Annotated in this window: 81 protein-coding genes and 4 tRNA genes (1 of these 85 running past the window's edge); 56 read left to right on the top strand and 29 right to left on the bottom strand. The window is 62.2% G+C overall.

Translation table 11 applies throughout. The features are described 5' to 3' along the window. A protein-coding gene (locus tag EGJ27_RS11205) for a non-ribosomal peptide synthetase (protein WP_125830812.1) crosses the window boundary here: on the top strand, positions 1-3,122 show its final stretch. The gene continues 3,436 nt to the left of window position 1, outside the view; only the last 3,122 of its 6,558 coding nucleotides appear in the window; its start codon lies beyond the left edge, outside the window; it ends in the stop codon at positions 3,120-3,122. Position 3,123: 1 nt separating this feature from the next. Then, positions 3,124-11,856 (top strand): non-ribosomal peptide synthetase, encoded by an 8,733-nt coding sequence (locus tag EGJ27_RS11200; RefSeq protein WP_125830811.1) that lies wholly within the window; start codon positions 3,124-3,126, stop codon positions 11,854-11,856. A gap of 138 nt (positions 11,857-11,994) precedes the next feature. Here the strand turns inward: EGJ27_RS11200 and EGJ27_RS11195 are convergent, their stop codons facing one another. From EGJ27_RS11195 to pvdM, 6 genes are all read right to left on the bottom strand, one after another. Beyond that, a complete protein-coding gene (locus EGJ27_RS11195; RefSeq protein ID WP_177523011.1) occupies positions 11,995-14,415 on the bottom strand; it encodes a TonB-dependent receptor in 2,421 nt (806 codons plus the stop codon). A 207-nt stretch (positions 14,416-14,622) separates the two neighbouring features. Then, a complete protein-coding gene (locus EGJ27_RS11190) occupies positions 14,623-16,887 on the bottom strand; it encodes a TonB-dependent siderophore receptor (RefSeq protein ID WP_125830809.1) in 2,265 nt (754 codons plus the stop codon). Positions 16,888-17,228: 341 nt separating this feature from the next. Beyond that, a complete protein-coding gene (locus EGJ27_RS11185; RefSeq protein WP_125830808.1) occupies positions 17,229-18,893 on the bottom strand; it encodes a cyclic peptide export ABC transporter in 1,665 nt (554 codons plus the stop codon). Positions 18,894-18,948: 55 nt separating this feature from the next. Then, a complete protein-coding gene (locus tag EGJ27_RS11180) occupies positions 18,949-19,815 on the bottom strand; it encodes a formylglycine-generating enzyme family protein (protein WP_125830807.1) in 867 nt (288 codons plus the stop codon). 48 nt (positions 19,816-19,863) lie between these two features. Further along, positions 19,864-21,135 carry an aminotransferase class V-fold PLP-dependent enzyme gene (locus EGJ27_RS11175; protein ID WP_125830806.1) on the bottom strand — a complete coding sequence of 424 codons (1,272 nt, stop codon included), beginning with the start codon at positions 21,133-21,135 and terminating at the stop codon, positions 19,864-19,866. Then, positions 21,132-22,475: a pyoverdine-tailoring dipeptidase-like protein PvdM gene (gene pvdM / locus EGJ27_RS11170; protein ID WP_125830805.1), complete on the bottom strand. Its 1,344-nt coding sequence runs from the start codon at positions 22,473-22,475 to the stop codon at positions 21,132-21,134. The genes EGJ27_RS11175 and pvdM overlap by 4 nt, the downstream gene beginning before the upstream one ends. 184 nt (positions 22,476-22,659) lie before the next feature. On the opposite strand from pvdM, the gene EGJ27_RS11165 reads away from it, so the two are divergent. Further along, on the top strand, positions 22,660-24,294 hold the full coding sequence (locus EGJ27_RS11165) for a PvdJ/PvdD/PvdP-like protein (RefSeq protein WP_125830804.1): 1,635 nt from the start codon (positions 22,660-22,662) through the stop codon (positions 24,292-24,294). Positions 24,295-24,619: 325 nt separating this feature from the next. On the opposite strand, the gene EGJ27_RS11160 is transcribed toward EGJ27_RS11165, so the two are convergent. From EGJ27_RS11160 to EGJ27_RS11150, 3 genes are read right to left on the bottom strand one after another with little or no spacing between them, the layout of a single operon-like run. Next, the gene (locus tag EGJ27_RS11160; protein ID WP_125830803.1) at positions 24,620-26,011 is read right to left on the bottom strand and encodes an efflux transporter outer membrane subunit; all 1,392 of its coding nucleotides are present in this window, start codon (positions 26,009-26,011) and stop codon (positions 24,620-24,622) included. 7 nt (positions 26,012-26,018) lie between these two features. Next, the gene (locus EGJ27_RS11155; RefSeq protein WP_125830802.1) at positions 26,019-27,977 is read right to left on the bottom strand and encodes a MacB family efflux pump subunit; all 1,959 of its coding nucleotides are present in this window, start codon (positions 27,975-27,977) and stop codon (positions 26,019-26,021) included. Continuing rightward, a complete protein-coding gene (locus tag EGJ27_RS11150) occupies positions 27,978-29,150 on the bottom strand; it encodes an efflux RND transporter periplasmic adaptor subunit (protein WP_125830801.1) in 1,173 nt (390 codons plus the stop codon). 392 nt (positions 29,151-29,542) lie between these two features. Here EGJ27_RS11150 and EGJ27_RS11145 point away from each other — a divergent pair, with 392 nt between their 5' ends. Beyond that, positions 29,543-31,867 carry an acylase gene (locus tag EGJ27_RS11145; protein ID WP_371920850.1) on the top strand — a complete coding sequence of 775 codons (2,325 nt, stop codon included), beginning with the start codon at positions 29,543-29,545 and terminating at the stop codon, positions 31,865-31,867. A gap of 65 nt (positions 31,868-31,932) precedes the next feature. Here the strand turns inward: EGJ27_RS11145 and EGJ27_RS11140 are convergent, their stop codons facing one another. Beyond that, on the bottom strand, positions 31,933-32,229 hold the full coding sequence (locus EGJ27_RS11140) for a hypothetical protein (RefSeq protein WP_125830799.1): 297 nt from the start codon (positions 32,227-32,229) through the stop codon (positions 31,933-31,935). 135 nt (positions 32,230-32,364) lie between these two features. After that, positions 32,365-33,561: an amino acid aminotransferase gene (locus EGJ27_RS11135; protein WP_125830798.1), complete on the bottom strand. Its 1,197-nt coding sequence runs from the start codon at positions 33,559-33,561 to the stop codon at positions 32,365-32,367. 352 nt (positions 33,562-33,913) lie between these two features. Between EGJ27_RS11135 and uvrB the strand changes: the two genes are divergently transcribed. The 9 genes from uvrB (at position 33,914) to EGJ27_RS11090 (ending at position 40,448) form a co-directional block, all read left to right on the top strand. Continuing rightward, the gene (gene uvrB, locus EGJ27_RS11130) at positions 33,914-35,929 is read left to right on the top strand and encodes an excinuclease ABC subunit UvrB (protein ID WP_125830797.1); all 2,016 of its coding nucleotides are present in this window, start codon (positions 33,914-33,916) and stop codon (positions 35,927-35,929) included. A 186-nt stretch (positions 35,930-36,115) separates the two neighbouring features. Beyond that, positions 36,116-37,597 carry a glutamate--tRNA ligase gene (gene gltX, locus EGJ27_RS11125; RefSeq protein ID WP_125830796.1) on the top strand — a complete coding sequence of 494 codons (1,482 nt, stop codon included), beginning with the start codon at positions 36,116-36,118 and terminating at the stop codon, positions 37,595-37,597. Between the two features lie 187 nt (positions 37,598-37,784). Then, positions 37,785-37,860, top strand: a tRNA-Ala gene (locus EGJ27_RS11120). A 76-nt stretch (positions 37,861-37,936) separates the two neighbouring features. Continuing rightward, positions 37,937-38,012: transfer RNA gene (locus tag EGJ27_RS11115), tRNA-Glu, on the top strand. Positions 38,013-38,064: 52 nt separating this feature from the next. Then, a tRNA-Ala gene (locus tag EGJ27_RS11110) sits at positions 38,065-38,140 on the top strand. Positions 38,141-38,185: 45 nt separating this feature from the next. Continuing rightward, positions 38,186-38,261, top strand: a tRNA-Glu gene (locus EGJ27_RS11105). Between the two features lie 175 nt (positions 38,262-38,436). Continuing rightward, a complete protein-coding gene (locus EGJ27_RS11100; protein ID WP_125830795.1) occupies positions 38,437-38,898 on the top strand; it encodes a thioesterase family protein in 462 nt (153 codons plus the stop codon). A gap of 29 nt (positions 38,899-38,927) precedes the next feature. Then, positions 38,928-39,896, top strand: a complete 969-nt coding sequence (locus EGJ27_RS11095; RefSeq protein WP_125830794.1) for a tRNA-dihydrouridine synthase — start codon at positions 38,928-38,930, stop codon at positions 39,894-39,896. 99 nt (positions 39,897-39,995) lie between these two features. Further along, positions 39,996-40,448 (top strand): Hsp20 family protein, encoded by a 453-nt coding sequence (locus tag EGJ27_RS11090; protein ID WP_125830793.1) that lies wholly within the window; start codon positions 39,996-39,998, stop codon positions 40,446-40,448. A gap of 210 nt (positions 40,449-40,658) precedes the next feature. Here EGJ27_RS11090 and EGJ27_RS11085 read toward each other — a convergent pair whose 3' ends face one another. Together EGJ27_RS11085 and EGJ27_RS11080 are read right to left on the bottom strand one after the other, a co-directional pair. After that, positions 40,659-42,854, bottom strand: coding sequence for a bifunctional diguanylate cyclase/phosphodiesterase (locus tag EGJ27_RS11085; RefSeq protein WP_125830792.1), 2,196 nt, complete (start codon positions 42,852-42,854; stop codon positions 40,659-40,661). A 63-nt stretch (positions 42,855-42,917) separates the two neighbouring features. After that, positions 42,918-43,796 (bottom strand): LysR family transcriptional regulator, encoded by an 879-nt coding sequence (locus tag EGJ27_RS11080; protein WP_125830791.1) that lies wholly within the window; start codon positions 43,794-43,796, stop codon positions 42,918-42,920. Between the two features lie 142 nt (positions 43,797-43,938). Between EGJ27_RS11080 and leuC the strand changes: the two genes are divergently transcribed. The 10 genes from leuC (at position 43,939) to EGJ27_RS11030 (ending at position 54,598) form a co-directional block, all read left to right on the top strand. Then, complete coding sequence (leuC, locus tag EGJ27_RS11075) at positions 43,939-45,378, top strand: 3-isopropylmalate dehydratase large subunit (RefSeq protein WP_125830790.1); 1,440 nt, start codon at positions 43,939-43,941, stop codon at positions 45,376-45,378. Further along, positions 45,375-46,016, top strand: a complete 642-nt coding sequence (leuD, locus tag EGJ27_RS11070; protein ID WP_125830789.1) for a 3-isopropylmalate dehydratase small subunit — start codon at positions 45,375-45,377, stop codon at positions 46,014-46,016. The genes leuC and leuD overlap by 4 nt, the downstream gene beginning before the upstream one ends. Before the next feature lie 85 nt (positions 46,017-46,101). Next, positions 46,102-46,866 (top strand): class I SAM-dependent methyltransferase, encoded by a 765-nt coding sequence (locus EGJ27_RS11065; RefSeq protein ID WP_125830788.1) that lies wholly within the window; start codon positions 46,102-46,104, stop codon positions 46,864-46,866. Between the two features lie 54 nt (positions 46,867-46,920). After that, complete coding sequence (leuB, locus tag EGJ27_RS11060) at positions 46,921-48,003, top strand: 3-isopropylmalate dehydrogenase (RefSeq protein ID WP_125830787.1); 1,083 nt, start codon at positions 46,921-46,923, stop codon at positions 48,001-48,003. Between the two features lie 70 nt (positions 48,004-48,073). Then, positions 48,074-49,186 carry an aspartate-semialdehyde dehydrogenase gene (asd, locus tag EGJ27_RS11055; RefSeq protein ID WP_125830786.1) on the top strand — a complete coding sequence of 371 codons (1,113 nt, stop codon included), beginning with the start codon at positions 48,074-48,076 and terminating at the stop codon, positions 49,184-49,186. 291 nt (positions 49,187-49,477) lie between these two features. Further along, positions 49,478-50,482, top strand: coding sequence for a 2-dehydro-3-deoxygalactonokinase (locus EGJ27_RS11050; protein WP_125830785.1), 1,005 nt, complete (start codon positions 49,478-49,480; stop codon positions 50,480-50,482). A gap of 1 nt (position 50,483) precedes the next feature. Beyond that, positions 50,484-51,116, top strand: coding sequence for a 2-dehydro-3-deoxy-6-phosphogalactonate aldolase (locus tag EGJ27_RS11045; RefSeq protein ID WP_125830784.1), 633 nt, complete (start codon positions 50,484-50,486; stop codon positions 51,114-51,116). Positions 51,117-51,164: 48 nt separating this feature from the next. Beyond that, entirely contained in the window at positions 51,165-52,313 is a 1,149-nt protein-coding gene (dgoD, locus tag EGJ27_RS11040) for a galactonate dehydratase (protein WP_125830783.1), read from the top strand. Between the two features lie 86 nt (positions 52,314-52,399). Beyond that, entirely contained in the window at positions 52,400-53,713 is a 1,314-nt protein-coding gene (locus EGJ27_RS11035; RefSeq protein ID WP_125830782.1) for an MFS transporter, read from the top strand. Between the two features lie 72 nt (positions 53,714-53,785). Continuing rightward, a complete protein-coding gene (locus tag EGJ27_RS11030) occupies positions 53,786-54,598 on the top strand; it encodes an IclR family transcriptional regulator (protein WP_125830781.1) in 813 nt (270 codons plus the stop codon). A 6-nt stretch (positions 54,599-54,604) separates the two neighbouring features. On the opposite strand, the gene EGJ27_RS11025 is transcribed toward EGJ27_RS11030, so the two are convergent. Then, entirely contained in the window at positions 54,605-55,657 is a 1,053-nt protein-coding gene (locus EGJ27_RS11025) for an NAD(P)-dependent alcohol dehydrogenase (RefSeq protein WP_125830780.1), read from the bottom strand. A gap of 192 nt (positions 55,658-55,849) precedes the next feature. On the opposite strand from EGJ27_RS11025, the gene EGJ27_RS11020 reads away from it, so the two are divergent. Then, positions 55,850-56,752: an AraC family transcriptional regulator gene (locus tag EGJ27_RS11020; protein ID WP_125830779.1), complete on the top strand. Its 903-nt coding sequence runs from the start codon at positions 55,850-55,852 to the stop codon at positions 56,750-56,752. A 181-nt stretch (positions 56,753-56,933) separates the two neighbouring features. Here EGJ27_RS11020 and EGJ27_RS11015 read toward each other — a convergent pair whose 3' ends face one another. Continuing rightward, positions 56,934-58,589 carry an electron transfer flavoprotein-ubiquinone oxidoreductase gene (locus EGJ27_RS11015; protein ID WP_125830778.1) on the bottom strand — a complete coding sequence of 552 codons (1,656 nt, stop codon included), beginning with the start codon at positions 58,587-58,589 and terminating at the stop codon, positions 56,934-56,936. Positions 58,590-59,107: 518 nt separating this feature from the next. On the opposite strand from EGJ27_RS11015, the gene EGJ27_RS11010 reads away from it, so the two are divergent. From EGJ27_RS11010 to EGJ27_RS10970, 9 genes are all read left to right on the top strand, one after another. Next, positions 59,108-59,857 carry an electron transfer flavoprotein subunit beta/FixA family protein gene (locus EGJ27_RS11010; RefSeq protein ID WP_125830777.1) on the top strand — a complete coding sequence of 250 codons (750 nt, stop codon included), beginning with the start codon at positions 59,108-59,110 and terminating at the stop codon, positions 59,855-59,857. Continuing rightward, positions 59,857-60,786, top strand: a complete 930-nt coding sequence (locus tag EGJ27_RS11005) for an electron transfer flavoprotein subunit alpha/FixB family protein (RefSeq protein ID WP_125830776.1) — start codon at positions 59,857-59,859, stop codon at positions 60,784-60,786. The genes EGJ27_RS11010 and EGJ27_RS11005 overlap by 1 nt, the downstream gene beginning before the upstream one ends. Before the next feature lie 149 nt (positions 60,787-60,935). Beyond that, entirely contained in the window at positions 60,936-61,736 is an 801-nt protein-coding gene (locus EGJ27_RS11000) for an ABC transporter substrate-binding protein (RefSeq protein ID WP_125831121.1), read from the top strand. Between the two features lie 9 nt (positions 61,737-61,745). Continuing rightward, positions 61,746-62,099: a DUF4398 domain-containing protein gene (locus EGJ27_RS10995; RefSeq protein WP_125830775.1), complete on the top strand. Its 354-nt coding sequence runs from the start codon at positions 61,746-61,748 to the stop codon at positions 62,097-62,099. Beyond that, positions 62,096-62,911: an OmpA family protein gene (locus EGJ27_RS10990; RefSeq protein WP_125830774.1), complete on the top strand. Its 816-nt coding sequence runs from the start codon at positions 62,096-62,098 to the stop codon at positions 62,909-62,911. Before EGJ27_RS10995 ends, EGJ27_RS10990 begins: the two co-directional genes overlap by 4 nt. Positions 62,912-63,111: 200 nt before the next feature. Then, on the top strand, positions 63,112-64,551 hold the full coding sequence (locus tag EGJ27_RS10985) for a PLP-dependent aminotransferase family protein (protein ID WP_125830773.1): 1,440 nt from the start codon (positions 63,112-63,114) through the stop codon (positions 64,549-64,551). 99 nt (positions 64,552-64,650) lie between these two features. Continuing rightward, the gene (locus EGJ27_RS10980) at positions 64,651-65,331 is read left to right on the top strand and encodes a translation initiation factor 2 (protein WP_125830772.1); all 681 of its coding nucleotides are present in this window, start codon (positions 64,651-64,653) and stop codon (positions 65,329-65,331) included. Between the two features lie 93 nt (positions 65,332-65,424). Continuing rightward, complete coding sequence (locus tag EGJ27_RS10975) at positions 65,425-65,682, top strand: YkgJ family cysteine cluster protein (RefSeq protein ID WP_125830771.1); 258 nt, start codon at positions 65,425-65,427, stop codon at positions 65,680-65,682. Between the two features lie 27 nt (positions 65,683-65,709). Beyond that, positions 65,710-66,315 (top strand): START domain-containing protein, encoded by a 606-nt coding sequence (locus EGJ27_RS10970; RefSeq protein ID WP_125830770.1) that lies wholly within the window; start codon positions 65,710-65,712, stop codon positions 66,313-66,315. Between the two features lie 70 nt (positions 66,316-66,385). Here the strand turns inward: EGJ27_RS10970 and gltA are convergent, their stop codons facing one another. Further along, a complete protein-coding gene (gene gltA / locus EGJ27_RS10965; protein ID WP_125830769.1) occupies positions 66,386-67,675 on the bottom strand; it encodes a citrate synthase in 1,290 nt (429 codons plus the stop codon). A 365-nt stretch (positions 67,676-68,040) separates the two neighbouring features. Here gltA and sdhC point away from each other — a divergent pair, with 365 nt between their 5' ends. The 10 genes from sdhC (at position 68,041) to brnQ (ending at position 81,209) form a co-directional block, all read left to right on the top strand. Beyond that, positions 68,041-68,415 (top strand): succinate dehydrogenase, cytochrome b556 subunit, encoded by a 375-nt coding sequence (sdhC, locus tag EGJ27_RS10960; protein WP_125830768.1) that lies wholly within the window; start codon positions 68,041-68,043, stop codon positions 68,413-68,415. Beyond that, a complete protein-coding gene (gene sdhD / locus EGJ27_RS10955) occupies positions 68,409-68,777 on the top strand; it encodes a succinate dehydrogenase, hydrophobic membrane anchor protein (protein ID WP_125830767.1) in 369 nt (122 codons plus the stop codon). The genes sdhC and sdhD overlap by 7 nt, the downstream gene beginning before the upstream one ends. A 3-nt stretch (positions 68,778-68,780) precedes the next feature. After that, positions 68,781-70,553: a succinate dehydrogenase flavoprotein subunit gene (gene sdhA, locus EGJ27_RS10950; RefSeq protein WP_125830766.1), complete on the top strand. Its 1,773-nt coding sequence runs from the start codon at positions 68,781-68,783 to the stop codon at positions 70,551-70,553. An 11-nt stretch (positions 70,554-70,564) separates the two neighbouring features. After that, positions 70,565-71,269, top strand: coding sequence for a succinate dehydrogenase iron-sulfur subunit (locus EGJ27_RS10945; RefSeq protein ID WP_125830765.1), 705 nt, complete (start codon positions 70,565-70,567; stop codon positions 71,267-71,269). 258 nt (positions 71,270-71,527) lie between these two features. After that, the gene (locus EGJ27_RS10940) at positions 71,528-74,359 is read left to right on the top strand and encodes a 2-oxoglutarate dehydrogenase E1 component (RefSeq protein WP_125830764.1); all 2,832 of its coding nucleotides are present in this window, start codon (positions 71,528-71,530) and stop codon (positions 74,357-74,359) included. A gap of 41 nt (positions 74,360-74,400) precedes the next feature. Beyond that, positions 74,401-75,630 (top strand): 2-oxoglutarate dehydrogenase complex dihydrolipoyllysine-residue succinyltransferase, encoded by a 1,230-nt coding sequence (gene odhB, locus EGJ27_RS10935; protein ID WP_125830763.1) that lies wholly within the window; start codon positions 74,401-74,403, stop codon positions 75,628-75,630. 171 nt (positions 75,631-75,801) lie between these two features. Then, on the top strand, positions 75,802-77,238 hold the full coding sequence (lpdA, locus tag EGJ27_RS10930; protein ID WP_125830762.1) for a dihydrolipoyl dehydrogenase: 1,437 nt from the start codon (positions 75,802-75,804) through the stop codon (positions 77,236-77,238). Between the two features lie 210 nt (positions 77,239-77,448). Beyond that, the gene (gene sucC, locus EGJ27_RS10925; RefSeq protein ID WP_125830761.1) at positions 77,449-78,615 is read left to right on the top strand and encodes an ADP-forming succinate--CoA ligase subunit beta; all 1,167 of its coding nucleotides are present in this window, start codon (positions 77,449-77,451) and stop codon (positions 78,613-78,615) included. Beyond that, on the top strand, positions 78,615-79,496 hold the full coding sequence (gene sucD, locus EGJ27_RS10920) for a succinate--CoA ligase subunit alpha (RefSeq protein ID WP_125830760.1): 882 nt from the start codon (positions 78,615-78,617) through the stop codon (positions 79,494-79,496). The genes sucC and sucD overlap by 1 nt, the downstream gene beginning before the upstream one ends. 399 nt (positions 79,497-79,895) lie before the next feature. Next, positions 79,896-81,209, top strand: a complete 1,314-nt coding sequence (brnQ, locus tag EGJ27_RS10915; RefSeq protein WP_125830759.1) for a branched-chain amino acid transport system II carrier protein — start codon at positions 79,896-79,898, stop codon at positions 81,207-81,209. 116 nt (positions 81,210-81,325) lie between these two features. Here brnQ and EGJ27_RS10910 read toward each other — a convergent pair whose 3' ends face one another. Next, positions 81,326-81,595 (bottom strand): hypothetical protein, encoded by a 270-nt coding sequence (locus EGJ27_RS10910; RefSeq protein WP_125830758.1) that lies wholly within the window; start codon positions 81,593-81,595, stop codon positions 81,326-81,328. 340 nt (positions 81,596-81,935) lie between these two features. On the opposite strand from EGJ27_RS10910, the gene htpG reads away from it, so the two are divergent. Beyond that, entirely contained in the window at positions 81,936-83,840 is a 1,905-nt protein-coding gene (gene htpG, locus EGJ27_RS10905) for a molecular chaperone HtpG (protein WP_125830757.1), read from the top strand. 84 nt (positions 83,841-83,924) lie between these two features. Continuing rightward, a complete protein-coding gene (locus EGJ27_RS10900; protein ID WP_125830756.1) occupies positions 83,925-84,650 on the top strand; it encodes a dienelactone hydrolase family protein in 726 nt (241 codons plus the stop codon). Between the two features lie 123 nt (positions 84,651-84,773). Here the strand turns inward: EGJ27_RS10900 and EGJ27_RS10895 are convergent, their stop codons facing one another. The 4 genes from EGJ27_RS10895 to EGJ27_RS10880 form a co-directional block, all read right to left on the bottom strand. Continuing rightward, on the bottom strand, positions 84,774-85,625 hold the full coding sequence (locus EGJ27_RS10895) for a pirin family protein (RefSeq protein WP_125830755.1): 852 nt from the start codon (positions 85,623-85,625) through the stop codon (positions 84,774-84,776). A gap of 95 nt (positions 85,626-85,720) precedes the next feature. After that, positions 85,721-86,941: a beta-ketoacyl-ACP synthase I gene (gene fabB, locus EGJ27_RS10890; protein WP_125830754.1), complete on the bottom strand. Its 1,221-nt coding sequence runs from the start codon at positions 86,939-86,941 to the stop codon at positions 85,721-85,723. A 10-nt stretch (positions 86,942-86,951) separates the two neighbouring features. Continuing rightward, a complete protein-coding gene (gene fabA / locus EGJ27_RS10885; protein WP_125830753.1) occupies positions 86,952-87,467 on the bottom strand; it encodes a 3-hydroxyacyl-[acyl-carrier-protein] dehydratase FabA in 516 nt (171 codons plus the stop codon). Between the two features lie 220 nt (positions 87,468-87,687). After that, positions 87,688-89,616, bottom strand: coding sequence for an ATP-binding protein (locus EGJ27_RS10880; RefSeq protein WP_125830752.1), 1,929 nt, complete (start codon positions 89,614-89,616; stop codon positions 87,688-87,690). Between the two features lie 318 nt (positions 89,617-89,934). Here EGJ27_RS10880 and EGJ27_RS10875 point away from each other — a divergent pair, with 318 nt between their 5' ends. From EGJ27_RS10875 to EGJ27_RS10840, 8 genes are all read left to right on the top strand, one after another. After that, entirely contained in the window at positions 89,935-90,960 is a 1,026-nt protein-coding gene (locus EGJ27_RS10875; RefSeq protein WP_125830751.1) for an NAD(P)H-dependent glycerol-3-phosphate dehydrogenase, read from the top strand. 25 nt (positions 90,961-90,985) lie between these two features. Continuing rightward, a complete protein-coding gene (locus EGJ27_RS10870; protein ID WP_125830750.1) occupies positions 90,986-91,330 on the top strand; it encodes a DUF4389 domain-containing protein in 345 nt (114 codons plus the stop codon). Further along, positions 91,327-91,782, top strand: a complete 456-nt coding sequence (gene sixA, locus EGJ27_RS10865; protein ID WP_125830749.1) for a phosphohistidine phosphatase SixA — start codon at positions 91,327-91,329, stop codon at positions 91,780-91,782. Before EGJ27_RS10870 ends, sixA begins: the two co-directional genes overlap by 4 nt. A 76-nt stretch (positions 91,783-91,858) precedes the next feature. Continuing rightward, the gene (locus EGJ27_RS10860) at positions 91,859-92,302 is read left to right on the top strand and encodes a hotdog fold thioesterase (RefSeq protein ID WP_125830748.1); all 444 of its coding nucleotides are present in this window, start codon (positions 91,859-91,861) and stop codon (positions 92,300-92,302) included. Between the two features lie 250 nt (positions 92,303-92,552). Next, the gene (locus tag EGJ27_RS10855) at positions 92,553-93,362 is read left to right on the top strand and encodes an alpha/beta fold hydrolase (protein WP_125830747.1); all 810 of its coding nucleotides are present in this window, start codon (positions 92,553-92,555) and stop codon (positions 93,360-93,362) included. Beyond that, the gene (locus EGJ27_RS10850; RefSeq protein ID WP_125830746.1) at positions 93,359-94,213 is read left to right on the top strand and encodes an alpha/beta hydrolase; all 855 of its coding nucleotides are present in this window, start codon (positions 93,359-93,361) and stop codon (positions 94,211-94,213) included. Before EGJ27_RS10855 ends, EGJ27_RS10850 begins: the two co-directional genes overlap by 4 nt. A gap of 139 nt (positions 94,214-94,352) precedes the next feature. Beyond that, complete coding sequence (locus tag EGJ27_RS10845; protein ID WP_125830745.1) at positions 94,353-95,171, top strand: DUF4892 domain-containing protein; 819 nt, start codon at positions 94,353-94,355, stop codon at positions 95,169-95,171. Between the two features lie 89 nt (positions 95,172-95,260). After that, positions 95,261-96,310, top strand: coding sequence for an AI-2E family transporter (locus tag EGJ27_RS10840; RefSeq protein ID WP_125830744.1), 1,050 nt, complete (start codon positions 95,261-95,263; stop codon positions 96,308-96,310). 44 nt (positions 96,311-96,354) lie between these two features. On the opposite strand, the gene xopAW is transcribed toward EGJ27_RS10840, so the two are convergent. The 3 genes from xopAW to EGJ27_RS10825 all read right to left on the bottom strand — a co-directional run bounded on the left by xopAW (position 96,355) and on the right by EGJ27_RS10825 (position 98,866). Next, the gene (gene xopAW / locus EGJ27_RS10835; protein WP_125830743.1) at positions 96,355-96,969 is read right to left on the bottom strand and encodes a XopAW family type III secretion system calcium-binding effector; all 615 of its coding nucleotides are present in this window, start codon (positions 96,967-96,969) and stop codon (positions 96,355-96,357) included. A gap of 110 nt (positions 96,970-97,079) precedes the next feature. Then, positions 97,080-98,120: a cell wall metabolism sensor histidine kinase WalK gene (locus tag EGJ27_RS10830; RefSeq protein WP_125830742.1), complete on the bottom strand. Its 1,041-nt coding sequence runs from the start codon at positions 98,118-98,120 to the stop codon at positions 97,080-97,082. Then, positions 98,117-98,866 carry a response regulator gene (locus EGJ27_RS10825; RefSeq protein WP_125830741.1) on the bottom strand — a complete coding sequence of 250 codons (750 nt, stop codon included), beginning with the start codon at positions 98,864-98,866 and terminating at the stop codon, positions 98,117-98,119. Before EGJ27_RS10825 ends, EGJ27_RS10830 begins: the two co-directional genes overlap by 4 nt. A 312-nt stretch (positions 98,867-99,178) precedes the next feature. On the opposite strand from EGJ27_RS10825, the gene EGJ27_RS10820 reads away from it, so the two are divergent. The 3 genes from EGJ27_RS10820 (at position 99,179) to EGJ27_RS10810 (ending at position 105,544) form a co-directional block, all read left to right on the top strand. Continuing rightward, a complete protein-coding gene (locus EGJ27_RS10820) occupies positions 99,179-101,158 on the top strand; it encodes a hypothetical protein (RefSeq protein ID WP_125830740.1) in 1,980 nt (659 codons plus the stop codon). Between the two features lie 335 nt (positions 101,159-101,493). After that, positions 101,494-103,812: an autotransporter outer membrane beta-barrel domain-containing protein gene (locus EGJ27_RS10815; RefSeq protein WP_125830739.1), complete on the top strand. Its 2,319-nt coding sequence runs from the start codon at positions 101,494-101,496 to the stop codon at positions 103,810-103,812. Between the two features lie 295 nt (positions 103,813-104,107). Beyond that, positions 104,108-105,544, top strand: coding sequence for a hypothetical protein (locus EGJ27_RS10810; RefSeq protein WP_125830738.1), 1,437 nt, complete (start codon positions 104,108-104,110; stop codon positions 105,542-105,544). Between the two features lie 118 nt (positions 105,545-105,662). Here EGJ27_RS10810 and EGJ27_RS10805 read toward each other — a convergent pair whose 3' ends face one another. The 5 genes from EGJ27_RS10805 to EGJ27_RS10785 all read right to left on the bottom strand — a co-directional run bounded on the left by EGJ27_RS10805 (position 105,663) and on the right by EGJ27_RS10785 (position 115,316). After that, positions 105,663-106,814 carry a fimbrial protein gene (locus tag EGJ27_RS10805; protein ID WP_158619346.1) on the bottom strand — a complete coding sequence of 384 codons (1,152 nt, stop codon included), beginning with the start codon at positions 106,812-106,814 and terminating at the stop codon, positions 105,663-105,665. Then, positions 106,805-109,342: a fimbria/pilus outer membrane usher protein gene (locus EGJ27_RS10800; protein WP_125830736.1), complete on the bottom strand. Its 2,538-nt coding sequence runs from the start codon at positions 109,340-109,342 to the stop codon at positions 106,805-106,807. Before EGJ27_RS10800 ends, EGJ27_RS10805 begins: the two co-directional genes overlap by 10 nt. Before the next feature lie 37 nt (positions 109,343-109,379). After that, a complete protein-coding gene (locus EGJ27_RS10795; RefSeq protein ID WP_125830735.1) occupies positions 109,380-110,135 on the bottom strand; it encodes a molecular chaperone in 756 nt (251 codons plus the stop codon). A 99-nt stretch (positions 110,136-110,234) separates the two neighbouring features. Further along, a complete protein-coding gene (locus EGJ27_RS10790) occupies positions 110,235-110,783 on the bottom strand; it encodes a fimbrial protein (RefSeq protein WP_125830734.1) in 549 nt (182 codons plus the stop codon). A 360-nt stretch (positions 110,784-111,143) separates the two neighbouring features. Then, positions 111,144-115,316 (bottom strand): RHS repeat domain-containing protein, encoded by a 4,173-nt coding sequence (locus tag EGJ27_RS10785; protein WP_125830733.1) that lies wholly within the window; start codon positions 115,314-115,316, stop codon positions 111,144-111,146. Positions 115,317-115,343 lie beyond the last annotated feature (27 nt).

The following is a 115,343-nucleotide window of genomic DNA, read 5'->3' as shown; positions in this document are numbered from 1 at the left end:
CCGGCGCGCTGGACATCGAAGCCCTGGAACAGAGCTTCACCGCGCTGATTGCCCGTCATGAAACCCTGCGCACCACCTTCCGCCAAAACGGTGAGCAGGCCGTGCAGATCGTGCATCCAGCGGTGACCTTCACCCTGGCGGTGGAGTCTCTGCCAGCTGGGGAAACGTTGCGCACCTTTGTGCAGCGCGAGGTGCAACGCGCCTTCGACCTGCAGCAAGGGCCGCTGCTACGGGTCCGGCTGCTGCATCTGGCCGCTGACCAACATGTACTGATCCTCACCCAGCACCACATCGTCTCCGACGGCTGGTCGATGCCGATCATGGTCGACGAACTGGTGCGCCTGTACCAAGGCTTCAGTGAAGGTCGCGAGATCGACCTCGGCGAGTTGCCGTTCCAGTACGCCGACTATGCGCTTTGGCAGCGCCGCTGGATGGAGGCCGGTGAACAGGCCCGGCAATTGGCGTACTGGCAACAGCAGTTGGGCGACGAGCAGCCGATTCTGGAATTGCCCGCCGACCGGCCACGTCCCGCCGTGCAGAGCGCAGCGGGTGAGCGGCTGGCCATCGAGCTGGACAGCGCGCTGGTCGCCGAACTCAAGAACGTGGCGCGGCAGCAGGACGTGACGCTGTTCATGCTGTTGCTGGCCTCGTTTCAGAGCCTGCTGCACCGCCATTCCGGACAGCCCGATATCCGCGTCGGCGTGCCTGTCGCCAACCGCACCCGGGCCGAGACCGAGCGGTTGATCGGCTTCTTCGTGAATACCCAGGTGTTGCGCGCCGAGTTCGACCTGCACACCACGTTCAGCGAGCTGTTGCAGCAGGTTCGGAACACCGCGTTGCAAGCCCAGGCGCATCAGGAACTGCCCTTCGAGCAACTGGTGGAAGCCCTGCAACCGCAACGCAGTCTCAGCCACACCCCGCTGTTCCAGGCGATGTTCAATCACCAGACCCAGTCCGCCGCCGAGATCCGCGAAGTCGGCGGGTTGAGCGTCGAGCTGCTGCAGCCCGACAGCCATGTCGCACAGTTCGACCTGACCCTGAACACCACCGAACATGACGCCGGCCTGAGCGCGGCGTTGACGTATGCCACCGCATTGTTCGATGCCACGACCATCCAGCGCATGGCCGATCATTGGCGGGCGCTGCTGCAAGCGCTGTGTGTCAATGCCGGCGCGCGTATCGCCGAGCTGCCGCTGCACGACGCAAGTGAGCGCCAATTGATCCTGCATGGCTGGAATGCCACCGACATGGCCTATCCGCGCCGACAGACACTGGCGCAATTGATCGAAGCTCAGGTCGCGGCCACGCCTGAAGCCGTCGCCCTCAGGCTCGACGCGCGCCAGGTCAGCTATCGCGAGTTGAACGCCCGGGCCAACCAGTTGGCTCACAAACTGCTGGAACTGGGCGTCGGCCCCGACGTGCTGGTGGGCATCGCCGTGCCGCGCGGCGTGGACATGCTGGTCGGCCTGCTGGCGATCCTCAAGGCCGGTGGCGCCTACGTACCGCTGGACCCGGATTTCCCTCAGGACCGCCTGGCCTACATGATTCAGGACAGCGGCCTGCCACTGTTGCTGACCCATAGCGAATTGCTCGGGCAGCTGCCGATTCCCGGGTCTGTACAAAGCGTGTGCGTGGACCGCGCCGAGGACTGGCTGACGGATTACAGCGTCGAGAACCCACCTTGCGGCGCTCAGCCGCAGCATCTGGCTTACGTGATCTACACCTCCGGCTCCACGGGCCAGCCCAAGGGCGTGACCGTGGCCCACGCTGCGCTGGTCAATTTCCTGGCCAGCATGGCCGATCAGCCGGGGCTCGATGCCCACGACCGGGTGCTGTCACTGACGTCGCTGTCGTTCGACATCGCCGGGCTTGAGCTCTACCTGCCCTTGCTGCGCGGCGCTTCGGTGGTGTTGCTGGAACCGGACGCCAACAAGGACCCGCGCGCGCTGCTCAAGGTGATCGAGCAACAGGCGGTCACGCTGATTCAGGCCACGCCGTCCACCTGGCGCATGCTGCTGGACGGTGCGCCGGACGGTGCCTTGCGCGGCAAGACCGTGCTGTGCGGCGGCGAAGCCTTGAGCGTGGAACTGGCCCAGCGGCTGATCGAACAGGCCGGGCATGTGTGGAACGTCTACGGGCCGACCGAAACCACCATCTGGTCGGCACGGCATTACCTGACCGACAGCGACGACGTGCGGCTCGGCCGTCCGTTGGGCAACACGCGGCTGCACATCGTCAGTGACGATCTGGGGCTGGTGCCGATCGGTACGCGCGGCGAACTGCTGATCGGCGGCGACGGCCTGGCGCGCGGTTATCACCAGCGCGCTGCACTGACCGCCGAACGCTTCGTGCCCGACCCGTTCGCCGCCGACGGCAGCCGCCTGTACCGCACCGGCGACCTGACCTGCTACCACGCTGATGGCGTAATCGAGTACGTCGGCCGCCTGGATCATCAGGTGAAGATCCGCGGGTTCCGCATTGAATTGGGGGAGATCGAGGCGGCTTTGCAGACCCATTCCGAGATCGGTGAAGCGGCGGTGTTGGCAGAAGAAGGCCAATTGATCGCCTACGTCCGGGGCAGGAGCGGACCGGGCGGCGCTCCGCTTGTCCGCGAAGACATATTTCCAGGCGATACGGATTCTGCGCATGTACCGGCCTCTTCGCGACCAAGGTCGCTCCTACAGGCGCATTTGAAACGTTCGCTCCCGGACTACATGATCCCCAGCCATTTCATCTGGCTGGACCGCATGCCGCTGACCCCCAACGGCAAGCTGGACCGCAAGGCGCTGCCGGCGCCGGACGCCGGTCAACTGCAACGCCATTATGTTGCGCCGGTTACCGAACAGGAGCAGCAGGTCGCGGCGATCTGGGCCGAGGTGCTCAAGGTCGGGCGCGTCGGGCTTACTGACGACTTCTTCGAGCTGGGCGGGCACTCGCTGCTGGCGGCGCAGCTCATTTCCAGAATCCATTCCGGGCTGGGCATCGACGTACCGCTGCGCCTGATTTTCGAGAAGCCGCAATTGAACGAATTTATCCAGACGCTGGCGGGCGATGGCCTGTCGCTGACTGAAGACGGCTTGTCCGATATCGAAAAAATGATGAATGAAATGGCGGGGATCTGACATGGACAAGTCTGCAGCTGAACGTATCGCCAAACGCTTCGTCGGCCTGCCCGTCGAGCAACGTCGGCAGATCCTCGACAAGATGCACGAGACCGGCCAGAGCTTTCGCCTGCTGCCCATCGCCGAGGTCCGCCACGAACTGGCGCGTCTCCCGCTGTCCTACGCCCAGCAACGCATGCTGTTCCTCTGGCAACTGGAACCAGGCAACGTCGCCTACAACGTGCCGTTGGCGGTGCGGCTCGATGGCCCGCTGGATCGGCGTGCCCTGGCTCAGGCGCTGGATGATCTGGTGCAGCGTCACGAAACCCTGCGCACCCGTTTCGTCTCGGTGGACGGCGAATTTCATCAGGAGATTCTCAGCGAGGCTGCGGTGACTCTCGACGTCATCCGCGTTGAAGCGGCCGAGCTGGAGGCACAGGTTCGCGGCGAGCTGCAAACCCCGTTCGACCTACTCAGCGGTGAGTTGCTGCGGGTTCGGCTGTTCCAGCTCGGCGAGACGGAACACGTATTGACGGTGTGCATGCACCACGTGGTGTCGGACGGCTGGTCCGGGGAATTGCTGATCCGCGAGTTCGTTCAGCTGTATCAGGCGCACGTCACTGGCAACCCTGCGCAGCTGGCACCGCTGGCGATTCAGTACGCCGACTATGCGGTTTGGCAGCGCGCCTGGCTGGAAGCCGGGGAGGGCGAGCGGCAGCTGGAGTACTGGAAGCAACAACTGGGCGGCGAACAGCCGGTGCTGCAATTACCGCTGGACCACCCGCGCCCGTTGCAGCCCAGCCATCGCGGCGCGACGGTGCGTTGCGACCTGCCCCAGGCCCTGTCCGCACAGCTGAAAACCCTGGCGCGCAACAACGGCCAGACCCTGTTCATGCTGACCCTTGCGGCGCTGGCGGTGGTGCTGTCGCGCTACAGCGGCCAGAGCGACATTCGCATCGGCGCACCCAATGCCGGGCGCACTCGCAGCGAGCTGGAAGGGCTGATCGGCTTCTTCATCAACACCCAGGTGTTGCGTGTGCAGGTGGACGAACGCCAGACTTTCGCCCAGTTGCTGGAGCAGGTAAAACAGGTGGTGACCGGCGCCCAGTCCCATCAGGAATTGCCGTTCGAACACTTGGTCGATGCCCTGGCGCCGGAGCGCAACCTGGGCCACAACCCGCTGTTCCAGTTCAAGATCAACCAGCATGTGTATTCCGCCGAACAGACCGATGCGTCCCGCGAAGGACTGGCCGGGCTGAGCGTGGCGGAATTCGCCGGCGGCACGAGCGATGCGCGCTTTGACCTGGCGTTCGACTTCAGCGACACGCCGGGCGGGCTGCGTGGCTACTTCACCTATGCCACCGATCTGTTCGAGGCTGCCACCATCGAGCGTATGGCCTCTTCTCTGCGTGAGGTGCTGCACGCGCTGGCGGAGCACGTCGGTGAGCCAGTGGTGGATCATCCGCACAGGAACGAATCGGGGTCTGTCGAGCAGGCCGCAACTTTCCCCGACCACGATTTTCCGAGCCTCTGGCGCCGGGGTCTGGCCGTCGGGCGCAGCAAGGTGGCGGTGCGTGCCGGGCAACAGACCGTGAGTTTCGATGAGCTGGAGTGTCGTTCCAACCGGCTCGCTGGTTACCTGCAAGCCCAGGGCATCGGCGCCGGAATGACCGTCGCGCTGTGCCAGGAACGTTCGGTGGAGTGGGTCATCAGCCTGTTGGCGGTGTTGAAACTGGGCGCGGTGTACCTGCCGCTGGATGCCCGACAACCCGCCGAACGCCTGCAACAACTGGCCAAAGACAGCGGCGCGGCGGTGCTGATTCACGCAGCCGCCGATCAGCAGGCCGCCAACCTCGGCGTGTGCCCGGTGTTGGCCTATGACGAGAGCCTGTGGGCCGACCTCGACGACAGCGCGCCGGGTATCGAAGTGGCCGCCGAACAGCCGGCGTACATCATCTACACCTCCGGTTCCACCGGCCAGCCCAAGGGTGTGGTGGTCAGCCACGGTGCGCTGGCCAACTATCTGCACGGCGTGCTTGATCGTCTGGCGCTGGACGGCGACGCGAGCATGGCCATGGTATCAACCGTGGCCGCCGATCTGGGTCATACGCTGCTGTTCGGCGCGCTGGTCTCCGGGCGCACGTTGCACCTGCTAAGCCATGAACAGGCGTTCGACCCCGATGCGTTCGCGGCCTATATGGCCGAACATCGGGTGCAGGTGTTGAAGATCGTGCCGAGTCATCTGCAAGGCCTGTTGCAGGCTGCGCAGCCGGCGAACGTGCTGCCGGAACAATTGCTGATCCTGGGCGGCGAAGCCAGCTCCTGGGCACTGGTGGATCAGGTGCGGGTGCTCAAGCCCGGTTGCCGGATGCTCAACCACTATGGCCCGACTGAAACCACGGTGGGGATTCTCACTCACGAAGTGGGCGAACGTATGAGTGCCTGCCGCAGCGTGCCGGTCGGCAAACCGCTGCTCAACGCCAGGGCACAGGTGCTGGACGCCTGGCTCAACCCGGTGCCGACAGGCGTGGCGGGCGAGTTGTATCTGGGCGGGCGCGGCCTGGCCCAGGGCTATCTGGGGCGTGCGGCAATGACCGCCGAGCGCTTCGTGCCGGACCCGGACGCGGATGGCGGACGGCTGTACCGCGCCGGCGACTGCGCTCGCTCTGTGCAAGGCGTGCTGGAATACTTGGGCCGTGCCGACGATCAAGTGAAGATTCGTGGTTACCGGGTCGAACCGGGCGAAGTCGGCCAGCTGCTGCAAGCGCTGGATGGCGTGGCCGAAGCCGTGGTCCTGCCGCAGCCCTTGGACAGCGACGAATCGCGTCTGCAATTGATCGCTTACTGCGTGGCCGAAACCGGTGCGACATTGCATAGCGAAGCCCTGCGCGAGCAACTCTCCGTTCGCCTGCCCGAATACCTGGTGCCGGCGCAAATCCTGCTGCTGGAGCGCCTGCCGCTGACCGCCAACGGCAAGCTCGATAAACGTGCCTTGCCCAGGCCGGGCGTGGTCACTCAGCGCTACATCGCGCCTGCGGGCGAAGTGGAGGAAATTCTCGCTAAGGTCTGGGCCGACGTGCTCAAGCTGGAACGGGTCGGCACCACCGACAACTTTTTCGAGCTGGGCGGCGACTCGATCCTCAGTCTGCAGATCATCGCCCGGGCCAAGCGCCAGGGTCTGAAACTCAGCCCCAAGCAGTTGTTCGAGAAACAGACCATCGCGCAACTGGCGCCGGTGGCCAAACTGATCCAGAAGAAACCCGCAGCCGCAGTCGAACAGGTCACCGGCGCCTTGCCGCTGCTGCCGATTCAGGCACGCTTCTTCGAGCTGGAGATTGCCGAGCGTCAGCACTGGAACCAGTCAGTGATGCTCAAGCCGAGCACCGCCTTGCAGGCCGCGCCACTGCACGCGGCGTTGAATGTGATCATCGAACAGCACGACGCCTTGCGCTTGGGCTTCAGCCAGCAGGACGGTCAATGGCAGGCGACGTTCGGTCCGGTTAACAACCATGACGTGCTGTGGACGCATGAGCTGGAAGATGCCGGCCGCCTCAGCGAACTGGCCGACGAAGCGCAACGCAGCCTGGACCTGAAAAACGGCCCGTTGCTGCGCGCGGTGCTGATCGATCTGCCCCAGGGCGAGCAACGCCTGCTGTTGGTGATTCATCACCTGGCGGTGGACGGCGTGTCGTGGCGCGTATTGCTGGAAGACCTGCAACATGCCTATCGCGCCGCCGTATCCGGCAGTGCCCTGAATTTGCCGGCCAAGACCAGTTCCCTCAAACGCTGGGCCGAGCGCTTGCATGCCTACGCCGCCAGCCCGGCCCTGGAACAGGAATTGGCTTACTGGCAGACGCAATTGCAGGGCGCCTCGGACGCCTTGCCGTTCGACCACCCCGACGGCGGTCAGCAACAGAAACACGCGCTGTCGGTAAGTACCCGGCTGGACGGCGACTTGACTCGTCAGCTGTTGCAGGACGCACCGGCGGCCTATCGCACCCAGATCAACGATCTGCTGCTGACCGCCCTGGCGCGAGTCATCAGCCGCTGGACCGGGCAGCCGGACACGCTGATCCGCCTGGAAGGCCACGGTCGCGAGGACCTGTTCGACGAGCTGGACATCACCCGCACCGTGGGCTGGTTCAGCAGCCTGTATCCGGTTCGCCTGACTGCGCAGGCGTCGCTGGCCGAGTCGATCATGACCATCAAGGAACAACTGCGCGGGATTCCCGACAAAGGCATGGGCTACGGCGTGCTGCGTTATCTGGGCCACGAAACCGCGCGGCAGGCGTTGCGCGCGTTGCCTCAGGGCAGCATCGTGTTCAACTACCTGGGCCAGTTCGACGCAAGCTTCACCAGCGGCGATGCGCTGTTCGCGCCTTCCGGGGAAAGCAGCGGTTCGTCCCAGAGTGCCGACGCCCCGCTGGCGGCGCCGATCAGTATCAATGGTCAGGTGTACGGCGGTGAACTGAGCCTGAACTGGAGCTTCAGCGGCGCGGTGTTCGAACGCGATACCGTGCAGCGTCTGGCCGACGAATACGGCCGGGAACTGCGCGAGTTGATCGCCCATTGCACCCGTGAAGACGTGCGCGGCGTTACCCCGTCGGACTTCCCGCTGGCACGCCTGACCCAGGCGCAGTTGAACCGCTTGCCGGTCGCCGCCGCCGACATTCAGGACCTGTACCCGCTGTCGCCGATGCAGCAGGGCATGCTGTTCCACACCCTGTTCGAGCAGCAGGCCGGGCATTACATCAATCAGTTGCGGGTCGAAGTGACCGGCCTTGACGTGCCGCGTTTCCGCGCCGCGTGGCAGGCGACCCTGGAAGCTCACGAAGTGTTGCGCAGCGCGTTCGTCAGCGACCTGCAACCGCCGCTGCAAGTGGTGCAGCGCGAAGTCACCTTGCCATTCGTGGAAGTCGATGCCCGTGGACAGTCGGCGGCGTGGCTCAACGACTGGGCCGGCGCCGACCGCGAACAAGGCTTCGACCTGGCGACTGCGCCGCTGCTGCGTCTGGCGGTGTTGCGCATCGCCGAGCACCGCCATCAACTGGTCTACACCAGCCACCACATCCTCATGGACGGCTGGAGCAGTTCACGCCTGTTCGGTGAAGTGCTGCAACGCTACAGCGGGCAACAGCTGCCGCACCGCAGCGGTCGTTATCGCGATTACATCCAGTGGCTGCAACGTCAGGACGCGGGCGTCAGCGAAACCTTCTGGACCCGGCAACTGGCGGCGCTGGACGAACCGACGCGGCTGGCCCAGGCGTTCAGGCCCCAGCTCAAGCAAGCCGGGCACGGCGATTATTCGCAGCTAATCGATGCCGCCACGACCCAACGCCTCGGCGATTTCGCCCGTGAACAACGGGTTACCCTCAACACGCTGGTGCAGTCGGCCTGGCTGCTGGTGCTGCAACACTACACAGGTCAGTCCAGCGTGACCTTTGGCGCGACGGTGGCGGGCAGGCCGGCGGATTTGCCGGGGGTCGAGGAACAGCTGGGACTGTTCATCAACACCTTGCCGGTCATCGCCAGTCCCCGCCCGGAACAAGCAGTGACCGAGTGGGTGCAGCAGGTGCAGGCGTTGAACATCGCCCTGCGCGAACATGAGCACACCCCGCTGTACGATATTCAGCGCTGGGCGGGCAGCAGCGGCGAAGCGCTGTTCGACAACATCCTGGTGTTCGAGAACTACCCGGTGTCCGATGCACTGCAACAGTCGGCGCCGGACGGGCTGGTGTTCGGTGGCCTGGAAAACCAGGAGCAGACCCATTATCCGCTGACCCTGGTGGTGAACCTGGGCGCGGCGCTGACCTTGCGTTTCAGCTACCAGCGGCAGAGCTACAGCCAGCAGAACGTCACGCAACTGGCCGGGCACTTCCAGCAGCTGTTGCAGGCGCTGGTACGCGACCCTTCAGCGTGCATCGGCGAACTGGCGTTACTGGATGAGGCCCAGCAGCAACGGGTCGTGCATGACTGGAACGCCACGGCGGCCGAATTCCCCGCTGAGCAGTGCGTTCATGGCCTGATCGAAGCGCAGGTCAGGGCGACGCCGAATGCACCGGCGCTGGTGTTTGCGGACCGTTCGTTGAGCTACGCACAGCTCAACGCGCGGGCCAACCAGCTGGCGCACCGGCTGCGCGAGTCCGGCGTCGGCCCCGATACGTTGGTCGGCATCTGCGCACAACGCAGCCTGGAACTGGTGATCGGCCTGCTGGCCATCGTCAAGGCGGGCGGTGCGTATGTGCCGCTGGACCCGGATTACCCCGAAGATCGCCTGGCCTACATGATGCAGGACAGCGGCATCGGCCTGCTGCTGACTCAGAGCGATTTGCTGCCACGTCTGCCGGTGCCGGCACATGTACAGAGCCTGTGCCTGGATCAGGACGGCGACTGGCTGGCCGGCTACAGCACTGCCAACCCGGTCAACGTAAGCCATCCACAGAACCTGGCTTACGTGATCTACACCTCCGGCTCCACCGGCAAGCCCAAGGGCGCGGGCAACAGCCATCGTGCGCTGGTCAACCGCTTGCACTGGATGCAGGACGCTTACCGGCTGGATGCCAGCGACACGGTGCTGCAGAAAACCCCGTTCAGTTTCGATGTGTCAGTGTGGGAGTTCTTCTGGCCGTTGTTGACCGGTGCGCGGCTGGCCATTGCCTTGCCGGGGGATCATCGTGATCCGCAGCGGTTGGTGCAGACCATCCAGCAACAGCAGGTCACGACCCTGCATTTCGTGCCGTCGATGCTCCAGGCGTTCATGAGTTATGGCGATGCGGACAGCTGCGACAGCCTGCGCCGGGTGATCTGTAGTGGTGAAGCATTGCCTGCCGATCTGGCCGGGCAAGTGCTCAAGCGTCTGCCTCATGCCGGGCTGTATAACCTGTACGGACCGACCGAAGCGGCCATTGACGTGACCCACTGGACCTGCACCGCTGACGACACGCTCAGCGTGCCCATCGGCAGGCCTATCGCCAACCTCAAGACCCACATTCTCGACCACGGCCTGTTGCCGGCGCCCCAAGGCGCTGCGGCGGAACTGTATCTGGGCGGCGTCGGCCTGGCGCGGGGTTACCACAACCGCGCCGCGCTGACTGCCGAACGCTTCGTGCCTGACCCGTTCGACCCGCACGGCGGTCGGCTGTACCGCACCGGCGACCTGGCCCGTTATCGCGACGATGGGGTGATCGACTACGCCGGACGCATCGACCATCAGGTCAAGATTCGTGGCCTGCGCATTGAACTGGGCGAGATCGAAGCGCGCCTCAACACCCACCCGGACGTGCGCGAAGCCATAGTGCTGGCGCTCGACGGCCAGTTGGTTGCCTACACCGTCCCCTGTAGGAGCGAGCGGGCGGCGATCCGTCTTGCTCGCGAAGACGTCATATCTGCCGGATCAGATGCTGCGGATGTACTGGCCGCTTCGCGACCAAGGTCGCTCCCACAGGGAACTGTGGTCGATCCGACAATTTTGCGCGATCAATTAAGAGCACACCTCAAAGCCACGCTCCCCGACTACATGATCCCCACCCATTTCATCGCGCTGGACACCCTGCCGCTGACTCCCAACGGCAAGCTGGATCGTCGTGCTTTACCAAAACCGGATGTCAGCGGCCGGCAACCCGGCCATGTTGCGCCGCGTACCGGACTGGAACAGCGGCTGGCTGCGTTGTGGGCCGAGGTGCTGGGCGTCGAGCAGGTCGGGCTCAGCGACAATTTCTTCGCCCTCGGCGGGCATTCGCTGCTGGCGGTGGCGCTGGCGGGAAGAATCCGCGAAGCATTCGGCGTCTCCATCAAACTGCACGATTTCCTGCTGATGCAGACCTTGGGCGAACTGGCCGATTTCATGCGGGCCGGGGAGGCGAAGGTCAAATCGGCAGTGATCCGTATGAACGCCTGTCAGTCCGACAAATCACCTCTGTTCTGTCTGCCGCCGGGCGGTGGCGGGACCTATTCCTACTATCCGCTGGCGGGCAAGTTGAATACCGACCGGCCAGTCTACGGGCTGGTCAACAAGGCCTACGTGGTGCCGGGCTGGTTCGATACGTCGTGGCAGTACATGGTCGAGTACTACGTCGAACAGATCAGGCACACCCAGCCGACCGGACCTTATAACCTGCTGGGCTGGTCGCTGGGCGGCGCGCTGGCGGTGGAAGTGGCGCACATTCTGGAGCGGCAAGGCGAGCAGGTCGGTTTCCTGGGGCTGGTGGACACGATGCTACCGGCCTCGGCGGGCGTCAAATGGGTCGAGGAAGACCTGGAGCAGCGCGCACACAATCAGGCAGAGAACTTCCACCGCAGCCTGATCAAGAGTCTTCAGGCTTTCGTGCCGGGCTTGCAGGAAGACGCCGTGCTGGGGCTGATTGCCGAGGCCCGACAGAACCTGAGCGACGAACACAAGGTGGCCGACCACGTCATCGACCGTGTGGCTCGGGAGGCAGGCATGAACCCCGACAGCCTGCGCAGTGTGTTCCAGGACATCGCCGTGCAGGACGAAATCGAGACCGGCTACAAGTTGCTGCATGCCAATGCCGAACTGAGCAAGGCCTTCACCCTCAAGGCGTTGGATGTGAAAGTCGATTGCTGGTGGGCAGGCGAGAGCCGCGAACCGTCCGAAATCGCCCGAGCGGAAGCGGTGCTGCGCGAACAGTGCTCGGTGAATGGGCTTGGGTGCTCGGTGACCGTTGATGTACGCCACGACAATATCGTGTTGGCGGACGGGTTTCTGGAGAGTGTGCAGGCGCGGTTCAGAACCTGATTACATGGGGCGGCACACATCACAGTTGCTGGCGAAGAGGTCCGTGTACCCGCAGCAGGTTTTGTCGTCTGAGCTGACGTCTTCGCGACCAAGGTCGCTCCTGCAGATCGGTGACCGTAGCAATTTCTGTGGGACCGCCTAGAAATCCCCGCGCAGGGTCAAGGCGAAGTTGCGCGGGTCGCCGTAGTAGTTGCCGCGGTCGGTATCCCCGGTGGCCTTGTAATACTTGCGATCCAGCAGGTTGTTGCCATTGAGCGCCACGGTCCAGTGCTCGTCCAGTTTCCATGCGGCGCGCGCGTCCCAGATCGCGCGGCCGGGGTTTTCCAGGTCTTCCCTGGATTCCTTTTCGGTGTAACCGCTCTGGGCGGAAACGCCGCCGCCGAGGGTCAGGCGCTGCCAGGCGCCGGGCAGGGTGTAACTGCTGGTCATGCGCAACAGGTGGCGCGGCGTCTCGGCGGAGATCGACTGCCCGTTGCTGCCGCGGGTCACGTTGAAGGTGTAGCCGGCCATGGTTTGCAGCCCCGGCAACAGCTCGCCGCTGGCCTCCAGCTCGAAACCCTTGCTGCGCCGGATATTGCCGTTGACGTAGCAGGTGCCGTAACTGTCGTTACCCAGGCATCGGCCGTCGTTGGCGTCGTCTTCCACCGCCACGTCCCGTTGCTTGACGTAGAACAGCGCGAAAGACACGTTCAGGCGCTTGTCGAACAGCTCGCCCTTGATCCCGGTTTCGTGCGCCGCGCCGATGGCCGGTTCGAGCAGGCGGCCGGACACGTCGCGATAACCGCTCTGCGGCAGGAAGATATCGGTGTAGCTGGCGTACAGCGACCAGTCGCGGTTCAGGTCGTAGATCGCGCCGAGGAAGGGCGTCAGCGCCTGCTCTTGCTGAGACCTGCTGGCCGCCTGGGGCGATTGCGTCTGGTAGTCGTAGCCGCTGAAGCGTCCGCCCACCACCAGTTTCAGTGACTCGCCCAGGCTCAAACGCAGATTGCTGTAGACGCCGTAGCGCTTGTCGCTGAAGTCGGTGACGCTGCCCCAGGCCGGGCGCGCCGGTTCGTCGATCAGGTGATGGTCCGGCGCAAATATATCCAGCGGCCGGTTGGCATTGACGGTCGCCAGCCGCGAACGACGCTGCTGCTCGGACCAGTTGCCGCCCACGGTCAACTGGTGCTCCAGGCCGAACGCCTCGAAACGCCCGTCCAGATGAGCGTCGAAGCCCTGGCTTTGCAGGTCGTCGGAGCGAAACAGCGTGCGCGCCAGGCGCGTGCCGCTCATCGTTCGCGGGCTCACCGGGCCCTGGGCGTAGGCCACCTTCTGATCGAACGAGCCCTTGGAGTGGGTCAACGACACCTTGCCGCTCCAGTTAGCGTCGAATCGATGCTCGACCTCGCCGAACACTTCGTCGGTCTGGGTCCGATGACGGTTCCAGTCCTGGGCCAACGAGGTGGAGCGGGGCAGATCGATGGCGCGACCGTTGCTGTAGCGGGGCAGGCCGAAGATCGAAAAGCCCTTCACATCGGCGCTCTGGTGCCGCAGACCCACAGCCAGGGTGGTGTCGTCGTCCAGGTCGCTTTCGAGGATGCCGTACAGCAGCGGCGCGGTTTTGTGCAACTGATCGATGAATGAGCCGCGGTCTTCATAGGACGCCACGAAGCGCCCGCGCACAGTGCCTGATTCGTTGAGCCGGCTGCTGCCGTCCAGATCGACACGGTAGGTGTCCCAGCTGCCGGCGCGGGTGGTCACCGAGAACTGCGGGATGGCGGTCGGACGCTTGCGCACCAGATTCACCGCGCCGCCGGGATTGCCGGCACCCACCAGCAACCCGGCCGCGCCGCGCAGCACTTCGACGCGGTCGTAGATTTCCATGTCTGGTGTCATCCAGCCGGTAATGCTGTAGCCCTGACCGGATACACCGTCGATGGTGTAGCTCTCGTCTTCCATGGCAAAGCCGCGGGAGCTGAACACATGAGAGCCGAAGTTGCGCTGGGAAAAGGTGATGCCGGTGGTCTGGGCCATGACGTCGTCCAGACCGGTCAGGTTCCTGTCGTTCATCAGCTGACGATTGACGACGGTCACCGACTGCGGCGTTTCGCGCAGCGACTGGGCGGTCTTGTTGATGCTGATCGCCGTGGCGCCGTAGGAGCCGCTGCCTTCGGTCGTGGTGGTGAATGGCTGGCCGTGGATGTCCATGGCGCTCAAGGTCATGGCGTCCGGGCTTTTCACCAGGGGTTCAATTGCCGTACCCAGCGTCAGGGTGTCGGCTTGCAGTGCATGGGGCACATCGGCCTTTTTCAGCAGCGCGGTCACTGCCTGTTCGACGCTCAGGCGGCCGCGTACCGGGCTGCTGGTCTTGCCGCGCACGTCGTCGGCGTTGTAGAGCACCTGCAGATCGCCCTGGCGACCCAGCTCTTGCAAGGCGCTGTTCAGGGGCTGCGCCGGAATATCGAAGTCCAGTGGCTGAGCCTGCACATCACCTTGAAAAACCAGCGCCAACGCCAACCCCAGGCCCCTGAGCGCCGGTCCGGACACCAGACGTGATCTAAACGTTTTCGCACCTTCCATGGGCGGGAGAACGAGGGGGCTGGGCATGGAAAAGATGGCTCTTTGTAATCGGTAGCGCAGGATAATGTATTCGCGGGTTCGTTACCCGTTGATGTTCACCGTGTAGGAGCGGACCGGTTCTGCTGCTGTCTTGAGAAAGCAAAAAAAGCCAAGAGTCACCCCTTGGCTTTATGGTTTGCAGCAATTCTCAGAGCATCCCAAGCGCGATCAGAAATCCCCACGCAGGGTCAGCACATAACTGCGTGGCTCGCCGTACAGGTTCGAGCGGGTGTTCGTGATCGAGGTGGTGTAGTACTTGCGGTCGAACAGGTTTTCCGCGTTGAGCGACACGCGCCAGTTTTCGTCCAGTTTCCAGGAAGCGCGAGCGTCCCAGATGGCCTTGCCGGCAACACCCACTTGATCATTGGCCGGCACGTCGTAGCCTGAATCCGCCGACACACCGGCACCCAGGGTCAAGCGGTTCCAGTCACCCGGCAGGTTGTAGCTGGAGCTCAGGCGCAGCATGTGTTTTGGTGTCTCGTAGGCTACCTGCTGGTCGCCGCCGTTACGCAGCAAGTTGAAGGTGTAGCCGCCGAACACTTGCAAGCCCGGCAACACTTCGCCGCTGGCTTCCACTTCGAAGCCTTTGCTGCGTTTCACGCCGTTTTGCACGTAGCAGGAGAGATCGATACTGGTTGGGCATTCGACCCCTTCAGTGACGTCGACCACGGCCACATCTTTCTGCTTGATGTAAAACATGGCCAGCGACAGATTCAGGCGTTTGTCGAACAGCTCACCTTTGAAGCCGGTTTCGTAGTTGGTGCCGGTGGCAGGATCGATCGGGGATCCGCTTTGAGTCACGTACTCGGCTTGCGGCGTGAAGATGTCCGCGTAACTGGCGTACCACGACCAGCTGTCGTTGATGTCGTAGATCAGGCCGGCGAAGGGCGTGAATTCCTGGGTCTCGTTAGACTCGTATGAAACCGCCGCTCCCCGCTTGACGTCGTACTGATAGTCATACCAGCTCAGCCGTGCGCCCAGTACCAGGCTCAATGGTTCGCTCAGGCGCAGCCGCGTATTGGCATAGAGGCCGGCCCGCTCTTCGGTCATGTCGATATCGTTCTGCCAGGCTGGACGGGCCGGTTTTGCGAACGGGCTATGGTTGACATTGAAGATGTTGATCGGAGAAGCAGTATCGACCTGCACCTGTTTGGTATTGGATTCCTGCCTGGACCAATCGGCGCCCAGCGTTACCTGATGCGAGAGGCCGAATGCATCGAAGTTGCCTTCCAGCTGGCTATTGAAGCCAGTGCTCTGCACTTCATCCCGGCGAAAAAGCGTCCGCTGAAAGGCTGAGCCGGCCAGGGTGACTGGATTGACAGCGCCTTGCGCATAGGCAATCTGCTGATCAAACCCGCCTTGCGAATAGGTCAGGGAAGTCCGGCTGGTCCAGTCGTCATTGAAACGATGCGCGACTTCGGTGAACACCTCGGTCATATCGCTCGTCAGCTGGTTCCATTTCGGCGCCAGGTTGGTGGAGCGCGACAGATCCAGATCCTTCCCATTGCTGTAGCGCGGCAGGCCGTAGATCGAGTAGCCGTTGATCTCCTGCTCCTGGCGACGCAGGCTCATGGTCAGGGTAGTGGCGTCGTTCAGGTCGGCCTCGACGATGCCATACAGCAGCGGCGTGCGGCTGTCACGGTTATCCAGGTACGAACCGCTGTCATCATAGGCCGCCACCATGCGTCCACGCACGCTGCCCGATTCATTGAGCTTGCCGCTGCCGTCCAGGTCGACCCGGTATTGATCCCATGAACCGGCGCGGGTGGTGATGGAAAACCTGTTCTCGGCGGTCGGGCGCTTGCGCACCAGATTCACTGCGCCGCCGGGTTGACCGGCACCCACCAGCAGCCCGGAAGCGCCACGCAGTACTTCGACGCGGTCGTAGATCGCCATGTCCGGCTGCATCCAGCCGGTGATCTGGTAACCCTGGCCGCCGATGCCGTCTACCAGAAAGCTTTCCGCCAGCAGCGAGAACCCGCGGGAGGTGTACACGTGACCACCAAAGTTGCGGTACTGGAAGCTCATGCCCGGCGTGTCTTCCAGCACTTCGCTCAGGGACGTGAGGTTGCGGTCGTCCATCACCTGCCGGGTCACGACGGTCACCGATTGCGGCGTTTCCCGCAACGACTGCGGCGCACCCTTGCCAATGCTCACCGCGCCGGTGGTGTACGAGCCGGTGCCGTCGGTGGTGACGCCCAGACGCTGCGAGTCGATGGAGGTGGGCGCCAGATTGATCGCCGTCGATGCCTGTTCCTGGCCCAGCACACTCCCCAGAGGCTGAGCCGGAACATCGGACGGCGTTTCCTGCGCCTGTGCCGCCAGCGGCAGACACAGGGCAATGCCCAGCGCTGTGATTGTCGAGCGCGGGTGGAGCAGGGGGTTGAGCAACAATGCCTTGCTCAGGGGCGTGAGTCTTGACGGTGTGTGCATGGAGTGGCTCTTTCTAGTTGGTATTGGCAAGGTGGCAGCCTTGGCCGCGCGGCGGCACGATGAAAACGCCGGACGACGATGTCCTGTTGGTCAGAAAAGCCGTGCGAGAAATAAACGCGCGCAGGGTTTCGTAAGGAAGAACGAAACCGGCGGGGCGAAATTTAATGAAATTTTCACAATCAGTTGAATGAATGCCGCCACCACAAATCCGCATGAGCCACCAAACGCGGTTCTGGGGGAAGGGAGCTGGCTCGCGACTGCATCAGCCGCGCTGCAAATGGGACTGAACCGCCGCCGTCGCCAGCAAGCTGTCCCTCACCGGCTCCGCGTTGACCTCAGTATCAAGCCGTAACCCGCTCCCCTTGCACCTGCTCCACCTCGATCCGCCCGGCATTCATCCGCACCAGTTGATCGGCAATGTCGAAATACCGGTCATCGTGGCTGATAACAATGATGGTCTTGCCCTGCGCCTTGAGCTCCGGGAGCAGCTCGGTGTAGAACACACGGCGGAAGGCCGGGTCCTGATCCGCCGCCCATTCATCGAAGACCAGCACCGGACGCTCGTCGATCCAGGCATTGATCAGCGCCAGCCGCTTGCGCTGGCCGGTGGACAGGTCGGTGGTGGTGAACTGGCCGTCGCGAATGCTGACCTTGTGGGCGATGTCCAGCCGCTCCAGGTACTTCCCTGCGTCGGCCGGTAATGTTTGCTGGCCCGGCAGCGGTTCGTCGAACAGGTAATAGTCGGCAAAAATCGTGGTGAACAGCTGGCGATAGTCATCCAGCGCCTGAGGCGCCACGGCCTCTCCATTGAGGCGAATCTCGCCCTGTTGCGGCGCGTACAGGCCCAGCAGCAGCTTGATCAGCGTGGTCTTGCCGCAACCGTTCTCACCGATGATGAACACGATATCGCCCTGCTGGATGCTCAGGTTGACCGGTCCCAGATGGAACGACTCACTGCCGGCCACCGGCGGATAGTCGTAGCGCAGCTGATGCAGCTCGATGCTCTGCAACGGCGGCAGCGAGCTGGCGCGGTCAGTGACCAGCAGATGCGGCTCGGGGCTGGAGAAACGCCACGACAGCTCGGCTATCCGGCGCATGGCGACCTGCGCGCGGCTCATCGCCGGCAGCATGTTGATCAGGCGCTCCAGCGGGCCTTTCATGTACAGCATCACCAGTACGAAACCGCCCAGCACGGTCTTTTCGGTGGTCGGCCACATGGCCTGGAAGGCGATGGCGATACCGATGACCGCGAAGAACAGCGTCGAGCCGAACGTCTCCGCCGTGACGAAGATGGTCGCGGCGCGGATGTTGGAGTTGCAGATGGTTTCGGTGGCGTCGTGGATCTGCCGGTCATTCATGTGCTGGCGGCGCTTGCGCTGAATGCGCAGCTCCTTGGCGCCGGCGCAGATCGCCTGGTAATGCTTCTGCAGCTCATCGTCGGCATCCCGGGCACGCTGAATGTTGCGCAGGCCGTAGGCGTGGGCCATGAACTGCGCGCCGGTGCCCAGCACCACGGTCAGGATCGTCAGCGACAGGATCTGCCACGACAGCAGCGCCAGGTACGTCAGGCAACCCAGGGTCACGGTGAAGGCGATGATCATCGGCGCCACCGACAGCGCAAAGGTGCTGATGGTGTTCACGTCGTTGAGCAGCACCGGAATCAGCCGGTGGGAGCGGAAGCGTTCCAGTTGTTCGATGGGCGCGACCAGCACCTTGGCGGTCAGCTCGCGGCGCAGGTTGGCGACCACCCGCTGGCCGACGTAGTTGGTCGCCAGGCTGGACAGAGTGGAGCAGGCCAGGGTCAGCACGCACAGCGCGGCGAACAGCCAGGCCATGCGCGCGGTCGGGCCGCCTTCGATGTTCATGGCCTGGTTGATGGTGGCCAGCAATGCCGTGACGCTCAGCCCGCTGACGATCCCCAGCACGGTGGAAAGGGCCACCAGCCAGCGGAAGGGCTTGAGGATTCTCAGGGTTTCCCGAGCCAGGCTCTGTGATGTGAAAGTCATGCTGTGCTCTCTTGAGGGTCACTGCCGTGACGATTGGCTGCCGTGGTGGGGAGAATCAGAGCTCGCGGGCCACGCGAAAGCCCAGCCAGTCGCCACGCACGTCGGGCTTGCGGCTGTTGCGGTTGCCCGAGCGCGAGAAGATCGGCGCTTCAGTCCAGTCATTGCCGCGGATCATCTTCCAGGTGCAATCGCCGGCCAGCCACGCGCTGCCATCGCTGGGCGCGCCGTTGTAATTGCTGGTTTCGCAATCGGCGGTCCATTCATAGACGTTGCCGTGGGCGTCATAGATGCCGAACGCGTTAGGGCTGTAGCTGCCGGCCGGTGCGGTGTAGCTGAAGCCGTCTTCCGGGCCGTAGGTGTTGGCGTGTCTGGCGATGCCGTAGGTCTTGCCTTCATCCATGGGGAAAGGGAACGGCCCGCTGCTGCCGCCTCGGGCCGCGTACTCGCGGGTGGCTTCGCTGACCATGCTGTATTTCTCGCCGGTCTTTTTCGACAGCCAGGCCACATACGCATTGGCTTCGTTCCAGTCCATACACACCGCCGGCTGGCGTGGGCCGATCGGGTAACGCGGCTGGCCGGCGGTGCATTCGCGGCCCGGCCGGGTGTCGCCATCGGGCATTTGGTAGCCGGTGCTCTTGAGGTAGGCATTCCATTCGCCGCTCAACACCTGGAACCGGCTGACCGCGAAGGGCTTCTTGAAGGTCACTTCATGCAGCGGGCCTTCGTCGGGCTGGCGGCCCATTTCGCTTTCCGGGGCGCCCATGGTGAAGCTGCCCGCCGGCAGGATGACCATTTCCGGACAGTCCTTGCAGTCCTTGAACACCTTGCCAGGCTCGGGATAGATCCCTTTGGCGGAGGCGGGAAGACTGCTTCCCAGGCTCGACAGGGCAACCAGCGACAGGGTGTACAGCACGTGTTTCATAAAAGCCTCGAAGGTCAAAAAGTAGTGCTCGGGTGTCGATGCTCGGCATCAGGCGTCGCGGTCCAGCAACGCCAGGAAACGTTCGATCTCGGCCTCGGTGTTCAACAGGCCGGGCGCGGTGCGCACCACCGGGCCGATATCGCGGCTCACCGCATCGACCACCGCGCGTTGCTTCATCAGGCGCGCCGCGACCTGATCGCAGTCCCGGCCCTTGACCCGAAAGAAGCTGAAACCTGCCGACAGCGAAGGATCCATCGGTGTCACCAGTTCGATGTTGTTGCGCTCATGCAGGCGCTGCTTGAGGTAGGTGTTGAGCTGATGAATGCGCTGTTGAACATCGGCCTTGCCCAGTTGCAGGTGCAGTTCGAATGCTTTGTCCAGCGCCCAGCGGTGCTCGAACGAGTGATAGCCGCCGGGGCTCATGACGGAGCCGAATGAGCTGCCGCCGGAAAACGTCGGGATCAGCGGGCTGATGTCCGTAAGCTGCTCGGAGCGCGCACAGACGATGCCGGTGCCGCGCGGGCCGAACATCCATTTATGGGTGCCGGCCACGAAGAAATCGCAGTTCATTTGCGGGAAGCTCAGATTCTCGACACCGAAACCGTGCACGCCGTCGATGACATAGAGAATGCGGTCCTGGTCGTCCCGCTCGCGATTGCGCTCCTGAACCAGCGCGCCGATTTCGGCGATGGGTAGCTTGACGCCGCTGCCGGACTGCACCCAGGTCATGCCCAGGACGCGGGTGTGTGGGCGAATGTTGCGGGCGATGTTGTCGAGGATTTCATCGCTGGACACGGTTGCCGAATCCTTGAACAGACGAATCCTGCGCACTGCGGTGCCGTCCCGCTGGCGGCGAAAATCCAGGATGGCGCGGGCACACGAATGTTCATGTTCGGTGGTGAGGATTTCCTGACCGGCGCGCACATGCAGGCCGCCGTAAATGATCGCCAGCCCTTCGGTGGTGCTGCCGGTCAGTGCGATCTGCCCGGGGCGTGCGTCGAGGTATCGGCCAGCCCAGGTGCGCACCTGATGCTCGCGCCGCTCGGTTTCCTGAAAATCCCAGTCCATGGCCAGGCCCGGATTGCGGTCGATGAACGCGCGGTGGGCTTCGATCGCTTCACGTACCGGCCTGGGATGCGAGGTCACCAGAAAATTGGAGAAGTGCAGGTACTCCGGGTCCTGGTCGAACAGTCGGCGCAGGCGCGTCCATTTGTCTCCGGCGGTGTGTCCTTCGGCTGCGGCCAGGGTGATAGCGGAGCCCAAGGGCAGGGCGGCCGCCAGCGTGGCAGCCTGCTTGAGAAAGGTTCGGCGGTCGCTCATCGGCCGGCCACCGGTTGGCCGGCGGCCTGGACCTGGGCCCAGACCCGCAGGAAATTGCCGCCCCACAGCTTGGCGATGTCGGCTTCGGCGTAGCCGCGCTCGATCAGTTCGGCGGTCACGTTGCGGGTATCGCCGACGTCGTTGAAGCCGATCACGCCACCGCCGTCGTTGAAGTCGGAACTGATGCCCACGTGGTCGATGCCGATCTTCTTCACCGCGTAATCGATGGCGTTGACGAAGTCCTTTACCGTGGCCTTGGGCTCTTCTTCGAGAATCGCGTAGAGCTTGCCGGCGTAGGCGCCGAAGCGCTGTTCCGGCCAGACGGTGATGATCGGGTCGCCCGGCATCAGCGCCATTTCCAGGTCATGCAGCGGCGGCAGGTCGAAGTCCTTGCGCAGGTCGTTGAGCTTGTCCAGTGTGCGCTGGCTCAGCGGGCGCAGGTAGGCCGGGAACGCGACAATCTGCACCACCCCATCGGTCTGCTTGATCAGCTGCATCTCGGCATCGCTGAGGTTGCGCGGGATGTCCACCAGCGCGCGGGGTGCCGAGTGCGAGGCCACCAGCGGCGTGCGGCTCAGTTGTGCAACCTGTTCCAGCGCCTTGCTGGACATCTGCGACACATCGATGATCACCCCCAGGTCGTTGAGGCGCTGCACCGCCTGCTTGCCCAGGTCCGACAGCCCGCCCAGCGCGTCCGGCGTATCGTTGAGAAACGGCAGCGGGCGCGAGGAGTCGGCCCAACGGTTGTTGCCCACGTAACTGAAGCCGAACATGCGCATACCCCGCGCCGTCCAGCGGTTCAACTGGTCAAGATCGTCGCCCAGCGGGTAGGCATTGAGCATGCTGATGAAGATCGCGAACTTGCCTTCGCCGTGCAGGCGGCGCATGTCGTCAGGGGTGTAGGCGATGCCGACCTGATGGGGGAAGTCGCGCACCAGCCTGGTGATGATTTTGTAGCGCACCTCCTGCTGCATACGCGCTTCTTCGACAAAGCCCGCGGTCGGCCGGTGCGGCGCGTTGGGGCCGTTCCAGATTTCCGGCCAGCCGAACACCGTCAACGCCGCGCCGGACAACCGGCCCCGGGCCGTTTTCACCAGGTCGAATTGGCCGCTGCCGTCCTTGTCTGCCTCGTTGCCTTCGCTGCCGAATTTCATCGGCACGGTGATATGGCTGTCGAACGAGACGATCCGCTCCTGGATGGACTCGGCCTGCTGCATGATCTTGACCGGGTAGCCCGCCGGCGACCAGTAATTCCAGGCCAGAAAGCCCGCCCCGGCGCTGACGGCCAGGGCCAGGGGCAGTCCGATGAGCAGAGCCTTTTTCCAACGCGGTTTCGTCATTGCCGTCTCGTTCAGGTTGACCATTTCAGAAGCAGGCACCAGGGCCTTTGCTATTTGGGGAGAACGAGCGGATGGCGGAAAAATTTAGCGTCGCGGCGGCAAGTGGCACCAGGGCCTAAATTTCCCGCCCCAGGCTACGTTCTAGCTGGATGACGGCTGTCTCGGGGCTGGAACAGGTAGGGTAATGACGATTTCACGACGAGGTTTCATAGCGGGCCTGGCGCTGACCGGCGCTGCGGTTCCGGCGGCTTATTACGCACATCGTGAACTCACGCGGGTCGATCATCCTGTTACTCCCGGCGAAGCCACGCCCGGTCCTGCGGATAAAGCCACCCAGCGCCTGGCCGACAAGCTGCGCGGCGTCTGGGATATCCAGTTCGAAGGGCGCGACGCGGGCCTGGCCGGTGCGCCGCTGCACGGCCTGCAGATGTTTCTCGACATTGCGCCCCGTGGTCGCGGCCTGCGCGGATTCATCGACACGCCCGAGCGCCTGCGCAGTGATGACACGCCGCGCTTCCGGGTAATCGGTGACCTGCATGCCGATCAAGGCCAAACGTTGTATTTCCGGGTCATGGACGGCACGGCGGGTGATGGCCCGCAAAGCGACACAGCGGATTACGAATTCAGCCTGCTGCTCGATGAAGTCTGGGGCGCGTTCGGCAATGCCGGCAGCGGCAGCCTGAGCGGGCGAGTGCAGCGCCTGGACCGGGCCTTGATGTTGCCGGAACTCGACAACCGTTTCCTGGCGGTCAAACAGGTCTTTCCCGAGGCCCGTGAGCGGATCGAACTGACGCCACCGTTTCTCGCCTGGCTGATATCCCATGAACACCGGCTGTTCCACCAGCTCTGGCATGCGTCGCGGGACAAATGGCATCGGCTGCCCGAAGCCAAGCGCGAAGGCTTGCGCGGACTGGGCTGGCAGCCCGGCCCGCGAGACAGGGAGCGCGATGCCCGCGGGCCGACCAAGGATCGCAACGGTTCGGGGGTGGACTTCCTGTACATGCACCGGCACATGCTGATCCAGGCGCGCAAGATTCAGGCGCTGCCGTCGTGGCCGCGTTTTCCCATGCCGCAGCCGGAACTGGAGCGTGACCGCCTGGGGTTTGCCCGTTACTTCGACAACCACGACGGCTGCTCGCTGCCGCCCAACTGGCTGGCGCCGGGCGATGAGCAATACACCCAGCTGGTCAGCGACATCAAGAGTGCCGAAACCTGGCACACCCATTTTGAAGTCTGGGAATCGCGCTATCGCGACTCGCGGTATCTCTCGACCCTGACCTTGGGACAGTTCGGTTCGCAGGTTGAACTGGAATTGCACGACTGGCTGCACATGCGCTGGGCGTCGGTGGCGCGAGACCCGGCCAACGGCCAGCCGGTGCCGATGGCGCGGCGTTCGGACGACTTCGCCGAGCGCTGGTTTGGTCCGGAAAACGACTTTCTCGCCGACCCGTTTTCTTCCCATGTCAATCCGGTGTTCTGGCTGTTTCATGGCTGGATCGACGACCGCATCGAGGACTGGTATCGCGCCCATGAGCGTTTTCATCCGGGAGAGGTCAGCCGCCTGGAAGTCAACGGCGTGCCCTGGTTCAGTTCAGCCCGCTGGGTCGATATCAACGACCCGTGGCTGGGGCCGGATACCCATGGCTGTAGCACCACGCCGGGTCTGACTGTCGGCAGCAGCCTGGAAATGGACCCGGAAGTCATGAAGCTCGCGCTGCGCATCACCTTCGCCGCCGATGAAAAGCTGGGCGATCTGCTACGCCGCGTGCCGCGTCGGCCGTGGTATGCACAAAATATCCTGTCCGCTCTGGGCCTTTAGGAGCGGACCGGGCGGCGCTCCGCTTGTGCGCGAAGCCATACACATAGTGCGAACGCACCGCCGCCTTCGCCAGCAAGACGGATCGCCGCCCGCTGGCTCCTACACATTTGATGTGTATCTCATTTCTGTAGGAGCGACCTTGGTCGCGAAAGGGCAGTTACCGACGCAGCAGACTCGTTGCCAGGAATGACGTCATCGCCATCAAGCTGGCCTCTACACGTTGGATGCGCGCCTCGTTTCTGTGGGAGCGAGCTTGCTCGCGAAAGGGCCATTACGGACGCTGCAGCCTCGTCGCCAGGAATGACGTCATCGCGGGCAAGCGCGTCTACGGAACTGTTTGCCAACCGCCGCCCAGCGCCTTGTACAGCGCAATGCTCGCCTGCACCCGTGCCAGACGCAGCTGCACGCTGACGTCCTGAGCCAGGTACAGGGTGCGTTGGCTTTCCAGTACGGTGAGCAAATCCTCGGCGCCGGCTTCATAGCGGCTCTGGGCGATGCGGAACGCGGTTTGCGCCTGGCGCAGTTCTTCTTCATGCCAGTAGCGTTGCCGGTCCAGCCCGCTGATGCTGTTCAGGGCTTTTTCCACGTCGGCAAAAGCGTTGACAATGGCGCCGCGATAGGTTTCCAGCAGTTCTTCCTGGCGCGCCGTGGCGCGGTCTTGTTCGGCGCTCAACCGCCCGTTATTGAAGATCGGCCCGGCCAGCCCGGCGGCGAGGCTGGAGAACGGCGCGCGCAGCCAGTCTTCGGCGCGGACCGATTCAGTGCCCAGGCTGGCGCTCAGGGTCAGTTTGGGAAACAACGCGGCCCGCGCCACGCGGACATCGGCCTGTGCGGCGGCCAGTTCGGCTTCGGCCTTGGCCAGGTCCGGACGGCGGGTCAGCAGTTCGCCGGGCACGCCGCTGCCGATCCGCGGAAAGCTCAGGCTGTCGAACGGCTGCTCGCCCAGTTGCAGGTTTTGCACCGGCTGGCCGAGCAGGGCGGCGAGGGTGATGCGTTGTTCGTTGGCCAGTTGCTGGATGCGTGGCAATTCCCGCTGCTGGGCGGCGACCAGATTCTTCTGCTGCGCCAGCTCCAGGGCGGTGGCCGAACCCGAGTCGTAACGGGTCTGCACCAGCTTGAGCACGTCCTGCGCGTTGGCCAGATTCAGTTCGGCGATGCGCCGCTGTTCCCTGGCGGCCAGGGCTTGTGCGTAGCGGTCCGCCACATTGCCGAGCAGTGTCAGCTCCACGGTGGCCTGATCGAATTCGCTGGCCTTGAGCAGTTGCCCGGCGCTGTCCCGAGCCGCCGCGACGCCACCCCAGAAATCCACTTCATAACTGGCGGTCAGGTTGCTGGTGAAGCTGTCCTGGTTGTTGTCGTCGAAACGGTTGGCCTTGCGATCCTGGCGGCGGGTGAACTTGTTGCGTTCGCCGCGCAGGTCGTAGCTGACTTCCGGCAGCAGCGGAGCGCCGCCGATCACCGCCGCAGCCTGGGCCTGACGCAGGCGCGCCATGGCCGCGCCGATCTCATGGCTGTCGCGCCGGGCCTGCTCGATCAGGCGGTTCAGTTGTGGACTGCCGAATCCCCGCCACCATTGCGCGTCGCTGCGCTGGGCGGCCGCGTCGTCGGCGAAGGCCCAGCGGGCCGGCGGCGCAATGCCCGTCTCGGAACGCGGCGGCGTGGAATGACAGGCCGCCAGCAGCAGGCAGGTTGTCAATAAGCTGAGCGTCGGTTTCATCGAAAGATCATTCACTGGTGAGGGCCGCGACCGGGTCGAGGCGGGCGGCCTTGCGGGCCGGCATGAAACCGAAAATCACCCCGGTGACCAGCGCACAGCCCAAGGCACCCAGCACGGCGGACAATGAGAACGCCACCGCGACCTTGCCCAGCAGCAGTGCGCCGCCCATGCCCAGCGCGAGGACGATTCCGGCCAGGCCGCCCACCACCGAAAGCATCACCGCTTCGGTGAGGAACTGGCGCAGGATGTCCCGCTGCCGCGCACCGGTGGCCATGCGGATGCCGATTTCCCGGGTCCGCTCGCGCACGGTCATGAGCATGATGTTCATCACCCCGATGCCGCCCACCAGCAGGGAAATCGCCGCGATGGCGCCGAGCATCAGCGACAGAGTGTTCTGGGTCCGGGCTTCGGCCTGGATCATCGCGGCGTTGTTGGTCAGTTCGTAGTCCGGCTTGCCGTTGTGCAAACGTTGCATCAACTGATGGATAGCGGCTTCCGCCTGCTTGACGTTGTCCGCGTTGCGGGTAGCGACGGTGACGTATTCCGGGTCCTGGGTGCCGAACAGGCGAATGCTCGCCGCCGAGTAAGGGATGGCGATGCGGTTGTCGCTGTCCATATCGCCGGAGCTGGCGCCTTTTTCCTGGAGCACGCCCACCACCTGGAACGGCACGTTCTCGATCAGGATGTATTGACCGATGGGGTCGAGGCCGTCCTTGAACAGTTTCTGCCGGACCTTGTAGCCGATCACTGCGACCGCTGCCGCGTTGCGTTCATCCGCATCGGTGAAATAACTGCCCTCGGCCACCGGCCAGTTGAAGATCGCCGGAAAATGGGTGTCGTTGCCGCCGACATAGGCGGAGTGGTCGACATTGCCGAACCTGACCCCGGCCTGACCGCCGTTGACCGGCATGATCATCTGCACTTCAGGCAACGCGCCGATGGCCGCGACTTCTTCCAGCGTGATGATGCCCTTGGGCGCGCGCGGAGTGGCGGGCTTGCCGTTGAGGTAAATGATGTTGGAACCGAACGACGACATCTGCGCCATCACCTGCCGCTTGCTGCCTTCGCCCACCGCCAGCATCACCACCACCGAGGCCACGCCGATGACGATGCCCAGCAAGGTCAGTGCAGTACGGAAACGGTTGATCCACATCACCCGCCATGCGGCCTGCACGGCGTCGCGCAATTCGCCTTTCCACGCGCCGCTGTGGAGGCTGCCCTGGTTCAGGCGTTGGCGCAGGTCCGGCGCGTGCAGGGCGTTCGCGGTTTCGGGCTGATGGCTGGCGGTGTCGCTGACGATCAGGCCATCGCTGATTTCGATGATGCGCTGGGCCCGCGCCGCCACGGCACGGTCGTGAGTGATGAGGATGATCACATGACCCTGGCCGGCGAGTTCGTCGAGCAGTGCCATGACTTCAGTGCCGCTGTGGCTGTCCAGCGCGCCGGTGGGTTCGTCGGCGAGAATGATATGCCCGCCGTTCATCAAGGCCCGGGCGATGGACACCCGCTGTTGCTGGCCGCCGGACAATTGATGCGGGCGGTTGCCGGTGCGCGCTTCCAGACCCAGCCGGGCCAGCAGCGCGGCGGCGCGGGCGTGACGTTCGGCGGCGGGCGTTCCGGCATAGATCGCCGGCATCTCGACGTTTTCCTGGGCCGAGCCGGAGGGGATCAGGTGATAGCCCTGGAACACGAAGCCGAACGCCTCGCGGCGCAGCCACGCCAGTTCGTCGCTGCCCAGCCCGGCGACGTCTTCGCCGGCGAACAGATACTGGCCGCTGCTGGGACGATCCAGGCAGCCGAGGATGTTCATCAGCGTCGATTTGCCCGAGCCGGAAGCGCCGACGATGGCGACGAACTCACCGGGATGGATCGCCAGGTCGATGCCGCGCAGCACATCGACACGCGGGCTGTCACCGCCGCCATAGGATTTGCGGATGTTCCGCAGGTCGATCAGAGGCGTGGGCATTCAGCCTCCGCTGCCGAGGGTCGGCTTGACCAGCAACCGGTCGCCTTCGTCCAGCCCTTCGAGGACCTGCACCCGCAGCCGGTCGCTGATGCCGGTGCGCACCGTGCGTTGCTCGATAGCGCCGTCGCCGGTCAGCACCTGGGCCAGTTGCAGGTTGGGTTGCGGTCCGTGCTGCAAGGCAGAGATCGGAGCGGTCAGGGCATTGCGCGCGCTGTCGGCGACGAAGAAAATCTGTGCGGTCATTTCCGCCATCAACGCCTGATCGGCATTTTCCACGTCCAGCAGCACGGTGTAGAGCACCACCCGGCCGCCGCCGTTCTTGCCGGCACTGCTGGGGCTGCCGCCGCCCTGGTTGGCTTGATCCAGCGGTTTGGGCGGTACCGGCAGAATCTGCCGCACCGTGCTGCTCCAGCGTCGGGTGCCGCCGCTCAAGGTCGTGAAGTAGGCGTTCATGCCCGGTTTGACATGGCCGATATCGGCTTCCGACACTTCGGCCCAGACCGTCATCGGCGACAGCCGGGCGATACGCAGAATCAGCGGGGTCTGTTGCTGGGCATTCAGGGTCTGGCCTTCGCGGGCGTCCAGCGCGACCACGGTGCCGGTCATCGGGGCGTAGATGCGGGTGTAGCCCAGCGCCGCTTCATCACTGCGCAACGCGGCCTGGGCTTCAAGGATCTGCGCCTTGAACATGTCGACCCGTGCCTGGGTCGCACGGTATTCCGATTCTGCCGCCTGGACATCTTCGGCGCGGGTGGCGCCGCCGGCGGCCAGGCTTTTCTGGCGTTGCTGCTTTTGCCCGGCCAGCTGATGCAGGGCCCGTTGTTCGGCGAGTTGCGCCTTGAGATTCTCGATGGCGTAGCGCGCCGCGTCGAGCTTGGCTTTCTGGGTCGACGGGTCGATCTCCACCAGCAGTTGACCTTCCTTGACCTGATCGCCGACCTGGGCATGGATCTTCATGATCTGCCCGGTAGCCTGGGAACCGACATCCACGTAGCTGCGCGGTTGCAGCGTGCCCAGGGCAGTGACACTGCTTTCGATGTCGCCGCGGGTCACCGTCACGGTCGGCGCCTCGCCCTGGCTATCGGGCAGGATTCGCCACGCGCAAAGGGCAATGATCGGGAACAGGCACAGCGTAACAAGAACGATGCGTCGAGGTTGTCGGGAGCGTTTCATGCAGGGTTCCTGCCGGGGAAAGACACCCGGACGGCAAGCAGCCGCCGGGGAAACTGTCCATTAGACGAGGGCCGTGCGCGGGAATTTAGCGAGGTGGATTGGCAGGCGTGAGTAAATTTCCTGCGCAGGTTTCGTTCAGTGATGGCCCGTCCTGCAAAAACAATGTTCTGTAGGAGCGACCTTGGTCACGAAGAGGCCGGTGCAGCTGCAATGGGTGTTCCTGCGGATCTGGCGCCTTCGTTACTGAGGGCCGTCCTGCAAAAACGGTGTTCTGTAGGAGCGACCTTGGTCGCGAAGAGGCCGGTGCAGCTGCAATGGATATTCCTGCAGATCTAACGCCTTCGCGACCAGGCTCGGTCCTACAGGTAAACCCTCGCCACAGTGGAGTCAGTGTGATCATTTCCAGAATTTTTCTAGCCGGTCTCTGCGGCGTACTGGCGGTTCCGCTGTGTGCCGTGGCCGATCAGGACCCGTCCGCGCAGATCCGCCGCACCGGATTCGGCGTGCCGCACATCCTGGCCAAGGACGAACGCGGCCTGGGCTACGGTATCGGCTATGCCTACGCCCAGGACAACCTGTGCCTGCTGGCCAACGAGATCGTCACGGTCCACGGTCAACGCTCGCGGTTCTTCGGGCCGGATCAGGCAACCCTGGAAAAGCGCAACAACCTGGCCAGCGACCTGTTCTTCCAGTGGCTGAACACCCCGGAAGCGGTCGCCGGTTTCTGGGAGGCCCAGCCGAGCGAGATCCGCCAGTTGATGCAAGGCTATGCCGACGGCTATAACCGGTCCTTGAAAGAACAGGCGGCCAGCGGCCTGCCCGAAGCCTGTCAGGGTGAATGGGTCAGGTCCATCGACAGCAACGATCTGGTGCGCTTGAGTCGACGTCTACTGGTCGAAGGCGGGCTCGGACAGTTCACCGAAGCGATTGCCGGCGCCCGACCGCCGCAGCGCGAGAAGCAGAACGCGCAGTTGTCGAGCGAACGCAACCGCCAACTCCAGGCCTTGCAGGCCGCCGCCGAACGCAACCAACGCTTCGCTCTGGAACGCGGCAGCAATGCGGTGGCGATCGGGCGTGACCTGTCGTTCAATGGCCGCGGCCTGCTGCTGGCCAATCCGCATTTCCCGTGGAGCGGCGGCATGCGCTTCTATGAAATGCACCTGACCATCCCCGGCAAGCTCGATGTCATGGGTGCGTCGCTGCCTGGCCTGCCGTTGATCAATATCGGTTTCAACCAGCATCTGGCCTGGACCCACACGGTCGATACCTCCAAACACTTCACCTTGCACCGCCTGCAACTGGACCCCAAGGACCCGACCCGCTACCTGCTGGACGGGCAGTCCAAAGCCATGACCGGCCGCCGCATTCAGGTCGAGGCCAAGCAGCCCGACGGCAGTCTGAAAGCGATAACCCGCACGGTCTGGTCTTCCGAGTTCGGGCCGGTGGTGCAGTGGCCGGGCAAGCTGGACTGGAACCATCAGGTGGCTTTCAGTCTGCGCGACGCCAATCTGGACAACGACCGCGTCTTGCAGCAGTGGTACGCCATGGATCAGGCCGACAGCCTGCAAGCGTTGCAGGATTCGGTGCACAAGCATCAGGGCATTCCGTGGGTCAATACCGTGGCGGTGGATGCCCAGGGCCAGGCGCTGTACATGAACCTGTCGGTGGTGCCCAACGTCGATGCCGGCAAACTGGCGCAGTGCAGCGACCCACGGCTGGGCACGGCGATGATCGTGCTCGACGGCTCGCACAGTGCCTGCAACTGGGAGGTCAGCGCCGACTCGGCCCAGCCGGGCATCTATCCTTCGTCGCAACAGCCGCAGTTGCAGCGTACCGACTACGTGCAGCATTCCAACGACTCGGCGTGGATGGTCAACCCGGCGGCACCGCTCACCGGTTTCTCGCCGTTGATCAGCCAGGATGGTCAGGCGCTTGGCCAGCGCACCCGCTTCGCGCTGGATCGCCTTGCCAGCCTGCAACGTTCGGGCAAGGTCAGCGTGGCGGCTTTGCAGGCCATGGTCATGGATAACGAGGTGTATCAGACCGGCCAGGTGCTGCCCGACCTGTTGCAGTTCTGCGCTTCAAGCCTGGGTGCTGATGCGGCGCGTCTGAATGCGCTGTGTACGGCGCTGAAAAGCTGGGACCGGCGCGCCGAGCTGAGCAGTGGGGCGGGCCTGGTGTACTTCCAGAAAATCATGGCCGGCCTGCAAAGCGTGCCGTCGCGCTGGCGGGTGCCGTTCGATGCCCGCGACCCGGCGCACACGCCGCGCGGTCTGGCCCTCGACAAGCCGGAAGTCGCCGCCGCACTGCGCAGCGCCCTGTTGGCGGTGGCCGATGAAGCGCAGAAAACCGGGTTGCCGGCGGACCTGCGCTGGGGCGATGTGCAGGTTTCCAGCGCGACCGGTACGCCAATTCCGATCCACGGCGGGCCGGCAGAGCTGGGCGTCTATAACGCCATGCAAACCGTGGCAGGCCAGGACGGCAAGCGTGAAGTGGTCAGCGGCAGCAGTTATCTGCAGGTGGTGAGCTTTGACGACCAGGGGCCGAAAGCACAGGGGCTGTTGACGTTCTCGGTTTCCAGCAATCCGCAATCCGCTCATTCCGGTGACCAGACCCAAGCGTTCTCCAGAAAACAGTGGAGCACGCTGCCGTTCACCGAAGAGCAGATCAAGGCGGATCCGGAGTATTCGCTGCAAGTGATCAAGGCAGAAAAGTAGCCAATAGACGGTGGTGTGGGAGCGGACCGGGCGGCGCTCCCACAGGGGATGGTCGTGCAGACTCTTCAACCGCCCGGGGTATCGATATCCGCATCATGGCCTTGGGTGGGTTGCAGGTTGCGCTGGGTCTTGGGCTTTTGCTGAGGCTCGTAGTCCGGCACGTAGGCGCTGTTTTCTCCGTCCTGCGGGCCGGACGACCGGGATTGCTGCTGTGACTGGGATTGGGACTGGGATTGCCCAGGCGTCGAAGGCTGGCCCTGATCATCCGGGGTCCGGGGATCGATAGCCGGGTCGTTGCGATCCTGGGTCGGGTTATGTTGGCCGGGAGCCTGTTCTTTTTGCTGTTGCGGTTCCTTGGACATATGCACCTCGCTGGCATTTCAAATGGAATGCTTACCAGGTTTTGAGGGCAGGGGCGCGCAGTCGTTCGACGAAACTGCTCCGCCAATGAAAAAGGGAAGCCCTGAGGCTTCCCTTTTTGTCATTTGCACTACCGATCAGAGCACTTGCTTGATCGCGTCGCAGACCACGTCGATGTTCTTCTCGTTCAGCGCCGCGACACAGATACGACCGGTGTCCAGGGCATAGATGCCGAACTCGCTGCGCAGACGCTGGGCCTGTGCGGCGGTCAGGCCGGAGTAGGAGAACATCCCGCACTGGCGTGCCACGAAGCTGAAGTCCTGACCGGCCGGGTTGTCCGCCAGACGCTCGACCATCGCCTTGCGCATGGCGTGGATGCGAGTGCGCATCTGGCCCAGTTCTTCTTCCCATACGGCACGCAGCGCCGGGTCGTTGAGCACGGCCGCGGAGATGATCGCGCCGTGGGTCGGCGGGTTGGAATAGTTGGTGCGGATCACCCGCTTGACCTGGGACAGCACGCGAGCTGTCTCTTCAGCCGACTCGGTGATGATCGACAGCGCGCCGACCCGCTCGCCGTACAGCGACAGCGACTTGGAGAACGACGTGGAGGCGAAGAAAGTCAACCCGGAAGCGGCGAACAGGCGCACCGCCACCGCGTCTTCCTGGATACCCTGGCCGAAACCCTGATACGCCATGTCCAGGAACGGCACGTGACCCTTGGCCTTGACCACGTCCAGCACGTTTTTCCAGTCATCGACGCTCAGGTCGACGCCGGTCGGGTTGTGGCAGCAGGCGTGCAGCACGACGATGGAGTTGTCCGGCAGGTTGCGCAGGTCTTCGAGCATGCCGGCCCGGTCCACGTCATGGGTGGCGGCGTCGTAGTAGCGATAGTCCTGAACCGGGAAACCGGCGGCCTCGAACAGCGCGCGGTGGTTTTCCCAGCTCGGGTCGCTGATGGCAACCACGGCGCCGGGCAGCAGGCGCTTGAGGAAGTCCGCGCCGATCTTCAGCGCCCCGGTGCCGCCCACCGATTGGGTGGTCAAGACACGGCCGGAAGCGATCAGCGGTGAATCGGCGCCCAGCAGCAGTTTCTGCACCGCCAGGTCGTAGGCGCCGATACCGTCGATCGGCAGGTAGCCGCGGGGCGCATGCTGCGCAACGCGAATCTTCTCGGCTTCAGCCACTGCGCGCAGCAATGGAATGCGCCCGTCTTCGTCACAGTAGACACCCACGCCAAGATTGACCTTGGTGGTGCGGGTGTCGGCGTTGAATGCTTCGTTGATACCCAGGATCGGATCGCGGGGCGCCATTTCGACAGCGGAGAAGAGGCTCATTGTTTGCGGCAGCTCTGAATGAAGAGGGAAGGGGAAACCGCTCCGGCTGAATGCGCCAGAACAGTGCACAAGCGGGGACACAGTATAGAGAGCATCCCGGAGAGGGGCGACAGGCTCCAGGGCTTTTTTGCGAGGTTTTTTGCACGATTTGCAGAACGTTCGTCAGCCTGTGGCCTCAATCTTTTAACCGTTGATGCAATGCGTGGCTTGAAAGGCGAGGATATGGCTCCATCTAGAGGGTTATCTCACTCTACCGGCTACGTCTTTCCCCGACGGGAGAAGGCGTCGGCGTCTGTTTTACGAGCGAGTCTGTTGGGCGCCGGATCTGCGCACCCGAACTGAGAGGTTATTTATGTCCGAGTTCCAGCTCGTCACCCGTTTCAAGCCGGCCGGCGATCAGCCCGAAGCCATCCGCCTGATGGTCGAAGGCATCGAGGCGGGCCTCGCGCACCAGACGCTGCTCGGCGTGACCGGCTCGGGCAAGACCTTCAGCATCGCCAACGTCATTTCCCAGGTGAAGCGTCCGACCCTGGTGCTGGCCCCGAACAAGACCCTGGCGGCCCAGCTGTACGGCGAGTTCAAGGCATTCTTCCCGAACAATGCGGTCGAGTATTTCGTCTCGTACTACGACTACTACCAGCCCGAAGCCTATGTGCCGTCATCGGACACCTTCATCGAGAAGGACGCATCGATCAACGACCATATCGAACAGATGCGACTGTCGGCGACCAAAGCGCTGCTGGAACGCAAGGACGCAATCATCGTCACTACCGTGTCGTGCATCTATGGCCTGGGCAGCCCGGAAACCTATCTGCGCATGGTCCTGCACATCGACCGTGGCGACAAACTCGACCAGCGCGCCTTGCTGCGCCGCCTGGCGGACCTGCAATACACCCGTAACGATATGGACTTTGCCCGCGCCACGTTCCGGGTGCGCGGTGATGTGATCGATATCTATCCCGCCGAATCGGACCTGGAAGCGATCCGCGTGGAGTTGTTCGACGACGAGGTCGAGAGCCTGTCGGCGTTCGATCCGCTGACCGGCGAAGTGATTCGCAAGCTGCCGCGCTTTACCTTCTACCCCAAGAGCCACTACGTGACGCCCCGCGAAACGCTGCTCGAAGCGATGGAAGGCATCAAGGTCGAGCTGCAAGAGCGCCTGGAATATCTGCGCAGCCAGAACAAGCTGGTGGAAGCCCAGCGCCTGGAGCAGCGCACCCGTTTCGACCTGGAAATGATGCTGGAGCTGGGCTACTGCAACGGCATCGAAAACTACTCGCGCTACCTGTCGGGCCGTCCATCCGGCGCGCCACCGCCGACGCTGTACGACTATCTGCCGCCCGACGCGCTGCTGGTGATCGACGAGTCGCACGTCAGTGTTTCCCAGGTCGGTGCCATGTACAAAGGCGACAGGTCCCGTAAGGAAACCCTGGTGGAATACGGTTTCCGTCTGCCCTCGGCGCTGGACAACCGGCCGATGCGTTTCGACGAATGGGAAGCCGTCAGCCCGCAGACCATCTTCGTTTCGGCCACGCCTGGCAACTATGAAGCCGAACACGCCGGGCGCATCATCGAACAGGTCGTCAGGCCTACCGGTCTGGTGGACCCGCTGGTGGAAGTCCGTCCCGCGCTGACCCAGGTGGACGACCTGCTGTCGGAGATCAATAAATGCGTGGCCAAGGATGAGCGGGTGCTGGTCACCGTGCTGACCAAGCGCATGGCCGAAGACTTGACCGATTACCTGGCCGATCATGGAGCGAAGGTCCGCTATCTGCACTCGGACATCGATACGGTCGAACGGGTCGAGATCATTCGTGACCTGCGTCTGGGGACGTTCGACGTGGTGGTGGGGATCAACCTGCTGCGCGAAGGCCTGGACATGCCGGAAGTGGCGCTGGTGGCGATTCTGGATGCCGACAAGGAAGGCTTCCTGCGTTCCGACCGCTCGCTGATCCAGACCATCGGCCGAGCGGCGCGCAATCTCAAGGGCCGGGCGATTTTGTATGCCGATCGCATGACCGGCTCCATGGAACGCGCCATCAACGAAACCGAGCGTCGCCGCGAGAAGCAGATCGCTTTTAACGAGGCCAACGGCATCACGCCTATCGGCGTATCCAGGGACGTGGCCGATATCCTCGAAGGCGCCACCGTGCCGGGTTCGCGCAGCAAGAAGCGCAAGGGCATGGCCAAGGCGGCGGAAGAGAACGCCAAGTACGAAAACGAACTGCGTTCGCCCAGCGAGATCACCAAGCGCATCCGCCAGCTGGAAGAGAAAATGTACCAACTGGCCCGCGACCTGGAATTCGAAGCCGCCGCGCAGATGCGCGACGAGATCGGCAAATTGCGTGAGCGTTTGCTGGCGGTCTGATGGGGCGTGGGAACGGACCGGGCGGGGTTCCGCTTGTCCGCGAAGAAGCCGGCGCATCCACAGAATCTTCTGCGCCTTGAAACACGTCTTCGCGGACAAGTCCGCTCCCCCGTGTGTCCATCGCTGGAGCCACAACCCCCGCGCCTGTTAACATTCCGCGCTTGATCGACCTATTCGGGATTTTCCATGACCACCGTTCGTACCCGCATCGCGCCATCGCCCACCGGCGACCCTCACGTTGGCACAGCGTATATCGCGCTCTTCAACTACTGCTTTGCCAAGCAGCATGGCGGCGAGTTCATTCTGCGCATTGAAGACACCGATCAGCTGCGCTCGACCCGCGAGTCCGAACAGCAGATCTTCGACGCGCTGCGCTGGCTGGGCATCGAATGGAGCGAAGGCCCTGACGTCGGCGGGCCGCACGGTCCGTACCGGCAGAGCGAGCGGGGCGATATCTACCAGAAATACGCCCGGCAACTGGTCGACATGGGTCACGCCTTCCCCTGCTTCTGCACTGCCGAAGAGCTGGATCAGATGCGCGCCGAACAGATGGCCCGCGGTGAAACCCCGCGCTACGACGGCCGCTCCTTGCTGCTTTCCAAGGAAGAAGTGGCGCGCCGTCTGGCCGCCGGCGAGCCTCATGTGATCCGCATGAAAGTGCCGACCGAAGGCGTCTGCGTGGTGCCGGACCTGCTGCGTGGCGACGTCGAGATCCCTTGGGATCGCATGGACATGCAGGTGCTGATGAAGACCGATGGTCTGCCGACCTACTTCCTGGCCAACGTGGTCGATGACCACCTGATGGGCATCACCCACGTGCTGCGCGGCGAGGAGTGGCTGCCTTCGGCGCCCAAGCTGATCCTGCTCTACGAATACTTCGGCTGGGACAAGCCGCAGCTGTGCTACATGCCGCTGCTGCGTAACCCCGACAAGAGCAAGCTGTCCAAACGCAAGAACCCGACGTCGGTGACGTTCTACGAGCGCATGGGCTTCATGCCCGAAGCGATGCTCAATTACCTGGGCCGCATGGGCTGGTCGATGCCTGACGAGCGTGAGAAGTTCTCGCTGCAGGAAATGGTCGACAACTTCGACCTGTCTCGCGTCTCGCTGGGCGGGCCGATCTTCGATATCGAGAAACTGTCCTGGCTCAACGGCCAGTGGCTGCGCGAATTGCCGGTGCAAGAGTTCGCCACGCGGGTGCAGACCTGGGCGCTGAACCCCGAGTACCTGATGAAGATCGCACCCCACGTGCAGGGCCGGGTCGAGACCTTCAGTCAGATCGCACCCTTGGCCAGCTTCTTCTTCGCGGGTGGCGTCACGCCGGATGCGAAGCTGTTCGAGCACAAGAAGCTGTCGCCCGAGCAGGTTCGCCAGCTGATGCAGCTGATTCTCTGGAAGCTGGAATCGCTGCGCCAGTGGGAGAAAGAGTCGATCACGGCCGTTATCCAGGCGGTGGTCGAGCGCCTGGGCCTCAAGTTGCGCGATGCCATGCCGTTAATGTTTGCATCGATCACCGGGCAAGCCAGCTCGGTGTCGGTCCTGGACGCCATGGAAATTCTCGGCCCTGACCTGACCCGCTTCCGTCTGCGCCAGGCCATCGATCTGCTCGGTGGCGTGTCGAAGAAGGAAAACAAGGAATGGGAAAAACTGTTGGGCGCGATCGCCTGATACAGCGGTGTGACAGATCGACCGCTGCAGGTGCGCAGGGTAGGGCGCATGCAGTGGTCGACGACGCCCCGGAATCGGGGCGTCACGGGTAAGTGTTTGTTATGCCGACGAAAAATTTTAAAAAAAGTTAAAAATAAGTTTGACAGGTTAGCGACTCACGCTTAACATGCGCCCCGTCCACTGATGTGGGGCTATAGCTCAGCTGGGAGAGCGCCTGCATGGCATGCAGGAGGTCAGCGGTTCGATCCCGCTTAGCTCCACCACATTTCAGGTTCAAGGCCAGGTAACACGGGGGTCTTGAATCGATCGGAAACCAGCATCCGATCAGAAAGAAGGTTTGTCCCCTTCGTCTAGTGGCCTAGGACACCGCCCTTTCACGGCGGTAACAGGGGTTCGAGTCCCCTAGGGGACGCCAGTTTCACCGAGTGAGGCCGCAAGGTTGATCTCCGCCGCAGGGCGTTAAATTCGGGGCTATAGCTCAGCTGGGAGAGCGCCTGCATGGCATGCAGGAGGTCAGCGGTTCGATCCCGCTTAGCTCCACCAATTTGCCAGGGTTCGCCATAAGGCGGATCTGACAGAAGGTTTTGCGTCCCCTTCGTCTAGTGGCCTAGGACACCGCCCTTTCACGGCGGTAACAGGGGTTCGAGTCCCCTAGGGGACGCCACGATTTCTCGCTCTGCGAGACCAAGGGTCATTCGATTATTGAATGGCCCTTTTGTTTTTCCGGGGTTTGGTTTTTCCTCTCTTACGGATACGGATGCTGTTGTCCGCGCAGCTCCACATTCTCCCCGTTCCCCACGCTACACTCCCGTCACGTGAATCCATGAACAGGAGCAAGCATGGTCTGGGATCTGCCAACGCCTTTCACTATCGACCTTTCAGTCGCTGCCGACGATATCGACGGGCTTGGCCACGCCAACAACGCCGTCTACGTCAGCTGGCTGGAACGTTGCGCCTGGCGCCACTCACAGCAGCTTGGCCTGGATCTGTCCGAATATCGGCGGCTGGACCGCGCCATGGCAGTGGTCCGGCATGAGATCGATTATCTGGCAAGTGCCTACGAAAACGACGAACTGGTGCTGGCCACCTGGATCGTCGACTGGGATCGGCGTCTGAAAATGACCCGCCGCTTTCAACTGCGCCGGCCCAGCGACGGCGTCACGTTACTGCGGGCGCAAACCGCTTTCGTGTGCATCGAACTGTCCAGCGGTCGCCCCAAGCGCATGCCCAACGAGTTCATCGACGGTTACGGCCGTGCGCTGGCTGACGGCAACGTTTCCAATCTTGCCGCCGAACAGTAAACTGCCGGACTTTTTTTCGAGTGTGTCCCATGCAAATTGCTCTGGCGCCCATGGAGGGGTTGGTCGACGACATCCTGCGTAATGTGCTGACTCGTGTCGGCGGCATCGACTGGTGCGTGACCGAATTCATCCGGGTGTCCGAGCGGCTGATGCCGGCCGCGTACTTCTACAAGCTGGCCTCCGAACTGCACACCGATGCCAGGACCGCCGCGGGCGTCCCGTTGCACCTTCAGTTGCTGGGTTCCGACCCGGTGTGCCTGGCGGAGAACGCGGCCTTTGCCTGTGAGCTGGGCGCGCCGGTCATGGATCTGAATTTCGGTTGCCCGGCCAAAACCGTCAATCGCTCCCGCGGCGGCGCGGTTCTGCTTAAAGAGCCGGAGCTGCTGCACACCATCCTCGAACACGTGCGCCGGGCGGTGCCCAAGGCGATTCCGGTGACCGCCAAGATGCGCCTGGGGTTCGACAACACCGATCTGGCCCTGGACTGCGCCCGGGCGTTGGCCGACGGCGGCGCCGAACGCATCGTCGTCCATGCGCGGACCAAGGTCGATGGCTACAAGCCTCCGGCCCATTGGGAATGGATTGCGCGCATTCAGGAAGTGGTCAAGGTGCCGGTCGTCGCCAATGGCGAGATCTGGACCGTCGATGACTGGCGCCGCTGCCGGGAAATCTGCGGCGCGCGGGACATCATGATCGGTCGCGGGCTGGTGGCGCGCCCGGACCTCGCCCGGCAGATCGCCGCCGCCAATGCGGGCGAAGAGGTAGTGGAGATGACCTGGGCCGAACTGCAACCGATGCTGCGCACCTTCTGGGGCGACTGCCTGGCGAAGATGACCCTGGTCCAGGCGCCCGGACGGCTCAAGCAATGGCTGGTGCTGCTGACCAAAAGCTACCCTGAAGCCACCGCGTTGTTCGACTTGCTGCGCCGAGAAACCGATTGCCAACGCATCAGTGCGTTGCTCGGCTATTCACCCGACGAACGGTCGTTCGAAGCCTGAAAAAAGTCTCTTGAAAAGCGAATGGCCGTCCCTATTTTCGGGATTAAGCGATGCCGAAACCGGGTCGCTCACTACTCGCTGACTAACAGGAGAATTATCATGACGACTGCATTTTCTCTGGCTCCACTGTTTCGTCATTCAGTGGGCTTCGATCGCTTCAACGACCTGTTCGAAACCGCAGGTCGCAGCGACTCGACCAGTGGCTACCCTCCCTACAATGTGGAGCGGCATGCCGATGATCAATACCGCATCGTGATCGCCGCCGCAGGCATGCAGGATGAGGACCTCGACCTGCAGGTTGAAAAAGGCGTGCTGACCGTGACCGGCAGCAAGCGCGAACGCGAGGCCGACAACGTGACTTATCTGCACCAGGGCATCGCCCGACGCGAGTTCAAGCTGGCTTTCCGCCTGGCGGACAATATCGAAGTCAAGGGTGCGGATCTGTCCCATGGCCTGCTGAATATCGATCTGGTGCGAAACGTGCCGGAAGAGGCCAAGCCTCGGCGCATTCCGCTCAACGGGCAGAAAACCCTGGAGCAGGATGCCAACTGATCGGCAACACAACAGAAAGGGCGCCCGGCGGCGCCCTTTCTGTTGGTGGGAACGGACTTGCCCGTGAAGGCGTGGCGTCACTATGCGGTCGGGGCAGCGACATACTTCAATCATCTGTAGCCAGCTTGCTGGCGAAAGTCTCTGTCAGCGCAGCACATGGCGGCATCCTGGCGAGCATGGCGGATCGCCGCTCCGGTCGCTCCAGTAGCGTCACTCGGTTCGCAGGTGGGCGTTCAGGCGCAGCAGTGCTGCGAAGTCTGAATCCACCAGGGGTTCGCTGAACAGGTAGCCCTGGTAGCAGTGGCAGCCCAGACCTTCGAGAAACGCCAGTTGCTCCGCTGTCTCCACGCCTTCGGCAATCAGGTTCAGGCTCAGGCTTTGGGCCATCGCGACGATGGTGCGGATGATTTCCGTGTCATTGGGCGCAATGGCGGCGTGCTGGATGAACGACTGGTCGATCTTCAGCGTGTCGACCGGTAGCCGCTTCAAGTACGTCAGCGATGAGTAACCCGTGCCGAAGTCGTCCATCGCAAAGCTGACACCCAAATCCTTGAGGCGCTGCATCTTGGCGATGGTGTCCTCCAGATTGCGGATCACGATGCCTTCGGTGATCTCCAGCTTGAGCATCGCTGCCGGCAGGTCATGCAGGTGCAGGCTGCGCTGCACCCGCTCGACGAAATCGCCCTGGCGGAACTGACGCGGGCTGACGTTGACACCCATCAGGAACCGGTTTTCATGAACCAGCCCCTGGCGTAGCCACTGGCCGGCCAACCGGCAGGCTTCATCGAGTACCCAGCTGCCGACTTCCAGGATCATGCCGCTTTCTTCGAGTATCTGCATGAACTCGCTGGGCGCCAGCAGCCCCTGTTCCGGATGCTGCCAGCGCAGCAAGGCCTCGGCGCCGTTGATCCGCTCACCGCGCGCATCAACCTGGGCCTGGTAATGCAGGCGCAGTTCGTTGCGGGCCAGCGCCAGGCGCAGGTCGTTTTCCATGCGCAGGCGCTGGCTGGCGGCCTGCTGCATCGAGCTGTGATAGAACTGGGTCGTGTTGCGGCCGGTGTCCTTGGCGCGATATAGCGCGATGTCGGCCCGTTTGAGCAGGTCGGCCGGCGTCGAGCCATGGTCGGGGATCAGGGCCACGCCGATGCTGGGCGTGACTTGCAGGCGATGGCCATCGAGGAACATGGGTTCGGCCAGCAGATGGCGCAAGGTGTCGGACTGTTCGCGCACCTGTCGTTCGACTTCATCGTGGCTGCCCTCAAGGCCGCAGATCAGCACCACGAACTCATCGCCGCCCAGGCGCGCGACCGTGTCCTCCTGGCGCACGCTGGCTTCCAGGCGCGCGGTCACCACCTTGAGTACCCGGTCGCCGACCGGATGGCCGAGGGAGTCATTGATGTGTTTGAAGTGATCCAGGTCCAGGAACAGCAGCGCGCCCCGCAGGTCGTGGTGGCGGAGCAGAGACAGCTGCTGGCTGAGGCGGTCCATGAGCAGTGCGCGGTTGGGCAGGTTGGTCAGCGAGTCGTGATAGGCCAGATGCTGGATCTGTGCCTGGGCGCTCTTCAACTGGCCGATGTCCCGGGCGATCATCAGCAGACAGGCGGTCTCGTTCAGGGTGATGGATTCCACCGAAACGTCCAGGATCAAAGGCTCGCCCCGTTTGTCGCGGCCGACCATTTCGTGATGGTGGACGGTGCCGTTCTGCCGAAGCTGCTCGATCATGCGCTGGCGCTGGTGGCGGTCGCTCCAGATGCCGATCTCATAGGCGGTGCGGCCCAGTACGTCCTCGGCCGTGAAGCCGGTCAGGCGATAGAAGCCGTCGTTGACCTCCAGATAGCGGCCCGACTCCAGCTCGGTGATGGTGATGGAGTCGGGGCTGGAGTGGAATGCCTTGGCGAATTTCGCTTCGCTGGCTTCCAGGGCGGCCTGGGCGCGTTGCTGGGTAATGTCCAGCAGCGTGCCGGAAAGGCGGACAGGCCTGTCCTGCTCATCGCGGTACACCCGAGCGCGGGCTTCCAGCAGACGGGCGGTGCCATCGCCCAGCGGAACCCGATAGGTGAGGTGGAAGTCATCGTCGTGATCGCTGAGTACGTGCAGCCACGCGCGACGCATATGCTCCCGCGCCCGTGGCGGCACGCCGGCAAAAAACGTTTCGAAATGATCATGCAGCGGCAGCGCTTCCAGGCCGTGCAACTGCGCCGCGCGAGCCGAGGCATGCAGCATGGCGCTGGGAATGTGCCAGTCCCACGTACCCATCTGTGCCGAACTCAGGGCCAGTTCCAGACGGTCTGTCGTCTCTTGCAACAGGGTTTCCTGCTGGGCCTGTTCAGTACCTGCCACTGCGGCGCGGGAGGCGCCGGCCTGAGGGGACGCTCGCTCGTTGGAGCGGTCAACTGAGTTTGGCATGTGATCACGAGCCTTCGATTGATAAGCCGGTAATACGATCATTTACACCTCACACAGTCCTTTTCAGGAAATCTGCGTCTGGGCATCCAGCAACTTCATGAAGGCCTTCGCGGCATTCGAAAGCGTGCGCTCGGTATGCAGGATGTAGCCTAGCTGGCGTTTGAGCTGTACGCCCGGCAAGGGGATGCGCGCCACCTGTTCGTCGAGCATGGTGCGCGGCAGTACACTCCACGCCAGACCAATGGACACCATCATTTTGATGGTCTCCATGTAGTTGGTGCTCATGGCAATGTTGGGCTTGAGGCCCTGGGCTTCGCACAAGCCGCTGACGATGTGGTGGGTAAAGGTGTTGCCGCCGGGAAACACCGCCGGGTAGTCCACGATGTCCTGCAGGCGCATCGGACCGCTATTGGTCAGCGGGTGCTCCGGCGCGGCGACGAAATCCAGCGGGTCGTCCCACACCGGCACCGCCTGCACCAGCGAATGCGGCTCGGGAGCCAGGGTAATGACGGCCAGCTCAGCCCGGCCATGAAGGATTTCCTCGTAGGCGACTTCCGAGTCGAGAAACTGAATGTCCAGCGCCACCTCGGGGTAGGCGCGGGTGAACTCGCGCAGCAGAGGCGGCAATCGGTGCAGGCCGATGTGGTGACTGGTGGCCAGCGTCAACCGGCCGGTGACCTCGCCGGACAGGTTGGTCAGCGCCCGGCGGGTGTCATCCAGCACGTTGAGAATCTGGTAAGCCCTGGGCAGCAATGCGCGTCCGGCCTCGGTCAGGCTGACTTCGCGGCCGAGGCGATCGAACAGGCGCACATTCAACTGCTGTTCCAGACCGGCGATACGCTTGCTGATGGCCGGCTGAGTAATGTGCAGCCGCTCGCCGGCACCGGAGAAGCTGCCTGTCTCGGCGATGGCAATAAAGGCGTTAAGGTTGGCCAGGTCCATGATGGGATTCCAGTTGGTTATCCAAACTATGAAAATTATGAATTTGAGTTATTTAAGCATATTTCATAGCATGACCGCACAAGCCAAAGGGTCATCGAACGATTGCCCAAGGCATAGAAAAAGCTGATGAGGAACTAGCCCGATGGCCGGCAAGACGCTTTACGACAAGCTCTGGGATTCGCATTTGGTCAAGCAGCGCGACGATGGTTCGGCGCTGATCTACATCGACCGCCACATCATCCATGAAGTGACCTCGCCCCAGGCGTTCGAAGGCCTGCGTCTGGCCGGTCGCAAACCGTGGCGTATCGACTCCATCGTCGCCACTCCGGACCACAACGTGCCGACCACCGCCGAGCGCAAGGGCGGTATCGATGCCATCGAAGACCAGGTGTCGCGCCTGCAGGTCCAGACCCTGGACGACAACTGCGACGAGTACGGCATCACCGAATTCAAGATGAATGACCCGCGCCAGGGCATCGTTCACGTGGTCGGCCCGGAGCAGGGCGCCACTTTGCCGGGCATGAGCGTGGTCTGCGGTGACTCGCACACCTCCACCCACGGCGCGTTCGGTGCGCTGGCCCATGGCATCGGCACCTCCGAAGTCGAGCATGTGCTGGCCACCCAGTGCCTGGTCGCCAAGAAAATGAAGAACATGCGGGTGTCGGTCGAAGGCCGGTTGCCGTTCGGCGTGACCGCCAAGGACATCGTGCTGGCCGTGATCGGCAAGATCGGCACCGCCGGCGGCAACGGCTACGCCATCGAATTCGCCGGCAGCGCGATCCGCGACCTGTCCATCGAAGGCCGTATGACCATCTGCAACATGTCCATCGAGGCGGGCGCGCGGGTCGGCATGGTCGCCACCGACGAGAAGACCATCGAGTACGTCAAGGGCCGTCCGTTCTCGCCCAAAGGCGCAGAGTGGGACATGGCCGTCGAACTCTGGAAGGATCTGGTCTCCGACGCCGACGCAGTGTTCGACGCGGAGGTCGAGCTGGACGCTGCGCAGATCAAGCCGCAAGTCAGCTGGGGCACGTCGCCTGAAATGGTGCTGGCCGTGGATCAGAACGTGCCGGACCCGGCTGCCGAGCCGGATCTGGTCAAGCGTGGCTCCATCGAGCGTGCGCTCAAGTACATGGGCCTCAAGCCTAACCAGCCGATCACCGATATCCAGCTGGATCGCGTGTTCATCGGCTCCTGCACCAACTCACGGATCGAAGATTTGCGCGCCGCGGCGCAAATCGCCAAGGGCCGCAAAGTGGCATCGACCATCAAGCAGGCACTGGTCGTCCCGGGTTCTGGTCTGATCAAGGCGCAGGCCGAGAAAGAAGGCCTGGACCGGATCTTCATCGACGCCGGTTTCGAATGGCGCGAGCCGGGTTGCTCCATGTGCCTGGCGATGAACCCGGATCGCCTGGGTTCCGGCGAGCACTGCGCGTCGACCTCCAACCGCAACTTCGAAGGCCGTCAGGGCGCCGGCGGGCGTACACACCTGGTCAGCCCGGCCATGGCCGCCGCCGCCGCCGTGCAGGGCCATTTCATCGACGTTCGCGACCTGATCCAGCCACAAGGAGCCCAAGCATGAAAGCCTTTACCCAACACGCAGGCCTTGTTGCCCCTCTGGATCGTGCCAACGTCGACACCGACCAGATCATTCCCAAGCAGTTTCTGAAGTCGATCAAGCGCACCGGCTTTGGCCCGAACCTGTTCGACGAATGGCGTTACCTGGATGTGGGCCAGCCGTACCAGGACAACTCCAAGCGCCCGCTGAACCATGATTTCGTGCTCAATCACGAGCGCTATCAAGGCGCCAGCGTGTTGTTGGCGCGGGAGAACTTCGGGTGCGGCTCCAGCCGCGAGCACGCGCCCTGGGCGCTGGAAGAGTACGGTTTCTGCGCGATTATCGCGCCCAGCTACGCCGATATCTTCTTCAACAACAGCTTCAAGAACGGCCTTTTGCCGATCATTCTCGATGAAGACGAAGTGGATCAGCTGTTCAAGCAGGTGGAAGCGACGCCCGGCTATCAGCTGACCGTGGACCTGCAGGCCCAGACCGTGACTCGTCCCGACGGCAAAGTGCTGAGTTTCGAGATCGATGCATTCCGCAAGCACTGCCTGCTCAACGGCCTTGACGACATCGGCCTGACCCTCGTGGATGCCGATGCCATTGCAACCTTCGAGAGCAGACACCGCGCCAGCCAGCCGTGGTTGTTCCGCGACTGATACCACACGTACCTCTGCCCACGCGAAACTTGTGGGAGGGAGCGGTACAGGTAGGCTTCAGCGCCGCAATTCAGGGAGATACACCATGACCCGTTCCGCCCACAGTCAAGTCGTACAGCGTCAATTCGGTGAACAGGCTTCGGCCTATCTGAGCAGTGCCGTGCACGCTCAGGGCAGCGAGTTTGCCCTACTGCAGGCCGAAGTGGCAGGGCACGCCGAGGCGCGGGTGCTGGATCTGGGCTGTGGCGCCGGCCATGTGAGTTTCCATGTCGCGCCGGCCGTGGCTGAAGTGGTAGCGTACGACCTTTCGCAACAGATGCTCGACGTGGTCGACGCGGCGGCTGCCGACAAGGGGCTGGGCAATATCCGCACCGTGAAGGGCGCGGCCGAGCGGCTGCCCTTCGAAGACGGCGAGTTCGACTTTGTGTTCAGCCGTTACTCGGCCCATCACTGGAGCGACCTGGGCCTGGCCCTGCGTGAAGTGCGCCGGGTACTCAAGCCGGGCGGCGTGGCGGCGTTCATCGATGTGATGTCGCCGGGCAGTCCGTTGCTGGACACCCATCTGCAAACCGTAGAAGTGTTGCGCGATACCAGTCATGTGCGTGATTACTCTGCCGCCGAATGGCTGCATCAGGTCAGCGATGCCGGTCTGTTCACTCGCAGCCATACCCGCCAGCGCCTGCGTCTGGAATTCACCTCCTGGGTCGAGCGTATGCGCACGCCGGAGACGATGCGGGTGGCAATCCGCGAGCTGCAACAGGCCATGGGCGCAGAAGTGCGCGATTATTTTGAAGTAGCCCCGGACGGCTCGTTCAGCACCGATGTGCTGGTGCTCTGGGCTGAACGCTGAAACCTTACACATAGGCGCTGCTTGACAGCGCTGACGAACACAATCGAGGAAGTTATGAGCAAGCAGATTCTGATTCTCCCAGGTGATGGTATTGGTCCGGAAATCATGGCCGAGGCGGTCAAGGTCCTGGAGCTGGCCAACCAGAAGTATCAGCTGGATTTCGAACTGAGCTTTGATGTGATCGGCGGCGCGGCCATCGACAAGCACGGCGTGCCGCTGGCCGATGAAACCCTCGACCGCGCCCGCGCAGCCGACGCCGTATTGCTGGGCGCCGTGGGTGGCCCGAAGTGGGACGCCATCGAGCGTGACATTCGTCCCGAGCGCGGCCTGCTGAAAATCCGTTCGCAACTGGGCCTGTTCGGCAACCTGCGTCCGGCCATTCTGTATCCGCAACTGGCGGACGCGTCGAGCCTCAAGCCTGAGATCGTTGCCGGCCTGGATATCCTGATCGTTCGCGAGCTGACCGGCGGCATCTACTTCGGCGCACCACGCGGTACCCGCGTGCTGGAGAGTGGCGAGCGCCAGGCCTACGACACGCTGCCGTACAGCGAAAGCGAAATCCGCCGTATTGCCCGGGTCGGTTTCGACATGGCCATGGTGCGCGGCAAGAAACTGTGCTCGGTCGACAAGGCCAACGTCCTGGCGTCCAGCCAGTTGTGGCGTGAAATCGTGGAGCAGGTCGCCAAGGATTATCCTGAGGTCGAGCTGAGCCACATGTACGTCGACAACGCCGCCATGCAACTGGTGCGCGCGCCCAAGCAGTTCGACGTGATCGTCACCGACAACATGTTCGGCGACATTCTGTCGGATGAAGCTTCGATGCTGACCGGGTCGATCGGTATGCTGCCGTCTGCTTCCCTGAATGCCGATAACAAAGGCATGTACGAGCCGTGCCATGGTTCGGCGCCGGACATCGCCGGGCAGGGTATTGCCAACCCGCTGGCGACCATTCTGTCGGTCTCCATGATGCTGCGTTACAGCTTCAACCTCGGCGATGCCGCCGATGCAATCGAGAAGGCGGTCAGCCTGGTATTGGACCAGGGCCTGCGCACCGGCGACATCTGGTCCACCGGTACAGTGAAGGTCGGCACGTCTGAAATGGGCGACGCAGTAGTCGCCGCGCTAAGGAATCTGTAATCTCTCTGGCCCGCCGGCTGCTGTACATGACGCAGGCGGTGGTCCCACTTTTATTTAAGGTGTTGTTGCGATGAAACGTGTAGGTCTGATCGGTTGGCGTGGCATGGTCGGTTCCGTGCTCATGCAGCGGATGCGGGAAGAGCAGGACTTCGACCTCATTGAGCCGGTGTTCTTTACCACTTCGAATGTCGGTGGCCAGGCCCCGTCGGTGGGTAAGGACGTCGCGCCTCTGAAGGATGCGTACAGCATCGACGAACTGAAAACCCTCGACGTGATCCTGACGTGCCAGGGCGGCGACTACACCACCGAGGTGTTCCCCAAGCTGCGCGAAGCCGGCTGGCAGGGTTACTGGATCGACGCCGCTTCGAGCCTGCGCATGCAGGATGACGCGGTCATCGTCCTGGACCCGGTGAACCGCAAGGTCATCGACCAGCAGTTGGATGCCGGTACCAAGAACTACATCGGCGGCAACTGCACCGTCAGCCTGATGCTGATGGGCCTGGGCGGTCTGTTCGAAGCCGGTCTGGTGGAATGGATGACGGCCATGACCTATCAGGCGGCGTCCGGCGCCGGTGCGCAGAACATGCGCGAGCTGATCCGTCAGATGGGCGCGGTGAACGGTTCGGTGGCCGATGATCTGGCCAACCCGGCCAGTGCCATCCTCGATATCGACCGCAAGGTCGCCGAGGCCATGCGCAGCGAGGCGTTCCCGACCGAGAATTTCGGCGCGCCGCTGGCCGGCAGCCTGATTCCGTGGATCGACAAGGAACTGCCTAATGGGCAGAGCCGTGAAGAGTGGAAGGCCCAGGCCGAGACCAACAAGATCCTGGGTCGCTTCAAGAGCCCGATCCCGGTCGACGGTATCTGCGTGCGCATCGGCGCCATGCGTTGCCACAGCCAGGCGCTGACCATCAAGCTGAACAAGGATGTGCCGATTGCGGACATCGAAGGCTTGATCAGCCAGCACAACCCGTGGGTCAAGCTGGTGCCGAACCACCGCGAGGCCAGCATTCAGGAACTCAGCCCGACAGCCGTGACCGGGACCATGAGCATTCCGGTCGGTCGTCTGCGCAAGCTGAACATGGGTTCGCAGTACCTGGGCGCCTTCACCGTGGGTGACCAGCTGTTGTGGGGCGCGGCCGAACCGCTGCGCCGCATGCTGCGGATTCTGCTGGAGCGTTGATTTTCCTGCGGTGATGCTGCATCCAGAAACGCCCCTTTCGAGGGGCGTTTTTTTATGGGTGCGGTTCAGGGTTGAGTGGATGCCTGAAACGACAGGCGCCACTTGGCGATGGCGGCGTACGGTCGAACGTGTGGGGTGATTCTGGAAGGCGTTTTCGCCAGCGAGCTGGCTGCTACCAAGAGTCAGACTTTTCGTCCCAATATATGGGATAGTAATTTACATATTGAGATGTTTCCGTTAATGGGCTTATAGTCGGCACGCACTCACTCCAGAAAAACAACAGGTGAAGCAATGCAGGCGCAATTGATCGCGCTCGATTGGGGGACGACCTCACTGCGGGCTTATCGACTTGGCGACAAGGGCCAGGTCTTGCAACAACGTGCTTTGAGCGCGGGCATCATGCAGTTGCCGACCACGCCCCGGCAGATTGCCGGGTCCTTGTGCAGCGACGGCTTCGAGCTGGCCTTGGACGAGGCCTGCGGCGACTGGCTGGATGCCGAGCCTGACTTGCCGGTGATTGCCTGCGGCATGGTCGGCAGCGCTCAGGGCTGGCGCGAAGCGACCTATCGCGAAACCCCGGCCAGCGTCAATGAACTGAGCGCAGCCTTGCAGACGGTTCACAGCCTGCGCGGTGTGACGCTGCACATCATTCCCGGTGTCTTGCAGCGTTCGGCGTTGCCTAATGTCATGCGCGGTGAAGAAACCCAGGTGCTGGGCGTGCTGGCCCAGCTCCCCGCCGAACAGGCCGATCGGCCGCTGCTCATCGGTCTGCCCGGCAGCCACTCCAAATGGGTGGAAGTGGCGGACGGCCGGATTCAACATTTCGATACCTTCATGACCGGCGAGGTCTACGCCGCGCTGTGCGCCCACACCATTCTGGGACGCACCATGCAGCGTGTGGATGCCCTCGACTCACAGGCATTTGACCGTGGTCTGGCGGTGGCGCTGTCCGAAGACGGCGCGGCCGGACCGCTGTCGACCATTTTCAGCACCCGCACCCTTGGCCTGACCGGGCAGCTCGAGGGCAGCGCCCAGCCCGATTACTTGTCCGGCCTGCTGATCGGTCACGAGCTGGCGGCCTTGGCTGAACTCCAACACCAACGTCGCAAGCCCTTGCCCGCCGTCATTCTGATCGGCAGCGAGCCGCTCTGCGCCCGCTATTCCCGAGGCCTGGCGGCTGCCGGTTTTCCTTACGTGACGCTGGCTGAACAGGCCACCGAGCGCGGCCTGTGGCAGGTTGCGGTCCAGGCAGGTCTGCTCGCCACTGCGCCATCAACCATTGCAAACGAGGTGTGAAATGCTCAAGCAAGCCCTGAAGGAAAACGGCCTGGTCGCGATTCTGCGCGGCCTGCGCCCGGAAGAGGCGCCGGCTATCGGCGACGCGCTGTATCAAGCCGGTTTCCGGGTCATCGAAGTGCCACTCAACTCGCCGCAGCCGCTGGACAGTATCGGCCTGCTGCGCCAGCGCCTGCCTGCCGACTGCCTGATCGGCGCTGGCACGGTGTTGACGCCGGAACAGGTTACTCAGGTCAAGGACGCCGGCGGTCAGGTAATCGTCATGCCCCACAGCGATCCCAAGGTCTTGCGCGCGGCCAAGGCGGCTGGGATGTTCCTGTCGCCGGGCGTCGCGACGCCGACCGAAGCGTTTGCAGCACTGGGTGAGGGCGCCGACGTGCTCAAACTTTTTCCCGCCGAGCAAATGTCGCCCGCCGTGGTGAAAGCCTGGCTGGCGGTACTGCCGGCCGGGACTGTGCTGCTGCCGGTGGGCGGCATCACCCCGGACAACATGAAGGTGTTTCTCGAAGCCGGCGTCAAAGGATTCGGCCTGGGCTCCGGGTTGTTCAAACCGGGTATGACCACCGCCAACGTTGAAGAGCGGGCCAATGCCTACGTCCGCGCCTGGCGCGACCTGACCGGCGCCCCTCGCTGAAGTTGATCCTTGGGTCTCTGTACAAAAACTCAATAAGAGAACTGCACAATGAAAATCACTCGCCTGACAACCTTCATCGTTCCTCCACGCTGGTGCTTCCTGAAAGTCGAGACTGACGAAGGCGTGGTCGGCTGGGGTGAGCCGGTGGTCGAAGGCCGCGCTCATACCGTTGCCGCAGCCGTGGAAGAACTTTCCGACTACCTGATCGGCAAGGACCCGCGCAATATCGAAGACATCTGGACCGTTCTTTACCGTGGCGGCTTCTACCGTGGCGGCGCGATCCACATGAGTGCGCTGGCCGGCATCGACCAGGCGTTGTGGGACATCAAAGGCAAGGCGCTGGGCGTGTCGGTCAGCGATCTGCTCGGCGGCCAGGTGCGCGACAAGATCCGTGTCTACTCGTGGATCGGCGGCGACCGTCCGGCCGACACCGCCAAAGCGGCCCGTGAAGCGGTAGATCGCGGCTTCACCGCCGTGAAGATGAACGGCACCGCCGAGCTGCAATTCCTCGATACCTTCGACAAGGTTGATCTGGCGCTGGCCAGCGTCGCCGCCGTGCGTGATGCGGTCGGGCCGAACGTCGGCATCGGCGTCGACTTCCATGGCCGGGTGCACAAGCCCATGGCCAAGGTGCTGATGAAGGAACTGGACCCGTACAAACTGATGTTCATCGAAGAGCCGGTGCTCAGTGAGAACTACGAAGCCCTCAAGGAGCTGGCGCCGCTGACCAGCACGCCGATTGCCCTGGGCGAGCGGCTGTTCTCGCGCTGGGACTTCAAGCGCGTGCTGAGCGAGGGCTACGTGGACATCATCCAGCCCGATGCGTCCCACGCCGGCGGCATCACCGAAACCCGCAAGATCGCCAACATGGCCGAAGCCTATGACGTGGCGCTGGCCTTGCACTGCCCGCTGGGGCCTATCGCGCTGGCCGCCTGCCTGCAACTGGACGCGGTCTGCTACAACGCGTTCATTCAGGAACAGAGTCTGGGCATTCACTACAACGAGAGCAACGACCTGCTCGACTACGTGAAGCGCCCGGAGGTGTTCGACTACGACAAAGGCATGGTGAAGATCCCTAACGGCCCGGGCCTGGGCATCGAGATCAACGAAGAGTACGTCAAGGAACGCGCAGCCATCGGCCATCGCTGGCGCAACCCGATCTGGCGCCACGCCGACGGCAGCTTCGCCGAGTGGTGATGGCCGCCTGAAGCAGCGCGTCCCGACCCCGTGACGCGCTGCCTCGCCCTGCAGAGCTCGAACAAATCCAATAAGAGGCACAGCCCATGCACACACGAACCCTGGAAGGCGCCGCATCCCTGGTGACGCCTAGCCGCAAGCGCTATTTCATCATGGTCCTGTTGTTCATCACCGTGGTGATCAACTACCTGGACCGCAGCAACCTGTCGATTGCCGCACCGGCACTGACCGGCGAACTGGGCCTGACCCAGGTTCAGGTCGGCCTGATCTTTTCCGCGTTCGGCTGGACCTACGCCGCCATGCAGCTGCCCGGCGGCTGGCTGGTGGACCGGGTGCCGCCGCGCATTCTGTATACCGCCGCTCTGGCACTGTGGTCGATCGCCACCATCATGCTCGGCTTTGCGGCCAGCTTTATCGCGCTGTTCGTGCTGCGCATGGCGGTGGGCGCGCTGGAAGCGCCGGCGTACCCGATCAACAGCCGTGTGGTGACCTCGTGGTTCCCTGAGCGTGAGCGGGCCACGGCCATTGCCTTCTATACCTCGGGCCAGTTCGTCGGTCTGGCATTTTTGACACCTGTGTTGGCCTGGCTGCAAGCGGTCTACGGCTGGCACATGGTGTTTGTGGTGACCGGCGGCGTCGGCGTGCTGTGGGCGGTGATCTGGTACGCGGTGTATCGCGAGCCGCGGGATTTCAAGGGCGTCAATCAGCAAGAGATCGATCTGATTCGTGAGGGTGGTGGTCTGGTGGACATCCAGGCCGAGACCGACAAACAGAAGAAGCCCGGCTTCAGCGCCGCCGACCTGCGCATCGTGCTGACCCAGCGCAAGCTGTGGGGCATCTATCTGGGGCAGTTCTGCCTGAACTCGACGCTGTGGTTCTTCCTGACCTGGTTCCCGACCTATCTGGTGAAATACCGCGGCATGGACTTCATCAAGTCCGGCTTGCTGGCGTCCTTGCCGTTCCTGGCAGCGTTCGTCGGCGTGCTGTGCTCGGGGTTCTTCTCCGACTGGCTGATCCGTCGCGGCCATAGCGTAGGCTTTGCCCGCAAGTTGCCGATCATCGCCGGGCTGCTGATTTCCACTTCGATCATCGGCGCCAACTTCGTGGATTCCACACCGCTGGTGATCGCTTTCCTGGCCCTGGCGTTCTTCGGTAACGGCCTGGCATCGATCACCTGGTCACTGGTCTCGACCCTGGCGCCGGCGCGCCTGTTGGGTCTGACCGGCGGCACCTTCAACTTCATCGGCAATCTGTCGGCGATAGCCACGCCTATCGTCATCGGCTTTCTGGCGACCGGCGACTCGTTCGCACCGGCCATCACTTACATCTCGGTGCTGGCATTGATCGGAGCGCTGTCGTACATCCTGCTGGTGGGCAAGGTCGAGCGCATTGAACTGTGACATCGCGCTTCTGGCATGCCGCGAAGCCGGCGACGATAATGGCGCCGGCTTCACGACTCGATAAGGCTTGATATGCATAACGATCCACTCACCGAGCAGGCAGTGCCCGGCAAGGACAGCGCACCCACCGGCACCCAGACGCTGCTGCGCGGGTTGGGCGTGGTCCAGGCCGTCGCCGCTGGCGCACGCGACCTCAAGGAGATCGCCCGGCTGATCGGCACCACGCGCAGCACCACCCACCGGCTGGTCAGTTGCCTGGTGGAAGAGCGTTATCTGCGAGTACTGCCGCAGGTCGGCTACCTGCTGGGGCCAAAGCTGATCGAGCTGGGTTTTCAGGCGCGCGAAGAGGTGCCGCTGGCGATCCTCGCTCGGCCGTGGCTGGACCGGCTCTCGGAACTGACTGGCGATACCGTGCATCTGGCGGTGCGGGAAGGGGACGAAGTCCTGTATCTGCACAAGAATCCAGGCCGTAACGGACCGGAAATGCGCTCGCGGGTCGGCCACCGCATGCCGCTGGTGCGAACCGGAATCGGCAAGGCCATGTTGCTGGACAGCCCGGAACAGGAATGGCACCGGCTGTATGACATCAGCCTGCCGGCGGCGGACAAACCGTCGCTGTGGCCGGCCCATCCGGAGCAGACGTGGGAGCAGTTGCGTCAGCGTCGCATCGAGTACGTCGCGGGCGGCTATGCCTTCGACCTGGAGGACAACGAACCGTCGATCCGTTGCGTGGCGGCCCCGGTGCGGGACGCCAGCAAACAGATCGTCGCCGGCATCAGTGTCGCCAGCACGGTGCCCTACATGCCGCTGGAGAAAATGGCCGAGCTGGTTCCGCTGATCAAGGAAGTGGCAGCGGGACTCTCGGCCGAACTCGGCGCAGCGTAGAGCCGATCAAGCCTTCAGCGTGGCCATGTCGATGACGAAACGGTACTTCACGTCACCGGCCAGCATGCGCTCGTAGGCTTCGTTGATGTTACGGATATCGAGCATCTCGATGTCGCAGGTAATGTCATTCTCGGCGCAGAAATCCAGCACTTCCTGGGTTTCCGCGATGCCGCCGATCAGCGAGCCGGCCAATACGCGACGGCTCATCACCAGTTTGCCGGCATGCACTGGCGGGTCGACCGGTTCGATCAGGCCGACCAGAATGTGGACGCCGTCGAAGCGCAGGGTATCGAGGTAGGGGTTCAGGTCGTGCTGCACCGGAATGGTGTCGAGCAGGAAGTCGAAGTGGCCGGCGGCCGCTTTCATCTGCTCTGCATCGGTGGAGATGATCACGTGGTCGGCGCCCTGACGGCGGCCTTCGGCAGCCTTGGCGGCGGAGCGGGTGAACAGCGTCACTTCGGCGCCCATGGCCTTGGCGAACTTGATACCCATGTGGCCCAGGCCACCCATGCCCAGAATGCCGACCTTGTCACCGGCCTTCACACCGTAGTGCTTGAGCGGCGAGTAAGTGGTGATACCTGCGCAAAGGATCGGCGCCGCAGCGGCCGCGTCGAGTTTTTCCGGGATGCGCACCACGAAGTGCTCGGCGACCACGATGCTGTTGGAGTAACCGCCCATGGTGTTGCTGCCGTCTACGCGATCAGGCGTGGCGTAAGTCATGGTCGGGCCTTCCAGGCAATACTGCTCCAGGTCCGCCTGGCAGGCCGAGCACTGGCGGCACGAGTCGACCATGCAGCCGACGCCGACCAGATCGCCGACCTTGTAACGCGTGGCGTCGCCGCCGGTGGCGGTCACGCGCCCGACGATTTCGTGGCCCGGCATCAGCGGGTAAACCGCAATGCCCCACTCGTTACGGGCCTGGTGGATGTCGGAGTGGCAAACGCCGCAATACAGGATTTCGATGGCAACGTCGTCGGCGCGCAGGCTGCGGCGCTCGAAAGACATGGGGGCGAGGGGAGCGGTTGGGGATTGAGCGGCATAACCGATGGCGGTGTACATGTGTTGACCTCGCAAAGCTTGGGTGAAGTGTTCGGTGTAGATAGAGGGGTATTGTCCTGCCCGATGCCTGGCGGTGCTATGGCGAATACTCCGTCATTCATGCCTATTTCTCCGGCAGGCGGATACAGCGAGCGCGCGCAGGGGCAAATCTGCGATGATGCGGCTGTCTATTTCTCTACCTGTGCCCGTGCCATGCCTCTGGATTCGACCGCCCGCGTTACCGCCCACCTGGTGTCATTGATCAAGCCCCTGGCGACCCGGCCCGGCTTTGTGCCGACGCACCTGCCTGGCGTGAGGGTGCTGTCGGCCTTCGGATACGTCGCCAGCAGCCCGTTGATCTATGACCCGAGCCTGATGATCGTGGTCCAGGGGCGCAAGGTGGCCTGTCTTGGCCCCCGGACCTTCGAGTACGGTGCCGGGCATTACCTGATTCAGGCGCTGTCAGTGCCGTTCCAGTGCGAGACCTTTGCCACGCCGGACCTGCCGTTGTACGGCGTGGCAGTGGACATCGACCGCAACCTGCTGAGCGAACTGGTGCCGCTGATGGGGTGCATGGACGCCGAGCATTGTCAGTTGCAGACCCCCGAATCCATGTCGTCGGTATTGATCGATGACGGCATGCGCGACAGCGTCGAGCGTCTGTTGCACTGTCTTCAGGACCCGCTGGAGTGCAAGGTGATGGGCGCGGCGCGGGTCCGGGAGGTGATCTTCAGCGCCTTGCGCGGTCCGCAGGCCGGCGTGTTGCGCGCCTTGGTCGAACATCATGGACAGTTCGCGCGGATCGCGGCGTCGGTGAACTACCTGCACGAGCATTACGCCGAGGCGTTGAATGTCGACACCCTGGCGCGCTGCGCCAACATGAGCACCTCGACCTTTCACGAGCATTTCAAGCGCAGTACCTTGTTGTCTCCAGTGCAGTACCTCAAGCGCCTGCGCCTGCTCAAGGCCCAGCAACTGCTGGCGGCGGATGGATTGGGTGTTGCGCAGGTTGCGCTCAAGGTCGGCTACCAGAGCGCGTCGCAATTCAGTCGGGAATACAAGCGTTATTTCGAACGCAATCCGGTGGAAGAGGGCGTGCACTTGCGGGCGTCGTGAGCGGACTGGAGTGACACGGAACCTGTAGGAGGCAGCTTGCTGGCGACAGCGGCAGGTCTGCCTCGGAAGCTGTCTGAGCCGTACCGACCCCGGTCGCGACCAGGGTCCCTCCCACAAAAGAGGTGCCAAACCAGGAAGGTCTCCATCAAAAAGGCTCCCGAAGGAGCCTTTTTGATGGGCGTTACATATTAGGGTAGGTCGGCCCGCCTGCGCCTTCCGGCGCGACCCAGGTGATGTTCTGCGCCGGGTCTTTGATGTCACAGGTCTTGCAGTGGACGCAGTTCTGGGCGTTGATCTGGAAACGCTTTTCGCCGTCTTCCTGAGTGATCACCTCATACACGCCCGCCGGGCAGTATCGCTGGGCCGGTTCGTCGTACAGCGGCAGGTTCTTGCTGATCGGGATGCTCGGGTCGGTCAGCTTCAGGTGGCAGGGTTGTTCCTCTTCATGGTTGGTGCTGGAGAGGAACACCGAGCTGAGCTTGTCGAAGCTGAGTTTACCGTCCGGCTTGGGGTACTCGATCTTCTTCGATTCCGAGGCCAGCTTGAGGGTGGCGTAATCGGGCTGGGTGTCGTGCAGGGTGAACGGCAGCTTGCCCGCGAACAGGTTCTGGTCGACGAAGTTGAACGCGCCACCCATGATCGCGCCGTATTTGTGCAGCGCCGGGCCGAAGTTGCGGCTGGCGAACAGTTCTTCATGTACCCAGCTGGCTTTGAACGCATCGACGTAGGAGGTCAGCACGTCGCCGCCTTCCTTGCCGGCGAACAGCGCGTCGGCCACCGCTTCGGCAGCCAGCATGCCGGACTTCATCGCGGTGTGGCTGCCTTTGATCTTGGCGAAGTTCAGGGTGCCCAGGTCGCAGCCGATCAGCGCGCCGCCGGCAAAGACCATCTTGGGCAGCGAGTTGAGGCCGCCCTTGGCGATGGCACGAGCGCCGTAGCTGATGCGCTTGCCGCCTTCCAGGTATTGCTTGATGACCGGGTGATGCTTGTAGCGCTGAAACTCGTCGAACGGCGACAGGTACGGATTGGAGTAGGAAAGGTCGACGATAAGCCCCACCACCACCTGATTGTTTTCCAGGTGATACAGGAACGAGCCGCCCATGTTGTCATCGTCCAGCGGCCAGCCTGCGGTGTGCACCACCAGCCCTTGTTCGTGCTTGGCCGGGTCGACTTCCCAGATTTCCTTGAGGCCGATGCCGTAGTGCTGAACGTCGGCTTCGTCGTCCAGTTTGAAGCGCTTGATCAGCTGCTTGCCGATGTGGCCACGGCAACCTTCGGCGAACAGGGTGTACTTGGCGCGCAATTCCATGCCGGGGGTGTACAGGCCTTCCTTGGGGTTGCCTTCGCGATCAACGCCCAGGTCGCCGGTGATGATGCCGCGTACCACGCCGTTCTCATCGAACAGCGCTTCCTGCGCGGCAAAGCCGGGGTAGATTTCCACGCCCAGGTTTTCCGCCTGCTGCGCCAGCCAGCGACACAGGTTGCCCAGGGAAATGATGTAGTTGCCATGGTTGTGCATGGTCTTGGGAACGAAGAAGCCCGGCACCTTGGTGGAGCGCTCGGCGTCGCGCAGGACATAGATGTCGTCGCGCTTGACCTCGGTGTTGAGCGGCGCGCCGAGGGCTTGCCAGTCCGGGAACAGTTCGTTCAGCGCGCGGGGTTCGAACACCGCGCCGGAGAGGATGTGAGCACCCACCTCGGAGCCTTTTTCCACCACGCAGACGCTGATTTCCTGGCCGGCGTCGGCTGCACGTTGCTTCAGACGGCAGGCGGCGGACAGCCCGGACGGGCCGGCCCCGACGATGACGACGTCGAATTCCATAAATTCGCGTTCCACAGGCAATCTCCTACTCTCAAGGCTCACGGTGCTTTCTGTATGCAGCTGATGACGTGCAGCTGAAATGACCCGCGCAGACGCAGAGCGTCGGCCGATCTTTTTAATTGGGGCGCATTATATCTACACCACCGGGCAGGTCCAATACAAACGCTTGTTTGAATTGGCCGCAGGCCAGAGAAATCAAAGACATCAGACTCAGGACTGGCCGATTTGGCGTATTGACCGGAAAAGGTGATGCGGTCAAGATACGGGCGGTTTTGCGTTCGCCGTAGGCTGGAGCGAGGTTGAAGAACTCGCTGAAAAGGCGCCAGGCGGATGCGGTGCTGGCTCAAAGCGGGTTGGCCGCGCGGCATTTCATACACCTTGAACGCCGGGTGTTTGCCCTTGAAGAGGGCTTTTCGGCCGTCTTCACGATTCGCACGTTCCGCCTGCACCTACACGATTGCTTGTTGAGGACACACATATCGATCGCCTGGTGCTGCCGGGCGACTTTCTTTTCACCGGAGAGTGAGGAATCCATGAAGGTTCTTGTAGCTGTCAAACGAGTGGTCGACTACAACGTCAAGGTTCGCGTCAAGGCGGACAACTCCGGCGTCGATCTCGCCAACGTCAAAATGTCCATGAACCCTTTCTGCGAAATCGCCGTGGAAGAAGCCGTACGCCTGAAAGAGAAAGGCGTCGCCAGCGAAATCGTGGTCGTGACCATCGGCCCGACCACCGCTCAGGAACAACTGCGTACCGCCCTGGCGCTGGGTGCCGACCGTGCCGTGCTGGTCGAATCCGCCGAAGAGCTGACTTCGCTTGCCGTGGCCAAGCTGCTCAAGGCCGTGGTCGACAAAGAACAGCCACAGCTGGTGATCCTGGGTAAACAGGCCATCGACAGCGACAACAACCAGACCGGCCAGATGCTCGCGGCGCTCAGCGGCTACGCGCAGGGCACCTTCGCCTCCAAGGTCGAAGTGAGCGGCGACAAGGTTGCCGTGACTCGCGAGATCGACGGCGGTCTGCAGACCGTTTCGCTGAACCTGCCGGCTATCGTCACCACCGACCTGCGCCTCAACGAGCCGCGCTACGCGTCGCTGCCCAACATCATGAAGGCCAAGAAAAAGCCGCTGGAAACCCTGACGCCCGAAGCGTTGGGTGTGTCCGTGGCCTCGACCAACAAGACCCTCAAGGTTGAAGCGCCGGCTGCCCGCAGCGCAGGCGTGAAGGTCAAGTCGGTGGCCGAACTGGTCGAAAAACTGAAAACCGAAGCGAAGGTGCTCTGATGACTATCCTGGTTCTCGCTGAACACGACTCCGCCAACCTGGCTCCGGCCACACTGAACACGGTCGCTGCCGCGCAGCAGATCGGCGGCGACATCCACCTGCTGGTCACCGGTTCGGGCATCGCTGCCGTGGCCGAGGCGGCCGCCAGGGTCGCCGGTGTTTCCAAGGTGCTGGTGGCCGACAACGCTGCGTACCAGCACCAGTTGCCGGAAAACATCGCACCGCTGCTGGTCGAACTGGCCGGCAGCTACAGCCACGTGCTGGCCGCCGCCACTTCCAACGGCAAGAACATCCTGCCGCGTGTGGCCGCCAAGCTGGACGTCGACCAGATCTCCGAGATCATCTCGGTGCAGTCGCCGGACACCTTTACCCGCCCGATCTACGCCGGCAACGCCATTGCTACCGTGCAATCGAGCGCTGCGGTGAAAGTCATCACCGTGCGCGCCACCGGCTTCGACGCCGTGTCGGCCGAAGGTGGTTCGGCAGCTGTGGAAGCCGTCGCTGCCGCCCATGACGCGGGTATCTCCAGCTTCGTTGGTGAAGAACTGGCGAAGTCCGACCGTCCTGAGCTGACCGCTGCCAAGATCGTGGTGTCCGGTGGTCGCGGCATGCAGAACGGCGACAACTTCAAGCACCTGTATGCGCTGGCCGACAAGCTGGGCGCGGCCGTCGGCGCTTCCCGCGCAGCGGTGGACGCCGGTTTCGTGCCCAACGACATGCAGGTCGGCCAGACCGGCAAGATCGTTGCGCCGCAGCTGTACATCGCGGTCGGTATCTCCGGCGCGATCCAGCACCTGGCCGGCATGAAGGACTCCAAGGTGATCGTTGCGATCAACAAGGACGAAGAAGCACCGATCTTCCAGGTGGCCGATTACGGTCTGGTAGCGGACTTGTTCGAAGCGATTCCGGAGCTGGAGAAGCTGGTCTAACCCACAGGCTTGCTCTATAAAGAGAACCCGTTCACCCCCGTCAGGCGCCAAGCAGGGCAGGGGGAACGGGTTTTTTATCGGCTGTCGAAAAAGGATGACTCGTGGATAGGTCCAGGCCGCTGGCTCGGCGCAAAACGCAACGGTGGTGGATGGTCATGGCCTTGCTGGCCGCGCCGTCGCTGACGATGGCCTCCGGCAAATGTGAACGGCTGATCGCCACCGGCAGCCCGGATGCGCCGCCGTATCTGTGGCGAGACCCGCAGGACCCCAGACACCTGATGGGTGCCAATGCCGATCTGTTGAAGCAGGCCGCCACCGAGCTGGGTCTGAATATCGAATTTCTCTACGCCGGCAAGCGCAGCCAGGCGCTCGAAGAAGTGCGTACCGGGCGCATGGACCTGCTGGTCGACGCGCCGTTGAATGCGGCTCAGCTCGATGCCCTGGATTTCGTGCATCCAGCGATTGCCCGCAACGACATTCTGGTCTGGACCCGGCACGACCAGGCGTGGCCCTTGGACAAACTCGCCGATCTTGCCGGGCACCCCGGTGCGGTGTCGATCAGAACCCGCCTGACCCAATCCTTCGAAGCGGCAGCTGCAGCGCAGTTGACCCTGGAACGCTCGCCGGGGCTTGTCCAGGCATTCCAGAAGCTGGCGCTGGGCCAGGTGGATTATGTGCTGGCCGGTCGTTATGCCGGGATGGTCATGACCCAGACCCTGGGCCTGTCCGCTGATCTGGGGCCGCGTCCGTTCGTGGTGGATGCGCCGGGTCTGCATCTGGCCTTGTCGTTCAATTCGGCGTGTAACGATGCCTGGTTGCGCGGACAGCTGGCGAAAAAGATGACAGAATCGGCCGCTTCTGGTCGGTCGGATGACGTTATTGCCCGCAACCTGGAAATCTGGAAAGCCCAGCTGCTGCAACCCGCCGACGCCAGCGCCTCAGACAAGTAGGAATGTGTTGTGAATATTCGCCCATCAATTGCCATTCTGGCACTCGCCACCCTGGCCGGCTGCGCCAGTGACCCGGCCCCGACCGAACAATTCAAACTGACCGAGCAAGCCCTGGAGCAGGCCAGGGCCGTGGGGGCCGCCGACGACCAGCCGGAGTTGCAGGCCGCCGAAACCAAGTTCACCCAGGCCCGCGCCGATATGGCCGACCGGGCCTACAAGGATGCGCGTATGAGGGCTGAGCAGGCCGAGCTGGATGCGCGTCTGGCCGAGGCGCGGGTGCTGACGCAAAAGGGGCAGGAGCAGGTGGATCAGTTGAACGCCCGGCTCAATCGCCTGCGCAAGCAGTTGGGAGAGGCGCAATGACCCGTTTTCCATGTCTGTTGAGTGTCGCGCTGTTGGTCGGTTCGGTCGGTCTTCAGGGGTGCGCCGGGCAACACAGCAGTGATCAGGATCTGCAAAGGGCCAATGCCGACTTTCAGAAAGTCAAGGAAGACGGCAGCGTCCTGCGCAGCGCGCCCAAGGATGTAATCCGCGCCGGTGAGTCGCTGGCCCGCGCCGAGCGACTGTCGAGTTATCTGGGCAGCGGCGCCGATGTCACCCATTACGCTTACCTGAGCAGTCGCTACAGTGAGATCGCTCGCGAGCACAGCAATCTGATGCTGATCACCGAGCGCCTGGCCAAGCTGGATCTCGAACGCCAGCGTCTGCAACTGGCGCTGCGCGAAGCCAAGCTGACCAGCGCCCAACAGCAAGGCAAGTGGCTCGAAGACCAGATTCTCAGCCTGGTAACGACCCAGACCGATCGCGGCCTGGTCATGACCCTGGGTGATGTGCTGTTCGACGCCGGTCATGCGGAGCTCAAGAGTTCGGCCAATCGCACGGTACTCAAGGTCGTGCAATTCCTGCAGCTCAATCCACGGCGCGTGGTGCGGATCGAAGGGTACACGGACAGCACCGGGGACCGTCAGGAAAACCTGAAGCTGTCCAAGGACCGTGCGCAGGCGGTGGCGGATGTGCTCACGGATCTGGGTGTGGATGAGAAGCGCATTCAGGTCCAGGGCTATGGTCAGGAATATCCGGTCAATGCCAATGCGTCGGAGCGCGGGCGTGCGCAGAATCGTCGCGTCGAGATCGTGTTCTCGGACGACCAGGGCCAGTTGGGCGCTGCCCGCTAATCCAGGCGCTGCCAGCCAAGCCCGGGATCTGAACAAGGTCCCGGGCTTTTTGCTGTGTGGTTCACTGATGCCGCAGCGCTGAGAGCGATCATTTGCAATGTGTACTAGCGCTGGCCTAAACCTGAACTGTCCCAGTACACTTCCAGACTGTTCCGGTCCGAAACCCGCGCGCCGGCGCCCGGTCGTCCTGAGGCTGCGTCATGACCAATCTCCTGCTTTATCAACGAATCGCTCAGCAACTGGCCGAAGACATTCGTCGTGGCGTCTATCAGCCGGGCGAGCGGGTGCCGTCGGTGCGCAAGATGAGCTCGCAGCTCAACGTCAGTCATGCGACCGTGCTTCAGGCCTACGCCAATCTGGAAGACCAGGGCTTGATCCGGGCACGCCCGCAGTCCGGTTACTACGTGCACCAGACTCCGGCATTGACGGCGTCCACGCCGGACATCGCGCGCGTCGAGCGGCCCAGCCTGGTGACCCGCAGCAGTATCATCCAGCAGGTGCTGGAAGAGTCCCGGCGTGAAGGTGTATTCGCGCTGGGCGCTGCCGTCCCCCATGTCGATTACCTGCCGGTGCGTGCCCTGCATCAGCAACTGGCGAAAGTCACACGCTTTCACAGTCCGCGCGCCTTCAGCTATATGTTCAGTCCAGGCTTCGAGCCGTTGCGGCGTCAGGTGGCCATTCGCATGCGTGACGCGGGTGTGGTGGTTGACCCTTCTGAAGTGGTGATCACCCACGGATGCGTCGATGCCTTGCAGATGATCCTGCGGGTGCTGACCCGGCCGGGCGACCTGATCGCCGCCGAATCCCCGGCTTACTACGGCCTGCTGCAACTGGCCGATTTGCTGGGCCTGAAAGTCATCGAGATTCCCAGCGACCCGGTAACCGGCATCAGTCTGGAAGCCCTGCAACTGGCCGCCAACCAGTGGACGATCAAAGCGCTGGTGCTCACCGCGCGGCTGAGCAATCCATTGGGCGGCACCATGCCCGAGGAGCGCCAGAAACATTTGCTGCGGCTGGCGTCAGACTTCGATATCCAGATTGTCGAAGACGATATCTACGGCGAGCTGATGTTCGAGATCGGCCGCACCAAGGCTCTGAAGGCGTTCGATCGGCTGGGCAGGGTGGTTTACTGTTCCAGTTTCTCCAAGACCTTGTCGCCGGGCGTGCGCATCGGTTGGATGATCGCGGGCAAGTATCAGGCCGAGATTCAGCGGTTGCAGACCTTCAGTACTCATTCGGCCTGCAGTGTTACCCAGATGGCGATTGCCGCCTATTTGGAAAACGGCGGATATGACCGGCATCTGCGCTTCATTCGTCTGGAATACCGCAAGAACCTCAGCGCCTATCAGTTGGCGGTGCAACAGCACTTTCCGGAAGGCACGCAAATGAGTCGTCCAGCGGGCGGGTTCATCCTGTGGGTCAGCCTGCCGGGAAGGGTCAACACCCAGATATTGCACGTGCGGGCGCTGGAGCAGGGTATCAGCATCGCGCCGGGGCTCATTTTCAGCAATACCGAGCAGTTCAACCACTGCATCCGGCTAAACTGCGGCATGCCATGGAACCGCGAGGCAGAGCGGGCGCTGATGACGCTGGGCATGCTGGCCCGGCAATTGTGTCAGGAGGCGGTGGTGGATTACTGAGGCGCAAGGCTTTTACATCCGATTATCGGAACTCTTGTCTTGTCACGCAGGACTCAAGAGAACAGCATCTATCTCTCTGCTTTGGTCACCTCGTTGCTTATGAATCTGTTTCGCTATGCAGGACTGCTCATTGTCGTATTGCTGAGTGCGTGTGATGCGCAACAGCCGCCTGTGTCCAAGCCCAAGACCGAAGCGGCCGCCGAAGCGCCAAAGCCTGAAGCTGCGCCGGCCCCGCCTGCGGTACGTTCCACCGCCCAGGCGCCTTCGGAGTCGGTGGTGTCTCCCACTGTTGAAACAAAGCCGGCGCCGGTGCATGAAATGGCGCCGGGCGTGCCGGTAGTCCCGGTGGTGGCGGGCAAGCAGCCGGTCGACAAGGACAGTGCGGTAGGGCCGGGCAGTGCTCGCACCAGCAAGCCTGTGGCGGACCGCACCGTGGCCCAGACCAAGGCCGCTGCCAGGCGGGATGCAGCGGCGGACACGCGCAAGGCCAAAAAAGCCCAGAAGGACACCCAGGCCAAGAGCGTGCGTCTGGCCCCAGCCAAGCTGGATCTCAGCTTGCCGCCGGAGCTGGTCAAGGAACTCGATCCGCCGCCCAAGGTGATTTCCGCTCGACGCAAACCGATCCTGCCACCGATGTTCAATACCAGCGATTCGCCATCCGATCCTGGGCCGTTCGAGCTCAATGGGCGACTGTTGAACAACCAGATGGAACTGCAAATGCGCAACGACAGCCGACGCGACGTCGAAGGCGCGGCGCTGGATTTCAAATTCAAGCAGTAAGGCCGTGTTCGTCGTCCGAAATGGCGTTTTCAAACGCTCGGCGCGCCCGTTACTATCATCCCTCTTTTCAGTCGTTCATAAGGGTGTCGAGTCATGGACTGTCGCTCCGGTTGCGGTGCCTGTTGCATCGCTCCGTCAATCAGCTCGCCCATTCCAGGCATGCCTGAAGGCAAGCCTGCGGGGGTGCGTTGTCTGCATCTGGGTATGGATTACCTGTGCGGGCTGTTCGGTCGTCCTGAGCGGCCTGCGGTCTGCAGCCAGTTTCCGGCCGCCGAAGATGTATGTGGTGTGGACAGGGATGATGCAATTCGTCTGATCGGTTGGTGGGAAAAGGCGACAGCAGTTGCCTGATGGAATTTAAACAATAAGGAAAATACTATGGGTTCGCTGCGTCGCATGGCTATGGTTTGTGGGTTGTCTGCACTGCTGATAGGCGAGGCTGCTGCCGAGGATTGGCAAGTAGCAAAGAATGAAGACGGCATCCAGGTGTCGTTGAGTGATGTCGCGGGCTCGAAATACAAGGCATATCGTGGCAGTACCGTGATCAATGCCAGCGTTGCGAAGTTGCGTGCGCTTCAGGAGGACGTGGCCGGTGCCTGCGCCTGGATTCATGAGTGTGAGTCGCAGAAACTGCTCAAGCATGAGGGTGGCAAGGCCTGGACCTATACCCGCTTCAATACGCCGTGGCCAGTGACGCCGCGCGATTCGGTGTTGCTGATTACCACCATCGAAGGGGCCGATGGCAGTCTGACCCGCACGCTTGAAGAGCAGCCGACTTACATCCCCGAAGAGAAAGGCTACGTGCGGGTGAGCAAGGTCGAAGGTTTCTGGAAGCTGGTGCCCAAGGGGGCGAACCAGACCGAAGTGACCTATCAGGTCCATACCGAGCCAGGCGGCAGTGTGCCGTCGATGATCGCCAACAAATTCGTGGTGGATGCGCCGTTCAATACGCTTAAGGCCCTGCGCGAACGGGCACAGAAATAAGCCTGCGGCGCGTCGTTCTACGCCCACAAAAAAAGGCTGCCATTGGCAGCCTTTTTCATTTGCGCAGCGCTTACTTGCGTTCGGCCAGTGGAACGATGTCGCGTTGCACGTTGCCGGTGTACAGCTGGCGTGGACGGCCGATCTTGTAAGGGCTGGAGAGCATTTCCTTCCAGTGCGAAATCCAGCCGACGGTCCGCGCCAGGGCGAAGATCACGGTGAACATGCTGGTTGGGATGCCGATGGCCTTGAGGATGATGCCCGAGTAGAAATCGACGTTCGGGTAGAGCGAGCGTTCGATGAAGTACGGGTCGGTCAGGGCGATCTCTTCCAGGCGCATGGCCAGTTCGAGTTGCGGGTCATTGTTGATACCCAGTTCCCGTAGGACCTCGTCGCAGGTCTGCTTCATGACCGTGGCACGTGGGTCGCGGTTCTTGTAGACACGGTGACCGAAGCCCATGAGCTTGAACGGATCGTTCTTGTCCTTGGCCTTGGCAATGAACTTGTCGATGTTGGACACATCGCCGATTTCATCGAGCATGGTCAGCACGGCTTCGTTGGCGCCGCCGTGAGCCGGACCCCACAGCGCGGCGATGCCGGCTGCGATACAGGCGAACGGGTTGGCGCCCGACGAACCTGCCATGCGCACGGTGGACGTGGATGCGTTCTGCTCGTGGTCGGCGTGGAGGATGAAGATCCGGTCCATCGCCTTGGCCAGCACCGGGCTGATCGGTTTGATCTCGCACGGCGTGTTGAACATCATGTGCAGGAAGTTTTCCGCATAGCTCAGGTCGTTGCGCGGGTACATCATGGGCTGGCCCATGGAGTACTTGTAGACCATTGCGGCCAGGGTCGGCATCTTGGCGACCAGGCGAACCGCGGAAATCTCGCGGTGCTGCGGATTATTGATGTCCAGCGAGTCGTGGTAGAACGCGGACAGGGCGCCGACCACGCCGCACATCACGGCCATCGGGTGGGCGTCACGGCGGAAGCCGTTGAAGAATGTCTTGAGTTGTTCGTGGACCATGGTGTGGTTCTTGACCACGGCGACGAACTGGGCCTTCTGTTCGGCGGTGGGCAGTTCGCCATTGAGCAGCAGGTAGCAGGTTTCCAGGTAGTCGGACTGCTCGGCCAGTTGCTCGATCGGATAGCCGCGGTGCAGCAGGATGCCGTTGTCACCATCAATGTAGGTGATCTTCGACTCGCAAGAGGCGGTCGACATGAAGCCTGGGTCGAATGTGAAGCGGCCGGTGGCAGTGAGACCGCGTACGTCGATCACATCTGGACCCACGGTACCGGTCAGAATTGGCAGCTCGACGGGGGCTGCGCCCTCGATGATCAACTGCGCTTTTTTGTCAGCCATGTGGCCTCCTATTTATGCTTCAAATCATCAGACAGGCCCCCCACGCAGGGCCCGCATCACTATAGTGAGATAAATTCTAAAGTCAATTTGCCTAAAGTCGTGTTCCAGGTGGCCTGCAAAGGGCGGTCCGGGCGCGCTGTTTCCTGCCGTTTACGCCTTTTGCCCGTCGAGCGCAATCCGCCGTTGGGGGTAAGTCTGCGCGTTGTCATTAGTAACCTAACTGTCTATACTCGGCAGCCGACCGCCAGGGGCTTTTTGGCCCGTTCCAAGGGGGTCGTCACTTCCTGGGTAGTGGGTACCTGACCAGTGCACTTCCCAACAACTTGCCCTGATTGTTAGGGGCTCTTCAGTGTGAAAAAAAAGCCGTGAATAGCCAACGACCTGTAAACCTAGACCTAAGGACCATCAAGCTCCCCATCACCGGCGTTACGTCATTCCTCCACCGTGTTTCCGGCATCATTCTCTTTCTGGGCATCGCGATCATGCTTTACGCATTGAGCACATCCCTGGAATCCGAGGAAGGTTTTGCCGAGGTGAAGGGGTACATGACCAGCCCGCTGGCCAAGTTTGTAGCGTGGGGGCTCCTATCCGCCTTGCTGTATCACCTGGTGGCCGGCATTCGCCACCTGTTGATGGACATGGGCATCGGCGAGACGCTGGAAGGCGGCAAGCTGGGCTCGAAAATCGTTATCGCGGTTTCCGTGGTGATGATCATTCTGGCAGGAGTCTGGATATGGTAACCAACGTCACCAACCTTTCGCGTTCGGGCCTCTATGACTGGATGGCACAGCGCGTGTCTGCGGTCGTGCTCGCGGCTTATTTCATTTTCCTGATCGGCTACCTGGTCGCCAACCCCGGCATGAGCTATGCCCAGTGGCACGATCTGTTCGCCCATAACGGGATGCGTATCTTCAGTCTGCTCGCCCTCGTGGCCCTTGGCGCCCACGCCTGGGTCGGCATGTGGACCATCGCGACCGACTACCTGACGCCGATGGCGCTGGGCAAGTCTGCGACAGCAGTACGTTTCCTGTTCCAAGCGGTATGCGGCATTGCGATGTTCGCCTACTTCGTCTGGGGTGTGCAGATTCTTTGGGGTATCTGATTCATGGCTAACATTAATACACTTTCATTCGACGCCATCATCATCGGTGGCGGCGGTGCGGGCATGCGTGCAGCCTTGCAGCTGGCTCAGGGCGGCCACAAGACCGCCGTAGTCACCAAGGTTTTCCCGACGCGCTCGCACACCGTATCCGCACAGGGCGGCATCACCTGCGCCATCGCGTCGGCCGATCCGAACGATGACTGGCGCTGGCACATGTACGATACCGTCAAGGGTTCCGACTACATCGGTGACCAGGACGCTATCGAGTACATGTGTTCCGTAGGTCCGGAAGCTGTCTTCGAGCTGGAGCACATGGGTCTGCCGTTCTCCCGCACCGAGCAGGGGCGCATCTATCAGCGTCCGTTCGGCGGTCAGTCCAAGGACTTCGGTAAGGGCGGCCAGGCTGCCCGTACCTGCGCTGCGGCCGACCGTACCGGTCACGCGCTGCTGCACACCCTGTACCAGGCCAACCTGAAGGCCGGCACCGTATTCCTCAACGAATACTATGCAGTGGATCTGGTGAAGAACCAGGATGGCGCCTTTGTCGGCATCATCGCCATCTGCATCGAAACCGGCGAAACGTCCTACATTCGCGCCAACGCCACCGTACTGGCGACCGGCGGTGCAGGCCGTATCTACTCCTCGACCACCAACGCCCTGATCAACACCGGCGACGGTGTCGGCATGGCGCTGCGTGCCGGCGTTCCGGTCCAGGACATCGAGATGTGGCAGTTCCACCCGACCGGCATCGCCGGCGCCGGGGTACTGGTCACAGAAGGTTGCCGTGGTGAAGGTGGTTACCTGATCAACAAGCACGGCGAGCGTTTCATGGAGCGTTATGCGCCCAACGCCAAGGACCTTGCCGGTCGTGACGTCGTGGCTCGCTCCATGGTCAAGGAAATCATTGCCGGCAACGGCTGTGGCCCGGATGGCGACCACGTGATGCTCAAGCTCGATCACCTTGGCGAGGAAGTGCTGCACAGCCGCCTGCCGGGCATCATGGAGCTGTCCAAGACCTTCGCCCACGTTGACCCGGCCGCCGCGCCGATCCCTGTGGTTCCGACCTGCCACTACATGATGGGCGGTATCGCCACCAACATTCATGGTCAGGCGATCACCCAGGATGCTTCCGGAACCGATCAGATCATTCCGGGTCTGTTCGCGGTAGGCGAAGTGGCTTGCGTATCGGTTCACGGCGCCAACCGTCTGGGCGGCAACTCGCTGCTTGACCTCGTAGTCTTCGGTCGTGCCGCAGGTTTGCATCTTGAGCAGGCGCTCAACGAAGGTATCGACTACCGTCGTGCCTCGGAAACCGATATCGACGCAGCCCTGGCTCGTCTGAGCGGTCTGAACGAGCGTACCGAAGGCGAAGACGTCGCCACTCTGCGCAAAGAGCTTCAGGCCTGCATGCAGAACTACTTCGGTGTGTTCCGGACCGGCGAATACATGCAGAAGGGCATCGCGCAACTGGCGACCCTGCGTGAGCGTATCGCCAAGGTCAAGATCAACGACAAGAGCCAGGCATTCAACACCGCCCGGATCGAAGCGCTGGAGCTGCAGAACCTGCTGGAAGTTGCCGAAGCAACGGCCATTGCCGCGGAACATCGCAAGGAATCCCGTGGTGCTCACGCCCGCGAAGATTTCGAAGATCGCGACGACGAGAACTGGCTGTGCCACACCCTGTACTTCCCGGGTGACAAGCGCGTAGCCAAGCGTGCCGTGAACTTCTCGCCGAAGACTGTTCCGACTTTTGAGCCGAAGATTCGGACTTATTAAGGGTGACCGCCATGTTGCAAGTCAGTGTTTATCGCTACAACCCTGATCAGGACGCCGCGCCGTTCATGCAGGATTTCCAGGTCGATACCGGTGGTAAGGACCTGATGGTGCTGGACGTATTGGCCCTGATCAAGGAACAGGATGAAGGGTTCTCGTATCGTCGCTCCTGCCGCGAAGGTGTATGCGGCTCCGACGGCATGAACATCAACGGCAAGAACGGCCTGGCGTGCATCACGCCGCTGTCTGCCGTGGTCAAGAAAGGCAAGCTGATCGTCCGTCCGCTGCCTGGTTTGCCGGTGATTCGTGACCTCGTCGTCGATATGAGCATCTTCTACAAGCAATACGAGAAGGTGAAGCCGTTCCTGCAGAACGATACTCCGGCCCCGGCCATCGAGCGTCTGCAGACTCCGGAAGAGCGCGAAAAGCTGGACGGTCTGTACGAGTGCATCCTGTGCGCTTGCTGCTCGACTTCCTGCCCGTCCTTCTGGTGGAACCCGGACAAGTTCCTGGGCCCGGCTGCGCTGCTGCAGGCTTACCGTTTCCTGGCCGACAGCCGAGACAACAAGACTGCCGAGCGTCTGGCATCGCTGGATGATCCGTTCAGTGTGTTCCGCTGCCGCGGGATCATGAACTGCGTCAACGTCTGTCCAAAAGGCCTTAACCCAACCAAGGCTATCGGTCACGTGCGCAACATGCTTCTGCAAAGCGGCGTCTGATTCATCGCTTTACCGTTACATCGTTGTACCTGAAATGGCCGCGGCGCAGGCTTCAACCGGCGTCGTGGCTTTAACCTGAGCAGTGGCTCGCAAGGCCGTCGCTCTTATTTTGAAGAAAAAGACCAGCAGGGGCATCCGGGCTGGTACCCGGACTATCTGCGTGATCCCTGGTGACTTGACATGGTCGCTGCACACGACTGTTTCAGCGTTGCCCTGGTGTCTTCGCCGGTGGTGTCCCCTTACCGAGGGTGACCAAGCATGCAAGAAAGCGTGATGCAGCGCATGTGGAACAGTGCCCACCTGTCAGGTGGTAACGCTGCCTATGTGGAAGAGCTCTATGAGCTCTACCTGCACGACCCTAACGCTGTGCCAGAAGAATGGCGCACCTACTTTCAGAAGTTGCCAGCAGACGGCAGCTCTGCCACCGATGTATCGCACTCGACGATCCGCGATCATTTCGTGTTGCTGGCGAAAAACCAGCGCCGTGCTCAACCGGTGTCCGCCGGCAGTGTGAGCAGCGAACACGAGAAGAAGCAGGTTGAAGTATTGCGACTGATCCAGGCCTATCGGATGCGGGGCCACCAGGCTGCCCAGCTCGATCCGCTGGGTCTGTGGCAACGGCCCGCTCCCGCTGACCTGTCGATCAATCATTACGGCATGACCAATGCCGATTTGGATACGACCTTCCGTGCCGGCGACCTGTTCATCGGCAAAGAGGAAGCGAGCCTACGCGAAATTCTCGAAGCGTTGCAGCAGACATATTGTCGCACCATCGGTGCCGAGTTCACGCACATCGTGGATTCCGAGCAGCGCAACTGGTTCATGCAGCGTCTGGAAAGCGTTCGGGGTCGTCCTGCATTTTCGGCCGACATCCAGAGCCACCTGCTCGAGCGCGTTACCGCTGCCGAAGGTCTGGAGAAATACCTGGGTACCAAATACCCCGGCACCAAGCGCTTCGGTCTGGAAGGCGGCGAGAGCCTGATCCCGATGCTCGACGAGCTGATCCAGCGTTCCGGGTCCTACGGTACCAAGGAAATCGTCATCGGCATGGCCCACCGTGGCCGTCTGAACGTATTGGTCAACACCTTCGGCAAGAACCCGCGCGAACTGTTCGACGAGTTCGAAGGCAAGAAAAAAGTGGAGCTGGGCTCCGGTGACGTGAAGTATCACCAGGGTTTCTCTTCCAACGTCATGACCGCTGGCGGCGAAGTCCACCTGGCGATGGCGTTCAACCCGTCCCACCTGGAAATCGTTTCCCCGGTGGTCGAAGGGTCCGTGCGTGCGCGTCAGGATCGTCGCAACGATCCGACCGGCGACAAGGTGCTGCCGATTTCCCTCCACGGTGACGCGGCGTTCGCCGGTCAGGGCGTGGTGATGGAAACCTTCCAGATGTCGCAGACTCGCGGCTTCAAGACGGGCGGCACGATCCATATCGTGATCAACAACCAGGTTGGCTTCACCATCAGCAACCCGATGGACTCGCGTTCCACCGAGTACGCCACCGACGTTGCCAAGATGATCCAGGCGCCGATCCTGCACGTGAACGGCGACGATCCGGAAGCCGTGGTGTTCGTCACTCAGCTGGCGATCGACTACCGCATGCAGTTCAAGCGTGACATCGTCATCGATCTGGTCTGCTACCGCCGTCGCGGTCACAACGAAGCGGACGAGCCGAGCGGCACCCAGCCGCTGATGTATCAGCAGATCAGCAAGCAGCGCACCACCCGCGAGCTGTATGCCGAGCAATTGATCAAGACCGGCGTGCTCGACGAGGCGCGCGTTCAGGCCAAGATCGACGACTACCGCAACGCGCTGGACAACGGCCTGCATGTGGTCAAGAGCCTGGTCAAGGAGCCGAACAAGGAATTGTTCGTGGACTGGCGTCCGTATCTGGGCCATGCCTGGACCGCGCGTCACGACACGCGCTTCGACCTCAAGACCCTGCAGGAACTGTCATCCAAGCTGATGGAGCTGCCGGAAGGCTTCGTGGTCCAGCGTCAGGTACAGAAGATCTACGAAGACCGTCAGAAGATGCAGGCCGGTGGCTTGCCGATCAACTGGGGTTATGCCGAGACCATGGCTTACGCCACCCTGGCATTCGAAGGTCACCCAGTGCGTATTACCGGGCAGGACGTGGGCCGCGGGACGTTCTCGCACCGCCACGCCGTGCTGCACAACCAGAAAGATGCCACCACCTACATTCCGCTGCAGAACCTGTACGCCGGTCAGCCACGCTTTGACCTGTACGACTCGTTCCTCTCGGAAGAAGCCGTGCTGGCCTTCGAATACGGTTACTCGACCACCCAGCCCAATGCGCTGGTGATCTGGGAAGCCCAGTTCGGCGACTTCGCCAACGGTGCCCAGGTGGTCGTCGACCAGTTCATCACCAGTGGCGAGCACAAGTGGGGCCGTCTCTGCGGTCTGACCATGCTGTTGCCGCACGGTTACGAAGGGCAGGGGCCTGAGCACTCGTCCGCACGCCTGGAGCGTTACCTGCAATTGTGTGCCGAGCACAACATTCAGGTGTGTGTGCCGACTACGCCCGCGCAGATCTACCACCTGCTGCGTCGTCAGGTCATCCGTCCGCTGCGCAAGCCGCTGATCGTCCTGACGCCCAAGTCGCTGCTGCGTCACAAACTGGCTATCTCGACCCTTGAAGAACTGGCCGAAGGCTCGTTCCAGACGGTAATTCCTGAAATCGATACACTCGATCCGGCCAAAGTAACGCGCCTGGTCCTGTGTAGCGGCAAGGTCTACTACGACCTGCTGGAAAAACGTCGTGCCGAAGGTCGTGAAGACATCGCGATCGTGCGTATCGAGCAGCTGTATCCGTTCCCTGAAGACGATCTGATGGAAACCATCGCGCCTTACGTCAACCTCGAACACGTGGTCTGGTGTCAGGAAGAACCGATGAACCAGGGTGCCTGGTACAGCAGTCAACACCATCTGCGCCGCAGCATGGGCAATCACAAGCGCAGCCTCGTTCTCGAGTATGCGGGCCGTGATGCTTCCGCCGCGCCGGCCTGTGGTTACGCTTCGATGCATGCCGAGCAGCAGGAAAAACTCCTGCAAGATGCCTTCACTGTTTAACGCCTTCGAGCATTAGAAACCGAATTAAGGAATTACAGATAATGGCTATCGAGATCAAAGCCCCCTCTTTCCCGGAATCCGTTGCCGACGGCACCATTTCCAAGTGGCACAAGCAACCGGGCGAAGCGGTAAAACGTGACGAGCTGCTGGTCGATATCGAGACTGACAAGGTTGTCCTTGAAGTCCTGGCCGAAGCCGACGGCGTGCTGGCATCGATCGTGAAAGGCGAGGGCGACACCGTCCTGTCCAACGAGCTGATTGCAACCCTGGATGCCGGCGCCAGCGCTTCGGCCGCTCCGGCTGCCGCTGCTGCCCCGGCCGCAGCGCCGGCTCAGGCCGCCGTTGCACCTGCGGCAGGTGATGAAGATTCCATCGCCGCGCCTGCTGCCCGCAAGCTGGCCGAGGAAAACGGCATCAACCTGGCAAGCGTCAAAGGCACCGGCAAAGACGGTCGCATCACCAAGGAAGACGTGGTCGCCGCTGTCGAGGCCAAGAAGTCGGCACCGGCCGCAGCGCCTGCTGCCAAGCCTGCTGCTGCGGCCGCCGCACCGGTGTTCGCTGCCGGCGACCGCACCGAGAAGCGCGTGCCGATGACCCGCGTACGCGCCACCGTTGCCAAGCGTCTGGTCGAAGCCCAGTCGAACATGGCGATGCTTACCACGTTCAACGAAGTCGACATGACCGAAGTCATGGCTCTGCGTTCGAAGTACAAGGACCTGTTCGAGAAGTCCCACAACGGCGTGCGCCTGGGCTTCATGTCGTTCTTCGTCAAGGCCGCCACCGAGGCGCTCAAGCGCTTCCCGGCCGTCAACGCGTCGATCGACGGCTCGGACATCGTCTACCACGGTTATGCAGACGTCGGCGTTGCCGTGTCCAGCGACCGCGGCCTGGTGGTACCGGTCCTGCGTAACGCCGAGCACATGAGCCTGGCGGAAATCGAAGGCGGCATCGCTACCTTCGGCAAGAAGGCCCGTGACGGCAAGCTGTCCATCGATGAAATGACCGGTGGCACCTTCACGATCACCAACGGTGGTACTTTCGGTTCGATGATGTCCACGCCGATCGTCAACCCGCCGCAAGCGGCGATTCTGGGCATGCACAACATTCTGCAACGCCCGATGGCTATCAATGGTCAGGTCGTCATTCGTCCGATGATGTATCTTGCGCTCTCCTACGACCACCGTTTGATCGATGGCAAGGAAGCAGTGACGTTCCTCGTTACCATCAAGAACCTGCTGGAAGACCCGGCTCGTTTGCTGCTCGATATTTGATGAGGCAGCCACAAGCTGCAAGCCGCATGCTTCAAGTCAAAAGCGGGGCGGCGTGCAGCTTGGGTCTGTAGGTAGCATCTAATGAAAGGGTTGCAGGCCGATGGGGTGGAAAACCACTGGTCGGCTTGCAGCTTGCAGCTTGAAGCTCGCAGCTAAAAGGAATCTTTTTTTATGTCCCAGAAATTCGACGTGGTAGTGATTGGCGCGGGCCCTGGCGGCTATGTTGCCGCCATCAAGGCTGCGCAACTTGGTCTCAAGACTGCCTGCATCGAGAAATATCAGGACAAGGAGGGCAAGCTGGCCCTGGGCGGTACCTGCCTGAACGTGGGTTGCATTCCTTCCAAGGCGCTGCTCGACAGCTCCTGGAAATTCTACGAAGCCAAGAACGGCTTCGGCGTGCACGGCATTTCCACCTCCGAAGTGTCCATCGACGTGCCGGCCATGGTCGGTCGCAAGTCCACCATCGTCAAAGGCCTGACCGGCGGCGTTGCCAGCCTGTTCAAGGCCAACGGAGTGACCACCCTGCAGGGCCACGGCAAGCTGCTGGCCGGCAAGAAGGTCGAGCTGACCGCTGCCGATGGCACCGTTGAAATCATCGAAGCCGACCATGTGATCCTGGCTTCCGGCTCGCGTCCGATCGACATTCCGCCGGCTCCGGTCGACCAGAATGTCATCGTCGACTCCACCGGCGCCCTGGAATTCCAGAAGGTCCCGCAGCGTCTGGGCGTGATCGGCGCCGGCGTCATCGGCCTGGAACTGGGTTCGGTATGGGCTCGCCTGGGTGCCCAGGTCACCGTTCTGGAAGCGCTGGACAAGTTCCTGCCGGCGGCCGACGAAGCGGTTTCCAAGGAAGCCCTGAAAACCTTCACCAAGCAGGGCCTGGACATCAAGCTGGGCGCCCGTGTGACCGGTTCCAAGGTCAACGGCGATGAAGTTGAAGTCACCTACACCGACTCGGTCGGCGAGCAGAAGATCACCTTCGATCGCCTGATCGTCGCGGTAGGTCGTCGTCCGGTGACCACCGACCTGCTGGCCGCCGACAGCGGCGTCGACCTGGATGAGCGCGGCTTCATCTACGTCGACGACTACTGCACTACCAGCGTCCCCGGCGTATACGCCATCGGTGACGTGGTTCGTGGTCTGATGCTGGCGCACAAGGCGTCGGAAGAAGGCATCATGGTTGTGGAGCGCATCAAGGGCCACAAGGCTCAGATGAACTACAACCTGATCCCATCTGTCATCTACACGCACCCGGAAATCGCCTGGGTCGGCAAGACCGAGCAGACGCTGAAAAGCGAAGGCGTTGAAGTCAACGTCGGTACTTTCCCGTTTGCCGCCAGCGGCCGTGCCATGGCTGCCAACGACACCGGTGGTTTCGTCAAGGTCATCGCCGATGCCAAGACCGACCGCGTACTGGGTGTTCACGTGATTGGCCCGAGCGCTGCCGAACTGGTTCAGCAGGGCGCGATTGCCATGGAATTCGGCACCAGCGCGGAAGACATCGGCATGATGGTCTTCTCGCACCCGACGTTGTCCGAGGCGCTGCACGAAGCGGCCCTGGCAGTGAATGGCGGCGCCATCCACATCCAGAACCGCAAGAAACGCTGAGAAGATAAGAAAAAAACCACGGCGGGGTGCCCGTCGTGAGCCTTGCAAGCAAGACTCACCGCGGAATTTCCGCCGGACTCGACCTCTCGGAAGGTCCGCAGCCGGCTCAGGCCAGTTCACGGACCGACCGGAAGTAGCGGTCACAGGTGGTGCGGCACGCCAGACGTGCAGCACCGAATGCGCAGTACCTAAACGAAGACGGTAATAAGCATGAATCTTCACGAATATCAGGGTAAGCAGCTGTTCGCTGAGTACGGCCTGCCAGTATCCAAAGGCTACGCAGTAGACACTCCGGAAGCGGCAGCAGAAGCTTGCGACAAGATTGGCGGAACCGAGTGGGTCGTCAAAGCCCAGGTTCACGCCGGTGGTCGTGGTAAAGCGGGCGGCGTGAAGCTGGTTCGCAGCAAGGAAGACGCAGCAGCGTTCGCCCAGCAGTGGCTGGGCAAGCGTCTAGTGACCTACCAGACTGACGCCAATGGTCAGCCGGTCACCAAGATCCTGGTCGAGTCGTGCACCGACATCGCCAAAGAGCTGTATCTGGGCGCTGTAGTCGATCGCTCCAGCCGTCGTATCGTGTTCATGGCTTCCACCGAAGGTGGCGTGGACATCGAGAAAATTGCCCACGACACTCCCGAGAAGATTCTCAAGGCTACTATCGATCCACTGGTCGGCGCTCAGCCGTTCCAGGGTCGCGAGCTGGCTTTCCAGCTGGGCCTCAAGGGTGACCAGATCAAGCAGTTCACCAACATCTTCGTTGGCCTGGCCAAGCTGTTCCAGGACTACGACCTGGCGCTGCTGGAAGTGAACCCGCTGGTCATCAAGGCAGACGGCAACTTGCACTGCCTGGACGCCAAGATCAACATCGACAGCAACGCTGTCTACCGTCAGCCAAAGCTGAAGGCATTCCACGATCCTTCGCAGGACGATCCACGCGAAGCTCACGCTGCCAAGTTCGAACTGAACTACGTCGCGCTGGAAGGCAACATCGGCTGCATGGTCAACGGTGCCGGCCTGGCCATGGGTACCATGGACATCGTCAACCTGCATGGCGGCAAGCCAGCCAACTTCCTTGACGTGGGCGGCGGCGCGACCAAAGAGCGCGTGACCGAAGCCTTCAAGATCATCCTGTCCGACAGCAATGTTGCCGCAGTACTGGTCAACATCTTCGGCGGCATCGTTCGTTGCGACATGATTGCCGAAGGCATCATCGGTGCAGTGAAGGAAGTGGGCGTTAAAATCCCGGTAGTTGTTCGCCTTGAAGGCAACAACGCTGAACTGGGCGCTAAAGTACTGGCAGAAAGCGGCTTGAACATCATCGCGGCTACCAGCCTGACCGACGCTGCTCAACAAGTTGTCAAAGCTGCGGAGGGCAAGTAATGAGCGTTCTGATCAATAAAGACACCAAGGTTATCTGCCAGGGTTTCACTGGTTCTCAGGGTACCTTCCACTCCGAACAAGCCATTGCCTACGGCACCAAGATGGTTGGCGGCGTGACGCCAGGCAAAGGTGGCACCACTCACCTGAACCTGCCGGTTTTCAACACGGTGAAAGAAGCCGTTGAGGCCACCGGCGCCGACGCTTCGGTCATCTACGTTCCAGCTCCGTTCTGCAAGGACTCCATCCTTGAAGCGGCACTGGGCGGCATCAAGCTGATCGTGTGCATCACCGAAGGCATCCCGACCATCGACATGCTCGAAGCCAAGGTCAAGTGCGACGAACTGGGTGTTACCCTGATCGGCCCTAACTGCCCAGGCGTGATCACTCCGGGCGAGTGCAAGATCGGCATCATGCCAGGTCACATCCACTTGCCAGGCAAGGTCGGTATCGTGTCGCGTTCCGGCACCCTGACCTATGAAGCGGTCAAGCAGACCACTGACGCCGGTTTCGGTCAGTCCACCTGCGTCGGTATCGGTGGTGACCCGATTCCGGGCTCCAACTTCATCGACATCCTGAAGCTGTTCCAGGAAGACCCGAAGACCGAAGCGATCGTCATGATCGGTGAGATCGGCGGTTCGGCCGAAGAAGAAGCGGCTGCCTACATCAAGGCGCACGTGACCAAGCCGGTTGTTTCCTATATCGCGGGTGTGACTGCTCCTCCGGGCAAGCGCATGGGCCATGCGGGCGCAATCATCTCCGGCGGCAAGGGCACAGCGGACGAGAAGTTCGCAGCCCTGCAGGACGCAGGTGTGAAAACCGTGCGTTCGCTGGCTGATATCGGCAAGGCACTGTCCGAGCTGACCGGTTGGCCGAGCAAGTAAGCATCGCTTACTGATCGAGCAACCAGCAAAGGCCACCTTCGGGTGGCCTTTGTCGTTTCCGGGGATTGCTGTTTGTGGAAGCCAGACTCGGTGGGAGCGGACTTGTCCGCGAAGATGGCGGTGTAGACGATGAAAATATTGCGACTATACCGTTCGCGGACCAGTCCGCTCCCACAGGTCTGCTCCTTCATGCATGTTTCAGGTGCGCGTCGTCGCGCCGTCGCCCCTTGCTAGTGCGTTTTTCCCTGGTTTTGGGTAGGCTAGCGACCCTTTGGCGCGGTCCGAGGCCCACAAGGTTTCGTAGCGCTGCTGCCGGCCCTATGAAGGCAGGCGCATTTTTCCCTAACTCGCGGGAACACCTCCCTTCTTTAAATTCTGATTTGGCAGTGGTTTTCCTAGATGAAAGTGTTGAAAGGCCAGGACATCCTGGCGCTTGGTTTCATGACGTTTGCCCTGTTCGTCGGGGCCGGTAACATCATTTTCCCGCCCATGGTCGGTCTTGAGGCCGGTCCCAATGTCTGGATTGCCGCACTGGGCTTCCTGGTTACCGCGGTCGGCCTGCCGGTCATCACGGTCATCGCGCTGGCCAAGGTCGGTGGGGCGATGGACAGCCTGAGCAGCCCGATCGGCAAGCTGGCCGGCGGCATCCTGGCTGCCGTCTGCTACCTGGCGGTCGGCCCGCTGTTCGCCACCCCACGCACCGCGACGGTGTCCTTTGAAGTGGGCCTGGCGCCGCTGACCGGGGAAAGCCCGATGGCGCTGTTCCTGTACAGCCTGGTCTACTTTCTGGTGGTGTTCTGGGTGTCGCTGTATCCCGGTCGTCTGTTGGACACCGTTGGCCGCTTCCTCGCGCCGCTCAAGATCATCGCCCTGGCAATCCTGGGCATCGCGGCCTTCGCGCTGCCGGTGGGTGATGTGGGTCCGGCTCAGCCCGCTTATGTCGCAGCGCCGTTTTCCCAAGGCTTCATCAACGGCTACCTGACCATGGATACCCTGGGCGCGCTGGTGTTCGGGATCGTCATCGTCAATGCCATCCGCTCACGGGGCGTTGAATCACCGAAACTGATCACCCGGTACGCGATCATTGCCGGGCTGATTGCCGGTGTCGGTCTGGCGCTGGTCTACATCAGCCTGTTCCGCCTGGGTTCGGACAGCCACGCCGTGGCCGCCGGTGCACAGAACGGCGCCGCCGTCCTGCACGCCTACGTGCAGCACACCTTCGGTTCGATGGGCAGTGGTTTCCTGGCAGTGCTGATTTCCCTGGCCTGTCTGGTCACGGCCGTCGGCCTGACCTGTGCCTGCGCCGAGTATTTCAGCCGCGTGGTGCCGCTGTCCTACAAGACCCTGGTGATCCTCCTTGCGGTGTTCTCGCTACTGGTCTCCAACCTGGGCCTGACCAAGCTGATTGCGTTCTCGATCCCGGTCCTGACCGCCATCTACCCGCCGTGCATCGTGCTGGTCGGTCTGAGCTTCTGCAAAGAGTTGTGGAACAGCCAGGGCAGGGTGGTTGCGCCGGTCATGCTGGTGGCGCTGATTTTCGGTCTGATCGATGCGCTCAAGGGCGCAGGCCTGGGCGAGCAACTGCCGGCGCTGCTGGTTGACATGCCGTTGAGTGAGCAGGGACTGGCGTGGCTGGTGCCGGCTGTGGCGACCCTGGTGGTTGCCGTGGCGGTCGACCGGATCATGGGCGAACGCAAAGAAGCGCTGGCATAACTTCGAAGTGTAAACCGGTCATAACACCGTTTAGTGGCAGTTAAATACCGGTCGCTGAAACTAATAAAGCCCGCTCAAGAGCGGGCTTTATTATGTGTCTGCTAACCGGCGAACTATTACTTGCTTGGTGTGGCTTCCGGCGCCGGAGCAGGAGCCTGGTTGTTGCTTTCGGTGGCGCGCTGTTGCGCAGCTTCTGCGTTTTTCTGGGCCGCTTCCTGGCTTTCCTTGGCCGCGTCGTTCACTTTTTCCTGAGCCTTCTCCATCGACTCTTGGGACTGTTGAGCCGCTTTGTTGGCGTCTTGCTGGGTGTCTTCGGACTTCTTGTCACAGGCGGCAAGGCCCAGGGTGGCAGAAAGCATCAAGGCATAGGCTAAAGATTTACGCATGGGGTACTTCTCCTTATTAAAGTCGCTACGAGGCTAAGAGCCTTGGGTCACAAGTTAAGTTCCAGACCATCCCGAGATAATCCTTTGCCGGTTGCTTGCCGCAGGCGCCGAATCTAAAACAGCGCAGTTCAAGGCGCGGCTTGAACGCAATGGTCTGATACCTGTGTGCAACACTTGTCTTTTATTCCGGATGTGGCGTGACACGCCGAGTCGGGATCGTCAATCGCAACGGCCCTCTTGAAATCCTGTACCCAGCCCCCAACTTGATGACTACCCGCCGCCATTGAGGCGCATGCCTTGCCATGGCGGCTTATGCCATCCAGATCGGAGTTTGATGACCATGAGTGTGGAAACTCAAAAGGAAACCCTGGGCTTCCAGACCGAGGTAAAGCAGCTGCTGCACCTCATGATCCATTCGCTGTATTCCAACAAGGAAATTTTCCTTCGTGAATTGATCTCGAACGCGTCCGACGCGGTCGACAAACTGCGCTTCGAAGCGTTGTCCAGGCCGGAGTTGCTGGAAGGCGGCGCCGAACTGAAGATCCGTGTCAGTTTCGACAAGAACGCCAAGACCGTCACTCTCGAAGACAACGGCATCGGCATGAGCCGTGACGATGTGGTCACCCATCTGGGTACCATCGCCAAATCCGGCACTGCCGACTTCATGAAGAACCTGTCCGGCGACCAGAAGAAGGACTCGCACCTGATCGGTCAGTTCGGCGTCGGTTTCTACTCGGCGTTCATCGTGGCCAAACAGGTTGAAGTCTTCAGCCGCCGTGCGGGCCTGGCGGCCAGCGAAGGCGTGCACTGGACCTCTCTGGGCGAGGGCGAATTCGAAGTCGCCACCCTGGAAAAGGCCGAGCGCGGCACGCGTATCGTCCTGCACCTGAAAGACGGCGAGGAGGAGTTCGCCGACGGTTACCGCCTGCGCAACATCATCAAGAAGTATTCCGACCACATCGCCCTGCCGATCGAGCTGCCCAAAGAACAGGCCGCCGTCGAAGGCGAAGAAGCGCCGGCGCTGGAATGGGAAACCGTCAACCGCGCCAGCGCGCTGTGGACCCGTTCCCGTTCCGACGTCAAGGACGAGGAATATCAGGAGTTCTACAAGCACGTCGCCCATGACTTCGAGAACCCGCTGAGCTGGAGCCACAACAAGGTCGAAGGCAAGCTGGAATACACCTCGTTGCTGTACGTGCCGGCCCGTGCGCCGTTCGATCTGTACCAGCGCGAAGCGCCGCGCGGCCTGAAGCTGTACGTGCAGCGCGTGTTCGTCATGGATCAGGCCGAGTCGTTCCTGCCGCTGTACATGCGCTTCATCAAGGGCGTGGTCGACTCCAACGACCTGTCGCTGAACGTGTCCCGCGAAATCCTGCAGAAAGACCCGATCATCGACTCGATGAAGTCGGCACTGACCAAGCGCGTGCTGGACATGCTGGAAAAACTGGCCAAGAACGAACCCGAGCAATACAAGGGCTTCTGGAAGAACTTCGGCCAGGTGCTCAAGGAAGGCCCGGCGGAAGATTTCGCCAACAAGGAAAAGATCGCAGGTCTGCTGCGCTTTGCCTCCACCTCCGATGAAACCGGCGAGCAGAGCGTTTCGCTGGCCGATTATCTGGCGCGCGCCAAAGAAGGTCAGGACAAGATCTACTACCTGACCGGCGAATCCTACGCGCAGGTCAAGAACAGCCCGCACCTGGAAGTCTTCCGCAAGAAAGGCATCGAAGTGCTGCTGCTCACCGATCGCATCGACGAGTGGCTGATGAGCTACCTCAGCGATTTCGATGGCAAGGGTTTTGTCGACGTCGCTCGCGGCGACCTGGACCTGGGCAAGCTGGATTCCGAAGAGGACAAGAAGGCCCAGGAAGAGATCGCCAAGGACAAGGAGGGCTTGATCGAGCGCCTCAAGACCGCTCTGGGTGAGTCCGTCAGTGAAGTGCGGGTCTCCCACCGCCTGACCGACTCTCCAGCGATTCTGGCGATCGGCGAGCAGGACCTGGGTCTGCAGATGCGCCAGATTCTCGAAGCCAGCGGCCAGAAGGTTCCCGATTCCAAGCCGATCTTCGAGTTCAACCCGGCTCACCCGCTGATCGGCAAGCTCGATGCGGAGCAGAGTGAAGAGCGCTTCGGCGATCTGTCGCATATCCTGTTCGATCAGGCGGCACTGGCCGCCGGCGACAGCCTCAAGGACCCGGCCGCTTATGTCCGTCGTCTGAACAAGCTGTTGGTGGAACTGTCGGTTTGATGACGGTTTGACAGAAAACCCGCTTCGGCGGGTTTTCTCGTTTTGAGATTCGTCTTTCCCTCTTCCCAACATCAGGAGTCAGCAATGAGCACGATTACTGTCCGTTCCGTGGTTTACCAGATCGATGGTCAGCCTTATGAAAGCCGTCTGGTCTACGACGCCGATGCAGCCACGCCACAGCCCGGCCTGTTGATGGCGCCCAACTGGATGGGCGTCAGTCAGGGCGCGGAAACCATCGCCAGGGCCGTGGCCGAGCAAGGCTATGTGGTGCTGTTGGCCGACTTGTACGGTCAGACCTTGCGCCCGGGCAACAACGATGAAGCGGGCGCCGCGATGACGCCGCTCAAGAACGACCGGGCGTTGCTGCGCAAGCGCATGCAGGCCGGCCTGGACCAGCTGTTGAGTCAGGCGGGTGTTTCCCTGGATGCCAGTCGCATCGCCACCTTCGGTTTCTGTTTCGGTGGCTGCTGCGCGCTGGAACTGGCGCGCACCGGCGCCGAGCTGAAAGCGGCCATCTCGTTCCACGGCACGCTGGATACTCCCAACCCTGCCGATGCCAACAACATCAAGGGCGCGGTACTGGTCCTGCACGGCGCGTCAGACCCGTTGGTGCCCAAGGAACAGCTTCCGGCCTTCGAAGACGAAATGAATGCCGCAGGCGTGGACTGGCAGCTGCACAGCTACGGCGGTGCGTTCCACTCGTTCACCGACCCGCACGCCAATGTGCCGGGCATGATGATGTACGACGCCAAGGTCGCCAGACGCGCATTCAAGTCGATGCATGACCTGCTGGACGAAGTGTTCGCGTAACTCGGTAGCACCGGCGGCAGCGTAGGAGCGGCTTCAGCCGCGAAGAGGCCGGTACAGGCCAAGCATTTGTTTCGCACCTGATGAAGCCTTCGCGGCTAAAGCCGCTCCTACAAATATCCGCGCTCAGGGGAGTTCGATTCGTCCCGTCTCTCCGGGCACCGTTGGCCAGTCGCCTGCGGCCCAGCGCTCACGGGCCGCGGTGATCAGCGCTTGGTCACTGGCCACAAAATTCCAGTTCATCCTTCGCGGGCCATCCAGCGGGGCGCCACCGATCAGTACGGCATGGCATTCGCTTTCAGCGCACAGGTTCACCGCCTGGCCAGGCTCCAGAATCACCAGGGTCTGCACTTCGACCGGCTCTCCATCCAGCGACACATCGCCGTCGATCACGTACAGCGCGCGTTCCTGATGCTCGGTCGGGATCAGCAGCGTCGTGGCCGTCTCCATGTGCAGCTCGGCGTACAGCGTCGCTGACAGCACCGGAACCGGTGAAGTCAGGTCGAAGCCGCTGCCGGCGATCATGCGCATGGCAATGCCCATGGAATCCCGGACGGGAAGGGTCTCTGCGGGGTGATGGCTGTAATGTCCGTCGCCTTGCTCGTGCTCCACGGGCGAGGCCAGCCAGACTTGCAGGCCGTGCAGCCGCGAGCCACCGGCCAGCAGAGGCGTCGGCGTACGTTCGACATGGGCGATGGCTCGCCCGGCGGTCATCCAGCTGACCTCGCCGGGGCGCACCAGCTGGTCGCTGCCCAGGCTGTCCTTGTGGTGGAGCTGGCCTTCGAACAAGTACGTGAGGGTCGACAGTCCGATATGCGGATGCTGGCGAATGTTCATTCCGCTGCCTGGCGGGTAAGGGTTCTCCAGCATGTGATCGAAAAACACGAAAGGCCCGACACTGCGACAGCGAGCAGAAGGCAACGGGCGCAGGATGGGCTGGCCTTCCACATCCTCGGCGCGGGGTTTTATCGTGAGCATCACATGGGTCTCCAGATATGCGCCTACAAAACAGCTCGGCGTATTCCATAAAAAAGGCGCCTCGAAAGGCGCCTTCTCAGTACAGCAGATGCGAATTACTGGCCCTGCCAGCGCTTGAGCACCAGCGTTGCGTTGGTACCGCCAAAACCGAAACTGTTGCTCATGACCTGATCGATCTTGGCGTCTTCAATGGTCTTGAGCTGGATCGGCATGTCGGCGACAACCGGGTCCAGTTCGTCGATGTTGGCGGAGCCGGCGATGAAATTGTTTTCCATCATCAGCAAGCAGTAGATCGCTTCGTGAACGCCGGCGGCGCCCAGGGAGTGACCCGACAGGCTCTTGGTGGAGCTGATGGCCGGTGCGTTGTCGCCGAACACAGCGCGCACACCTTCCATTTCCTTGGCATCGCCGACCGGAGTCGAGGTGCCGTGGGTGTTGAGGTAGTCGATCGGGCCTTCAACGGTGGACAGCGCCATCTGCATGCAGCGGATGGCACCTTCGCCGCTTGGCGCGACCATGTCGTAACCGTCGGAGGTGGCACCGTAGCCAACGATTTCGGCGTAGATCTTGGCGCCACGGGCCAGAGCGTGTTCCAGCTCTTCGACCACGACCATGCCGCCACCGCCGGCAATGACGAAACCGTCACGCTTGGCGTCGTAGGCGCGGGAAGCCTTCTCCGGCGTTTCGTTGTACTGGGTCGACAGGGCGCCCATGGCGTCGAACAGGAACGACTGGCTCCAGTGTTCTTCTTCACCACCGCCGGCGAAGACGATGTCCTGCTTGCCCAGCTGGATCTGCTCGACGGCGTTGCCGATGCAGTGGGCGCTGGTGGCGCAGGCCGAAGAGATGGAGTAGTTCACGCCCTTGATCTTGAACGGCGTCGCCAGGCAAGCCGAAACGGTGCTGCCCATGGTGCGGGTGACACGGTACGGGCCGACACGCTTGACGCCTTTCTCGCGCAGGGTATCCAGCGCTTCCATCTGGTTCAGGGTCGAAGCGCCGCCGCTGCCGGCGATCAGGCCGGTGCGCACGTTGGAAACCTGCTCGTCGGTCAGGCCGGAATCGGCGATCGCGTCCTTCATGGCCAGGTAGGCATAAGCTGCCGCATGGCCGACGAAGCGGAAAATCTTGCGGTCGATCAGTTCTTCGAGGTTGAGGTCGATGGAGCCGGAAACCTGGCTACGCAGACCCATTTCGGCATATTCCGGGTTGAAGCGGATGCCAGGGCGGTTAGCACGCAGGTTGGCGGTGACGGTGTCTTTGTCATTGCCCAAGCAGGAAACAATACCCAGACCAGTGATAACGACGCGGCGCATGCGAGTACCCTTAGAAATTTTCAGTGGAAGTGAACAGGCCGACACGCAATCCTTCGGCGCTGTAGATTTCGCGACCATCGACGCTCACGGTGCCTTCGGCGATTGCCAGGACCAGTTTGCCGCGCATGGTGCGCTTGATTTGAATGTTATAGGTGACTTTCTTGGCGGTCGGCAGGACCTGGCCAAAGAATTTCACTTCACCTGAACCCAGGGCGCGGCCGCGGCCGGGATTGCCCTGCCAGCCCAGGTAGAAACCCACCAGTTGCCACATGGCATCCAGGCCCAGACAGCCAGGCATCACCGGGTCACCTTCGAAGTGACAGGCGAAGAACCACAGGTCCGGGTTGATATCCAGTTCGGCGACCAATTCACCCTTGCCGTACTTGCCGCCTTCTTCGCTGATGTAGGTAATGCGGTCGACCATCAGCATGTTGGGGGCGGGCAGTTGCGCGTTACCTGGGCCGAACAGCTCGCCACGACTGCAGCGCAGCAGGTCTTCCCGGGTAAAGGCGTGTTGTTTGGTCATGCGAGCTCCTCAATGATCTTGTGCGGCAGGTTGGGGCGCCACTGGCCCAAACGCCAGTCCTGGCGGACTAATTCGCCAGTACATGCCTGGCAGCCTACTCATAGACTGTTGCGTTGTAATGAAAGTCACAGCGCGGAGGAAAATGAATGCACACCTGTGCACTGAAATCCTGCATTCGAACGGCCGCGCTGGCTGATTCGTGGGTAAAGACTGCCGCAATTTAGCATTTATCGCCAGTCGCAGGTGTCCGAAAGGCTAACCAGCGCTGTAAAACCTGCTGCAAATCAGCGTGTTTGAACGGCTTTGCCAGGTAGTCGTCCATGCCCGCCTGTAAACAGGCGTCGCGGTCGCCCTGCAAGACATTAGCGGTAAGGGCGATGATCGGCAGGGTTTCCAGGCCGGGAATCTGCCTGATCTGACGGGTGGCTTGATAACCGTCCATGACCGGCAGTCGGCAATCCATCAGAATCAACGCGTGATGGCCGTCGCGGGCCATGTCGACGGCCTGTTCGCCGTTGACCGCCACCTCCACCCGGCAACCCAGGCTGTGCAGCATGGCCTGGACCACGGTGCGGTTGACCGAGTTGTCTTCCACCAGCAGCACGGTGAACGGCCCGTCCTCCTGCAGTACGTCGAGCTTGGGACGGTGGGCATCGACCCGGGATGCCGGGGACACGGCCAGCGGCACTTGCAGAGTGAAGGTCGAGCCGGCGTGTTCCTCGCTCTGCGCCTGCAGGCTGCCGCCCATCCGTTCGGCCAGGGTGCGGGCGATGGGCAGGCCCAGTCCGGTCCCGCCGTATCGACGGGAGATGGAGCTGTCGGCCTGCTTGAAAGCGTCGAACATCGACTCCAGTCGGTCGGCCTGGATCCCGATCCCCGTGTCGCGCACGGTGCAGGTGAAACGCAGGACATCCGGTCCGTCCATGACCCAGCTCAGGGCCACGCGCACACTGCCGGCCTCGGTGAACTTCAAGGCGTTGCCGATCAGATTGACCAGGATCTGGCGGATGCGGGTCGGGTCACCCAGCACGCTCATGTTTTCAAGGCCCGGATCGATCCACAGGTTCAACTGCAACCCGCGTTGTGCCGCGCTGGGGTTGAATGCATGGACCGAGGCGGTGACCAGTTCCGCCAGGTTGAATTCGATGCCTTCCATTTGCAGGGCGTCGCGTTCGATGCGGGAGAAATCGAGGATGTCGTTGATGACCCGCAACAAATGCTCGGTCGACTCGGTGGCCAGTGCCGCGTATTCGGCCTGTTCGTCGGTCATGCGAGTGGTTTCCATCAGCTGCAGCATGCCCAGTACGCCATTCATGGGGGTGCGCAGTTCATGGCTCATCATCGCCAGGAAATCGGATTTGGCACGGTTGGCCTGTTCGGCTTCTTCGCGGGTCTGGATCAGCTGCGCCATGGAACGTTGTTGTTCCAGGCTGGCCTTGTCGAGATTGGCGGCCAGGTTGTTGATGTGCCGCGCAAGCGCACCCAGTTCGGCATCGTCACTGACCGGCAGCGGCGTGGAGTAGTCACCCTGTTGCATGGCCTTGAGGGTTTCGCCCATGTCGCTGATCGGCTGCGCCAGTCGCATGGCCAGGCGCCGGGCGAACACGAACGTGAAGGCCAGGGCGCACAGCGCAAGAATGCCGGCCTTGAGCAGGATTTCCTGCTGGCGACGGCTGAACGCCTCGCTGGACATGCCCACCAGCACCCGACCCATGTAGTGCTCGGGGGCCGGCACCGGTTCGGGGCTGCGGCTGCTGGCGGCGCTGCGCAACATGCCCGCATGCGGCGCGTGAATCGGCGCCTGGAAAATTTCCATCTGGCGCGACTGATGCTCGTTCTGGGCCGGCTGCTCGATATACACCAGCACGTTGTTGGCGCTGTCCTGGATTTCTACGTAACGCACGTTGGGCATCGACAGGGTGGCGCGCATCAGGCCGGTGAGCGCATCCATGTCGCCCAGCACCACGCCAGGCTCGGAGGCCGGGGCCAGCTGGTTGGCGATCAGTTGCCCTGTGTGGTTGAGCTCCTGGCGCAGATCCTGAATGCGCACGAACGTGAAAAAGCCGATCAGCAATACCGTCAGCAACAGGGCAGGGCCCAGGCTGATGATCTGGGTGCGGGTGTGAATGTCCCAGTTGCGTGGGGTCATCGGCAGCTTTCCCGGAGGCGTTGACCAAGATAAGAGTGATGGATGAGGAGGTGATCGATCATTACTGGCGTGCCTGCGCTTTCGGGGTTCTGTTCATGACATCCTGACCATCGACAAGGCAGCGCAAAGGGGCGGATCGTCACGAAGATTCAAGCTGGTCGGCGCATGTTAACCGAGATGTGCCGGTTTGCCAGTGAAGTTGTCGGCGGCCCGCGCGGCCCTGGATGAGGCTGGCGATGACGTTAAGCGCTGGCCGATGCCGTGGCGCTCCGTATAATGCCGCCATCGCCAGATGAATGGCCCCGGATGGATGGCTTTATGACCACACAGCAACCTGTTGCGGTTCTCGGTGGCGGCAGCTTCGGCACTGCCATCGCCAACCTGTTGGCCTGCAATGGCCGTCAGGTACGCCAGTGGATGCGCGACCCCGAACAGGCCGAGGCGATCCGCGTCAATCGCGAGAATCCTCGCTACCTCAAAGGTATCAAGGTGCGTCCGGAAGTCGAACCGGTCACCGACCTGTTCGCCACCCTGGACAGTTGCGAGCTGATTTTCGTCGCCTTGCCGTCCAGCGCCTTGCGTTCGGTGTTGTCACCCCATGTCGAGCGTCTGGATGGCAAGATGCTGGTCAGCCTGACCAAGGGCATCGAAGCCCAGACCTTCAAGCTGATGAGCCAGATCCTCGAAGAAATCGTGCCCAAGGCGCGCATCGGCGTGCTGTCGGGGCCGAACCTGGCCCGCGAGATCGCCGAGGACGCGTTGACCGCCACCGTGGTGGCCAGCGAGGACGAAGCTTTGTGTCGTGAAGTCCAGGCCGCCTTGCATGGTCGTACGTTCCGCGTTTACGCCAGTGCCGACCGCTTCGGCGTCGAGCTCGGCGGGGCGCTGAAAAACGTCTACGCCATCATTGCCGGCATGGCGGTGGCGCTGGGCATGGGGGAAAACACCAAGAGCATGCTGATCACCCGGGCGCTGGCGGAAATGACCCGCTTCGCCGTCAGCCTCGGCGCCAATCCCATGACCTTTCTGGGGCTGGCCGGGGTCGGCGACCTGATCGTGACCTGTTCCTCACCCAAGAGCCGCAATTATCAGGTCGGGCACGCGCTGGGACAGGGCTTGACCCTGGACGAGGCGGTGACCCGACTGGGTGAAGTGGCCGAAGGCGTGAATACCCTCAAGGTGCTCAAGGTCAAGGCGCAGGAGAGCCAGGTCTATATGCCGTTGGTCGCGGGGCTGCATGCAATCCTTTTTGAAGGCCGTACGCTCAATCAGGTGATCGAGGCATTGATGCGCGCCGAACCCAAGACGGACGTCGACTTCATTTCGACCACCGGTTTCAATTGAATTCAAACGTGTCAGGGAGAAGGTCTTGAACGAATCGAAGATCCAGAACAACGAATCGATCCTGCTGCGCATCCTGTGGATGCTGGTATTCCTGGTGGTCTGGCAAGTGGCGGAGCTGGTCCTGGCGGGTGTAGTGCTGATCCAGCTGGTCTATCGGCTGGTCTACGGCGCGCCGAACCTGAGCCTGATGAACCTGGGCGACAGTCTGAGCCAGTTTCTGGCCCAGATCGGCCGCTTCGGTACCTTTCACAGCGACCAGAAACCCTGGCCGTTCGCCGACTGGCCGACGCCACGCGCACCTGAAGGCGAAATCGCCCATTACGTCGAGCCCGCAGCGCATCCGGTGCGCGATGAAGAGCCAAAGTTGTGAAAGTCTGGATCCTGCGCCACGGTGAAGCGCATGCCAAGGCGCCCAGCGACGCCGCCCGCGAGCTGACCGCTCGTGGGCGCGAAGACGTGCTCAAAAGCGCCGGACATCTGGTGGGCCAGCCGCTGCAACGGATCATCGCCAGCCCCTATGTGCGCGCCAGGCAAACCGCTGAACAGGTGCATCAGGCGCTGAATTTCCAGCAGCCGATCGTCAGTGCGCCCTGGCTGACACCCGACAGCGATCCGCGCAAGGTGCTGGCCGAACTGGACGCCCTGGGCGTCGAGCAGGTGCTGCTGGTCAGCCACCAGCCTCTGGTCGGTGCGCTGGTGGGGTTGCTGGCCCACGGCAGCTATCAACAGGCCGAACCGATGAGCACCGCCAGCCTGGCCGAGCTGGAAGGCGAGTTCGTGCTGGCCGGTGGGATGGAGCTGGTGAGCATGCATCACGTCTGATCGCTCACCGCTGCCACGGACAGTCGGTGTCTGGAACACGTTTCTGATAAACCGCCCTCACGAAAAAGGAATGGATATGACTGTGTGGATGACACCCCCTGACATCGGCGCCCTGACAGCGGCGCTGAAAAACACCATTGGTGAAGCACTGGATATCCGCTTCGAGTCCTGCACCGACGATTCGCTGACCGCCAGCATGACGGTAGATCACCGAACCCATCAGCCGTTCGGCCTGCTGCACGGCGGTGCGTCGGTGGTCCTGGCCGAAACCCTGGGCTCCATGGCCAGCTATCTGGTGGTGGATTCAAACAAGTTTTTCTGCGTCGGCATCGAAGTCAACGCCAACCACCTTCGCGGAGTGAAAACCGGACGAGTCACTGGCGTAGTGCGCCCGGTGCATCTGGGGCGCACGACCCACGTCTGGGATATCCGGATCAGCAACGAGGACGGCAAGCCGACCTGCATTTCCCGGCTGACCGTTGCGGTGGTGCCCCACGGCGAACAACCGCCTGCACGCTAGGCCGTTTGGGATCGCGGCAGCTTTCTGCAGGAGCGAGCTTGCTCGCGAAGAGGCCGGTAAAGTCGCAGCTTATTAATCCGCCGGAAAATTGCCTTCGCGAGCAAGCTCGCTACTACGGGTTCGGCGCAGGTTTGTGGGAGCGGGCTTGGCAGGCTGGCGCGAGTGCCGCCCTCGATGGCAATTCCAGTCGTTGCCGCAAACGCACTGGCTACGCACAATCGCGACTTATCTGGCCTCTGAGTGTGTCGGCATGCCGCAACAAGTCTTCTTCGCTCACGCCAACGGGTTTCCGTCGGCCACCTACGGCAAGTTGTTCGCTGCGCTGGCGCCGGAGTACGGCGTCGCCCACCTTGAACAGCACGCCCATGACCCGCGTTTTCCGGTGGATGATAACTGGCTGAATCTGGTCGACGAGCTCATTCACCATCTGCGTGAACAGCCGGGGCCGGTCTGGGGTGTCGGTCATTCCCTGGGCGGGCTGCTGCATTTCCATGCCGCGTTGCGCTGCCCGGAACTGTATCGGGGCGTGGTGATGCTCGACTCGCCGGTGCTGGGCCTGGTCGATCAACTGTTCATCCGCGCCGCCAAGCGTTGGGGGTTCATTGACCGGATCACGCCTGCCGGTCGCACACTGGGGCGCCGCGAGGCGTTCGCCGACCTGCAAGCCGCACGCGCTTATTTCTCCGGGAAATCGCTGTTCCGCCGCTTCGATCCCGAGTGTTTCGATGCGTATCTGCAGCACGGCCTGCGGGCCGATGGCGAGCAACTGCGCCTGCGTTTCGACCCGGCGACCGAGATCAGCATCTACCGCAGCGTTCCCCATACCAGTCCCATACCAACCCGTCAGCTGAAAGTGCCGCTGGCCATGGTCCGCGGCCGGCACAGCCGGGTGGTTTTGCCGCATCATGGTTACCTGGTCAAGCGCCTGCGCGACGGCGAGTACCTGTCGATGCCCGGCGGTCACATGTTTCCCCTCGAACACCCGGACGACACGGCCCGCATGCTGAAAAAACTGTTCACCCGCTGGGATGCCCGGCAGATCGCACGAGGGGCGCCATGAGCCATCCTGTCGAAGAAGTGCGTCTGGACCTGGGCCATATCGAACTGGCCGCGCATCTGTTCGGCCCCGAAGACGGCGAGCCGGTGATTGCCCTGCATGGCTGGCTGGACAATGCCAACAGCTTCGCGCTGCTGGCGCCGCGGCTGCACGGGCTGCGCATCGTCGCACTGGACCTGGCCGGCCACGGTCACTCCGACCATCGTCCGGCAGGCGCCGGGTACGCCCTGGCCGATTACGTGTTCGATGTCCTGCAGGTAGCCGAACAACTGGGCTGGTCGCGATTCTCCCTGTTGGGGCATTCGCTGGGAGCGATTATCTCGGTCATCCTGGCCGGTTCGCTGCCTGAGCGGGTCAAGCGCCTGGCGCTGATCGACGGGCTGGTGCCGCTCACCGGCGAGGCGCAGTCGGCCGCGGAACGCATGGGCATGGCGATGCAGGCGCAGTTGGCCCTGGCCGCCAAGAAAAAACCGGTGTACGAGGATCAGGAGCGCGCCGTCCGGGCGCGGATGAAGGGCGCGCTGGCGGTCAGCCGGGAGGCGGCCGAGCTGCTGGCCCAGCGTGGGCTGATGCCGGTGCCGGGCGGTTACACCTGGCGCAGCGACAGCCGGCTGACCTTGCCGTCGGCGGTGCGCTTCACGCAACAACAGGCGATGGCGTTCGTCGAGCGTATCGACTGTCCCACGCAGCTGGTCATTGCCCAGGATGGCCTGTTGACCCGAAACGCCGACGTGCTGGCGGGCCTGCCGTTCAACGTCCGCACGCTGCCCGGCGGCCATCATCTGCATCTGGACGACCTTGCCGGAGCCAGCGCTGTTGCAGACTGTTTCAATCGCTTCTTCGCTGCTTCTTGACTTGAGGCCGGCAACTGCCGAGGCTGGGCGGGTTGAAACAGGAGTCAACCATGATGGACCTATCCGCTACCTTGCGTCGTCGTCACATTGGCGAACCTGCCGCTTCCTTTCACCCGTTTATCTGTCAGTGAGAGCACCCATGCGTTCAACCTGTGCTCCGCTGCTTGCCTTGTGCCTTTCCCTCACCAGTGCCGCCGTCCTGGCCGCCGATGTGTCGGGCAGCCAGGACCTGGACATCCTGCCGCGGGTCACCGACTCGCAGATCGTCGATTACCGTCCGGGCGCCGAGGTGGAGCGCGTCTATCCAATGAGCTCGATCCGCAAGATCAGCAACCAGTTGCGCTTCGACGGTCAGGTGTCCGCCCGAGGCAACCTGACCACGATCACCTACCAGTTGCCTGTCGAGCACAGTTCCGACGATGCCTTCACCGCCGCGCGCGAAGCATTGCAGAAGCAGGGCGCCGAGCTGTTGTTCTGGTGCCAGGCCCGCGATTGCGGCGAGAGCAGCCTGTGGGCCAATGAAGTCTTCACCAATTCCCGGCTCTACGGTGCCGACGACCGCCAGGCTTATCTGTTGCTGCGCCTGGCCGAACCCAGGAGCGAGACCCTGGTCGCGCTGTATGCCATCACTCGCGGCAACCGCCGGGCCTACCTGCATGTCGAGCAATTCGAGTCCGCCGCTCCGCTGGGCGAGTTGCTGCCGACATCGGCCACCTTGTTGCGCCAGCTCAAGAGCACCGGGCGTCTCGATCTGCCCAGGCTCGGCGGCGAGCCTCAGGAGCAATGGGTGACGCTGCTGTCGCGCGGCCTGAATCTGGACAGCACGTTGCGCGCCACGTTGTCTGGTGCCACCGCCCAAGCCTGGCGTGAAGCGCTGGTCGCCAAAGGTGTGCGCGCTGCAAGGCTGGAGGCCGGAAGCGGCGAGGCCAAGGGCTTGCTGGTCGAGCTGATCCGCTGATCACCACTGGCGACAAACCCGGTGAACGCTGACGTTGGGCGCGTTCACCGTTATGCTCTGTGCTCCCGACTCTTGCGCAGTGAAATTCCATGTTCAATAACGATCGACTCCTGGTGCAGATCCTCCTGCTGGCGCTGTTCGGGGCTTGCCTGTGGGTGATGGCGCCGTTCTGGTCGGCGCTGGTCTGGGGAGCGGTGCTGGCGTTCGCCAGCTGGCCGCTGATGCGTCTGCTGACTCGCTGGTTCAAGGGCCGCGAATCCCTGGCGGCGCTGGTCATGAGCCTGGGCTGGCTGGTCCTGGTCGCCGCGCCGCTGGTGTGGCTGGGCTTCAACTTGGCCGATCATGTGCGCGATGCCATCGCGTTTATCCGTGATGTGCAGGTCGATGGCCTGCCTGATCCGCCGGGCTGGCTGGGTGGCCTGCCGCTGGTGGGTGAGCGGCTGCTGGGCATCTGGAACACCATTGACCAGCAGGGCGCGGCCTTCATGAGCACCGTGCGGCCGTACCTGGGCGAAGTCGGCAACTGGCTGCTGGCCCGCAGCGCGCAGATCGGCAGCGGCATTCTGGAGCTGACTCTGAGTATTGTCTTCGCGTTCTTCTTCTACCGCGACGGCCCGCGCCTGGCGGCGTTCGTGCTGAGCTTGCTGGAGCGTCTGATCGGTGACCGCGCCCAGTATTATCTGGATCTGGTGGCCGGCACCGTGCAGCGGGTGGTCAACGGCGTGATCGGTACGGCGGCCGCCCAAGCAGTGCTGGCCCTGATCGGATTCCTGATTGCCGGCATTCCCGGCGCGCTGGTGCTGGGCATCCTGACATTCGTGTTCAGCCTGATTCCCATGGGACCGCCGCTGGTCTGGCTGCCGGCCACTGCGTGGCTGGTCTGGCAGAGCGAATATGGCATGGCGTTGTTCCTGGGTATCTGGGGCATGTTCGTGATCAGTGGCGTGGACAACGTGCTCAAGCCTTACCTGATCAGTCGCGGCGGCAATCTGCCGCTGGTGATCGTGCTGTTGGGGGTGTTCGGCGGGCTGTTGGCGTTCGGCTTCATCGGGCTGTTCATCGGCCCGACGCTGCTGGCGGTCGCGTATAGCCTGCTGATCGACTGGGTGAACAGTGAGCGGGCGCGCACGCCGAAATGATCACCGACCCCGCCGCGCGACCCGGGTCGACGGCGGGGACGTGATCAGGCAGCGGTGTCGAGGTATTTGCCAAGCGGCTTGCTGCCGTCGGTGTCGTAACGCTCGCTCAGCGCCGCGACCATGCGGCTCAGGGCCTGGGCGGCAATCGGTTTGGTCTGGCTCTGCTCGCTTTGCTGCGGCTGCAGGCTGGCAGTCAGCTCTTCGAGGCTGACGGTGCCGTCTTCGTTGGTGTCCAGCGCGTCGAACACTTCCGTGCCGCTGGCATTGCTGTTCGCGTTGCTGAGGCCGGTGGTCAGCTCTTCGCTGCTGATCGCGCCATCGCCGTCGCCGTCCAGCGAGGACAACAGGCTTTCGGCCAGATCGGTGGCCGATTGCATCGGTGGCGGTGGCGGCGGCGTCAATGCGGCCAGCTCTTGGGCATCGAGGCTGTCATCGTCGTCACTGTCCAGGTCGCTGAACGCCTGGCTGAGGCTGACGGTGACACCGTCCTTGCTGTCCGAAGACAGGGCCGAACTCAGCTCGTCCTTGCTGATGGCGCCATCACCATCGGTGTCGAGCCTGGCCAGCAGTTCTTCCTGGAATTTGTTGCTGACGGCGCCTGACGTTGCGCTGCTCGAACCTGTGTAGCTCGACACACTGCTGCTGATACCACTGATCATTGAACTCACTCCCCTGCGATGGATGTTGCCGGAAAAGGTGTGCCGGCTTGTGCAGCCTCAAGGGGACATTTGTCGTGGGGTTGTGTGCTTTGTAACGCCGGTGATACCGGTTACAGGCGCGGCAGGTCGAGAATTGCGGTCAGGCCACCACCGGGCGTCTGCGCCAGATGCAGTTCGCCGCCCATGCGCCGTGCGGCTTCCCGTGCGATGGTCATGCCCATGCCGACACCGCCGGAATTGCGGTTGCGCGAGCTTTCCAGGCGGTAGAAGGGCTCGAAGATGGTTTCGTGGAACTGCGGGGCGATGCCGGGACCGTGGTCGATGACCGAAATTCGTACCCGCTCGGGGCTGTCCTCCAGGGTGATAAGCGCGCTGCCGGCGTAGCGCAGCGCATTGTCGATCAGATTATGCAGGCTGGAGCGCAGCGCCATCGGCTGGGTCTTGAGCGGTTTGCACTGGCCTTCGCACTGCACGTCGTCGCCGTTGTCCTGGGCGTTCTCGGCCAGGGACTCGATCAACGCTTGCAGGTCCAGCTGCTGAAGTTCTTCGCTTTTGCGGTGCTCGTTCAAGTAGGTCAGGGTCGCATCGAGCATGCCGATCATGTCGTTGAGGTCCTGGGTCATCTGATCGTGCAGACGCGGCTCGTCGATCTGCTCGACGCGCAGCTTGAGGCGCGACAGCGGGGTGCGCAGGTCGTGGGAAACCGCCGCCAGCAGCCGCGCGCGTTGCTGCATCTGCTCGCGGATATTCTGCTGCATGAGGTTGAAGGTCAGCGCGGCCTGGCGGGCTTCCCGTGGGCCGGTGATTTCCAGCGGCGGGTTGTCCAGGTTCTCACTCAAGCGTTCAGCCGCTTCGCTCAGGCGCTGGATAGGGCGACTCAGTGCCTTGGCGCCGTACCAGGCAGCGACCACCAGAGTGATCAGTTGAAAGAACAGCGATACCGCCGGGCCGAACCATGGGCCAGGGCGCGGTGGGCGAGGGTGTTGGCCCTGATCGTGGGACTGCGCCGAATGTTCCGCCTTGGGCGCAGGCGGCATCGGCGGCGGACCGTACTGGGTGAACCAGATGAATGCCAACAGATGGCCCAGCAAAATGGCCAGCAATGCACCGCCGAACAGGCGGGCAAACAGGGTGTCGGCGGAACGGATCAAGCCAGCTCCCTGGCGTCGAACAGGTAGCCTTCACCGCGCACGGTCTTGATCAGTTGCGGGTTCTTGGGATCGTCGCCCAGCTTCTGGCGCAGGCGCGAGACCAGCAAGTCGATACTGCGGTCGAACGCCTCGATGGAGCGCCCGCGGGCGGCGTCCAGCAGTTGTTCGCGGCTGAGCACCCGATGCGGACGTTCCAGAAATACCCGCAGCAGGCGGAACTCGGCGTTGGACAATGGCACCACCAGGCCATCGGCGGCGACCAGTTGGCGCAGCACGCTGTTCAGGCGCCAGGCGTCGAAACGGATCATGGTCCGGGGCTCGCTGCGGTCGTCGCGCACCCGGCGCAGTACGGTCTGAATCCGCGCCACCAGCTCGCGAGGCTCGAACGGCTTGGCCATGTAGTCGTCGGCGCCCAGCTCCAGACCGATGATGCGGTCGGTGGGTTCACAACGTGCGGTGAGCATCAGGATCGGGATGTCCGAGGTGCTGCGCAGCCAGCGGCACAAGGACAGTCCGTCCTCGCCCGGCAGCATGAGGTCCAGCACCACCACGTCGAACGCTTCCTCGCTCAGGGCCTGGCGCATCTGCGCGCCATCGGTCACCCCTGTGGCGCGGATATTGAAGCGCGTCAGGTAATCGCAAAGCAGCTCGCGAATGGCCAGATCGTCGTCGACGATCAGGGCGCGGGTGTTCCAGCGCTGCTCTGTCGAAGGGCCTTCGGGATTGTTGATGGGGGATGCTTGCATGATGCGACCGCCTGGTGATGCCGCCATCACTGGCCGCTATTGAAGATCAACGCTCCGGGCATGCTACTTCGCCGGGAGGCGCGGCGGAAGGGTGGCTTGGCCGATTGTCGCGGACATGTCGTCAATGTATCGAGACCGATACAAAGCGGCCGCTCCGGTGCCGGGCGCGGACTGTTCGCGCTCGCTACCTAGCATTTCTAGCAGTATTCGGAGCCGTGGCAGCGGCGTTTAATGATCTTCGCATGGATGCACAATTGCAGCGCCGCCGGTCTGGATGCTGCGCAGGGTCACGCTCACAAGGAGAACGCGTTGATGACCGCACCTAAACCCACGCCTACCGCCGAGCAGGCGCGGCGGGCTGATCGACAAAGACGGCTTGAATTCGCCCGGCAGAATGACCCGACTCTGGACCCGCCCGAAGGAGAAGGCGTGCTGGGACCGATTCCCGGGGATCCGAAATACCGCTGGCCCAAGTCGTTATGGGGGCAAGCGCTGACGATGAGAGTGCCGGCCAGTCAGGCGCTCACTGCTGGAGACCAATTGCTATTTCTGCTCGACGCTGACGTGCTGGAACAAAGAACGCTGGTGGATCCTCAGAACAATCCAGCTGAGCGGGAGTACGCCATCGGTGCGGACGTCATTCAAGAGGAACGGGAGTACTTGCTCACCTATCGGCATGTCAACCTGACGGGGAATACAGATTACTCGCACGCGTTGCCTCTCTACGTCGATCACACCCCGCCGAACGATAATCTGGTCGGTGATGCGCCCGGGCTGCCCCAGGAAATCATCAACAACGGTCTGACTCTCGCTTATCTCGACACGCATCCGACGGTGGACATCACGGTACCGCGCTCCAGCGACATCCTTGCCGGTGATCAGCTTCGGGTGTACTGGGGGCCTGTGGGCAGCAACCCGAGACAGGATCCGAGTGTTCCGGTCGCAACCAGGACGCTCACTGAAGCCGAAGCCGCGCCGGGGGCTCCGGATCCGGTGGTAGGTATCTCTTCGGATACCATCAAGACCCTGCAGGATGGGCAGATCGCGATTGTCTACCGCTATGTCGACCGTACCGGCAATCTTGGCCAGCCTTCGCAATGGACGGAAATATTCGTCGACCTCGATCTGTTGCCGGCGAAGCTACCGGCGCCCGAGGTGCCGCTGGCGAGCGACGGCCTGATCGACCGGGCTGACGCACGGGAGGGTGTGTATGTAGTGATTCCCGCTCCCGGATACGAGAACCAGCAGCCGACGAAAGACAAGATCGAGGTGGTCTGGGAAGGCGTATCGGTGCCGCCGGTGGGCATCTCCACATTTCCCATGGAGATTTTCGTGGACTGGCCCACCTTGTCCGCAGGCGGCGCGGTGACCAAGCGTACCTTCAAGGTGAGCTACAACGTGGTGCGCGGGCCCGCGCGGACGCCTTCGGCGCAAATCGATATCACGGTGGACTTCACGGTGGCCGGTATCGACCCGCCACCGGACCCTGATCCCACCGGCCCGGATCCTGTCAACGACCTGTTGCCGCTGGTGGTCGTCAAGAGTCGTGAAGTCCCGCCCGTGGACAACGTGCTGGGGCCGGCCGATAAGGGGCGGGACGCCACAGCAGAGATACCGTCCAACCCGGTGATTGCTACCCAGAAGCTGCGCTTGTACTGGGGCGCGCTCACCCCCTTTGTTGATGAAGTCGAGATCACTACCGAGCAGCCGAGCGACCCGATCACGTTCACGATTCCCTGGGCAAAGATCCAGGAGGGTGGCTACGACGAGAAACTGCCGGTTTATTACAGTACCTGGAATGGCGTGAACGAACAGGAATCCAGGCGCACCGAGGTCGATGTGCGAATCGTCGACATGATCGGGCTCAAGGACGTGGAGTTCCCGGATCGATGGATGGAAAGCACGCTCCCGTATCCTGTCATCAATTGCTGTTCACTGCCGTGGGAAGGCATTCGGGTTCAGATAGTCGGCGATCCGGCCAATTACCAAAGCGGTGATACCTTGACTGTCAGCTGGATGGCCTACGAAGACATGGAATCCACTGTTCCGATTCCAGGCACTGAATATGAGTTCGCCCCCGTTACCCTCGATGACGACACTGTCGCTAATGGTTTTCTGGTCACAGTCCCTTATGAAGATCACATCGAGCCGGTGATCACCTTTGGCGGTGCCCGGGTAACTTGCGTGCTGGAGAAGGCCTCCGGACAGACAGGCAACCATGTGACCAGGCTCATTGTGTCTCGGGTTCTGGGTGCCGGGCTTTGTACCCCGGAGTTTCCTGGTGTTTGCTGATGCCTGGCTAATCACGGCGGTCATCAGTCGCAGGTATCGAATAGAGCGTGTGGGGCCACGCTCTTTTGAATGACGAATGACGGGCGGTTCTATAACTCAGATCTGCTGATCCAGGCCCGTTTAATTGCCAAACGGTCTGCCTCAGCTGGGGGCGGCTAATACACTTATTGGCGAGGAAAAGTTCTGTGGGAATAGTCCTACATATCCATCGGAATGGTCCTGCATGAGTTCCAGGCGCAAATCTGTAGTCTGCGCGGCCGCCCATTAATGAAGGGTGCGCCGGAAATACACGTTTTGAATTCCGGCTCGGCCCTCGGACTTAAGGAAGTTTGTTCATGTCGACTGTCGACCGGTTTGCCCCGCGCCCATTATTCGTTGCGATAAAGTGGGCTGCGCTCCTTCCTGTATTTTTCGCCAGTCCTGTCGCCTTCGCTGTCGATATCATTGGCCGTGTCGTGGATATCGATGCATCCAGTGCTGCCAACAACTACACGTTGAGAAGTAACGCTACGTTGAACGTCAACGGTGGTACTCAGCACGGCAGGGTGTCTGCCCAGGCTTCGACTCTGAACATGGCGGCCGGCTCAGCCATCGAGACCGCCAGCGTGGACAGTGGCTCAGTCGTCAACATGACCGGCGCGATGGTTCGCGCCGGCATGAGCGTCAACCAAAGTACCGCAGCCATTACCAATAGCACCGTGCTCAGCACCAACGGCATCGCACTGTTAGTCAATCGCCCTCAGCAGCAGACTTCCGGCTCGCTGGTTACGTTGACCAATAGCTCCAGCACTGGAGCCACTGCCGGAGCGGTGGTCACCCATTTCAGCCAGCTGAATCTGCAGGGCTCGCAATTGGCGGGTACCGGGGTAAACGGAGTGGGGCTGCGGCTGTCCGCAGGTGCAGCGAACGCCAGCAACAGCAGTATCACCGGCACCGTCTACGGTGTGAACATGACGGCAGAACAGCAATCCTACAATGACTCGTCGCTGACTCTGGACGGCAGCCAGGTCACGGGACAGACCGGTGCAGCGATTCGCGTCAACCGTCTGATTCCAGGCTCGCCAGACGCCATCGCCACCATCGAAGTCAACAACGGCTCAACCCTGACCGGTGGCAACGGCAACATTCTGGAAGTGGCCGACGCATCCACGGCCACCATGAGCGTCAACAACAGCAACCTGACCGGCAACGTTCAGGTGGATGCCACCAGCACCGCCAACCTCAACTTCAACCGGGCCAGCCTGACCGGCGACGTAATTGCCGAGTCCGGCGGGATTGCCAATGTGAAACTGGACAACGGCTCGTTGCTCACCGGCCGCCTGGAAAACACCAGCAGCGTCGCCCTCGACAACGGCTCGCAATGGACCATGGTCGACAACGGCACCGTGGACAATCTGAGCCTGAACAACGGCGCGATCCAGCTGGGCGATGCCGCCTCGTTCTACACCTTGTCGGTGGGCAATCTGTCGGGCAGCGGCACGTTCAGGATGGACGTGAACTTCGGCGGCGCGCAGACCGACTTCATCGACATCACCGGCAGCGCCACCGGCAGCCATCAGTTGCTGATCGGCAGCACCGGCACTGACCCGACCGCCGACACCAGCCTGCATGTCGTTCACGCCGAAGCCGGTGACGCCAGCTTCTCGCTGGTCGGCGGCGCGGTGGACCTCGGCACCTGGTCTTACGAATTGATCAAGCAAGGTGAAAACGACTGGTACCTGGACGCCTCGACCCGCACTGTCGCGCCCGCCCCGGCGACCGCCATTGCCCTGTTCAACGCCGCGCCGACAGTCTGGTATGGCGAACTGACCACCTTGCGCACCCGCATGGGCGAGCTGCGTTTCAACGGCGGGCGCTCCGGCGGCTGGATGCGTAGCTACGGCAACAAGTACAACGTCGCCCACGCGTCGGGTTTTGGCTACAAGCAGGTTCAGCAGGGGATTGCCCTGGGTGCGGACGGCAAGTTGCCGCTGGGCGACGGCCAGTGGCTGGCAGGTGTGATGGCCGGGCATAGCAAGTCCGACCTGAGCCTGGATCGCGGCGCCAACGGCAAGGTCGACAGCTACTACGTCGGCGCCTACACCACCTGGCTGGACAGCGACACCGGTTATTACTTCGACGGCGTCCTCAAAGTCAACCGTTTGAAGAACAAGGCCAGGGTCAACCTCAGCGACGGCACTCGCACCAAGGGCGACTACAGCAACTCGGGCGTCGGCGCCTCGCTGGAATTGGGCCGTCACATCAAGCTGGACAACGACTATTACATCGAACCTTACACCCAGTTGGCTGCTGCGCTCATCGAGGGCAAGGACTACACGCTGGACAACGGCCTGCGCGCCGAAGGCGATCAGACCCGCTCGCTGCTGGGCAAGGTGGGTGCCACGGCGGGGCGCAACTTCGATCTGGGGCAAGGTCGGCTGGTACAGCCCTATGTGCGGCTCGCGCTGGCTCATGAGTTCGTCAAGAACAATGAAGTGCGGATCAACGGCAACCGCTTCGACAACGACCTGTCCGGTTCCCGCGGCGAGCTGGGTACCGGCATCGCAGTCGCTCTGTCGGACCGCCTCGAAGCCCACGTCGATTTCGAATACAGCAACGGCAGCGAGATCGAACAGCCATGGGGTGCCAACGTCGGGCTGCGTTATAACTGGTAGTCGGCAAATCGTTACCACAAAAGGGAAGGTCGCCAGACCCTCCCTTTTTTTGTGGGAGGCGAACAGCGCCTGCAACCACCCCGACGGCGTTGCCGCTATTCCCGGTAGTGCGGCTATGACTCGTCGCGGTGACGTGTCGGCCACTCGCAGACTCGCCAGAATGGAGGCGTTTTTCCAACGCGGCACACTAGCAGAATTGTCAGTTTCAACCTCCCGGCCATGGGCGTTCAATAGGGCCTGGACAATGGATTGATGCACGTTTCATCCCGGGTGAAACGCCTCAAGGAGCCAGCCAATGACCACCGCCCGAGCCCCTCTGCCGCTCCCCGAAGTGAACAGCCTGCTGCCCGACGATCCCGAGTGGGATGAGACCGGCCTGCTGCCGGCGGACAAAGCCCTTGCGCCGCTGCCCCTCAAGGTGCCGGCGTGGGACTACCAGCCTGTAACGGGGGCCGTCACTGTGCTGACAGTGTTCTGGAATGCCGGCACCTTTGACCGTCGACAGTGGGACGGCAGTGTCCCGACCCTGCCTCCCGCAGACCTTTTGTTCAACGTACCTGTGACGCTGCTGACCCCAGGCGTACATGAACTCTGGTACACCGTGCTCAACGCGGTAGGCAATGAGGACGAATCGCTGCACCAGACGGTTACCGTCGACCTCACCCCGCCGGCGCTGGGCAGCAATAACGGTCAGCTGCAGTTCGACAGCACCCAGATCACCGAGAAATACCTCGAAGACCATGGCGATCTGGTTGAAGGCCGTATCCTGGCCTATAGCGGCGGCAAACCGGGGGATGTGGTGAGTTGGTACTGGAACGGTGACCCGTTCGACGTTGACGATGCAGATCTCGTTGCGACCAGAACCTTGCTGCGCGGGGACATCGGTCAGCCCATCGTACTGCCGTTCGACGGCGATATGATTCGGGCCCGCGGCGATGGAACCCGGTACGCGTTTTATTTTCTGACCGATCGCGCCGGTAATGTCAGTGGGGATTCGAGGGCTGTGCAGCTGGATGTCGAGACCACGCCCGTGCCCAGAGTATTACCGCCATGCCGCGTCAATGAAGCGCCTGGTTCATCGTCCAGCGCTACCTTGAACCCGGCCAATGCACTCAATGGTGCCACGGTTGTGATTCCCGATACGGCAGTGATCAATGACGATGAAACGGTCGAAGTGCAGTGGGCCGCCCCAGACACCTACGGGGCATTCACGGGCACTTCACCGGTGACGCCGGGCACGCGTGCGTACAAGATTCCCAGCACCTGCATAGCACCTCATTTCGCCAGGAGTCTGCCGGTGTACTACCTGGTGACCGAACCGGGTGTTGCGCAGCCCCATAGGTCTCAGAATTTCACGCTGCGCGTCTCGGACCTGACCGGCAACTGGCCCACTATTCAGTCCGGCAGCGTGTCCAATGGGCAGTTGAGTCTGGCCGGGGTGTCGGACGCGGCCCGCTTTACGCTGAAAAGCTGGCAGTTCATGGGCACTGACCAGTTCATCACCGTGAGCGTGCTGGGCGTCGACGTCAATGGTGCAGCTCGCACGGTGCCGGTGCTGACCGAGGAGCCCGTGTCTGAAGTGGCACAGATCATTAATGTGGGACAGATTGCCAAAGCCGACTTGCAGGGCTTCAAACTCAATTACCCGCTTGAAGTCCGGGTGCGTGTCAGCTTCGACAATAAGCAGAGCTGGAAAGCGTTTCCCTCACTGCGGCCGACACTGGTGGCGTGATTGCCCATGGCGGCGAACAGAAGAGCACGTCCGTTTGCTCTTGCTCTTGCCCATGCCGTTGCGAGCGGGCGGGGACCGAAGTTGCGCGCCGTCCCGGTGATTTCGGACCACCCGAGGTTTACTTGTAGGTCATGGTGAAATCCAGAGCGCCTTTGGCGTCGCCTGCAGTGACCGAACTGCCGGTCTGATAGAACCTTGCGTTGAAGTTCAAGATCGCATCGCCGTTGCTCAAGGTGACCACCGGAACTTCGGTGCCCAATTCCATGGGCGTGATGCCGTCGGCTTTCAGGATCTGGATGCCGACGCCTTTGGCGGTTGAGGCTGTGGTCAGGCTGAAGACACCCTTTGCGGCATCAATGGGGGTCGAGCCTTGTTTGCCTTCAAGCTTCATATGAGCCGTTGCGATGGTGTCGCCGCTGCCGTCCGCCTCGCACGCGCTCAGTCTGATACTGAAAGGAATTGCAGTGGTCGTGTCGCCCTGACCTGTGAAATCGGTGGTTTCCCACTCTCCGAGCTGGACCGGGTCGGCACTGACCGGGTTGCCGCTGACCGTGCATTGAGCCTGTACGACAGTGCCCGTCAAACCGAAGCTGGCACCTTTGCCGACGTCGGAATAGGTCCCGCTGAACAGTTCCGAGCCATCCAGTGTTTGCGGCCCGACCGGTATCGGCCCGGTTTTGACCAGCGTGACCGTGGAGCGGTGTTCGCCCGCAGGGATCGGCACGAGCATGATCCGGGTCGCCTCACCATCGAAAGGCACAACCGGCTGCGTAAGCGGGGTGAAGGAGTTAGGTGTCATGCCGTTGTAGGGCCATCCCAGCCTGATATGAACGCCGACCCCAGGGATGTTGGTCTGCAGGATCTTGCCGGTGACGTCTTCGCCGTTGATCGGTGGCAGGCTGCCGCTGAATATCGGCACCGATGCCCTGGCGCTGTAGCGCAAGACAGTACCGGCATCATTTCTGCCGATGTAGCAATGCAACTGGCGACGGTCATCCGGCCAGGTGAGCACCTCGCCAGGCGTATGGCCGATGACCGTTCCGACGACCGCGTCACGTGCCACGTATAGCGTGCCGATGTCCCGCCTGAGGATCAGTTCGCCGGGCGTGCCTGGCCATAGACAGCTGCCTACACGCGGATTCGCTAGCACCTGAGGTGCGTGACAAAGCGTCATCAAGGCCAGCACCGAAAGGACGCGCTGCAGGGTTCGTGGTGAGGTGCCGCGCAGCGCCAGCTGCCCGATGGCAGCGCAATATGTCTTCATTTGCATGTCAGTTCCTGAATTCGATAGCCCTTGGCTTGCGCCATGTCGGCCGGGGTGATGTGCATACTGCATCGCTGTCCGGCTTGCTCGCCCCAGCGGGCGTCAAGGGTTTGTGGGTCCAGGCTGGTGGCGAGCAGGATTTGCCCGGCCTGACCGGCTACGCCCAGCACCTTGCCCTCGCTGTCGGTTATCTGGGCGCCGAACGGCAACGGCTGCCCTGATTCGATACGTGCGGTCAGGATCAGCCGGTTCACCGTTTTTGCGGCGAAGCTGGCCTTGACCACTGCGCCACGTCGCGGAACGACCTGCTGAATGCCGTTTTCGATCTCCACTTCCGGTCCCAGCTGTTCGATGTCCAGGGCAATCTGATTGAACCGGTATGGGCGCAGTGTCGGTACGAGGGCGTAACCGCGCTCGTTGGTACGCGCCCCGGTAACGTTCTGTACACCGACGCCCGGCGTTTTCGGTACCTCGACCAGCGCAGCGGTTTCACCCAGGTAAGGCCCCAACTCGATGCCGCCTCCGTGCAGCAGTACGGCACCACTGGCGTTGACCGACGTACTGTGGAAATCGTTGCCTTGGGTGTAACCCGCACCGATGCTGCCGAAAGGTGCCTGGTAGCCAACGGCAAACGACGCCGACCGGCGACGACTTTCGTCGTTGCTGACGCTGGCGCGATAGTTGGCGCGATAGTCGTCGAAGCTGCCGTTCAGGCTTGCACGTTGATTGAAACGCTCGCCATTTTTCTGTGCATCGAAGCTCAGGTTGCTGGAACTGCTCAAGTCCAGCGGCATTGAAATGCTCAGGCCGATCTGTCGATCGGTACCGCTGGCGCTACGCGTGTCGCTGAGCGATTGAGACGCGTAGAGGCCGTAGGTCACGCCGGCGTATCGGGTGTTGAAATTGAACTGGAACTGGCGCTGTTCATAATCGCTGCCCCAGTAATCCTGATGGGAAAAAGTGAAACTCAGACTGCTGCTGGCGCCCAGTTTCTGATGAACCGACGCTTCCAGGCGACTGCGCCGGCTGCCGCGCCAGGTTTTGTCGCGGTCCATCTGGCGCACGGCTTCGTCGAAGTCCCTGTAGCCCTCGGTGGAGTAGCGATAGCCGGCGAAGCGCAGGTTGGTCTGGGTGGTGAAGGCCTTGCCGTATTTGAGTGCATAACTTGCGCCTTGCAGGTGGTTGTCTTCGGCACCGCTCAGGTCGGCTTGCGAATAAGTGACATCCAGCGCCAGGGCGCCTGCCACGCCAAGGTCTTTCGCGACACCCAGATTGGTGGCCCGATAGAACTCACTGGTCATCAGGCCGCCGTATAAAGTGGTGCCATCCCCGATGCCGCGGGCGGCCGTGCCCTGCCACAACCACGGATCCAGCGACTGATAGGTGCCGTTGTAACGTCCCAGCGCACTGCTGTACTGCCAGACGTTGTCGCGCAGAAGATTGTTGATCGACGCGTAGGATTGGGTGAAACGCTGCACCTTGCCGTCGGCCTCGGTCAGAACGATTTCCAGCTCACCGTTGCCCGCAGTCGTCAGATCGTCGATGACGTAGGGGCCGGCACTGACGTAAGTCGAGTAGATCGGGTAGCCGTTCTGGAATACCTGGAGCTTGGAGCGGCTCAGGGCCACCCCCCGTACCACAGGCGCATAGCCTTGCTGGGTGTCCGGGAGCATCTGCAGATCGGAGCGGATCAACAGGCCCTCGATAGGCACACTCCTGAACACGTCACCGCCGGTGAAGGTATGCCCCAGAGTCAGGCTGGCGTTCAGGCCGGGCAGGTCGCGCTGGGCATAGGTATACGCGCTGGTCCACTTGCGCTTGCCGTCTTCGTCCTGGCGCATGGTCTGGTTGCTGCGCAGGCGCCACGCGCCAAGATTGATGCCGCCGGTGAGGTAAAGGTCATCGCTGCTGCTTCGGCTGTTGTTGCGCGTGGAGTGTTGCTCGGCCGACACCTGATAGTTGACGAAAGCAGCGTTGATGCCGTCATCCCAAAGTTCGGGGTCGACATGACCCGCCGCGCTACGGCGCATGGCGATCTGCGGGATGGAAAGCGACAGCATGAGCTTGCTGCTGTCGAAATCGATTTCGGAGCCCGGAATCAATGTGAACAAGTCGACGCAAGCGGCCTGCAGCAGAAGGGGATCGGCCAGGCTGTCGAGCCGCACGCCCAGCTCTTCCAGCAGCTTTGACGAAAGGCAGGGCAGCAGGCCGTCTCCGTCCGGGGCGGCGGTAAACTCGATCTCTCGACGACCGAAGTAACTCTGATTGATCTTCATCTCGACGACGTAGACTCCGGGCGGCAAGGCCTGTTGGCCTGCCAGTGCATTCAGTGCAAGCGCCGCTGCGTCAGAAGAGAAGCCCGGTCCCTGACGCAGAAAGCCGGACTGAAACTCGGTGCCTTCGGACGCAGACGCAGACGCAGACGCAGGACAGGCCGCGAGCGCCAGCGAACCGCTGCCAACGGCCAGAAACAGAGGGGCGAGGCGCAGGCGCTCGGACGCGCGCCTGCACCCGTGGCCGGGTGAATGGATCATGATTGTTTTCCTGGAAGTGAACGCAGCCAGCGCTGCTTCAGGGTGTGAACTGGATAGGAAGAGTCAGCGGGATGCTTTGACCGCCGTAGTCGTTGATGGCGGTAAAAAGCACCTGGGCTCCCTGGCTGGGAATGACGTCCTTCAGGTCGTACTCTTGGGTGGCAAGAGGCTCCAGCATCGGTACGCTGGCGAGTTTTTCAGTCTTGCCGGCGGCGCTGACTTCGACGCGGGCGAATGTCAGGTGGAACGGCGACGGATTGGTCACTATCAGGCGATTCTTGCCGCCGGAGCGTTTGAACGACCACGTGAGGTCTTTCAAGCGGCTCATGGGGCTGTCCTTGATTTCGCTGGGGCGGTAGAACAGCTTCAGGCGCGTGCGTAACGCGATATTCAGGGCGTTGCCGTCTTCTTTAACGATCTGGGGGATTTCCTGGACATTGAAGAAGAACAACGATTCGCGATCATTGGGCAGGTCATTGGGCAAGCCGCTGATCTGGACTTGCTGCTCCTTGCCGGGGTTGACGCGAAACAGCGGTGGCGACGCGACGAAGGGCACCGGGCTGGTGGTATCGTCGGTGACGGTGTTGATCCAGGTCTGCACGGCGTATGGCCGGTTGCTCGGGTTGGTCACGATCACCGAAACGCTACGCTTGTCGCTGTCGAATACTACGCGGGTGGCGCTCACGGTCAGCGCCGCCTGGGCGGCAGGCGCGCTGGCGCCGAGCATCAGCAGGGCAAGACACAAACCCCGGACAGGGCGGGTGAAGGCAAGTTCTTTAGTCAGGCCGGACATCGTTATTACCTTGTGCGCCCCGACCCCAATGGAGCCGGGACGCATACAGAAGCTCTGAGCCGAATGCAGTGGCAACCGGCCCGGGAGCGGGGTGGCTGGTTAGTTGATGGCGACGATGAATTGAACGTCGGCGGACGCGGTGCCTGCCGTCACGGTTGCAGCGGTAGAACGGTAGTAGGCGTTGAACACCATGTCGGTCGGATCGGTAGGGTGTACGTCATACGCGACGGACTCGGCGCCCGGCTTGATCGCAGCGCCGCTCTTGTCCTTGAGGACGATAACCACCCCGGTTGCACCCTCGGCCGTTGGTGTGACGGCGAAATAATCACCGCTCGTGTCTGCTACGCCGTTGAAGGTCACCTTGGCGACGTCGCCCGTACCGGTCAGGCCGCAGGTCGAGGGATCGCTGATGCGCAGGGCGAAGGATTTGCCGCTGTATTCCTGACCGATAGCGGAGAAGCGCGTGGCTTCAATCGTGCCCATCTTGACCAGATTGCCGATCGCACCGTCACCCGGGTTGACGACTTCGATCGGGCAGGTGCTGGCGGTGATCTTGCCCTCGAAGTTGATGGTGCCGGTATTGGCGAACGCCGAAGTACCGGCCAACGCCGCCGCCAGCCCCATGGAAAGTACCAGTAGTTGTTTCATGATGAATCCTTGTTTGCGATGGCGTTTATTCATTAGTTGCGAATGAGATAAATAGTTACGCCATGTTTAGATAGGAAATGTGTTGTGGTGTCATGACGGGGCGAGAGTCTAGAGCGGCTGCGTGCTTTGAAATAGGGGGTTGTCAGGGGGTAATGTTGACGGCTTGCGTGGGAAATTTCCTACTATGTTGTTGATACATTCATATGGCGTGATATTTGGCCATGTGTTGGCCTATTGGAGAGTCGACGGCAGAAAAGGGTGTGAGCCGACATCGATGAGTGTCCTTGCTGGATTGGTATCGCGCGGCTGTTACAGATGGCGACTTGAGATTAACCAGGTCGCCATCTGGTCGTTGAGGATTCATCGTCTAAGTCTGATCCAGGCGCGTTCCAGAATTTCGGAACGCGTAATCCCTTGAGTTTCAACCAATGCGCGCTTAATGACATTTTGGCCCAATACGCCAGCGCCCCCCAGACTTTCAACGTGCCGGACGGTTTCCACGAGCTGATCCAGAACTGGGGCCTGACCACTCGGCGCTTGACGAGGCACCGGTTTCAACTTCACGGAACCTATCCCTGACAAATCCAAACGAGGCCCTTGCTGGGGGATACGCGGCAGGACGATCGGGCCGCCGGCGGCTGGTAAGGGGGGCGGCGGTTCTATGGGCGTCGAAGTTACTGCGATTCTTGGTACTGGCTTGGGATTCGGTATAGGTGGAGTCTGCGTACTAATGGTTCGGGTACGGCTAGCGTAGGCAAGCGGGTTTCGGAAGGGGCCGCTTGGGCTAGCCACTCGGCTAGCCCCCATACCTGTCACCGCCCTGAACGCTCCCCTGGCCACGCCGGGCAAGCTGGGCAGCAGGCTCGCTCCGATCGCCAGTGCCCCAGCGCCTAGCGCGACCATGCCGGCGGCTTCGTTTTCCGGATCGATCGCATAGGCGGTACTTGCCGCGGTTGAGACCCCTGTGGCTGCTGTCGCAATATAGGTCGCTGCCCCCGCGGTTTCACTGACTACTCCCGCTTTGATGAGTGCGTCGGAGAAGGGAAATGAATGACCGGCTGATGCCAATATCGATCCGACGCCGATCAGGGTGGCGACAACCCCGGCTGCTACAGCGATCCAGGCAAACGCCTGGGCTCCGCCGCCGCCACCCGACAGGTTCGGCACCGCGCCTTCGTCGGGGCGGCGCTCGCGGCCCGTGTAGCCGACGGCGGCGTTGCCGGTCGGGTCGCGCAGGGCGATAGGGTTACCGAGGCAATAGGTATAGGGGTTGAGCCCGCCGGCACCGAACGGGCTGAGCGCGTCCGGACTGTGGAACCGCATCAGCACGGGGTTGTAGGCCCGGTAGCCTTTGCCCAGCAAATACCAGCCACTTTGCGCATCGCGCAGTTCACCGTTGAACCCCAGCAGGGTAAGCAGGTCCTGATCGCCATGGCGTTCGCCGTAGGCGCTGTACACCGCCGTGCGCAAGTCATTCCCCCGGGTTTCGCCGATAACGCTGGCGTTGCCATCGGTCAGCAACAACAGGGTTTTGCTGGGATCATCCGCCTGCTGCTGGCCCAATGGCCGGTCGTCGTGATGCAGGTATTGGGTTGCCGTGCCGTTCTGAACGCTGCTGGTCAGTAATTGCTCATGATAGAAACGCAACGTTTCGCCGGCACCACCCTCGCGGGACGTAACCAGATGGTCATGGCTGTCATAACGGTATTCGCTGACAGGTTGTCCTGCGGGGGTCTCCACCGCCAACAGACGATTCTGGCTGTCGTAGCTCAGTCGCCGACCCAGTTCGTCCTGGAGCTGATTGCCGTTGAGGTCATAGCTGAAGGTCGGATCGGGTGTTGCACGGGCCGGTGTGTAGGTGATACCTGTCAGCTGAAACGGATCGTCGGCATCGTAAATGAATTTGGCTCGCTCCCATCCACCGTCGGCAAAGGTGGTGAGCGAGACCGAGATATTGTCCACGGCATCGAACGTGAACATCTGCTGGACGACTGTGCGTCCTAGCGCATCTCTGGGTAACGTGACGCCCGCGCAGGTGTGCTCGGTCAGCCGGCCTCGGACGTCGTAGCCGAAGGTTTCCTGCAACAGGCTGACCTTGCCTTCGAACAGATGCCGGCTGGCCAGCAAGCCATCTGCACGCCAGTGCTGTGCCTGAGCCCTTACCGGATGCCCATCGGCGCGCAACGTCCGGAGTTTTTCATGGCCCTGATCGTCATATTCCAGTTCCGTAACCAGTGTGGTTCCGGCGTCAAGATCATTGGTGGTGGTGCGCCAGAGCTGCCCCAGGCCGTCGTATTCGAAAGCAGCTCGCAAACGGCCCTGCTCGATGCTTTCCGGCCGGCCGATGCCGTCATAGTTGTAGCGTGTGGCGAGGCCGGCGCTGGCGCTCTGAATCTGTTCCTTACGCTCTATCAGGCGCCCCTGCACGGTGATGTCGTATTGGGTTTCCCAGCTTTGCCCGCCACTGATCCAGCGCTCGGCGCGCAGTTGATTGGCCAGGTCGTAGTCGTATTCGCGCACACCCTGTTCATTGCTCGCGGTCGTCAGGCGGGCGCTGGTCGTGTCGTAGTCGAAGATGGCGAGTTCGTCCGGAGCGGTGGAGCTGACCGGTTGATCAGTGAGGGCCCGGTTGTACTGGTAATCGATGGGCACCCCTGCTGCGGTGGTTCGAGTCTTGACCTGATTGTGGCCCGCTTCGTACTCGTAGTGGTCGATGCGTGAACCGGTCTGCATCTGTTTCACCCGCTGCAGCCCATCGAACTGCTGTTGCCCGACCAGAATGAAGTTGACCCCGTCTCGGCTGGCCCGCAGCGCAGTGGGTAACTCCGCACTGCTGTGAAGCGCGTACTCACGTTTTACCAAAGACTGGTCGGGCAGTTCGCTGCTGATCAGACGCGACCACGCGTCATACTCGAACGTGGTGACATGGTCGAGCTCGTCACTGTGCTCTACGCATCTCCCAAGCCCGTCGTACAGCCAGGTCTGGGTGCCGAGTTGCTGCTCGGCGGCATCCAGAATGTGCGTGTGGGACGGTTTTGCGAAGCGATTGAGCCAGGTTTCCGTCAGCCCGCTGATCCGGGCCGGCTGCTCGCCGTTCTGCTGCCAACTGCGCAGGATCGGTCCTTGGGACCGAGGGCTGCCTATCGGATCGGTGGTGGTGTAGCTCTGCACACCATCCGGGCCGATCGAACATTTTTTCTGGCCCCAGTCGTCGTACTCTATGCGGCTGGTCACGGCCAGTTCCCGAGTGCCGCCGTCGAGCCAGTCGTAGCTGGTTTCTTCCTCCAGCACGCCCCAGGCATTGAATATCGCCGAGTAGATGCGTTTGAAGCGTTCGGGCACGGCGGCTTCAACATTGTCGCGTTCTTCCAGAATCCGGCGGCCCAGGCCGTCCAGCAGAATCCGGGTCTTGAGCTGCCTGGCACTGGTCTGGATATGCTCGGCCTGCTCCCCGATCCTCGAACAGAGGATGTACTCGTAGTGCCGACTGGCTTCAAACGGAGTGTCAGGTGAGGCGGTTTCGCGCATCAGCCGGCCGAGGGGGTCGTAGGTGTATTGGGTCCGTACGCCTTCTGTTTCGTTCAGCAACGGCAGGCCGGTCAGCAACGATTGTTGCTGAAGGCTGGTGCTGCTTTCGGCATCCAGACTGGAACTCAGGGTGGTTGTGGTCTGTAAGGCGGGCAGACCGTCCGGCGCACTGGGCACCTTGCTGTAATCGAAGTCGGAATAGCTCGACAGGCCATTGATAGTCGTGGTGCTGCGTGCGATCCGTCCATGCAGGAACGGATCGTCCGGCACGTCCAGGTAATCGTTCAGCGTTTTTTGCAGTTCCTGCTCGGTGGTGCCGAGCTGCACCAGAATTTCGCTTTCGACCGTCAGCCAGTCATTCAGGCCGCTGTCGGATAAGGCCGCCAGTGCCCGGTAACGAAAGCGTGTGCACAGCGTAGGTGCTTTACCTTGGGCGGCGGCGGGGATTATGGTCTTTTCCTTGAGATGCCCCACGAAGCCCTCCGGATTTGGCGGGCAGCCATCCTCACCAGTGGCGGCATACCATTTATTCACCTCGACGACTCCATTGGCCTGGGTCTGCTCGATCAGGTTGCCATGAGTGTCGTAGCGGCTGGTCACCGACTCGCTGCGATAGCGGGTCGCGTCGTCGAGCTCGGACCAACTGGTCGTGATGTCTCTGGGCATCTGGCAATCGGCGGGTTGCAGCTCGTACGGCGTACCGGCCTGATAGTTATAGGTGGTTTCGACCGTCTGACGGCAGTTGTTCTGTGTGGTGACTTCCCGGTTCATCAAGTGAAACCGGTTGTAGGTGCGTTCAATGCTGCGTACCGGTGCGCCATCGATCCACAGGGTTTCGTTGCAGTGATATTCATACTCGCCCAGGTACTTGAACAGGTTGTCATAGCCGTCGTCCGTCCAGGGGATGGTCAGTCCGAAGCCGAGGAAGTTTCGGTTCTGCGGGTAGGTGTAGCGCACGTCGACCTGCGGCTGGCCGAAGCCGGGAGCGATCAGATGGCGGGTCACGCGTGGCAAGGGGGTACGCCCGCTGCT

The sequence above is a fragment of the Pseudomonas sp. v388 genome, from assembly GCF_003935425.1.
Classification (GTDB): Bacteria; Pseudomonadota; Gammaproteobacteria; order Pseudomonadales; family Pseudomonadaceae; genus Aquipseudomonas.
Note: the sequence above shows the minus strand (reverse complement) of the source record. Positions and strands in the feature narration are given on the sequence as shown.

Excerpts from the sequence above, each read along its gene's own strand:
- EGJ27_RS11090 (WP_125830793.1), top strand. The coding sequence starts at position 39,996 with ATGACGACTGCATTTTCTCTGGCTCCACTGTTTCGTCATTCAGTGGGC.
- brnQ (WP_125830759.1), top strand. The coding sequence starts at position 79,896 with ATGAAAGTGTTGAAAGGCCAGGACATCCTGGCGCTTGGTTTCATGACG.
- EGJ27_RS11065 (WP_125830788.1), top strand. The coding sequence starts at position 46,102 with ATGACCCGTTCCGCCCACAGTCAAGTCGTACAGCGTCAATTCGGTGAA.
- gltX (WP_125830796.1), top strand. The coding sequence starts at position 36,116 with ATGACCACCGTTCGTACCCGCATCGCGCCATCGCCCACCGGCGACCCT.
- EGJ27_RS10980 (WP_125830772.1), top strand. The coding sequence starts at position 64,651 with ATGAATCTGTTTCGCTATGCAGGACTGCTCATTGTCGTATTGCTGAGT.
- EGJ27_RS10940 (WP_125830764.1), top strand. The coding sequence starts at position 71,528 with ATGCAAGAAAGCGTGATGCAGCGCATGTGGAACAGTGCCCACCTGTCA.
- EGJ27_RS10800 (WP_125830736.1), bottom strand. The coding sequence starts at position 109,342 with ATGATCCATTCACCCGGCCACGGGTGCAGGCGCGCGTCCGAGCGCCTG.
- EGJ27_RS11135 (WP_125830798.1), bottom strand. The coding sequence starts at position 33,561 with ATGAGCCTCTTCTCCGCTGTCGAAATGGCGCCCCGCGATCCGATCCTG.
- xopAW (WP_125830743.1), bottom strand. The coding sequence starts at position 96,969 with ATGATCAGTGGTATCAGCAGCAGTGTGTCGAGCTACACAGGTTCGAGC.
- fabB (WP_125830754.1), bottom strand. The coding sequence starts at position 86,941 with ATGCGCCGCGTCGTTATCACTGGTCTGGGTATTGTTTCCTGCTTGGGC.
- leuC (WP_125830790.1), top strand. The coding sequence starts at position 43,939 with ATGGCCGGCAAGACGCTTTACGACAAGCTCTGGGATTCGCATTTGGTC.
- EGJ27_RS10805 (WP_158619346.1), bottom strand. The coding sequence starts at position 106,814 with ATGCAAATGAAGACATATTGCGCTGCCATCGGGCAGCTGGCGCTGCGC.
- dgoD (WP_125830783.1), top strand. The coding sequence starts at position 51,165 with ATGAAAATCACTCGCCTGACAACCTTCATCGTTCCTCCACGCTGGTGC.
- EGJ27_RS11165 (WP_125830804.1), top strand. The coding sequence starts at position 22,660 with ATGACGATTTCACGACGAGGTTTCATAGCGGGCCTGGCGCTGACCGGC.
- EGJ27_RS10975 (WP_125830771.1), top strand. The coding sequence starts at position 65,425 with ATGGACTGTCGCTCCGGTTGCGGTGCCTGTTGCATCGCTCCGTCAATC.
- sdhA (WP_125830766.1), top strand. The coding sequence starts at position 68,781 with ATGGCTAACATTAATACACTTTCATTCGACGCCATCATCATCGGTGGC.
- EGJ27_RS11140 (WP_125830799.1), bottom strand. The coding sequence starts at position 32,229 with ATGTCCAAGGAACCGCAACAGCAAAAAGAACAGGCTCCCGGCCAACAT.
- EGJ27_RS10840 (WP_125830744.1), top strand. The coding sequence starts at position 95,261 with ATGTTCAATAACGATCGACTCCTGGTGCAGATCCTCCTGCTGGCGCTG.
- EGJ27_RS10910 (WP_125830758.1), bottom strand. The coding sequence starts at position 81,595 with ATGCGTAAATCTTTAGCCTATGCCTTGATGCTTTCTGCCACCCTGGGC.
- EGJ27_RS10815 (WP_125830739.1), top strand. The coding sequence starts at position 101,494 with ATGTCGACTGTCGACCGGTTTGCCCCGCGCCCATTATTCGTTGCGATA.
- EGJ27_RS11025 (WP_125830780.1), bottom strand. The coding sequence starts at position 55,657 with ATGTACACCGCCATCGGTTATGCCGCTCAATCCCCAACCGCTCCCCTC.
- leuB (WP_125830787.1), top strand. The coding sequence starts at position 46,921 with ATGAGCAAGCAGATTCTGATTCTCCCAGGTGATGGTATTGGTCCGGAA.
- EGJ27_RS10985 (WP_125830773.1), top strand. The coding sequence starts at position 63,112 with ATGACCAATCTCCTGCTTTATCAACGAATCGCTCAGCAACTGGCCGAA.
- EGJ27_RS11085 (WP_125830792.1), bottom strand. The coding sequence starts at position 42,854 with ATGCCAAACTCAGTTGACCGCTCCAACGAGCGAGCGTCCCCTCAGGCC.
- EGJ27_RS11175 (WP_125830806.1), bottom strand. The coding sequence starts at position 21,135 with ATGAGCGACCGCCGAACCTTTCTCAAGCAGGCTGCCACGCTGGCGGCC.
- EGJ27_RS11020 (WP_125830779.1), top strand. The coding sequence starts at position 55,850 with ATGCCTCTGGATTCGACCGCCCGCGTTACCGCCCACCTGGTGTCATTG.
- EGJ27_RS11200 (WP_125830811.1), top strand. The coding sequence starts at position 3,124 with ATGGACAAGTCTGCAGCTGAACGTATCGCCAAACGCTTCGTCGGCCTG.
- EGJ27_RS10945 (WP_125830765.1), top strand. The coding sequence starts at position 70,565 with ATGTTGCAAGTCAGTGTTTATCGCTACAACCCTGATCAGGACGCCGCG.
- EGJ27_RS10810 (WP_125830738.1), top strand. The coding sequence starts at position 104,108 with ATGACCACCGCCCGAGCCCCTCTGCCGCTCCCCGAAGTGAACAGCCTG.
- EGJ27_RS11100 (WP_125830795.1), top strand. The coding sequence starts at position 38,437 with ATGGTCTGGGATCTGCCAACGCCTTTCACTATCGACCTTTCAGTCGCT.
- EGJ27_RS10850 (WP_125830746.1), top strand. The coding sequence starts at position 93,359 with ATGAGCCATCCTGTCGAAGAAGTGCGTCTGGACCTGGGCCATATCGAA.
- EGJ27_RS11160 (WP_125830803.1), bottom strand. The coding sequence starts at position 26,011 with ATGAAACCGACGCTCAGCTTATTGACAACCTGCCTGCTGCTGGCGGCC.
- EGJ27_RS10875 (WP_125830751.1), top strand. The coding sequence starts at position 89,935 with ATGACCACACAGCAACCTGTTGCGGTTCTCGGTGGCGGCAGCTTCGGC.
- sdhD (WP_125830767.1), top strand. The coding sequence starts at position 68,409 with ATGGTAACCAACGTCACCAACCTTTCGCGTTCGGGCCTCTATGACTGG.
- EGJ27_RS11010 (WP_125830777.1), top strand. The coding sequence starts at position 59,108 with ATGAAGGTTCTTGTAGCTGTCAAACGAGTGGTCGACTACAACGTCAAG.
- EGJ27_RS10895 (WP_125830755.1), bottom strand. The coding sequence starts at position 85,625 with ATGCTCACGATAAAACCCCGCGCCGAGGATGTGGAAGGCCAGCCCATC.
- EGJ27_RS11000 (WP_125831121.1), top strand. The coding sequence starts at position 60,936 with ATGGTCATGGCCTTGCTGGCCGCGCCGTCGCTGACGATGGCCTCCGGC.
- odhB (WP_125830763.1), top strand. The coding sequence starts at position 74,401 with ATGGCTATCGAGATCAAAGCCCCCTCTTTCCCGGAATCCGTTGCCGAC.
- EGJ27_RS11035 (WP_125830782.1), top strand. The coding sequence starts at position 52,400 with ATGCACACACGAACCCTGGAAGGCGCCGCATCCCTGGTGACGCCTAGC.
- EGJ27_RS11155 (WP_125830802.1), bottom strand. The coding sequence starts at position 27,977 with ATGCCCACGCCTCTGATCGACCTGCGGAACATCCGCAAATCCTATGGC.
- lpdA (WP_125830762.1), top strand. The coding sequence starts at position 75,802 with ATGTCCCAGAAATTCGACGTGGTAGTGATTGGCGCGGGCCCTGGCGGC.
- EGJ27_RS10970 (WP_125830770.1), top strand. The coding sequence starts at position 65,710 with ATGGGTTCGCTGCGTCGCATGGCTATGGTTTGTGGGTTGTCTGCACTG.
- EGJ27_RS10790 (WP_125830734.1), bottom strand. The coding sequence starts at position 110,783 with ATGAAACAACTACTGGTACTTTCCATGGGGCTGGCGGCGGCGTTGGCC.
- EGJ27_RS10845 (WP_125830745.1), top strand. The coding sequence starts at position 94,353 with ATGCGTTCAACCTGTGCTCCGCTGCTTGCCTTGTGCCTTTCCCTCACC.
- EGJ27_RS10825 (WP_125830741.1), bottom strand. The coding sequence starts at position 98,866 with ATGCAAGCATCCCCCATCAACAATCCCGAAGGCCCTTCGACAGAGCAG.
- EGJ27_RS10990 (WP_125830774.1), top strand. The coding sequence starts at position 62,096 with ATGACCCGTTTTCCATGTCTGTTGAGTGTCGCGCTGTTGGTCGGTTCG.
- EGJ27_RS10855 (WP_125830747.1), top strand. The coding sequence starts at position 92,553 with ATGCCGCAACAAGTCTTCTTCGCTCACGCCAACGGGTTTCCGTCGGCC.
- sucD (WP_125830760.1), top strand. The coding sequence starts at position 78,615 with ATGAGCGTTCTGATCAATAAAGACACCAAGGTTATCTGCCAGGGTTTC.
- EGJ27_RS10900 (WP_125830756.1), top strand. The coding sequence starts at position 83,925 with ATGAGCACGATTACTGTCCGTTCCGTGGTTTACCAGATCGATGGTCAG.
- EGJ27_RS10820 (WP_125830740.1), top strand. The coding sequence starts at position 99,179 with ATGACCGCACCTAAACCCACGCCTACCGCCGAGCAGGCGCGGCGGGCT.
- EGJ27_RS11185 (WP_125830808.1), bottom strand. The coding sequence starts at position 18,893 with ATGACTTTCACATCACAGAGCCTGGCTCGGGAAACCCTGAGAATCCTC.
- uvrB (WP_125830797.1), top strand. The coding sequence starts at position 33,914 with ATGTCCGAGTTCCAGCTCGTCACCCGTTTCAAGCCGGCCGGCGATCAG.
- EGJ27_RS11080 (WP_125830791.1), bottom strand. The coding sequence starts at position 43,796 with ATGGACCTGGCCAACCTTAACGCCTTTATTGCCATCGCCGAGACAGGC.
- gltA (WP_125830769.1), bottom strand. The coding sequence starts at position 67,675 with ATGGCTGACAAAAAAGCGCAGTTGATCATCGAGGGCGCAGCCCCCGTC.
- pvdM (WP_125830805.1), bottom strand. The coding sequence starts at position 22,475 with ATGACGAAACCGCGTTGGAAAAAGGCTCTGCTCATCGGACTGCCCCTG.
- EGJ27_RS11005 (WP_125830776.1), top strand. The coding sequence starts at position 59,857 with ATGACTATCCTGGTTCTCGCTGAACACGACTCCGCCAACCTGGCTCCG.
- sucC (WP_125830761.1), top strand. The coding sequence starts at position 77,449 with ATGAATCTTCACGAATATCAGGGTAAGCAGCTGTTCGCTGAGTACGGC.
- asd (WP_125830786.1), top strand. The coding sequence starts at position 48,074 with ATGAAACGTGTAGGTCTGATCGGTTGGCGTGGCATGGTCGGTTCCGTG.
- EGJ27_RS10860 (WP_125830748.1), top strand. The coding sequence starts at position 91,859 with ATGACTGTGTGGATGACACCCCCTGACATCGGCGCCCTGACAGCGGCG.
- htpG (WP_125830757.1), top strand. The coding sequence starts at position 81,936 with ATGAGTGTGGAAACTCAAAAGGAAACCCTGGGCTTCCAGACCGAGGTA.
- EGJ27_RS11030 (WP_125830781.1), top strand. The coding sequence starts at position 53,786 with ATGCATAACGATCCACTCACCGAGCAGGCAGTGCCCGGCAAGGACAGC.
- EGJ27_RS10880 (WP_125830752.1), bottom strand. The coding sequence starts at position 89,616 with ATGACCCCACGCAACTGGGACATTCACACCCGCACCCAGATCATCAGC.
- EGJ27_RS10795 (WP_125830735.1), bottom strand. The coding sequence starts at position 110,135 with ATGTCCGGCCTGACTAAAGAACTTGCCTTCACCCGCCCTGTCCGGGGT.
- EGJ27_RS11195 (WP_177523011.1), bottom strand. The coding sequence starts at position 14,415 with ATGGAAGGTGCGAAAACGTTTAGATCACGTCTGGTGTCCGGACCGGCG.
- fabA (WP_125830753.1), bottom strand. The coding sequence starts at position 87,467 with ATGACCAAACAACACGCCTTTACCCGGGAAGACCTGCTGCGCTGCAGT.
- EGJ27_RS11050 (WP_125830785.1), top strand. The coding sequence starts at position 49,478 with ATGCAGGCGCAATTGATCGCGCTCGATTGGGGGACGACCTCACTGCGG.
- EGJ27_RS11045 (WP_125830784.1), top strand. The coding sequence starts at position 50,484 with ATGCTCAAGCAAGCCCTGAAGGAAAACGGCCTGGTCGCGATTCTGCGC.
- leuD (WP_125830789.1), top strand. The coding sequence starts at position 45,375 with ATGAAAGCCTTTACCCAACACGCAGGCCTTGTTGCCCCTCTGGATCGT.
- EGJ27_RS11095 (WP_125830794.1), top strand. The coding sequence starts at position 38,928 with ATGCAAATTGCTCTGGCGCCCATGGAGGGGTTGGTCGACGACATCCTG.
- EGJ27_RS11190 (WP_125830809.1), bottom strand. The coding sequence starts at position 16,887 with ATGCACACACCGTCAAGACTCACGCCCCTGAGCAAGGCATTGTTGCTC.
- EGJ27_RS11180 (WP_125830807.1), bottom strand. The coding sequence starts at position 19,815 with ATGAAACACGTGCTGTACACCCTGTCGCTGGTTGCCCTGTCGAGCCTG.
- EGJ27_RS11150 (WP_125830801.1), bottom strand. The coding sequence starts at position 29,150 with ATGAAACGCTCCCGACAACCTCGACGCATCGTTCTTGTTACGCTGTGC.